The following is a 114652-nucleotide window of genomic DNA, read 5'->3' as shown; positions in this document are numbered from 1 at the left end:
GTACGTCGTGGCCACCTGGTCCTTGAACCGCCAGGGGACGTAGTCGACGCCGGTGTCGGCGATCTGCACCTCCTGCATCGCGGACTGCGGGATCAGCTGCCCGGCCCCCACCTGCTGGGTGATCTGCACGGCCGAGACGCGGTCGCCGCTGCGCATGACCAGCAGCGTGGTGGCCAGCGCGCCGCCCAGGATGAGAAGAACGGCGAGCGCGGCGAGCGCGGGCTTGCGCTCTCTCGGCGGAACGGGCAGCCTGCGTGCGGCCGGCCCGGACAGGCCCGGCCGTGCGGGTGCCCGGCCGTCCTGCGACGTCTTCTCGCTGATCCTCATGGGTGGGGGACTCCCAGGGATGAGAGCGCCCATCTGTTTTCGGGCCGCTCGAATCTGTTTACGGTCTTGCCGTTTGTTGCGAATTCACTCCATTATGGCCAGCTCGCGCCGCCATAAGTGCCGTGAAGCGGCGACCCATGCTTATCCGTTAGGAATACGCCTGTCAACGGGAGTGGATCTATCGCCATATCGACACAAGGCTTTACTGACACGAAATTTCGTGATAGTACGTTTGCACTTCTTTCCCGGTTGTCACACTATTCACACTGTTCGCGCCACAGCGGACGGCAGGCATACGCGGGAGGCATACGCGGGAGGCATACGCGGGAGGCATGTCACGAAGGCGTCGCACGAAGCGCGCGATGACAAAGCACCTTTACCTAATCCGGGAAACTCCCAGATGAGCGCGGGAGTCGCGGCTAGCGTGTCCCCGCGGGCCGCGCGGCCCGCATGCCCGGAGATCTTCACGGGGACGCCCCGGGATGAAACGCTTTCCGCGAGGCCGCCGCACAACCGCCTTCTGGGAGTTCGCGCATGCGGATAACGCTCACCGTGGTCGGCGAGGACGGCCGCCGCGACGTGGTGGTCGAGGGCGACGAGAGCACCACGGTCGCCGCCCTCGCCGCCGCGCTCGACGGCGGCGCCGCCGCCCGCCCGGCCAACGTCGTACGGCTCCCGCACGCCCGCGCGCCGTACGACCTGGACCGAGGGGACCGGCAGGCCCGGCCGTCCGGTGAGGTGAAGCTTTGGGTCGACGGCCGGCCCGTCGACCCGGACGCGCCCGTGTTCGGCCTGCTCAGGGATGGCGACCTGGTGGCCGTGGACGGCCACGCCGCGGGGGCGACGGTGACCGAGGAGCCCGGCGGGCCGGCGGAGCTGCGCGTCGTGGGCGGCCCCGGCGCGGGGGCCGTCCACCGCATCGGGCTCGGCGCGCACACGATCGGCGCCGACCCCGCGTGCGCGATCTCCGTACCCGACCCGAGGATGCCGCCGGTCGCGCTGGTGGTGCGGCTGGCCCCCGGCACGGCCACCGTGGAGCCGGCGACCCCCGGGGGCGAGCCGGTGGCCCGGCTCGCGGGCGAGCCGCTCACGGAGGCGGTGCCGTGGCCGGCAGGGGGCATGCTCACCTGCGGCGGCTCGGTGTTCGCTGTGGGGCCGGTCCTGCCGCCGGACGCCCACCTCGACGCGCTGCCGGACGGCGGGCTCGCCTACAACCGCCCGCCCCGCCTCCAACGGCCGGAGCGGCAGCGGCGGTTCACCGTCCCCGCGGAGCCGAAGCGGGGCGAGGGGATGCGGCTGCAGTTGCTGGCCGCGCTGCTGCCCGCCGTGCTCGGCGTGGTCATGGCCGCCGTCACCCACACGTGGTACTACCTGCTGATCGCGTTCATGACGCCGCTGATCATGATCGGCCAGTGGGTGAGCGACCGCAGGCACGGCAGGAAGAAGCACCGCCGCGCGGTCAAGGCGTACCGCGAGCGGATGGCCGCCTTCGAGGAGGAGGTGGCCCGCGCGGTGCGGCAGGACGAGGAGGCCAGGCGCGGCGGCGCGCCCGATCCGGCCGAGGTGCTGCTCACCGCGACCGGGCCGCGCCGCCGGTTGTGGGAGCGCCGCGTGCACGACCGCGACGCGTTGCGGCTGCGCCTGGGGCTGGCCGACCTGCCCGCCGACCTGGAGTTCGAGCCCGAGAGCGGCACGCCCCAGGACGCGCCCCGCCGGGAGCCGCCCACCTGCCACGACGTCCCGGTCGCGCTGGTCATGCGGCGTCTCGGCGTGGCCGGGCTCACCGGTCCCAGAGACGTCGCGCTCGGCTGCGCCCGCTGGCTCGTCGGCCAGGCCGCCGCCCTGCACAGCCCGCGCGACCTGGCCATCGTCGTGCTGTCCGCCAACGCCGACGGCGCCGGGCAGTGGGGCTGGGTGCGCTGGCTGCCGCACTGCGCGCCCGACGCCGCCGCCCGTGGCGGCGCCCTGTCGTCCGAATGCGCCGCGCTCGTCGGCGCCGACCCCGAGGCCGCCGCGCGCCGGGTCACCGAACTCGCCGCCCTGGTGACCGAGCGGCTCGACGCCGAGAACGGCTCGGGGCCCTATCCCGGGGTGCCGCGCGGCACCCGCCTGTCCGGCGGCCCGGCCGGCTGGGACGACCTGGGGCGCGCGAGCGGCAACCGGCCCGCCGAACCGGCCTTCGCGACCTACGACGAGCGGCCGTTCGACGTGCTCGTCGTGCTGGACGGCGCGCAGGTGCTGCGCGGCCTGCCCGGCATGCCGCAGGTGCTGCGGCAGGGCCCGCGCGCCGGGGTCTACACGATCGCGATCGACGACGACGAGCGGCTGCTGCCCGAGGAGTGCGCGACGGTCATGTCCTGCGACCGCGAGGGCGGGGTGCGCCTCCACGGCGGCGGGCTCGACCCGATCACCGGCATCCGCGCCGACCAGGTCTCGCCGTCCTGGGCCGAACGCCTGGCCCGCGCACTGGCCCCGCTGCGCGACGTGAGCCGCGACGACCCCTCGGCCGCCCTGCCCGACGCGGTCCGCCTGCTCGACCTGCTGGAGGTGTCCCTCGACCCCGCCGCGCTCGCCGAGCGGCAGGGCCGTACGACCCGGGCCCTGATCGGCGTGGGCCCGGAAGGCCCGTTCGAGGTCGACCTGAGCAGGGACGGGCCGCACGCCCTGGTCGCGGGCACGACCGGCGCGGGCAAGTCGGAGCTGCTCCAGACGTTGATCTGCTCGCTCGCGGTGGCCAACCGGCCCGACGAGATGACGTTCGTGCTCATCGACTACAAGGGCGGCGCGGCCTTCAAGGAGTGCGTACGGCTCCCGCACACGGTCGGCATGGTGAGCGACCTCGACGGCCATCTGACCCAGCGGGCCCTGTCGTCGCTGGCCGCCGAGATCCGGCGCAGGGAACGCCTGCTGCTGGACGCGGGGGCCAAGGACCTCGAGGACTACCAGCGGGCGCGCGGCGCCACCTGGGTGCTCGGCGCGGGCGGCGTCCGGCGGGCGCGCGGCGGCGGAATCTTCGCCGCGCCGGTGCCGGAGACCGCCGGGAGCAAGGACCTGCCGCCGCTGCCCCGGCTCGTGCTGATCATCGACGAGTTCGCCGCCCTGGTCGCGGAGCTGCCCGACTTCGTCGAGGGGCTGGTCGACATCGCGCGCAGGGGCCGCTCGCTCGGCATCCACCTGATCCTCGCCACCCAGCGGCCCGGCGGCGTGGTGACCGCCGACATCCAGGCCAACACCTCGCTCAGGATCGCGCTGCGCGTCACCGACGCCAACGAGTCGGCCGACGTCATCGACGTGCCGGACGCCGCCCACATCTCGCGGACGACGCCCGGCCGCTGCTATGTGCGGGCCGGCTCCGGGGCGCCCGTGGCGGTGCAGACGGCCAGGATCGGCGGCCGCACACCACATCCGCGGAGTGCGGGGGCGGCCGACGCGGGGGAGGACGTGCGCGTCCTCGATCTGCCCTGGCAGGCGCTCGGCCACCCGCTGCCCGCCCCGCCCGCCCAGGCGGCGAGCGGCACCGACCTCGCCCTGCTCGTGGACGCGCTGCGGGAGGCCGGAAGCGACATGCCCCGGCAGCCGAGCCCGTGGCTGCCGCCGCTGCCCGACCAGGTCGTCCTCGACGTCGGGGCCGCGGACTCCTCCGGCGGCCTGCTCGCGGGCGCCGCGCCGTACCGGCCGGGGGCCGAGGAGGTGCCGCCGCTGCCGTTCGGCGTGACGGACCTGCCCTGGAAGCAGGGCCGGCGCCCGCTCACGCTCGACCCGCGGCACGGCGGCCACCTGCTGATCGCGGGCGGCGCGCGCAGCGGCCGGTCCAGCACGCTGCGGACGATCGCGGGCTCGATCGCGGCCGGCGCCTCCCCCGAGGACGTGCACGTCCACGCCGTCGACTGCGGGTCGGGCGCGCTGCTGCCGCTGGTCGCGCTGCCGCACTGCGGGGCGGTCGTCACCCGCGACCAGCTCGACCGGGTGGAGCGCCTGCTGACCCGCCTGCGCGCGGAGGTCGGGCGCCGTCAGCACCTGCTGGCCGAGGCCGGGTACGCCTCGCTGGCCGAGGCGCGCGCCGCCGCCCGGTCGCGGGCGGCCCGCGACCGGGCGGGCGTGGGCGCGCTGCCCTGGCTGGTCCTGCTCGTGGACCGCTGGGAGGGGTACGTCGCCGCGTTCGAGAACTACGACTACGGGCGGCTGGTCGACGCCATGCTGCAACTGCTGAGGGAAGGGCCGGCCGTGGGGCTGCGGGCCGTGGTCACCTCCGACCGGTCGGGCCTGCTCGGGCAGATCTCCACCGTCTTCGAGGACCGGCTCGTGTTGCGGCTCGCCGACCCCGCCGACTACGGGCTCGCCGGGCTGCCGATGCGCGACCTGCCGAGCACCATGCCCCCGGGCAGGGCCCTGGCCGTCGGCGAGCACGGCCTGGTGGAGAGCCAGATCGCGTTGCTGTGCGACGACCCCTCCGGCCCCGCGCAGGTGGCCGTCCTTCAGGAGCTCGCCCGTACGGCGGCGGCACGATTCGGCGGCTCGGACACCCTCGGGAAGTGGGCCTGGCCGTCGGAGCCGCCGCTGCGGGTGGACGCGCTGCCGATGCGGATCACGGCGAGCCAGGCGCTCGACCTGGCGCCGTCGCACCGGCCGCCGTCGGCCCTGTGGGCGCTGCTCGGCGCGGGAGGCGACGCCCTCACCCCGATGGGCGTGGACCTGCAGGGCCAGGGGCCGGCCGCCGTCGTCGCGGGGCCGCCGCGCTCGGGACGGTCGTCCGCGCTGGTCACGGCGGCGCGCTCGCTGCTCGACCGGGGCACGCCCGTGCTCGTCGTGACCCCGCGTCGCAGCCCGTTGCGCGACCTCGCCGGGGTGCCGGGGGTGCTCGCCGTGCTGGACGGCAACGCCAGAAGCGTGACCGGGGGCGGCGCGGACGACTTCGGCGGCCTGCCGGGCGCCCTCGACCCGCTCGCTCTGGTCGCCGGGCACGAGCGCTACGTGGTGGCCGTGGACGACGCGGAGCTCATCTCCCCCGACTCCGCGCTCGGCCTGGCCCTGGACGAGATCCTGCGCACCGGGCGGGACGGCGAGCACGGCCTGCTCATCGCGGGGGCCACGGGCGACCTGGCGACGGCCTACCGAGGGTTCGCCGCCGAGGCGCGCAAGGGCAGGACCGGCCTGCTGCTCAACGTGCAGAGCCCCGCCGACGGGGACCTGTTCGCCGTACGGCTGCCGCGCGGCGCCGTCGGCGGGCCTCCCGGGCGGGGCCTGCTGGTCGTCTCGGGCACCGCGACCCCGATCCAGGCCGCAGTGCCGGATTGAGCCCCGACGCGTCAAGGCGTACCGCGACGAGTGGCTGTCCACGCTGGGCGCATGCTCACCGTCAACACCCGCGCCAGCGCCTTCTACGACCGGCTGGGCTTCCACGAGATCCTGGTGCCCGACCCCGGCCCCGTCAGCTATCTCGGCCGCTCGACCGAGCCGCCGGTGACATGAGAAGGCCGCCGGACCGCCATGGCACTCATGGCGGTCCGGCGGCCGGCGGTCTGCGGGTGCCGGTCAGCGGGTGGCGGACTCGATGTTGCCGCGGTAGGTCGTGATGACCCGGGAGGCCTCGTTGAGCTCTTCCGCCATGCGCTGGAACGCCGCCCGGTAGCTCTGCCAGGCGTCGTGGAAGCGCTGCGCGCCGGGGCCGGTCCAGGCGGTGCCGACCTTGGCCGCCTCACGGTCGAGGTTGGCCATCGTGGCGCGAACCTGGTCCGCCTGCTGGCTGAACTGCGCGGCCATGCTCTGCATCTCCGCGGGGTCGCCGCCGAGCAAGCTGTTACCCATTCAGTCACTCCTTCATCGACAAAGGGGCCGCCCTCACCGTAAATCGTTTGTCAATCTTGTGAACCCCTTATGCCGAGCGGCTATATCGAAGCCCGGGAGAATCTGGCTTTTCCGCCACTCAATTCCCCTTTTTCCTAACGCCCGGAAAGCCCACCGAACCATCGCTGTACGGCTGCCCGAAGCGCTTCGATCTCCGTGGGATCCGGTTCGGGTGATGCGGAGGCCCAGGCCACGTAGCAGTCCGGGCGAAGGAGCAGTGCGGTGGGTGCCGGGACCGAGGGGCGCGCGGTGACGATGTCGACGTAGTCGTGCCGCAGGTCGAGCGTCCGCGCCAGCGACGCTCGTTCGGTCAGGTCGAGCAGCAGGGGGCGTGCGGTTCTGGTCAGCTCGGCCAGCCGGACCGGCCCGGTCGGGGTGTGCAGGTCCATGTCCGGCGCGAACCGGCCGATCAGCGGATGCGCGTCGGGTTCGCCCATGTCGTAGCGGACGTCGGCGCCCGCGATGAGTTCGGCGAGACGCTGCACGGTGCTCTGGTCGCGGAGCAGCTCGGTGAACAGTTCGCGCAGTCCGGTGACATCACCGCCGGGGGCTATCAGGGCCGACTGCGCCCGCGCATTCAGGATCATGCGGTGGGCGGCGGGTCGCCGCTCGGCCTCGTAGGTGTCCAGCAGTCCGGGCGGAGCGCTGCCGCGGATCACTGCGGCGAGTTTCCAGCCGAGGTTGACCGCGTCCTGCAGGCCGAGGTTGAGCCCGGGTCCTCCCCCGGTGGCGGCGTACACGTGCGCGGCATCACCGATCAGGAACACCCGGCCGTCGGCGAACCGGTCGGCGACCCGGGTGTTACCGCCGGTCAGCCGACGCAGCACGTGCGGCCCTGGGCCATCGGGCGCACCCAGTGGCACGTCGACGCCGAGCACGCGGCGGATGCTCGCCCGCAGCGCTTCAAGGCTCATCGGGGCGTCGGTCGTGGGCAGGTCCCACTCTGTGGTGCTGACCAGCGGCGGGTGACCGGGCATCGGTGCGTAGGAGAAACCGCCGTGCTCCGTGCGGTGGGGCAGGAACGGCAGAACAGCGCCGTAGCCGGGCACGTGCAGCGCGCCGGTCGCGGGATCGACCCAGTCCGCCGGAAGGTTCACGTGCGCCGAGCAGACGGTCATCCGGTCATAGGTGACGCCGGGAAACCCGATGCCGGAGAGCTTGCGGGTGGCGCTGTGTGCTCCATCCGCGCCGACGAGGTATCGGGCCCGCAACCGGTATGTCCCGCCCGGGTTCGCGACATCGACGGTGACCGCGTCGTCGTCCTGGGACACGCCGACGACCTCGTGTTCCCGCCGGATTTCCACGCCCAGTTCGACGGCGCGCTCCTGCAGGACCTGCACGATGCGTCGCTGCGGCACCGGCAGGGCGTAGACGGGGCTGTCCTCCAGCAGGCTCAGGTCCAGGCCCAGCGCGCCGAACATGAAGTACGCGGAGTTCGGCTGCGGCGGTGCCGGGCTGTCACTGAGACGTTCGTGCAGCCCCCGGCGGTCGAGCACTCTCACGACCTGGCCGAGCAATCCGTTCGCCTTCGGTTCCTCGCTCATCTCCGGCAGCCGCTCCAGCACGACCGGCCGAACCCCCGCCAGGCTCAGCTCGCAGGCCAGCATCAGCCCGTTCGGGCCGCCGCCGGCGATGACGACATCTGTGATCACGTCTTCTCCCTTGCTCACGCGGACGAGAGCAGGGCGGATGGAGCACTGAAGCGCGCCTGGGCCGCTGGGACATCCTCCCTGCCGGCAAGCACACTAAGGACAAAACTTGCGTGCACGCAAGTTTGCGCGCACGCATCGATTCTGGAACGCTGGGACGGTGGAGACAAGACCGACCGGGTTGCGCGAGCAGAAGAAGCAGGCCACGCGAGAGGCGTTGCGCGCGGCGGCACTGCGGCTGGCCCTCGAGCGCGGACCGGACAACGTGCGCGTGGACGACATCGCCGAGGCCGCCGGCGTCTCCCCCAGGACCTACAACAACTACTTCTCCAGCCGGGAACAGGCGATCGTGGCCGCCATCACCGGCGAGCGGGAAGCGCGGGTTGCGGCGGCCGTGGCCGAGCGGCTCGCCGGCGTCGGCCTCGCCGAGGCGGTCATCGAGGCGATCGTGGACCAGTACACCGACCCCGGCCAACCCGGTTGCGACGCGCTCCTGCTGATCACCACCCGCCCCGCACTGCGCGACGAGTTCGTCGACGCCGCCGCCACGATCGAACATCCCCTCAGCGACGCGATCGCCCAACGCCTCGGCCACACCGGCCGGCACACCGCCCGCGTGCTCGCGGCGAGCGTGGCCGCCGCAATTCGCCTCGCTCTCCGAGAATGGCTGCAAACGACCGCCGCGTCCTCCACGACCAGCGGGCTCGTCCTGCCGTCCGGCTCCCTGCCGGACCTGCTGCGCACCATGCTCGCACCGCTCACGCCCGCACTCGACGCCGCCGAGAGACAAGCAGGCCGCCGCCCGCCGCAGTGAACCGTGCGACAGACCGGCCTCCAGCGGCGCTGTAACCTTGTGAGTTACACAGAGGAGACGGACGAGCGGATGAGTGCGAACAGCAGGCTGACGGTCGCGGTGCACGTGCTGACGTGGATGGTGCTCGACCGCCGGGAGGGGCACGAAGTGGCCACTTCCGAACGCATCGCGGGCAGCGTCAACACGAACCCGGTCGTGATCCGGCGATGCCTGGGCGACCTGCGGAAGGCGGGCCTGGTGGAGGCCAGACGGGGCACCGGAGCGGGCTGGGTCGTCACGCGCGACCCCGAGTCGATCACGTTGCTGGACGTGTACGAGGCCCTGGACGAGGGCGGCCTCTTCGGCATGCACAACGCGCAGCCGAACCAGTCGTGTCCGGTCGGCTTCGGAATCCAGCCGACGCTGCGGCAGGTGTACGACGGCCTGGAAGACGCCATGAGGAAGCAACTGGCGGGCACCACCATCGCCGACGTGCTGCGGGACGTGCTGGCGCAGCAGAGGGAGTAGGCGGCGGGAGACGAGCCCGGCGCCCTTCCCCACCACCGGGGGGTGAGGGCGGGTGGAGGAGCCCGGCCGGCTCGCGCCAGGAGCGGGAGGCCGGCTCAGACCTGGTTCATGCCGCCGTCGGCGTAGAGCTCGGCGCCGTTGGTGAAGCTGCTCTGGTCCGAGGCCAGGAAGAGCACCGCGCTCGCGATCTCCTCCGGCCGCCCCATGCGGCCCAGCGGCACCTGGCTCGCCAGGACGCCCTTGAGCTCTCCGGCCCGCTCCTCGTCCGGAGCCAGACCGGTGATTCCAGGGGTGTCGATCGGCCCGGGGACGATGACGTTGACCCGGATGCCACGCCCCTTGAGCTCGTTGGCCCACGTCCGGGCGAAGGACCGGATGGCGGCCTTGGTCGCGCTGTACACGCCGAACGCCTCGGCTCCGGTCGTCGCGGCCGTGGAACCCGGCAGGATCACCGAAGCGCCTTCATTGAGAAGCGGCAGCGCCTTCTGGACGGCGAAGAACAGACCGCGGACGTTGACGGCGAAGGTCCGGTCGAAGTGCTCCTGTGTGACCTCCTCCAGCCGGGCGAACTCGCCGCCCCCCGCGTTGGCGAACAGCACGTCGATCCGGTGGCCGTGCCGGGCGACGGCCGCGTAGAGCCGGTCGAGGTCGGCGAGGTCGGCCACGTCCCCCTGAATCCCGACGACGTTCGAGCCGATCTCCTCGACGGCGCTGTCGAGTTCCGGCTTACGGCGGCCGGTGATGTACACCTGTGCACCCTCGGCCGCGAAGCGCTTGGCGGTGGCGAGGCCGATGCCCGTGGTGCCGCCGGTGACGATCGCGACCTTGCCCGAGAGCTGACCCATGTCGATCCTCCATCGATTCCTAGCGATGTAACTATTAGTGTTACAACAGCGGCTGTAACCGTACAAGTTTCAACGACCTACGTCAACGCGGGACCGCCGGGACACTGTGGAGATCACAGGGACGCCGCCGGATCAATATGCTGGCTCCCATGCCCTCGGACAGGGAGGTGACGTGCAGACCCGGAAGGACCTCTACCAGGCATACCGGCTGATGCAGCAGCGTCTGGGCCAGGCCCTGCTGCAGGGTGAGCCGGACGTCGCGGAGACGCCGATGCGGCGGCACACCCTGGCCACGTTCTGCGGGGTCCTGCTGTCGGTGCTCCTGCTCGCCGTCTTCGGCATCTGGGGTGTGATCAAGCCGGGCGGCGCCACCAAGCTCACCGAGCCCGGCCAGCTCCTCGTCGAGCAGGACACCGGCGCGACCTACGTCTACAGCCAGCAGGAGCGCGTGCTGCTTCCCGTGGCGAACTACGTCTCCGCCCGGCTGCTGCTCGACACCGCCGACGTGACGGTGCGCGACGTCTCCGCCGCCTCGCTGGCCGCGCTGCCGCGCGGGCCGCTCGTCGGCATCCCCGGCGCGCCCGACTCGCTGCCGGCCAAGGACAAGCTGGTGCACGGACCGTGGTCGGTGTGCGTGGTGGACGGCCCCGACGCCACCGGGTCGCCTCGGCCGTACGTCACCTTGGTGGGCGGCGTGGACGTCGGCGGCAGGCCCCTCGGCGGCGGCGCCATGGTCGTGGACGACGGCCGGCAGAAGTGGGTCATCTGGGGCGACCGGCGGATGCGGGCGAGCTCCAGCGTGGTGAGCGCCCTGAACGCCCAGCCCAGGAAGGTGCCCGCGACCTGGCTCAACGCCATCCCCGAAGGCACCGACTTCAGCGGCCCGAAGGTGGGGCACCTCGGCAGGAAGGTCCGGGGGCCCGAAGGCACGGTCACGGCGGCGATCGGGCAGGTCTTCACCGTGCCCGGCATCGGGGGCGCCCCCGCCCGCTGGTACGTCCTGCTGTCCGACGGCCTCGCGCCGATCACCCTCACCCAGGCCACGCTCCTGCTGGCCGACCCGGCCATCAAGGCGGCGTACGGCAGGCGCCCCCCGCGGGCCGTCCCGATCGACGCGGCCACGGCCAACGCCTCACTCTCCAAGCAGAGCGTGGTGGGCGGCGGGATGCCCGAGACGATGCCCACGGTGACCTCTCCCGCCTCCACCACGCCGCTGTGCGCGGTCTACTCCGGCACCCGCGGCGGCTCGACACGGGCGACCCTGACCGTCGGCTCCTCGATCGCGATCCCCACGCCCAGGACTCCGGGCGGCCAGGAGACCTTCGACCAGGTGCTGCTCCCGCCGGGTATGGCTGCGGTCGCCGGTCTGCTGCCGGGCGAGGGGCAGCTGGGGTCGATCGCGAACTACTTCCTGGTGACGGACCAGGGCCGCAGGTTCGCCGTCGCCTCGGCCGACCTGCTGCCGAAGCTCGGCTACGACGCCTCCGACGCCACGCCGGTGCCCGCACATCTGCTGCATCTCATCCCGGAGGGCCCGGCGCTCGACCCGGCCGCCGCCCGCGTGCCGGTGCCGCTCGGCAAGTAGGTCAGCCGTTGAGACGGCGGAAGTCGTCCAGATTCTGCTGGTAGAAGGCGATGTCCTCGGCCAGCCGGTCGCGCAGGAAGCAGTCGGGCTCCGCCTCGCGGGCGGCCAGCCCCGCCTCGGTCCAGAACGCCTCGGCGGGCACCTCGTCCTCGCCGGGCGGGATGAACTTGAGCGCCTCCCCGAGAGCGTCCCTGGCCGCCTCCCAGCCGCTCACGACCCGCTGGAAGAGCCTCTCGTCCCCCGGCTCCTCGGTGTATTCGAGGTCGTCGGCGAGCGCGCGGCGCGCGTACCCCGCACCGGCGAGCCGCCACTGACCGGGGTCGATGAGCTCGGACAGGCCGACGCCGAACCGCTCCCCCTCGTCCCTGGCCTCCGCCTCGCTCGCGTACGGCACGAGCAGCTCGACCCCGCCGGACCGGACCGTCCACGCCTCGGGCCCCTCGACCGGCGGCTCCTCGCGTGCGGCCTCGTCCACGGTGAGCGCGAGATACAGCCGGGCCTCCGCGAGCGTCCGCGCGTACGGGATCGACACTGCCTGCTCCATTCCCCCTACTCTAGGCTCCGGCCAGCTCCCTGTAGGTGTCCCTTACGACGAGCAGCCGGTCGAGGCGGAACCGCCCCGGCTCGGCGGCGCGCACGGCGCGTCCCCGCTCCGACCAGAACGCGTCCTCGGGCACCTCGTCCTGCCCGGGCGGGACGAATTTGATCACTTCCTCGACCGCGGCCCGCGCGATGGACAGCGCCTGCCTCTCCCCGCCATCCGGGACGTTGCCCGCCGTCAGGTCGGCCACCCACAGCCACTCGCCGGGGTCCAGCAACTCGGACGGCTCCGCGCCGCCGAACGTCGGGAAGCCCGTGGGCGTCACCTCCCGCTCCGGGAGTCCGAACAGGTGCTCCCGCTCGGCGCCGCACCCCCCGCACCGCCCCTCGTAACAGGTGACCAGCTCCCCCTCGACGCTCGCGAGGCCGCTGTCCCAGTCGGTGTCCGCCGAGCCGCAGGCGCAGGGGTTCAGGTCGAGATAGAGGTGCGCCTCGTCCCTGCTCCTGGCGATCGAGTAGGGCATCACCCGTTCCTTACCTTTCGCTGTCCTGTGTCCTCGGGTGCGGGGACGGTTTCGTCCTCGTCGTCGGGCGGCTCCCAGCCGGAGGTGTTGCTGAGCCTGCGCATCCTCTCCCACAGGTCGGGGACCGGCGCCTGAGGCGGCACGGTGACCCACGGCGGCGGGGGCGCCGCCTGACCCCGGGCGCCGAGGTCGCGGGCGACCGCCTCGATCTCGTGCCGCAGCCGCGCTCGCTCCTCGTCCGAGGTCGTCGCCCTCCATCGGCGCGACAGGTAGGCGTGCTCGTTGTAGCGGGCGGAGGCACAGGCGTCGTAGCCGGGATCGAGGGCGTTCAGGAACCGGCGCACCGTCCCCTGCTCCGCCGCCGACCGCTTCTGCAGGGTGTCGCTGATCTCGTGCAGCAGCACCCGGGCCACCACGTCGGGGGCCAGCCTCGGCGCCAGCCGGATCACGTGCGGGCCGGTGCCCGCGTCGACCTCCGTACGGCCCGGGCGTCCGCCGCCGGGGTCCTCGGGCAGCACGACGAAGCGCTGCGTGCCGAACCGGGCGGTCTCGACGGTGACGACCGTGCCGTCCGGCGTCGCGGTCACGGCGTGGACGCCGCGGCCGAAGTCCGCCGGGCGCAGGTCCGCGACGGCCGCGGGGATCTCGTCGTTCGACAGGTCGGGCAGGTGCGGGGCCCGGCCGTCGGCCACGAACGCGGTCCTGGGGATGGGCTCGGCCGTCACGCTGCCGGGCGGGGCGGTGATGAGGGCGGTGCCGCCCCAGGTGGCGTCCGCGGCCGTCTCGGGCACCGGCCAGCCCGGGTCGGCCGGCGCAGGCCGGGCGACGCCGAGGGCGTCGAGCCGCTCGCCGATCCGGTCGGCGAACCCGTCGGACCGCCCGCCGTACAGGTCACGCAGATCGAGGCCGTGCCCCTCGGCCAGCGCCACCAGGCCGGGCGGCACCGTGCCGAGCGCCTCGGCGAAGGGATCGCCGGACAGCTCGCCCGCGGGTGTGGCGCGGTAACGCTCGACGCTGCCGTCGGGCCGCCTGAGATGGAGGTGGACGTCGGCGCCGAGGTCGCGGGCGAGCAGCCTCGCCTCCGCCACGAGAGCCATCGAACCGGGCGTCTGATTCGTTTGGCCGATGTCGGCGACGATGCCCACCGGCAGCGTCCCCGTCCGTCCTCTGAGCGCCTCGGCCATCGCCCTGCTGGGGGCGGCCGGGTCGTACGACGGCTGCCTCGCGGCCAGCGCGCGCACGGTGTCGTGGGAGAAGAAGACGCCGGGCGCGGCCACCCTCTGCCGGTGGAAGTCCCACAGCGGCCGGGCGACGCCGGCGTCGCGGCGTGCCAGCATCTCCTCCAGCGCGTGCTGGAACATGATCAGGTGGGCCGTGCCGGTCGCGCCGTGCGGAACGTCCGCGGTCCGCAGCACCGTCTCCGCGCCGTCGCGCGCCACCTGGCGCACCTCGAACCGGAGGCCGAAGTCGACCCGGAACCGCACCTTGGCCCCGGTGCCCTTCACGAAGACGCTGGTCTCGTCGCGGTTGCCGCCGCTGCCCGAGCTCGACTGCGCGGTCTGGTCGCCGGCGCCGAAATCGGTGCCGGCGCCCACGGCGTGCCCGGCGCTGTACGTGCGGCCGAGCGGCGCCATCTGCCCCCGGTCGGTGGCCGTGCCGGCCGTGTTCTGCTCGCGGTCCACCTGCCCCAGTTCGGTGTCGTTGAGGCCCAGGGCCACCGGGTCGGGTTCGGAGAGGTCGGCGTGTATCCGCACGTCCACCACCTGGCCGGGTCTGCCCGGCATGGGCAGCCGGATGAGCCGGTGCCCGTCGGGGCCGGTCATCCGCTCCAGCCGGGTCGTGAGCCCGTTCCCGGTGAGCGCCTTGGCCAGCTCGGCGTAGTGCTCCATGGCGGCGGCCCCGCCGAGCAGGTCCTCCCGGGAGAGCCGGCCGAACACGGCGCGCAGCAGGTCGTCGGCCTTGAGCCGCTCGGTCACGAAGACCTCCGGCGGCACGACCCTCCGCATGTCGGGCCGGGCGGGCGGCCGCGCGGCGACCGTGCCCTCCTTCGCGACCATGCCGTCCGGCAGCACCCGGGTCATGGTGCCGCGCAGCGTGATGTGGCTGGTCCGGGGGACGCCGGTGGTCCTGGCGACGGCGCCGCGCAGGCGGCCCGACGACCGCTCGACCTCGATCCTGATGGTTACCGGATGCTCGACGAGCTGCCCGCCGCGGAACGCCGCCGAACGCTGGATGCGGGTCCGCTGGGTGCCGGTGGAGGCCGTGCCGGTGTGCGAGCGGTCGGTGGCGACCGCTCGGCCGCCGCTGCCGACGTCCTGCCCGGCTCCGGCGTTCGCGCTGCCGCCGAACGTCTTGCCCGACGACTCGGCGCGGTCCTCCTGCGTGTACGTGTAGTCCTGGAGGATCTGGCCGAAGTTGTGGACGTTTCCGCCGTACGTCGCCTGGTCGCCGTGGAGCTCCGCCGTGATCCTGACCGTCACGTCCTCGGTGAGGTGCGGGCCGATCTTGAGCGAGTACGTCTTGACGAAGCCGGCCGACCCGGTCATGTCGTCGAGCTTGCCCCACCAGCGTTTGCCGGCGAAGTCGCCGAACAGGCTGCGCAGCAGGACCGGGTCGCGCTTCAGCGCGCCGGGCGCCACCGTGCCGATCTGACCGAGCACCTCGTCGAGCAGCCGGGTCCGCTTGCCGTCCGGGGTCGTGAGCCGGACCGACTTCACGGTGCTCTCGCCGAGGGAGTCCTCGTACAGGTCGGGGACGTCCACGCGGGTGGCCAGGTCCGGCAGCCTGTCGTGCATTCGCTTGAGCCGGTTCCCCTCGGCGGCCAGGCTCATCGGGAAGTCCTTGGCGAGCCGTTCGGTGAGCACGGCGCGAGGGTGCTTCTGCTCCAGGTCGGACCGGGGGTGGCCGTCCCTTCGCGCCAGCGCCCGGTCGGCCAGGTATCTGCGGACCAGCGGCACGGCCGTACGCGGGTCGAGCTGGAGGTTGCCGTCCAGCAGTCGCGTCACCGCGTCGGCCACCTGGTCGAGGGGCAGCTTGAGCTCGCCCCTGCCGTACAGGTCGAGCGCGTCGCGCTCGGGAAGGGAGTAGACGACCGTCCTGTCCCGCAGCGGCGCGGCGTCGGCCCGCCGGTTGCCCGCCTCGTCCCCGGAAACCGTGATGTCCGCCTTCATCGCGAACACGTAGTGCTTGCCGGTGTCGATGGCCAGCCGTTCCCTGCCCCAGATCGCCGTGTCGGAGATCGAGGACGATTTGCTCCCCGCCCCGGACGCGCCGGCCTCCTCCTTGCCGCCGAGCGGGCCGGGCAGGGCCTCGTTCACGCCGGTCGAGGCGTCCGCCGACCGTCCGCTGCGCGTCTCCATCCGCGTGGTGTGCGCGCCCATCGTGAAGTTGATGTCGCCGATCACGAGGTCGGCCGCGGTCACGAACGTCGACTCGCCCGGCTGGGCCGTGATCCACGCCGACGCCCGGTGCGTACGCAGGCCGCGCGGGCGAACGGCCAAGGCGGTGCTGTACGTCGTGGCGGGGCTGGCGGGGTCGGCGAGCAGCCATTCCGGGTGGGAGATGAGGTTGCGCATGTTGAACGCCTCGGCGAGGTGGTGGAACGACACCGAGCCCGGCCGCATCGCCTTCGGCAGCACCGATCGAAGGGCGTCGAGCACGCCGCTCCCGTCCACGTGCAGCAGGGTGGCCAGGCTCAGCGCCTCCGAGGATGTCGGATGGCTGGGCGAGGGCTCGGTCCGCTGCTCCGGCAGCAGGTCGGAGGGCAGCAGCACCCGCATCCACACGTCGTCGCTCTGGGCCAGCGGCGTGACCTTCCCGTCGTCCTCGATCAGGTCCACGGTGAGCTTGTGGGGCACCTCGAAGACCGCCGCCGGAGCGGTGCCCTCTGCCAGCGTGACCAGGTTGCCCGTGTCGTTGAGGGTCGTGGAGAACGTGCGCCCCCTGCTCCAGTGGGCGCCGAACCCACCGCCGGTCGAGCCGGCCTCGCCCGGCTTCGTCTCCAGGCCGAGACCGGGGCCGACGTCCCGGGCCCGGCCGCGCGACCGGCCGGCCGAGCGGCCGGAGGTCTCCGACGAGATGTCGAGGTCGGTCACGACGTCGGCGGCGCTGGTGCCCTGGAACTCCTCCTGGCCCGACTGCTCCAACCGGATGCGCACGGTGAGGTGCCGGCTGGCCCGGCCGATGCCCTGGGTCACCAGGTCGAGGAAGATCCCGTCCTGCATGGCCTGGTCATACGCGGTCTGCAGACGGGCCGGGGAGAACTGCTCGGCCAGCTCGATCATGTTGGCGATCTGGCTCGCCCGGGTCAGCGGGTCACGCGACAGCCGGCCGTTCTCGTCCGGCAGCAGGCCGCGCGCACGCAACGCCGCCTCGACCTTCGCGCGCACCTCGTCGAGGTTCCTGGCGCTCTCCGGCCGCTCGCTGGCCTGGACGAGCGCGGGCCCGGCTCCCGTGCTGCCGCCCGCTGCGCCGTGCGACCAGCCGGGCAGCCTGGGCAGGCGGCCCTTCGGCGTGCCGGGCTTCGGGTCGTCCCTGAGCCTGCCGTCCTTCCGTACGGCCGACCGGTCGACGGGAAGGCCGTAGCGGTACGCCTGCGGCTCCGGCATGCGGAACAGGCCCGTGCTCCGGCCGCTCAAGGGGGCATGCGGAGCGTCGTCGGTGTTCATCTGCACGGTCACCGTGTGCTCGAGCTCCAGCGCGTACGCCTGGGTGTGGCCCGCCCAGCGCTGCACACTCGGCCGGATGGCGGTCCCGCCCGCGCTCATCGACCGCGACCGCGACCAGGAGCGGCCGAGCCCGCCCGTGAGGCGCGGTGTGGCGGTCTTGTAACCGTCGAGACCGACGGCGCCGAGCACGTGCCGGTCGCCGACGGGAAGCTGGACTCCCGCGGTGCCCTTGACCTCGAAGGACCGGCCGGCCGAGCGCGAGCCAGACGCGCCAGAGAACCCCACGCGCAACCGTTCCAGGCGGTGCTTGGTGCTCGGCGTGCCGACCGGCCGCGCCGTGTCCATCACGACCCGGGTCTTGATCCGCACATAGCCGACCACCCGCCCGTTGACGGTGATCGGGCGGCGCAGCCCCTCGGGATCGTTGATCGCCTCGCCGAGCCGGGCCGGCAGCTCCTCCGTCATGATCGTGAGGATCTGGTCGCGGGTCATACTGCCGATCTCGGAGTGGCCGGTCCGCTCCGCGGTGCGCTCAGCGAGGTCCTGCAGCCCGGTCAGCCCGGTGACCGCGTGCTCGGGGAACGGCGTGCGCTGCCACTCCTTCCGCGAGAGCCGGGTGACCTCGGCCGGCCCCCGCTGCGCGTGCGTGTGCGGCAGATACACCTGCAGGCTCCGGGCGTCGCCGGCCGTGCCGCTGTCCACGCGCGCCCGCTCGGTGCCGGTCGCGGTGCGCAGCTCCACCTCCGCCGAGGCGAGCCCGTCGAGCACCAGCGCCTCGCCCGCGTTGTCCTGCACCGCGCCGGCCAGCGCGAAATCCGACGCGTTGCCGCTGAACGACTCGCTCCTGCCGAACGCGGTGCCCCCCTTGAACAGGCCGAACTTCATCAGCATCCCGAGCCAGTGGGTGTCCTGCCACGGCTTGGTCAGGGCGTTCAGGTCGAGATTCGGCGCCAGGCGCACCGCGCGGTTGGCGGTGGCGGAGGCCGAGCGGCCGCCCTGCGGCAACTGGCCGAGCATCGACTGGGAATGCCGCACCGGATGGCCGAAGACCTCGACCAGGTCCGTGACCTTCAGCCGCAACCGCAGCTCGGCCCGCGTGCCGCGGCCCACCCGCAGCACCACGCCGTCCTGCGACACCAGCCACCTGAAGTTCGACCGCAACACGTGCGACAGTTCGTCGGGCGCGTAGCGCTGGTCGACGCCGGCGCGTTCGAGCATCTCGTTGACGACCTGCGTGAGCCGTTCCAGGTGGGGCAGCCGGCCCGCCGGCGTCGCCTCCGTCACGGCCTCGGACGACGGCAGGGCGTCCGCGAACGCCTCCTTGTAGGCGGTGTGGGCGGCCTCCGCCTCCCGGGCCAGCCGGGCGATCTCCGCAGGCAGCGTGCCTTTCCGGCCCGTGGGGAGGGCGTTCAGGGCGTTCTCCAGCGTCTCGTACGCCGTGCGCGCCTCGACCGCCCGCCGCACCGCCCGCGCGTACGCCTCCTTGCTCCGGCGGGCACGCTCGGCGCTCGCCCGGTGGACGTCGCGGTCCGCCAGCGCCTTGCGGCGGCGCTCCTCGGCGCCGCGGTCCTCTTCCTGCGACGCCTTCTCGGCGGCCTCCTCGGCCTTCTTCGCGTCGGCCTTGGCCGCCCTGGTGCTGTCGATCTTCTCCTTGACCGCCCTGAGCAGTTCGTCGGCGGCGTTCGCCAGCGTCTCCCGCTGGGTGCGGGCCAGCCCGAGCAGGTCCGCCACCGGATCGGGCGCGGTGGGGCTCTGCGCGGTGGGGCTCTGCGCGGTGGGGCTCTGCGCGGTGGGGCTCTGCGCGGTGGGGCTCTGCGCGGTGGGGCTCTGCGCGGTGGAGGTCTGTGTCGTCGGGCCGGGCGCCGGCTGGGATGCGGTGGGTGGCCGGGGCGCCGACCAGGGGGGCGCCGGGGCGACGTGCCCGAGCCTCTCGATCTCACGCCCCAGTTGCTCGATCTCGTGCGCGATGGCGGGGCGCTCCTGCGCCGGGGCCGCCCGCCACTGCCGGTCCAGGAGCGCGTGCTCGCGATAGCGGGCCGTCACGCAGGCCGTGGCGTCCGGCTCGGCCGTACGGCTCAGGAAGGAGCGGATCACGCCCTGCCGGGGGCCGGACATCCGCTGGAAGACGTCGCTGATCTCGTGCAGCCACACCCGGGGCAGGATGTCGTTCGCCAGGCGCGGCGACAGCCGTACGACGTGGGGGTCTGCGGCCGTGCCCGACCGGACCCTGGTCCTGGCGAGACGGCCGCCGGGCACCCTGCCGACACGCCCCCTGCCGATCTCGAACCGGAAGTGCTGCGCGCCGAGCCGGCCCGTGTCCACGACGACCGTCCGCTCGCCGGCTGTGCTCAGTCCTGTCGCGTCCGGGCCCACATCGGACGCGTGGAGCGACAGGAAGCCCTGCTGCGCCTCCTGCGGCGACAGGCCGGCCAGGTGCGGCGGCCTGCCGTCGGCGACGAACAGGCTCCGCGCGATGGGCCGGGCGTTCACCCGGCCACGCCCCCGGGTCGTACGCGGTCCCGGCCGCGTGCCCGACGGCCCCTTCCCCGGCCCCGGCGGGTTGGCTGTTCGAGCGGCATTCGGCGCCGGAGCGGCCCCCTTGTTCGAGGAGGCCGCGGCGGCCTGGCCTCCGCTCGCCGGGTTGGCTGTCCCATTCGCGCCGGAGGTGGACGGGATCCCTGCGAGGCTCTCGGCGCGCCTGACGATGTCCGCGGCGGTGTCGGAGGAGCGGCCGACGCGAAGGGCGTGGTCGGGCCCGTGCGGCGGCACCGCCGCTTCCTCCACCAGTCCGGCCCCCGCGTCGCTCAGCCGGTCGGGCCGCCAGCCGCGCGGGTTGTCCTCCAGCACCTCGCCCGCCACCTCGACGGCGGCGGCGCGGCTGTCCGGCGTCGCGTCGGCGAGCCGGGCGAGCGCGTCGAGGGCCCCCTCGACCGGGAGCCCCAGGCTCTCCTCGGCGATCCTCGCCCCCAGCAGCGCGGCCGCCTCCGCGCGGAGCCGAGGTGTGTCCACGCCCTCGGCGGCACGCGTCGTCAGCCGATCCGCGAGGGCCTTCATGTCCTCGCCCGACAGCTGCACCGGCCTTCCGTCAGGACCGGTCAGCCTGGCGCCCTGGCCGTCACGCAGGAAGAGCACGTCGGGCGCGATCGTGAACAGCACATCGGAGACCGCCGTGCGAGCCGCGGCGTGCGCCGCGACGGCGCTGCCGGAGGTGGCGCCGCCGGTCGTCCCCGAGGACGCCGCCGGTGCCGGGGCGGCCGGTGACGCCGCGGCGGATGACGTGGTGCCACCGGCGGGAGAAGCGGACGACGGCGCGACGGACGACGGCGTCCCCGCGGACGCGGCCGGCGTGGGCGTCGCAGCGGAGGTGGCGGGCGTGTTCGCCGCGCCGGCAGCAGTGGGATTGGCCGCCGCCGCGCTGCTCGCGCCGGCCGTGTTGCCTGAGCCGGCCGTGTTGCTTGGGCCGGCCGCGCCAGGGTTGGCACCGCCCGCGCCCGTCGCCGGGGCGGGATTGGCGGTGGCCGGCTGGCCCGACCCGCTCTGCGCTGCCGCCGGCGCCTGACCGGGATTCGCGGCGGACGGGCCCGCCGCGTTCGCGTTGCCCGTGTTGCCCGCGTTCGACGCACTGCCCGACGAACTGCCGGACGCACTGCCGGAACCGGCCGCGCCGGGGTTGGCACCGCCCGCGTTGGCGGTGCCGGCTGTGCCGGGGTTCGTCGTGCTCGGACCGGACTGTGCGGGGGACGGCCCGGTGGTGGCGGGCTGGCCGGAGCCACCGGGTGCGGCGGGCGGGCCGCCGGAGGGCTGCCCCACGACGGACGCGGTGCTCGTGCTGCCCGAGCCCGTGGACCCGCCGTTGCCTGCGGTCTGACCGCCGCCGGCCGTATTCGTGTTCGCGGAACCCGGATCGCCGCTCGAAGGCTGTCCGGCGGCGGGATCCGGAGACGTACCGGAGAGGGCGCGGATCAGGTCGGTACGCAGGCTGGTGTCGTACGCCGAGGCCAGGGCCGTACGCGGGCTGATGCCCGCCTCGATCACGTCCGGGTTGAACGGGCTGATCGTGTTCGTACGGGCGGCGCCCGACGCGGCGGCCCCGAGCAGCGACTCACCGTCGGGCATCTCCCACTGGCCGTACACGAGCCCGTTGGCGAGGACGCTCCCGGCCGGGGAGGCGATCACGTTGGTCAGGCCGGTCGTCAGTGCCCGGCCGGGAAAACGCTTGAACGCGTTGCCGAAGCCGGGGGCGTCGGTGTTCAGCCTTCTGAGCAGGGGCGTCCTGTTGACCAGGTTGCTGACGGGACGCGCGGCCCGCATGCCGACCGCCGCGCCGCCCGCCGCGCCCAGGGCGGTGGCGCCCGTCATCTTCAAGTCCCAGCCGTCGCGGGTGCCCGCCTTCCGCTGTTCTGACTGGGCGAAGGCGTCGCCGGCGACCTCCTCGCCGATCTCCTCGAAGAGCTCCCTCCCGAGGGGGTTCGCGAGGATGCGACCGAGCAGGCCGGCCCGGAGCGAGGCCAACGCGGTCCCTCTGGCCAGCGCCTGGGCCGCGGCCGGACGGCCTGCGACGAGGGCGAGCTGTTCGAAGATCTTCTCCATCTCGGCGCGGGCGCGGGCGGCGATCGGCCCGACGAACCGGGTGGAGGCCCCGGCGGAGTAGAAGGCCGCGAGGAGCGCGATGAACGTGGCGATCAGCGCGATCCAGAACACCGCGTTGTCCGACAATTTGGAATATTGGGTCGAGCGGGCATAGTTGTCGGCCTGCGCGGCGTAGGCGTAGTGGTTGTTCGCCACCCGGAGCAGGCCCGACTGCTCCGAGTAGTGCTCGCCGAGCCGCGCCAGGAACGCCTGCATCGACGGGCCCTGCATCCCGCTGAGCACGGCGACGGCGGCGGCTCCCACCGGATCGATGGACTGGACGACGCTCACGGTCGCGGAGCGGTGGGCGCGGGCGAGCTGCCACAGCAGGCTCTCGCTCGCATCCGGCCATGTCTGGCCCGCCGTGAGCAGGGCGATGAGGTCGTCGGCCCAGGCGGGCAGCGACTCGCCCCAGGCGGGGGTGACGTCGGTGACCGAGCCGCCGCCGTCGGCGAACTCGGGCAGCCCGTCGCCGTTCGAGGTGACGTCGCCGTTCGTCGTGGCCGGCTTGGCGCCGGAGCCCGTACCGGTCGTGGAGGAGTGCGTCATGGTCAGATCCGCTTCAGGATCTCGCGCACCTCTCTGGCCCGTTCGGCGTCCATTCCCCGGGCGTTCTCGGCGCTGCGCCGTACGGTCGGGCCGAGCTCGACCACCTTCGCGGCGAGTTCCTCACCCTGCTTCATCAGCGTGTCGGGCCCGTCGCCCTGCATGTAGGCGGAGCGGAAGGCGGTCCCGGCCGTGTCGTGCCCCCACGGCTCGGCGGCGTTGAGCCGCCGGATCTCCCGCAGGCTGGCGGCGTAGCCGCTCTCCGTGTCGGACGACGCGGCATGCCACTGCGACAGGCCCTTCGCGAGCTGCTGCGGGCGGATGTCGACGTAGTTCACCTCGAACAGCTCGCTCATGGGCCCTCCGGTGTCCGCTTCGGCATCTGCAACGACATCTGTTCGAGCACGGCGTCGAGGTCACCGTCGATGTGCGCCCTCATCTGCTCGGCGGGGATGAGCGGCGCGAAGATCTCGACGACCCGGTCCTGGGCCTTGGCCACGGCGGCGTGGATGGTCCGCGTGATGGCGTCGGCCAGGCCGCGCGCGTCCTGCCGCCGGTAGATGCGCGGGTCGAGGTCGAGCCTGATCAGGTCGCCGTTCGCGCCGACGGTGGCCGCCACGAGCCCGTCACGCGACTTCTCCGTCACCTGCACGGCACGCGCCTTCTCATGCAGCGCGGGCGCCTCCTCCTGCAGGCGCATGAACGTGGCCCGCAGTTCCTCGGCGTACGCCCGCATTCCGGCGGCGTCCGGCGTCTGTGCCCCGGCCGTGTTCATCACCCCGATCGACCGCGTTCACCTCGATGATGATCTATGTCCAATATGCGGGATTATCACACCTCGCTTTGACATTCGGCTAGTGATGGTTAAGCCGGGGCGGTCGAGACGCGAACGGGTACGCCTGCGTGACGGGTTCTCACCGGTGCGGCATAACGCGCGGGTGTGATGCCGACGTGCCGGGTGAAGTGCCGGTTCAGGTGCGCCTGGTCACGGCGGCGGATCAGGCGCTGGAGAACCTCTTCGCGAAGTCCCGGGCCCATCGCGCGGCCTCCGCCCCCTGGTCGCCGGTGACGGGCGACCCGGGCATCCGGCTCAGACGCTCCACCTGCTCGGCGTAGCGCAGGTACTCCCGGTGAGCGTGTTCCCGGCAGGGGAGGCAGGTGACGCTTTCCGGGCGGGTCGCGGTCATCGCGTAGGGCACCCGGAGCCCGCAACCGGTGGTGACGACATCCGGCGCGTCGGGCGCGCGCCCCAACGACGAGGCGATCAGATTGCGGTAGGCGGCACCGGCCCGCATCACCTTCTGCTCGACGTGGATGTGCGGATCGGTCTCGCCCATCTGCGTCCGCTCCTTCGATCCGATTCGTCCCGGAATCAGGCTGGTTCGTTGAGCCCCAGGTCGAGGGGCTCGGCGTGCTCATGTAGCCCGCTCACCTCGGCGCGGGCCACCCAGCGCCGGTGGACGCCCCGCTCGATCCGCTCCATGCCGAGCGCCCGCGCGACCGGCAGCCGCCCGCCGGTGTATTCGAGCAGCAGCTCGCCTTCGCGCTCGTCCCGTACGAGACAGGGGGCGCCGTGCCACTCGCACATCGGCGCGACGTGGAAGATGGCCTCGCACTCCTCGGCGGGCACCGACCGGACGAAGCGGCCCGGAGCCCGCTCCTCGAACCCGTCGGCCGGCCCGTCGCCGAGCAGCCGGATCAGCGGCCCGTCGTGTCCCGGATCCGGATTCGCCGGATACTCGGCTCCTCGCCAGCGCGCCCGGTAGGAGCTCGCCGGGGCCTGCGCCGGGTGCTCGCCGGGCAGCCAGCGGCCGAGGTCGCCGTCGTAGACCGCGCGTACGACCTCGGTCCCGGCTGCGGTCAGCTCGACGATCTCCGAGCCGTGCGGCAGGCGTACGGCGTCCACCTTGTACTCGCGGACCAGGGAGTCCACGTTCGGCGCGAGGCCCATGCCGACGAACGGCGGCTCCTCGATGACCCAGCCCGCCACCGCCGCCATGCCCGCCTCGTCGGTCCCGCCGTACGGCGTGCGGTAGAGGTTCAACCCGACCGTGCGCCACCGCAGCAGGAACAGCGAGCCCTCACCGCTGATCAGACCGTCGTCGGCGCCCCGGCCGAGTGCGTCGGCGAGCACGGCCGGCGTCGCCACGTGCGCGACGTCGAGGGCGTGGTGGCAGTAGCCGGAGACGCGCGACTCCCCCTCGCCGAGATGGGTCCGCAGGTCGTGCGGCGTGAGCGGCTTCTGCACGACCGGCAGGGCGGGCTCGGGCTCCGCCCTGCGGTCCTGGGCGAGGGTGGGGACCGCGAGCCTGGCGACGGTCCCCGGTTCGAGCAGGAACCGCACCGGCAGGCCGGGGTTGACGGCGAGGCCCCACCGGGGATCGGGCCAGCCGGCGGCCAGCTCGACCAGCGAGGTGACCCTGACCCGCGACAGTCCCGTGGCCGCCCGCATCGCCTCGACCGACGTGTAGGCGGGCAGCCACACCCGGTCGGGCGCGGTGATCGTCGGCCAGGCGGCGTCGCCGTCCGGCGGCGCGGGCAGCGCCAGCTCGGTGTCCCTGAGCATGCCCAGGCAGACCCCGAGGTCACCCGCCTCGTACGCCGCCCCGAGCCGCCGTTCGAACACGCTCGCGGTCCACTCCATCAGAGGGTCATCGGAGGCATGAAGGACGGCGTCTTCGGCATGTCGTCCACATCGGGAAGGGGATCGGTGAGACCGCCGGTGGTCCCGTCGAAGGCGACCTTGGCCTTGGTGAAGTCGGGCGCCTGCATCGTGATGGCCTGCATGCCGGGGAGCTTTTGCTGCGTGCCGGCGAAGAGGTAGGTGACTCCCGTGAAGATGGCGGCGACCTTCCAGCTCACCTTCCCCAGGGCCGCGAACACTCTCTGCGCGACCCGCGACAGGGAGGCCATCGCCCCTGTCACAACGGGCTGGATCGCGGCCAGCGTGATCGGGTTGGCCCTGGAAGCGGCGCTGGCGCTCGCCAGCGTCATCGCCGCCCCGCCGATCGACAGCGAGATGTAACTCGCCACCGTATAGAGCTGAGCCGCGGAGTCGAGGCTGTCGCCGACGCCCTTCATGCCCCTGTCCAGCCCGTCGAGCTGGCTGTCCAGCTCGGTGAACTTCTGCTTGACCGCGGTCAGCATCCGCCCCTTCAGATGGTCGTTCGACTCGAGCGCGGTGAGCTGTCCGTGCAGATCCTTGCGCAGCTGCCCGATGTCGGCGGGCGCCTGGCCGTCCTCGCCGCCCTCGTTGCGCCACTCGCGCGCGCCCCGCGACATGGAGTCGGGATCGGAGATCATCGTGGCGAGCAGTCCCGCCAGCGACAGCGCGCTCGGCTCAAGCATCGCGGCCGTGGCCGCCAGGCCGGCGCCGGTGATGAAATTGCTCCGGGCGCTCCAGATGTCCACCATGGCCTAGATCTCCTCGTGCATCCCGAGGACGGGGGGCGCCACGTCCTCGTCGCCGAACCAGGTGCTCTCGTCCTCCGGCACCGCCGGGCCCCGCCCGCGTTCCTTGCCGTCGTCGTTGCTCCCCGCACCCGCGCCCGCCATCGGGGCGTACGGCATGCCGGTCATCCCGCCGGTCCCCACCCCGCCGCGGCCGGCGGTCCCGTAGCCGGCGGCTCCGCCCGTGCCGGAAGTGCCGGAGCCGTACCCGCCGGTGCCCGTGCCGGTGCCGCCGGTGCCGGGCCAGTTCCCCGTGGTGTAGTCGCCCGCGCCGTATCCGGTCGTACCGAGGTTGGGGACCGTCGGGACGGACGCGGGGTTCGGGTTGTAGGCCGAGAGAGCGGTGCCGCCGGGGCCGGTCGGGTTCTGGGTGTCGAGTCCGTTCTGGTCGAGCCCGTCGAGGCCGGTCCGGCCGAGCCCGGTGCCGTTCGGGTCGAGACCACTGCCGCCCAGGCCGTTGCCGTTCGGGTCGAGGCCGTTGCCGCCCAGGCCGGTGCCGTTCGGGTCGAGGCCGTTGCCGTTTCCACCGGGAGTGGGCAGGGTGCTCCCGTCAGGCAGGTCCGGATGCCGCAGGCTGTCGTCGAGGTCGGTGCCCAGCTTGTCCTTCGGCAGTTTCCAGTTGTCGCCGAGGCCGGACCCGACCTTCGGCAAGCCACCGCCGCCGAGTCCCAGGCTCTTGGGGTCGATCCCGGGGCCCTTCGTGCCGTCCTTGCCGGTCCCGCCCGAGCTCTGCTTCTCGGCCTCCTTGGCGTTCTCGACGGCCTGGTCGAGTGCTGACTTCCAGGACTCCAGGACCTCTTTGCCCTTCGCCACCGCGTCGGCCGTCTGGTTCCGCAGCTGGCTGTGCACGCCGTTCAGGCCGCCTCCGATCACGCCGAAGGTCAGCATCGGAAGGTGGATGTTCTTGATCCGGCCGCTCGTGTCCGCCAGGACCTGCCCCCGGCCGGCCACGTCGTTGCCGAACTTCGTGACCTCGCCGTAGTCCATCTTGAACTCGGGATCGCTCAGGCGGGGGTCCACCGCGCCGCCCGCTCCCATCGAGGTCGCGAGGCCGGCGAAAGGATTCGTCGCGCCCCCACTCGTATCGGTCACAGCACCCTCCAGCCGATTCCCGGCAGATTGCGTTTTCAACTACTTACGGCCGAGTCACCACAAAGCTCGCAAATCGTACAAATCCCCTAACCGGCCGTCTGACAAAAGCGCAAGAGACGTGACAAAATCTTAATCTCGGACAGCCCCGGCAAGCCCCCCACTGATCCATTACTGTGACTTTTGGGTCATCACCCGACCCTCCTGGTCGGGGGAATTCGACAGGATCAGTGGAGGTGACCATGTCGCACTCTGGCGCAAGCCAGGCCCAAGTGAGCCGGCACGACCTGGACGAGGCGATCACCTGGATCGGCGACGCGGCCGAGAACATCCGCGGCATCCAGCGCTACTTGGACAGCGCCGGCGAGAACCTCAAGGTCCACTGGCAGGGTGAGTCGCACCACGCGTTCAACAAGGTGCACCTGCTGTGGCACGAGCGCATGGACGTCATCCTGGGCAGCCTGCAGACCCTCGCGGAGAGCATCAGGGCGAACAACAAGAACTACGCCGAGTTCAACGCGCAGGCGACCGCCGAGATCAACAAGATCGAGGCGCTCATCAACCAGGCCCCGCCCGCCTCGTACAGCCGCTGAGCCCGAGACGACCACCAGGAACGGACGGAGAGCGCGACGGTGGACTTCGACATCACAAAGGTCAACTTCAGCGGTCTCGACACCGGCGAGACCGAGTTCCAGAACGCCTTCAACAGGCTGGTCACGGAGCTGGAGAACCTCGAGAACAAGCTCAACACCAAGACCGCGATCTGGCAGGGCAGCGCCAAGGACGCCTACGACCAGACCAGGCGGATCTGGCAGCAGGAGGCCAAGGGCCTGTCGGACATCGTGTCCCTGCTGGCCAAGAACATCAACATCACCAACATGAACATGCAGGACGTGGAGCGGATCAACGCCGCCATGTTCGACGGCAAGTAGAGCGGACGTCCGACGGTACGGCCGGCGGCACCGGCGATCTCTCCGCCGGCGCCGTCCTCGGCCGTGAACGGGAGGGTGACGCATGTCCGGAGGCGTAGAGGTCAGCCGTACGGCCCTCAGGAACGCCCGCAAGGACTTCGAGGAGGCGCTCGAGCTGCTGGCGCCCGGCGCGTCCAAGCGCGAGGTGACGCCGGTCGCCTTCGCCGACGGCGGCGCGGTGAAGAAGCTGATCTCGCAGCGTGACGCGGTCGGCGGGTTCTGGCCCGCGGCCATCGGTTTCCACACGAGTCTGACCAGTGCGGAGGGCGCGGTCACCGCCGTCTACGCGGAGATCGCCTCGACCCTGGGCATCGCCGCCGAGCGTCTGGAGCTGGCGATCAGGAACCTCGACGCCGGCGAGCAGGCGGGCGTGCAGCAGGCCGGCACGGCGGAGGTCTAGCCGTTTTACGGGGAGCGGTTAAGGAGGCGTCTTGGCCGAGAGGAAGATGCCGATCAGGGCGGCGTTCGACGCGTCCGACCCGGGCGTCGTCATGTTGGACACCCTGCGCACCGCGCTCGGGAAGACCGACCCCGAGCTGATCAGAGCGGCGTCGGGTGAGTTCAAGGGTGTGCACGAGAAGCTGAAGTCCGTCGTCGACACCCTCGACAGGCATCTGGACGCGCTCGACAAGCACTGGACCACGGGCGACGACGCCAAGCAGGTGAAGGAGCAGCTCCGCCGGCTCAGGAGCTCCACGGTCGCGGTGATGAACGCGATCGTGGAGACCTCCCTCCCCGGCGGGCGCGCCGGACCGCCCTCGACACCGGGCGGCGTGGTCCCCGCGCTGGACGTGTACGCCAGCTCGCTCAACCAGTTCCGGGGCGAGAACGTCCCGAAGCCCACCAAGAGCGACGTCGACTGGTACGACGCGGCCCTGGAGGCCGGGGCGGTCGGCGCCGCGGGCGGCGCGATCGCCGGGTCTCCCTTCGCTGGCATCGGGGCGGTCCCCGGCGCGGTCATCGGCGGCGTGGGCGGGTTGATCGTCGGCGGCATCGGCGGCGCGATCGGCTCGGTCTTCGGCGACGGTCCCTTCCTCAACCTCTTCGGGGAGTCGAAGGAGGAGAAGGACATGAAGGCGGCCGAGGAGCATCTCAAGAAGCTCACCCAGGCGACGCAGGCCGCCAACGACCTGTTCCCCGCCTCGCTCGACACCGACGTGCCGAAGTTCGACGTGACGCCGCCCAAGTTCGACCCGTTCACCGGCCCCGGGGGGAGCCTCCCGGGCGGGAACGTCTCCACCGATGTGGGCGGCCCGGGGAATCTCGGGTCGCTCGGCGACCTCGGGACCGGCCCTTCGGGCAACGTGCCCGGCTTCGACGTCGGCGGGAACGGCGGCTACCCGCCGTACGGGCTCGGTGACGGACCCGGGTCGGGGCTGGGCGGCGACGGGCCGAACGGGAACGGACTCGACGGCGGCGGATCGGACGGGACGGGCCTGAACGGGCTCGACGGCTCGGGACTCAACGGGGCGGGCCTGAACGGGACGGGTCTCGGCGGCAACGGCGGCGGGCCGAACGGCGCGGGTCAGGGCACCAGCCTGGCCGCCCACACCCCGCGGCTCGACGGACCCGGCGGCTTCGGCGGCGGTGGGCCGGGCACGGGCTACGGCACCGGCTTCGGCGCCAACGGGTACGGCGGAGCCGGAGCGGGCGGCGGCAGCGGGTCCGGGGCCGGCGGCGTCACCGGCGTGAACGCGGCGGGTCTGCGGCCCTCCGCCGGAGGCTCGATGCTGCCGGTCGCGCCGCACGGCGCGGGCAAGGGCGAGGAACGCGAGGAACGCGAGCGGACCACCTGGTTGCTGGAGGACGAGGACTTCTTCATGAGCGACCAGCCGACCACCTCCCCCCGCATCGACAGGACATGATCGAGAAAGGTGTGACGTGACCCATGACGCGGGCGGCGGATCACCGCCGCCGAAGCTGCGGCTGCCCGAGGGCTGGCCGGGTCTCGACGGGAGCCCGGACGGCGCGGCGGGCGGGCCGTACATCGAGCACACCCGGGTCCTGCAGGTCCTCAAGGGGCTGCGGGAAGAGCTCGGGAGCCTGCGCGGTCGCGCTCCGGCGAGCATGAGCGCCACCTGGAGCGGCCCGGGCACCGCGGGTGAGGTCCAGGGCCTGACCAACGTCGGCCCGGCCGAGGCCGGCCCGTGGGACGCGGCCAAATATTTCGGGCTGAACGCCGAACAGGCCCACGAAGTGCTCAGCGGCAAGTACCAGCTGCTGATCGACCGGGTCGAGGCGCTGGTCACCGCCGTCGAGCGGGCGGTCGCCAACTACGAAAAAGGCCACAAGAGCAGCAGCGCGTGAGCCAGAGGGCAGGGAGATAGACCGCGATGGGATCCGACTCCGGCTGGGAGCTGATCAAGATCTACGAGACCCTGTACGGGCTCGACCCGGGCAACCTGACCCGGGAGCAGATCAAGCAGAAGCTCGACGCCGCAAAGCCGGACGACGTGGGCAGGGCCGGCCAGACGTTCCTCGACGCCGCCGACCTGGTGGGCGGGACGATCGGCGGCAACGGCCCGTCCGAGGCCGGCATCCAGGCCGCGCTGAGCAGGACGGCCAAGGAGCTCTCCCAGGTGTGGCGCGGCCCGGCCGCGGTCGAGGTGCAGTCGGCGCTGCGCGCGCTGTACGCCACGGCCGGCGCGCTGGGTGACGCCATGGCGTCCAGCGGGGCCGCCATGTCCTGGTACGCGAGCGTGGTGAAGGAGGCGCAGGCCAACTTCCCCGCCGCCACGGACAAGAGCGGCGAGGGCGCCGGGGGCGGCACCACGGGAAGCCCGCCCGCCGATGCGGACGAGGCCGCGCGTAACCACTTCCGCAAGCTCAACGAGGACATCCAGCAGGCGAACAACGCCTTCGCCGACGGGCTGGCCTTCGAACTGCCCGCCATCGAGCCGATGACCATCGACCTCACCCAGTCGCCGCGCATCCACCCGGGCGGCACGAACGCGCCCACGACCCATCCCGGCGGAGTGTGGCACGGCGGCGACACCGGTTCGGGGTCCACCACGGGCGGCTCGGGTTCGACCGGCGGCCACTCGGGGTCCGGCGGCTCGGACGGGTCCGGCGGTTCGCACGGCTCCAACGGTTCGGACGGGTCGAACGGCTCCAACGGTTCGGATGGATCGCACGGTTCGGATGGCTCAGGCGGCTCGAACGGGTCCGGCGGAACCGGTGACCCCGGCACGGCGCCGCAGTCCACGGGTCCCGGCGGCTCCTCGGGCAGCGGGAACGGCTCCGGCGACGGGCAGGGCACGGCTCCGCCCGTGATCGGCGCCGACGACCGGACCAGCCTGGCCAACACACACCCCATGACCACCGCCCCCGGCGGCACGAGCCCGTCCGTGCTCACCGGCGCTCCCCCCGACGTGCGTACGCCCGTCGGGACGGTCGGGCCCGGCACCACACTGCCGCCCGGCGGGGTGATCGGCACGTACGGCGGGCAGCGCGGCGGTTTCGGGACCGGATTCGGCGTCGGCGGCGCCCAGGCGGGCGAGCCCGTCCTCGGCGGCCTGCGGCCCGGCCAGGCCGGCGCGGGCTCCTCCTTCATGCCCTACGCCCCGGGAGGCGCGGCCGGGTCGGAGGGCCGGGAGGAGCGCGAGCGGGAGATCTACGACCCCGAGCCGGACGTCTGGCGGGTGACGAGCACCATCAGCCCCGACCGCATCGGCTGAGGCCCCGCCCGCGGCGGCCTCCCCGCTGGGTGAGCCCGGCGGGGAGGTCAGAGACCGAGCCTGGCGCTGATGCGGTCGAGCTCGCCGAGCACGTCCTCCGCCGTCCGGTCGAAGGCCGACTCCGCCTCCCTGACCTGGGCGAGCACGGCCTCCGGGTCGTCCAGGAACCTCGTCTGGTCGCCCTCCTCCCCGAGTGCCTCGGCCATGGCCCGGTTCATCTGCCGGTACAGGTCGTCGGACGCGGCGCGCATCGTCTCCTTGATCCGTTCGGCCAGTTCGCCCGAGCTCAGCCGCATCGCCTTGGGATGAAGCTCCAGCTCGCTCAGGCCCCGGCTGGAGAACTCCACGCTGACCAGGCCGTCCTCGTCCCTGGCCCGGCCCACGAGCGAGGAGAGGGCTTTCTGGAGCTGTTCGACGGCCGCGATCCTGGCGTCCGCCCGCTCCCTGAATCGCTCGATGTCGAAGTCGTCGAATCCGCCGCCGGCCATTTGAGCCCCTTTTCCCCGCGATTTCCGAACACCGGCAAGTTAACGCATTCCAGGCAGGCGTACGGGGTCTACGAGCTCACCCGTTACATGTCAGTGAACATCCGCCTAATTTCCGCTTTCTACCTGCGAAAACGTCATCCCGGCGCGTGGCAGGGGCGCGCAGCCCGGTGATAGGGAAGATCACGTGTCATACGGTGAACCCTCGCCAAGCCGGTCACCGGCGGTCTCCGCGACGGCGTCGCCCACCGGCTCGGTGAGCGCGACGCCGAGCCCGTCGGCCTCCCCGGTGCCGTCGGCCTCGACCGCCCCGCCGACGTCCGATCCCACCTCCGCGGCACCCTCCGCGGGGTCGTCCAGCGGGGTGCCCACGGCGACGGCGACACCGACGTCCTCCGCTTCCCCGGCTCCGTCCGTGCCCTCGATGGTCAGCCCGTGCCCGCACACCCCGCGCTGCCCGCCTCCCGGCCCCTGCCTGCCCGACTCGCTGCGCGTACGGCAGACGGGCGCGCCGCAGACCCCGAAGCCGACGGCCCCGGCCACGCCCCCCGCCGGCCGGAGCACCGGCCCGAGCGCCGGCTCGTCCGGCCTGCCCGGCTACGAGGTGGCCACGGGCTTCATCAGGAAGTTCGCCGGCGCGGTGGGCGGCTCCGCCGACGGCGTCCGGCGGCTGAGGGACGCCACGCCCCGCTTCCAGGGCTGGAACCTCGCTCCGCTCGCCGGGGTCCCCATCGTCGGGCTCACCTTCGTCCACCGGTTCAACTCCGTCTCCGAAACGTGGTCGAACGCCGCCGGCGTCCTCGGCGACGCCCTGCACAGGGACGGCGAGACCCTGGTCAGGGCCGCGGACAACTACGTGGCGGCGGAGAAGGCCAGCAGGGCGGCCATTCAGAAGACGCGCGTCTGAGAGGATCCGCATGTCGACCCCGCCCAGCGAGCCGGGCAAGCTGTTCGTTCCCGGCCGGCCCACCTCGGGCCCCAAGGAGCTCTACATCACGGACTCGAGCGGCAACGTCCAGCGAGCCGTTTCCGTGGCACCGGCCGAGACGGCCGACACGGCCGCCGCCTCCGCCGCCACCCGTACCGATCCCGGCTTCTTCAAGAACCTGGTCAAGGGGTTGAACCCGCTGCGGCAGCAGACGCGTACCGCGGCGGCCATGTCCGGGCTGGGGGTCGCGGCCCTCGCCCTGGACGTGGCGGCCACGCTGAACCTCGGCAACCCCTTCCTCTTCTACGACCGGCGGGAGCTCTGGAAGGAGATGGGAGGCCGGCTGGAGAGCGGCAGGTCCGACATCTGGTTCTCCTACTTCCAGGACGTCAGCCCCAACTGGAAGGGCCACGCGGCTGACCTGCTCGGGCGGCGGGTCCGCTTCAACACCACGGTCCTGTACGAGAAGCTCCACGGGGTCACCGGCGAGATGAGCAGCGCGATGCACAGCCAGTTCAAGGAGGTCCTGGAGTACGACCTGTCGGTGTTCGGCCTCTACGCGGCCACTGCGCCGATCCTCCGTACGCTGGCGGCGATGAGCGCGCACCCGGCCGGGCGGGTCGCGCTGATATCGCAGGTGGGCGTGTTCGCCAGCGCGCTGGGCAACCTCGTCAAGCAGTTCGCCGACATCTACATGGCCTCCGAGGGCGACCTCAACAAGGCGGAGCAGAAGCTCAACGACCTGCAGGCCGCCTTCTTCGAGGGGGGCGACCCGGCGCGGGGTCGCCGCGACCTCACGCTCACCCCCGCCGTGGCGGACCGCGCACACGTCCTCGACTACTGGCAGCCGGCGAGCAAGGACCCCGAATGAAGAACACGGCCGCGTTCCACGAGGGCAGGGAAGGCGACGTCGCCGGCCTGGTGCGGGAGGTCCAGGGCCGTGTCGGCGCGCTCGCCGACCTGCTCCACGGGCTGAACGAGGAGGTGATCGAGGGGACCGACGCCACGGGCGCCGTGGTGGCCCGGGTGTCCGGAGCGGGCCTCCTGCTCGGGCTGACCATCGACCCGCGGGCGATGCGCGACCTCGACCACGTCGCCATGTCCGCCGCGATCCAGGGCGCGATCGGCGCCGCGCGGGGCGAGACGGGCGAGCGGCTGGCGAGGGCCATGGAGGAGTTCGCCGAATCGCCCGCGCCCGGCGACCCGCTCGCCCCGTACGTCCAGGCCCTGCTGCGGGAGGAGTGACCGTGGACGAGATGCGCGGGCTCCGGGCGCGCATGGAGCGGCTGACGGCCGCGGCCGCCTGGATGGACGAGCTCGCGACCGAGTGGAGCACGCGGGAGTACACCGGCAGGGCCGACGAGGGCCGGATCACGGCGACCGTCGACGCCGTCGGCACGCTTCGCGCCGTCGACATCCACCCGCTCAGCATGCGCAGGCTCGACAGCCGCGCGCTCGCCGAGGCCGTCCTGAAGGCCGTACGACGGGCCGAGGCGGCCGCGGAGGCGGCGAAGGAGGAGATGCTGCGCGGCGGGCTGGAGGCCGCGGGGGTGCCGCACGTGGCCGCCCTCCTCGGCGACGCCCGCCGCACGTTCGACGAGCGGGCGTCGCCCGAAGGCGCCGATCAGCTCTGACCGGGAACACCGCCCCTCCTCGGCGGCCCCTCACGCGTGGACCCACTTCGAGAGCTCCCTGATGCTCAATTTTCTGAATAGTCATATTCTTGACTATCAAAGAGCGGAGGGAGCGGTTCCATGGCCTTACGGCACGCCGTCCTCGCGGCGCTGCTCGACGGGGAGCTCAGCGGCTACCAGCTGGCCAAGGCGTTCGACGTCGGTGTGGCGAACTTCTGGCACGCCCTGCCCCAGCAGCTGTACGCCGAGCTGGCCAGGCTGGAGAGGGAGGGGCTGGTCGCGGGGCGGCAGGTGGTCCAGGAGACCCGGCCCACCAAGCGCCTCTTCCACGTCACGGACGCCGGGCTCACCGAGCTGGAGCGGTTCGCGGCGGCCGCGTCGAAGCCGTCGTTCATCCGCGACGACCTGCTCGTCAAGGTGCAGGCGGCCGACCACGTCGACGCCGGGCCGCTGATCCGGCAGGTCGAGGAGAGGGCCGCCATGGCCGAGGCCAAGATCGATCTGTTCCGGCGGATCCTCCGGAAGATGCGCGGCGGCCTGGGCGAGGAGGAGTTCCTCCGCACGGGCGGGCGCGTGGGGCCATACCTGACCTGCCTGCGCGGTCTGGCCTTCGAGGAGGGCAACCGCGACTGGTGCCTGCGGACCGCGGCGATCCTGCGGGAAAGGAGCGCGGCCGGGCCGGGCGAAGGAACCGCGGCCGTGACACGAGAGGGGACCACGCGGGCCCCCGGAAGCCCGGAGGTGGCCAATGCCGAGCGGTGAGCGCCTGCGTTACGTCGCCCTCGGCGACAGCCAGACCGAAGGGCTCGGCGACGGCGACCCCGCCCACCCGCGGGGCTGGGCCGACCGGCTCGCCGAGCGGCTCACGACCGTGGACCCGGAGGTCACGTACGCCAACCTGGCGGTGCGCGGGCGGCTCGCCGGGGAGGTGCGATACGAGCAGCTCGCGCCGGCCCTGGCCCTGCGCCCCCATCTGGTCACGGTCGTCGCCGGCGTCAACGACCTGATCAGGCCCCGCTTCGACGCCGCCGAGGTGGCCGGGCACCTGGAGGCGATGTTCGCCGGTCTCACGGCCGCAGGGGCCCGCGTCGCGACCCTCACGTTCCCGGACGTCGGGAAGATCACGCCGATCGCCCGGCCGCTCCGGTCGCGGGTGTTCGAACTCAACGACCGCATCCGGGCGGCGGCGGCACGGCATGGGGTCGTGGTCGCCGAGACGGCGCCCCACGCCGTCTGCACCGACCCCCGGCTGTGGAGCGCCGACCGGCTGCATGCGAGTCCGCTCGGCCACGAGCGCATCGCCGCGGCCGTGGCCCACGCGCTCGGCCTGCCCGGCAGCGACGACGGCTGGACGCTGCCCCTGCATCCCCCGGTGGATCCGGCCGGGTGGCGGATTCTGGGCGCCGAGTTGCGCTGGGCGGGCACGTTCCTCGGCCCGTGGCTGGTGCGGCGCCTCCTCGGCAGGTCGTCCGGCGACGGTCGTACCGCCAAGCGCCCCGCGCTGCTGCCCGTGCGGCCGGCCGCGTGACCTCCGGCGGGAGGCCACCGGCGACCAGCGCATCCGGGAGATGCCGTCATGCGATCCGAGGGGTCAGCCGGACAGGCCGCGCACCCATGTGTACAGGTCGAGCACGCCCAGCGTGAGCGGGACCAGCGCGACGATCAGCAGCGCGTCGAGGATGTCGGCCGCCCGCCCCCAGAACGGCGAGGGCCTGCCCGTGGGCAGCCAGAGACCGAGGCCGAGCACGAGCAGGGCCGTCCACAGCACCCCGATCGTCACGGCCACCTCGGTGACGGCGTCGGCGCCCGTGCCCAGCGCGAACGCCAGGGCGGCGGCCCCGGCCGCGGCGGCGAGGACCATCCACAGCCGCTGGGCGACCCCCGCGAAGACCCTCGCGCGCATGGCCAGCGCCAGCGCCAGCGTCGCCGCCGTCACGCGGGCGACCCAGCCGCCGTGCTGGACGAGCAGCAGCTCCCCCGCGAGACCGGCGAGCGCGATCGCGATGACCATGCCGGTGGCGTACCGGTGGGCCTGCGCGGTCCGCTGGAGCACCAGCGGGCCGTCGATCCGCTGGTTGTCGCTGCGCAGCTCCTCGGCGCTGGTGGGCAGCGGCGGCAGCGGCACCCTGGCCATCCGGAACGACAGCGTGGGGATGAGCGGGCTCAGCGCCAGCAGTGCCGTCGCGACCACGGCCGCCGCCCCGGCGCCCGATCCCCCGAACACCATCACGCACCCGGCTCCGACGGCCCCGGCGACGGACGCGACCGCGACGCCGAGGAAGCCGGCCACGCCGTCGGCGATCAGCACGCCGCCGACGGTCGCCACCAGCGCGGTGTACGCGAGCCCGGCCAGCAGGTTGGGCGCCCCGAGGACCAGCACGGCGCCCGACGCGCCGGGCGTGAACAGCCCGGCCAGGAAGCCGTGCGGCAGGGCCGCGTAGCCGACGAGGGCGCCGGCGGTGGGCCGGCCGACGGCCCTGGACACCACGGCCCCGGCGGCGAGGAGCAGCACCGCGACGGCTCCGGCCACTCCGGCGGTGAGCCGCGGCGGGGCCGCCGCCAGCGCGAGGACGACGGCGCCGAGCGCGAGCAGCCCGGCGGCCACGCCCATGCCGAGCAGCCTCGTGTGCCGCGGCTCCCACCTGCCGCCGCCTTCCTTGGTCCCGGTGGCGACGACGTCGGCCACGTCGTCGTACACCGCGGGCGGCAGCACCGCGTCGCGCGGGCGCAGGTAGAGGACCTCTCCGTCCAGGACGCCCAGCGCGCCCAGGCTCTGGCCGAGGTCGAGCGGCGGGCCGCCGAGGCGCTGGAGCACCCAGCCGGGGGCCGCGGCCGCGTCGCCTCCCGCCTCGCCGACCGCCCGGAGCAGTCCGGGCATGACGTGCGGCAACGGGATGTCCGACGGCAGCGCGAGGTCCGCCTTCCTGCGCGGGGCGACCACGGTGACGTGGCACAGGGGCGGCAGCGGCACGGTCGCCTGTGGCAACGCGCCCTGCTGAACCGGGCCATGTTGAACCATGCCCTGCTGGACGACACCCTGCTGGATGTGAAGGGGGGCCGGCGATGACACAGCGGGAATCCTCTCCCGAAGATCTCTCTGACAGCCCGAAAATATCGGCAAACCTGGTAGAAAAGTCAGTCAGATGAGCATTGTCGTGGTCTCGCGTCCCGAACGCCGCCCGGGCCCCAAACCACCCCGTGGCGAGATCCTCCTGGAATCCCCACCGGAGATTCCCGAGGTCCAGCCGCAGGGTCTGATGTCCATGCTCACGTACGTGCCGATGCTGGCCGGCGGCGCCGCGATGGCGCTGATGTTCACGGCGGGCGGCACCGGCAACCCCCTCATGTACGTGGCCAGCGGGCTGTTCGCCGTCTCCATGGTCGGCATGAGCGTCGGCCAGCTCGGACGCAACGCCGGCGAGCGCAGGAACCGGCTCAACGGGCTGCGCCGCGACTACTTCCGCTACCTGGGCCAGATCCGCAGGAAGGTCCGCAGGGCCGCCGTGCAGCAGCGGGAGGCGCTGGAGTGGAGCGGGCCGCCGCCCGACTCGCTGTGGTGGATCGCGATGGGACCGCGCCTGTGGGAGCGCAGGCCGCGCGACGACGACTTCGCGACCGTACGGCTCGGCACCGGCGTGCAGAAGCTGGCCATCCAGCTCGTCCCGCCGGACACCAAGCCGGTGGAGGACCTCGACGCCCTGTCGGCCGGGGCGCTGCGCCGGTTCGTCCGGGCGCACGCCACGGTGTCGGAGCTGCCCGTCGCGGTCGCCCTGCACTCCTTCGCCCGCATCCACCTCACCGGCGACCCCACCGCGATGCGCGAGCTGGTTCGGGCCGTGATCGCGCAGCTCGTCGTCTTCCACTCCCCCGACGACATGCGGATCATGATCTGCGCGAGCAAGGAGTGGATGCCCCACTGGGAGTGGGTGAAGTGGCTGCCGCACGCCCTGCACCCCGAGCAGGCCGACGCCGCGGGCCAGGTCAGGCTCATGGCGGAGAACCTCGCCCACCTCGACGCGCTGGTCGGGGAGGAGCTCAGGGAGCGGGCCAGGTTCCGGCCCGGCGCCTCCGCCGATGCCCTGCCGTACCACGTGGTGATCGTGGACGGCGGGCACGTGCCGCACGACAGCCAGCTCGGCTCTGACGCCATCCAGGGCGTGACCGTGATCGACCTGTCCGGCGTGACCGGGCCGGCCCCCGAGGCGATCACGCTCCGGCTGGACGTCCAGCCCGACGGCTTCCACATGGTCAAGATCGACCACGCGGGACGGCGGTCGAGCAACCGGCTCGGCGACCCCGACAGCCTCGGCTATGCCCAGGCGGAGGGACTGGCCCGGCAGCTCGCGCCGCTGCGCGCCTCCGCCGGCGCCCAGGGCGAGGCGCAGGACGTGCTCGGCGTCAACACCTCGCTCACCGACCTGCTCGGCGTGGGCGACCCCGTCCATCTCGATCCCGCGGTGATCTGGCAGCCCCGCGCCGGCCGCAATCGGCTGCGGGTGCCTATCGGCCTGGGCGCGGACGGACGGGTGGTCGAGCTCGACATCAAGGAGTCGGCGCAGGGCGGCATGGGGCCGCACGGCCTGGTCATCGGGGCGACCGGCTCCGGCAAGAGCGAGCTGCTGCGCACGCTGGTGCTCGGCCTGGCCATCACGCACTCCTCCGAGATCCTGAACTTCGTGCTGGTCGACTTCAAGGGCGGCGCCACGTTCCTCGGCCTGGAGTCCCTCTCCCACGTGTCGGCGGTCATCACCAACCTGGAGGACGAGCTGCCGCTCGTCGACCGCATGCACGACGCGCTGCACGGCGAGATGGTGCGCCGCCAGGAGCTGCTGCGCGCCGCGGGCAACTACGCCTCGCTGCGCGACTACGAGCGGGCCAGAGAGCAGGGCGCGGATCTCAAGCCGATGCCGACCCTGTTCGTCGTGATCGACGAGTTCAGCGAGCTGCTCACCGCCAAGCCCGAGTTCATCGACCTGTTCGTGATGATCGGACGGCTCGGCCGCTCGCTCGGCGTGCACCTCCTGCTGGCCTCCCAGCGCCTGGAGGAGGGCCGCCTGCGGGGTCTCGACACCCACCTGTCGTACCGGATCGGCCTGCGCACGTTCTCGGCCATGGAGAGCCGGGTCGTGCTCGGCGTCGCCGACGCCTACGAGCTGCCGCCCGCGCCGGGCAACGGCTACCTGAAGTACGACACCACGGGGATGACCCGGTTCAAGGCGGCCTACGTGTCCGGCCCCCACCACGCCGACCCCACGCGGTCCGCGCCCGGCGAGGCCGGCCGCCCGGTGCGCGACGTGGTGGAGTACGGCACCGCCTTCGCGCCCGTGGAGGTGACCGAGACGCCCAGGGAGCTGGCGCCCGCGGAGGAGCCCGGCGGCTCGCGGCACAGCCTGCTCGACGTCGTGGTCGGCCGGCTCACCGGCCACGGCCCGCCGGCGCACCGAATCTGGCTGCCCCCGCTGGCCGAGTCGCCGACGCTGGCCCACCTGCTGCCGCCGCTGTCCGTCACCCCCGACCTCGGCCTGACCACCGCGAGCTGGGGCGGCCGGGGGATGCTCCACGCGGTCGTCGGCATCGTCGACCGGCCGTTCGAGCAGCGCCGCGACCCCTATTGGCTGGACCTGTCGGGAGGCGCGGGCCACGTCGGCGTCGCGGGCGGCACGCAGAGCGGCAAGAGCACGGTGCTGCGGACGTTGATCACGAGCATGGCCCTGATGCACACGCCGCGCGAGGTGCAGTTCTACTGCCTGGACTTCGGCGGCGGCTCCCTGGCCTCGCTGGAGGCGCTGCCGCACGTGGGCGGCGTCGCGAGCCGCCTCGACGCCGACCGCGTCCGCCGTACGGTCGCCGAGATCTCCACGATCCTCGAGCGGCGTGAGGCGGACTTCGCCGAGCACGGCATCGAGTCCGTCGCGGCCTACCGGCGGATGCGGGCCGAGTCCGGCCGCGACGGCGACGGCTGGGGCGACGTGTTCCTGGTGGTGGACGGCTGGCTGACGCTCAGGCAGGAGTTCGAGTCGCTCGAACCCGTCGTCACCGACATCGCCGCCCGTGGCCTCGGATACGGCATCCACGTGGTGGCGGCCACCAACAAGTGGTCGGAGTTCCGGGCGAGCATCCGCGACCTGTTCGGCACCAGGGTCGAGCTCAAGCTCGGCGACGCCTACGAGTCCGAGGTGAACAGGAAGGCGTCGCTGGCGGTCCCCGAGAGCATACCGGGACGCGGCCTCACCAAGGAGGGGTTGCACTTCCTGTCCGCGCTGCCGCGGATCGACGGCGTGCAGAGCTCCGAGGACCTCGCCGCGGGCGTCCGCGGGCTGGTGCACGCGGTCAGGGACGCCTGGCAGGGGCCGCCCGCGCCGGCGATCCGGCTGCTGCCACCGGTGCTGCCCGCGGCCTCGCTGCCCGGCCTCGACGAGACGGGACCGAAGATCCCGATCGGCATCGACGAGGCGACGCTCTCGCACGTGCTGCTCGACTTCGACGCCGACCCGCACTTCGTCGTCCTGGGCGACACCGAGAGCGGCAAGTCGAACCTGCTGCGGCTCGTCGCCGAGGGGCTGGTGGCCAGGCGGCAGCCGCACGAGGCGATGATGATCGTCATCGACTACCGCAGGTCGCTGCTCGACTCGGCCGCGACCGCCCACCGCATCGGCTACGCGGCGTCGAGCACCGCCGCCCAGGAGCTGATCAACAACGTGCGCGGGGCCCTGCTCAAGCGGCTGCCTCCGGCGGACCTCACGCCCGAGCAACTGCGGGACAGGAGCTGGTGGCAGGGTTCGGACGTCTACATCGTCGTGGACGACTACGACCTTGTCGCCACCTCGTCCAACCCGCTGCTGCCTCTGGTGGACCTGTTGCCGCAGGCCCGGGACATCGGGCTGCACCTGGTCCTGTCGCGCCAGATGGGCGGCGCCGGCCGGGCCATGTACGACCCGGTCATCCAGAAGCTGAAGGACATGGCCAGCCCCGCCGTCATCCTGTCCGGCAACAAGGACGAGGGCTACCTGTTCGGCAACGTCCGGGCGCATCCGCTGCCACCCGGCCGGGGCTACCACGTCGACAGGAGGTTCGGCGCGCGGCTCGCCCAGACCGCGTTCCTGCCTCCTCCCGGGGAAGAGTGACAGGCTGAGAGGAGCGGTACGTGGCCGGTTTCGACATCCACTTCCAGGCGCTCGAAAGCTGCCGTACGGCGGTGAGCAAGGCCTGGGGCCAGTACGAGAGCCTGCACGGCGGCCTGCCCGAGACGCCCGGCACCCGGGCGGCCGCCTTCGGGCACGTGGACGGCGCGGCGGCGCTGGCGGCGGCCGTCGACACGGCCTACGCCGCGCTGACCGCGGAAGCGGCCGACGCGAGGACCAAGCTGAAGGGCGTGGAGCGGGCGCTGGAGAGCGTGCAGGACAACGTCCGGACGGCCCACAAGGCCACGTCCACCTCGATGCAGGTATGAGTGGCGTTTCGGACCTGCCGGGTGGCGCCGAGCTGGCCGCCATGGCGCAGAAGGTGAGCGGCGATCCCGGCGACATCCGCGACATCGCCGGGAAGTGGCGCGGCGCGGCCCGCGACGCGCAGGACTACGTAGGCGGCGTGGGCCGGGCCGTGCGCACCGTGGACGCCGCGTGGCAGGGCCGCTCCGCCGATGCCTTCGTCGGGTACATGAACAAATACGGCAAGGCGGCCGACGGCCTCCACGACGCCCTGGTCGCGTGTGTGGGCGCGCTGGAGAAGGTCGCCACCGCGCTGGAGAGCGCCAAGTCGAAGATCGACGGCATCTGCGCCGACGTGGTCGCCGAGGCGGCGGCCTACCGAGGCCGGAACCAGGATGCGACGGACAAGGAGCTCGAGAACGGGCTGCGGGGCATCGTCTCCCGGGGCGTCGAGGACGCCCGGCCGCACCTGGAGCAGGTGACCACGGCCGTCGGCGACGCCACGAAGACGCTGAGCTCCCACCTGGGCGCCGACTACCGCGACGGCGCGCTCACCTTCGCCAAGATCCCGGACCCGGGCAAGCAGGAGTTCGTGCCCCGGCACGGGCACACCGTCGACTGGCAGCGCACCCCCGGCTACACGGGGGGTGACACGGCGCACCCGACGTACGCCTCGTACGGCCGGACCGGCCTGAGCGGCGTGAGCGGCTCGGGCGGGAGCGGCGGCTTCGGCGGCTACGGCCCGAGCGGCCCGCCGCCGGCCGGCGGCGGGCCCGCGCCCACCGGACAGGTCAAGGAGTGGATCGAGCAGGCCATCGAGATCCTCACGGCCCAGGGCTACCCCGTCGGGAAGATGAACCGGGACGACATCTGGATGATCATCCGGCACGAGTCGGGCGGGAACCCCCACGCGATCAACAACTGGGACTCGAACGCGGCCGCGGGAACCCCCTCGAAGGGGCTGATGCAGACCATCGACCCCACGTTCGACCGGTGGTCCCTGCCGGGGCACAAGGACATCTGGAACCCGGTGGACAACATCATCGCGGGCGTCCGCTATGCCGTCGCGCGCTACGGCTCGGTCTCGGCCGTCCCCGGTGTGGTGGGCATGAAGACCGGCAGCGGATACCGCGGATACTGATCGTTCAGGCGGCGGGGAAGTCGGTGGCGGGCGCGCTGAGCGCGGTGGCCTCGACGTTCGCCCGCAGGGCCTCGACCTTGGCCGTGGCGTAGGAGTAGGCGTCCGAGCCGAGGAGCTGCCGCAGCGGGCCCTCCCCGGCCAGGACCCGGCCGATGATCGCGCCGGCGCCCTTGACCGGGTCGCCGAGCTGGCTGCCCTGCAGCTCGAGGTGGTCGAGGGTCATCTCGCGGATGGCCGGATAGTGCGCGGTCGTCTCGGCGGGCAGGGCGAGCGAGTGCTCGGTGAGGAACTCCGTCCGGAAGTAGCCGGGCTCGACGATGGTGACCGTGACGCCGAAGTCCGCCACCTCGGCGGCGAGGGCCTCGCTCAGCCCTTCCAGTGCGAACTTGCCCGCGCAGTGGAGAGCCCAGCCCGGGACGGCGGTCAGGCCCAGGATCGAGGACACGTTGACGATGTGGCCGCCGCGTTGCTCGCGGAGGATGGGCGGGGCGGCGCGCAGCACGTTCCACACGCCCACGACCTGGACGTCGAGCATGTCGCGGACCTCGCGGCCCGGCCCTGGCCTGGAAGGAGTCGTCGCAACGCTACTTGCCTGGGCCAGAGTGGTGATCGTTGAAGGCTTCGGGGCTGGTGCCGAACCACGCCGACTTCACGGAACCCCGAGCATGTCAGGCCCTCGTGATGTCGGCGCGGCATCGCAGGCCGTCGAAGAGGAGTGCGGTTATCCGTGCGGCGTCCTCACGCCAGCCTTCCGTGGCGCGCAGGTTGCAGACGCCTCCCATAGCGCGCAGGAGAGTCCTGCCGTCGACGTCGGCACGGATCGTGCCTGCCCCGGAGCCTGCGGCGAGCAAGCGGTCGAGACAGGCGGCCATCTGTGCGCGCGCGTCGACGAAGACCGGCGAGTCTGTCGCCATGATGCTCGCAAGCGCGGCGGCCATTCCTTTGCCGATCGCAGCATGCTCCACGAGCAGGAGCAGGAATTGCCGCAGGGCCTCGTCCGGGGCGTGCTGTTCCAGGAGTGCCGGTGGCGCGGCGCACAGTTCGGCGACCTCTTGCCGATAGACCTCCTCGACGAGGGCCTCACGCGTTTCGAAGTGGCGGTACAGCGTGCCCACAGCGACGCCGGCCCGCCGGGCGATGTCCTCGACGTGCGCATCGGCCTCGCCGGCGAGGAATGCATCGCGTGCCGCGGCGAGGAGGGCGTCCCGGTTGCGGCGGGCGTCGGCACGCAGCGGTCGTGACGATGGCAACAGGTGCTCCTTAAGGTGAACCTGGTTCAGTATAGTTTCCGGAGTCCGGTTCACATTACTGAAGGAGCAGTAGTCATGGCAGTACCAGAAGAGGGTCTCCGCGGCTTGCGCGTGCTGGTCACCGGCGGAAGCCGCGGCCTGGGGGCGGCCACCGCGCGCCGTTTCGCCGATGCCGGCGCACAGGTGCTGACCGCCTCACGCAGCGCGCCGCCGGAAGGCTTCCCGGCGACGTTCATCCCCGCGGATCTTGCGACCGAGCAGGGCGTGGCTGTACTCGGCCGACGAGTGATCGACGCTGTCGGCGGGGTGGATGTGCTGGTCAACAACGCGGGCGCGACGACCGGCGCGGTGCCGACGCTGCGGCGTTCCGACGAATCCTGGCGCTCCGAACTCGACATGAATCTGCTCAGCGCGGTGCGCCTGGACCGGGTACTGGTGCCGGGGATGGTGGAGCGGGGCTCCGGCGTGGTCGTGCATGTCTCGTCGATTGCCAGCCGGGTGCCGCAGCCGTCCGAGGCGCCGTACGCGGCAGCGAAGGCGGCGCTCAACGTCTACAGCCGCGAGTTGGCCACCGACGTGGGCAAGCACGGCGTGCGCGTGGTGTGCGTCCTGCCGGGTTTCGTCGTCACGGAGGGGTCGACGGAGCACCTGCAGAGAATCGCGGACAGCCAGGGCACCGGGCTGGAGAAGGTCAAACAGCAGATTGTGGACCACCTGAACGTGCCGATGGGGCGGCCGGGCGAGCCCGAGGACGTCGCGGAGATGATCGCCTTCCTCGCTTCACCGCGCGCGAAATGGCTCACCGGTGCCGAATTCCGGGTCGACGGAGGCATCATCCCGGCGGTGTGACCGATCACCGCCGGCAGTCCTCGAGGCTCACCCCCACCTCGTACGACCACGAATCTCGAAGTGAGGAAGTCATGAAATTCACCCTGAGTGCGGTGCTCTTGGAGGCTGCCGAGCTGGAGCCCGAGAGCGCCTTCTGGCATCAGTTGCTGGGCGGCGCCATCACCCGGACGCAGACCCATCATTTTCTCCGGATCGACGGGTTTCCGGCGTTCGTGATCCAGCTGGCTCCAGAGCATCTTCCACCGCAGTGGCCCGGCGGCCGTTCACAGCAGATGCACGTCGATCTGGCGGTCGACGATCTGGAGGCCGCGGACCGTCTGGCGGTCTCTGCCGGGGCCCGTCGTCTCAGCCCCGAAAGCGATGATGCTGTCTCACCGGCCGCAGGCTCCCGTGTCTACGCCAGCCCCGCCGGGCACCCCTTCTGTCTCCGCGTCGGATGAGACGGCATGACCGCCTCCGGCACCGGCATTTGCCACTCGCGGTGCCGGGTCTCGTGACCGTCGTCATCGACGCCCTGGACGGCTGGATCTCAGGCGGAGCGCAGACGGAAGGCCGGGCGGATACCCGCCCGGCCTTCCTGAATCCGGACCTGGCGGTCCGGCCTTCCTGTGGATCGGTCAGCCGCAGTTGCCCCAGTCAGAGCTGGCGCCGGCCGAGCCGACGCGGCCGGAGTACCTGACGCACTTGCCCTTGGCCTGCAGCTTCACCGGGCCGGCGTAGTACTCGTAGTTACCGCTGTCGGTCTTCATACCGCCGCCCTGGACCTCCAGGGTCGCGGAGACGGGCGTCGCCTTGCCGACGTCGGCCGTCTTGATGGTGACGACGCAGTTCTCCCCCGTGCTCGCGTTGTACAGCTGGTAGACGGTGCCTGCCGCCAGAGGGCTGCTGTGCTGCACGTAGAAGCCCGACCCGCAGACCTGTGCCGGGCTGTAGGGGTTCCTCGCCGGAGCGGCGGTGCTGGTCGGCTTCGGCGCCGCGGTCGTCGGCTTGGCCGTGACCGTGGGCCTCAGCGTGACCGTCGGCTTCGGCGTGACGGTCGGCTGCGGCGGAGTCGTCGTCCTGGTGACCGTCGGGCGGGCCGTCGCCGTCCTGGTGACCGTCGGGCGGGGCGTCGCCGTCCGCGTCGCGGTACGGGTCGGCACAGCCGTCGGGGTCCGCGACGGCGCCGGTGTGGACGGCGCCTGGGTGGTCGGCTCCTGGGTGGTCGGCACCGGCGAGACCATGGGGCTCGGCCGGGCGGGCACCGTGGGCTCCGAGGTCGGCACCGTCTCCTGCGTCTCCGTGGCCACCGGGCTCGGAGACTGTGTGGGCGGGGGCTCGGGAGACGGCTCCGTCGGCACCGGGCTCGCCGTGGGGCTGGGCATCGCGGTGACCGTGGCGGTGGTCGTCACATGCGCCGTCGGCTGCGTCCGGCCGGTGGGCTGCGCCGGCGGCGGAACCACCGGCTGGGTCGGCACCGGCACGATCGGGCCGGGCGTCGGGACCGAGGTGAGCTCCGGCGTCACCGGAGCGTCCGTCGGCCACTCGCTCGGCAGCACCAGCGGCTGCACCGGCGAGTCGGGATCGTCGGACGACAGCGCCCACGGCACCGTCACCTGCGGCGCCGGCGTCGGGGCCTGCCCGCCGCCTCCGGTCGCGCCTCCCGTGGTCCCGCCACCCACGTCTCCGCCGCCCGCGATCACACGCCCACCGGTCCCGTGCTGGCCCGCGGCGCGCTCCGCGGCGGCCGGCGACAGCTGGACCTCGGCGTAGTGGCCGGCGCCCCACAGACCCACTCCGGAGAGCAGGACCACAGCGCCGACCGCCGCCGCGAGGCCGACGGGGAACGGCCTGCGCTTGGCCGTCTCGACCTGGCCCTGGGTGGTCGGCGGCCCCCACGTCTGCTGCCGGGGCTGCTCCTGCGGCATGGCGGGCGGCTGCCAGGTTGGGGTGGGCGGCTGCTGGGGCACGGGCGCGGGACCCCACGTCTGCTGCGGAACCGGCGGAACGGGGACTCCCCCGACCGGCGGCTGCGACGGCTGCGCGGGCAGCGCCACCGTCGCGCCGGGATCCGCCACCGGTTGCGCCCCGGCGGCGCCGCCGCCGCCGAGCAGTTGCAGCATCGCGGTGTAGGCGGTCGGCCGCTGCCCCGGCTCCTTGGCCAGCGCGGGCAGCACGACCTGGCGCAGCCGCTCCTCGAGTCCGCCGAGGTCGGGCTGCGCGTTCAGCACCGCCTGCGGCTCCTGCGGGAACGGCGGACGCCCGGTCGCGGCGAAGACCACCGTGGCGGCCCAGGCGAACATGTCCGCGTACGCGTCGTACCGCTCGCCCCGGATCTGCTCCGGAGCCCGGTACGCCGGCTCGCCCAACGGGGGCCCGACGGCGACGTCGGTCAGCTTGACGCCGTCGTCCGCGACGATGACGTTGTGCGGGGTGAGCGAGCCGTGCGCGAGGTCGGCGAGGTGCACGGCGGTCAGCGCGGTGAGCACGCCCACCGCGACCCGTTCGAGCGCCTCCCCCGAGAGCGGGCCCTCGGCCGCCACTGCGGCGGCCAGGCTGCGCCCCTCGACGTGTTCCCTGACGACATACGGTCGATCACCGAACAGACCCGCCGTGATCGTGCGGGCCACATATGAGCTGGACACACGCGTGGCCACAGTGAGCCGGTCGAGGACGGCCTGCCCCGAACCCGGCTCGGCGGCCAAGAGCTTGATCACCCGCACAGGGGCGTCGTCGCCGGTCTCCTTGCCGACATAGACGTCGCCGCGGGGCCCCTCGTCCAGCCGTCCCAGGATGGCGTACTCGCCTATCTGCTCGGGATCACCCGGCCGTAAAGGGTGCATCTCAGTCCTTTCTGGAAGTGACCTGATCAGGATCATTCAACCAAGAGGACACCACACAAAGCAGCTGTTTCCGGCAGGCCAAAACATTTAACCGTCAATTACTCAAAGCCGACGAGTCAACCCTCGCGCCCGGGGCGCCACCTTCTGCGCCTGCCCATCGGCACGAACACCCGCACGGCCACGATCAGTCCCACACCGCACAGCGCAGCCGCCGCGATCGTCAGCGCCAGGTCGATCGCCTCCCGGTCCACCGGAGCCGCCCTGCTCACCGCGTTCTGCGGCAGCGGGGCCGGCGCCGGCGGCGCGATCACGGGAGCGTCCACGGCCTCCAGCGGCAGGATCGCGGTGACGGCGAGCAGCGGGTTCACCATCCCGGCGCCCGTGCCCGTCCCCACGCCGCCGTCCGCCGTGGCGGTGATGCGCCACCGCACCCGCTCCTGGTTCAGCTCCGGATGGCGGGCGCGCACCAGCGCCGCCACCCCCGCGACGTACGGCGCGGCGAAACTGGTGCCTTCGAGCCCGCTCATGTACGACCGCCCGGGCCAGGTGGAGGTGATTTCCTGGCCCGGCCCCAGGACGGAGACGGGAGTGATGGTGTTGGAGAAGTCGGCACGCCTGCCGTCCGGGGTGGCCGACCCCACGGCGAGCACCCCCGGGTAGGCGGCGGGGTAGGAGGCCTCCGGCGTGCCGTCATCCGCGGTCGTGTTGCCGGCCGCCGCCACGATCACCGCGTCCTTGCCGAGCGCGTACGCCACGGCCTGCCTGAGCTTCGGATTGTCGTGGGCCTCGATCGACACGTTGATCACGTCGGCGCCGGAGTCGGCCGCGTCCACGATGGCCCTGGACAGCGTGTCCGGGTCGCCGTTCTCCTCGTTCGTCTGCTTCAGCGAGATCAGCCGCACGCCCGGCGCGACACCGATGAAGGGGACGCCCTTCACGTACTGGGCGGCGATGATCCCGGCGACGGCGGTGCCGTGGCCGACACAGTCGCGATGTCCCGTCCCGGTGTAGTCCACCTCCTTGGCCACCCGGATCTGGGGGTGGGTCAGGTCCACCCCGCTGTCGATGACCGCGACCGTGACCCCCTCACCCGTGGTGAGCGGCCACAACCGCTTCGGGTCGAGCCTGCGCTGCGCCCACGGCTCGGCCACCCCCATGCTGCCCTTGCGCGGCGCGCATCGCACCGGCGCGGCGCGCGCCTGGGCGGGCGGCGCGGGCGGTGCCATGAGAAGCAGCGCCAGCACGGTCGCCAGAAGGCCGGGTCCCCGCATAAGTGATCAGCCTAACGAACCCGACCGGTGATGCCGCTTCAAAACATGCCGGTTCAAACCCGGCATGCCGGTGATGAGGACGTGGAGGGGTGGGGACGAGGCGCGACAGCAGTCCCACTCAGTAAGGGGGCGGACGCCGTCCAGCGTCGGCAGGTGCATAAAATCCACCAAGGCTCGTAACCCAGGGGTCCGACGGAAGGATGGACGCGGTGCACAAGGTCCTGATCGCCAATCGCGGTGAGATCGCCGTACGGATCGCCCGGGCCTGCAGAGACGCCGGGATGTCCAGTGTCGCGGTCTACGCGGACCAGGACCTGGACGCGCTGCACGTGCGGGTGGCCGACGAGGCGCACGCGCTCGGCGGGCAGAGCCCGGCCGAGACCTACCTCGACATCGACAAGATCCTGTCGGTGGCGAAGAAGACGGGCGCGGACGCCGTCCACCCCGGCTACGGCTTCCTCGCCGAGAACGCCGGCTTCGCCCAGGCCGTGCTCGACGCCGGCCTGATCTGGATCGGCCCGCCGCCCTCGGCGATCACCGCGCTGGGCGACAAGGTCCAGGCCCGGCACATCGCGCAGCGCGTGGGCGCCCCGCTCGTGGCCGGAACCCCCGACCCGGTCTCCGGAGTGGACGAGGTCGTCGCCTTCGCCGCGGAGCACGGCCTGCCGATCGCGATCAAGGCGGCGTTCGGCGGCGGCGGGCGCGGGCTCAAGGTGGCCCGCACCATGGAGGAGATCCCCGACCTGTACGAGTCCGCGGTGCGCGAGGCCGTCACCGCCTTCGGGCGCGGGGAGTGCTTCGTCGAGCGCTACCTCGACCGGCCGCGTCACGTCGAGACCCAGTGCCTGGCCGACGCCCACGGCGACGTCGTGGTCGTCAGCACCCGCGACTGCTCACTCCAGCGCCGGCACCAGAAGCTGGTGGAGGAGGCCCCGGCCCCGTTCCTGACCGACGAGCAGCTCGAACTCCTCTACTCCTCCTCCAAGGCGATCCTGCGCGAGGCGGGCTACGTCGGCGCCGGCACCTGCGAGTTCCTCGTCGGCCAGGACGGCACGATCTCCTTCCTTGAGGTCAACACCCGGCTGCAGGTCGAGCACCCGGTCAGCGAGGAGGTCGCCGGCATCGACCTGGTCCGTGAGATGTTCCGCGTCGCCGACGGCGAGCCGCTGGGCTACGACGACCCCGTGCTGCGCGGCCACTCCATCGAGTTCCGCGTCAACGCCGAGGACGCGGGCCGCAACTTCCTGCCCGCGCCGGGGACGATCACGTCGATGCGCGTCCCGTCCGGCCCCGGCGTGCGGCTTGACGGCGGCTACGAGACCGGGATGAGCGTGCCGCAGGCGTTCGACTCGCTCGTGGCCAAGCTGATCGTCACCGGCGCGACCCGCCGGCAGGCGCTGGAGCGGTCGCGCCGCGCGCTGGCCGAGTTCGAGATCGGCGGCATGCCGACCGTGCTGCCGTTCCACCGGGCCGTGGTGGACGACCCCGCCTTCACCGGCGAGCCGTTCTCCGTGCACACCCGGTGGATCGAGACCGAGTTCGCGGGCGGGATCCCGCCGTACGAGGGGGCCGTGGAGGCGGCCGAGCCCGCCGAGCGCGAGCGGATCACGGTCGAGGTCGGCGGCAAGCGCCTGGAGGTCGTCCTGCCCGCGGGCCTGGGAACGGCCGGCTCCGCCCCGGCCAGGAAGGCGGCGCCCCGGCGGTCCGGCGGGGGCGGCGCCAAGAAGGCCGCGGCGAGCGGCGACTCCCTCGTCAGCCCGATGCAGGGCACGATCGTGAAGGTCGTCGTCGCCGACGGCGACACCGTCGAGCCCGGTGACACGATCGTCGTTCTCGAGGCGATGAAGATGGAGCAGCCGCTGACCGCCCACAAGGGCGGCACGATCACCGGCCTCGCCGCCGCCGTCGGCCAGACGGTCACCGCCGGGGCCGTCCTGTGTGAGATCAAGGACGCCTGAGCCTCCACGCCGGCCGTGGAGGCCCGCGTCACGCCCGTGCCCTCGAAGGCACGCGGCCATCGCCCCGGTGATCGTCCATCGGATCGGCGATCCGCATAGGCGCGTCCGCGGGGGGCGCGGAGCCGGAGAAGCCGTCGGCCACCATGACGGCCACCGTGAACAGGTGCCACGCCACCTGGGGCCGCCGCGCCTTCGGCCGCCCCCCGGACATGGCGGACAGACCGGAGAACAGACCGGCCACCGCCGCCTCGTCCACGATTCGCGCCAGCTCGTCCGTGACGGCCGTCCCGTCCCACGCGAGGACGCCGGCGCGGAGCTCGGCGGCCAGTGCCTCCGGTACGTCGACGCGCCAGTTCCAGGGCTTGGGGCCGCCTCCACCGGCGACCGGCGACGGGACATCCCACAGGCGACGCCGGACACGGCCCAGCAACGTCCGGCCCGCGGGCTCGGCGGCGAACCGCCACGGCCTGCCCTCGATCGGGACGTCCCGCAGCCCGGGCGCGAAGGCCACGATGCACCGGTGGACCACATCCTCGGAACGCCGCCACATCGGGTCGATGCTCAGCGCGGTCCGCACGACGAGGTTGTCGAGGAACGGCGGCACCGGCGTCCCGCCGCGCAGCAGCGCGGCCCGGGAGGCGGCGTGCCAGCGGCCGACGCGGTAGGTGAGATAGAGCCGGTCGAGCGTCCCCGCAGGGTCGTCCTTCCCGCGCCGCCGCCACGGCTCCGCCAGATCGCGGGCGTGATCCGCGGCCTCCCGGCTCAGCAGGTCGGCGTTCCTGGTGAACAGCCCCTCGATCCTGCGCCGCATGGCCGTGACGGCGAGGTCCTCCTGGTTGTGGAGGAACCCCGCCCGCAGCACCTCCCCGCCGTGCCCGGACATCCGCGGCCTCGGGTCGAAGCGCGCCGCCTCCGGCACGTTCTCGTACGCCGACAGCATGCCCTCGCAGACGTGCACGACGTTGTGCGCGCGGACCCTGGGGTGGGCGACGACCAGGTGCGCGGCGTCCGCCGAACGCTTCGGCTCGACCGCCCGGTGCTCCACGCCGAGGGCCGCCGCGACGCGCCGCGCCAGCACGACGTCGGGGGTGCCCTCGCGTCCTGAGGTGGCCGTGGTGAACGGGATGCCCGCGTGGTGGAGCAGCGCCGCCAGCAGCCTGCTGTCCCTGCCGCCGGTGAGCGACAGCCGTACGGGCTCCGTGACGGCCGTCAGCGGTCGCACGGAGGCCAGCAGCGCCGCGGCGAGCTCGTCGGCCTGGGCGCGCATGCCGCGGGCGGAGCCGGGCCGGGGCCGCGCCTCGGGCGGCGGGACCTCGTGGGTCACGCCCGTCCCCCGCACGACGGCGATCTCGGTGGCCGGCGGCAGCGCCCGCACCCCGTCGAACGGGGTCTCGTCGGACAGGAAGTAGCCCATCCGGACCATGCACTGCAGCGCCGGAAGGTTCCAGGCGAGGGCCGGACGGGCCGTGTCTGTCACCACGGCGCGGGCGACCAAGTGAACGAGTAGCGCCCGGTTTCCGACGACGTAGACGTCCGGAGTCTCCGCGTGGAACACCGGGCAGGCCGCCGTCATCCCCGTGGCGGCCGTCAGCTCGCCCTCACCCGCGCGGAACACCGAGAAGCAGCCGCCCGTACGGCACGCGGTCTCCCCCAGGCGACCGGCCGCCGGCAGGCGTGCGGCATCGGCAGGGTCGGCGAGATGACCGGTGACACCGGCGACCCGATCGCCCCTGACCCGATCGCCCCTGATCAGGAGAGGCAGGACGCCGTCCCCGGGCTCGTTCGACCACGACAGCAGCGCCACGTCGCCCGCGACGGACCGCCACTCCTCCGCGGTGACGGTCTCGGCGGGCACGGGAAAGGCACGGCCGATCGCGGCCCGGGCCGCGGCGAACCCCACGGGAGGCAACGGCGCACCGGCCCGCTTGGCGGCGATGCCCAAGTAGACGCGCATCCGCCACCTCACCCGAGAGAAACGGGTCGCGCCGTCGTTGTCGCAACGCCTCGCAACGCAACTCCTTGATCACGTCTTCGATCCATGAGGGGTTTGATGCGAGATCGCGGCGGACGGTTCGGCGGGCGACGCCACCGTCGTTCATCGGCAGGAGGACGCATGCCGCCTCCCGGGTGCGGAACGATAGGTTTTTGTGGAGGAACCATCGCGCCCTGCCGTTCGTCCTGTAGGGCGAAGGAGGCTTGAAGCCGTGACCATGAAGACACCGCTCGGCCGGGTGGGGGCCGCCCTGGCGGCGCTGCTCGCCGGGCTCATCACCCTGCTCGCGCTCGCACCGTCCGCAATGGCGGCGGCTCCCCCGGACCCGACCACGGTCCTGTCGTCCTGGAAGAGCGGCAACCCGCTGTTCGTGCAGAGCGGCGCCCCGCTCACGTCCGACCAGCAGTCGGGCGTGCGTGACGCGCTCGAGAACGCGAACACGAAGATCTACGCGGTCGCCCTGCCCGACGGCACGATCACCTCGTCGCAGCAGGCGGGCGCGTACATCACGCAGCTCGGCAACGCGCTCGCCCAGGCGGGCCGGACCTCGGCGACCGTGGCCGTGATCGACGGCACGAACCTGTTCGCCGGGTCCAGCGCGCTCGGCAGGAACTCCCGGGGCGCCGCCGGCCAGATCGCCAACCTGGCCGCCGCCAACAACAAGGGCGACCCGGTCGCAGTGATGGAGGACTTCGTCCACCGGATCGACCAGTTCGCGGGTGGCAACCGCAAGGAGCCCCTGACTTCCGGCAGTAAGAGCGGTGGCGGTGGTTCGGGTGTGCTTGTCGGCATCCTGGGCATCGCGGTTGTGGGAGGTGCCGGTTTGTGGATCATCGGACGTCGCAACAAGCGCAAGCGTGAGGAGCGCGAGGCCGCCGAGCTCGCCGCCGTCAAGCAGACGGTCGAGGAGGACGTCACGAAGTTCGGTGAGGAGATCACCGCGCTCGACGTGGACGTCAAGATGCTCCCGCAGGCCGAGACGACGGGCGACTGGCAGCGCGCGCTCGACTCCTACGAGCGGGCCAAGACCGAGCTGGACGGGATCAAGCGGCCCGAGGACCTGCGCACGGTGACCTCGACGCTGGAGGACGGCCGCTACGCGCTGGCCTGCGTGAAGGCGCGTGTGAACAACCAGCCGCTGCCCGAGCGTCTCCCGCCGTGCTTCTTCAACCCGCAGCACGGCCCGTCGGTCCGCAACGTCCGCTGGGCGCCCCCCGGCGGCGCGGTGCGCGACGTCCCCGCCTGCGCGGCGGACGCCGAGGCGGTGGAGCGCGGCTTCGACCCGCAGATGCGCGAGGTCATGGTGAACGGCCACCGCAGGCCCTACTGGGACGCCGGTCCCGCCTACCAGCCCTACGCGTACGGCTACTACGGCGGCTTCGGCGGCGGCGACCTGCTGACCGGCATGCTCGTCGGCACCATGCTCGGCAACGCGTTCGGCGGCTGGGGTCACGGCGGATACGGCGCCGGCTACGACTCCGGCTACGCCGCGGGCGTGGAGTCCGGCGGTGGCGACTGGGGCGGCGGAGGCGACTTCGGCGGCGGCGGCGGTGACTTCGGCGGAGGCGGCGACTGGGGTGGCGGCGACTTCGGCGGAGGGGACTTCGGCGGCGGCGGCGACTGGTAACGCCTGAGCGCTTTCCGCGCGGCATCGACGAGGGGCGGACCCGGGGGTCCGCCCCTTCGTCATGTCGCGGGCCGCGACCACGGGTTGCGGCCACGTGCACCACAGCCGGCGTCGCGGGGCCGGTCAGCGGATTGCAAGTGCGATTAAAGATCGCATGGGAGACTCGGGATGTTCCCCTCAGGAGGCCCCCCGTGCGTCGCTTCGCCCCCCTCTCCGTCGCCGCCCTGTTCCTGTCGCTCGCGTTCCTGTCGCTTCCTGCGACAGCCGCTCACGCGGCCGCCGCGCCCTGCAAGCCGGGCAGCGGCGTGGATCTGCGCGGCAGGGACCTCACCAGCGCCGCCCTGCCCCCCGTCATGCGGTGCGCCGACCTCACCGGCGCGAAGCTGGACGGGGTGGACCTCACGGGCAAGGACCTCACCGGGGCCGTCCTGCGCAAGGCATCGCTGAAGGAGGCCGACCTCGGCCAGGCGCATCTCGACTACGCCGACCTGCGCGGCGCCGATCTCACCGAGGCCGACATGGGCCAGATGCAGGCCAAGCGGGCGAACCTGCGCGGGGCGGTCCTCACCGACGCGGAGGCCGTGCAGGCCGAGTTCCCGCATTCCGACCTGACCGGCGCGGTCCTCACCCGGGCCGTGCTCACCCAGGCCGACCTCACCGACACGAGTCTCGTGGACGCCGACCTGAAGGACGCCACGCTCGGGCAGATCAAGGGCCGCAAGGCCGACTTCACCCGGGCCAAGCTCGGCGAGGCCAAGCTCGGCCAGGCTCATCTGGAGCACGCCGCGCTGAAGGACGCCGACCTGTCCGAGGCGGAGTTCACCCAGGCCGAACTCGACGGCGCGGACTTCCACGGGGCGAACGTCGACAAGGCCTCTTTCACCCAGGCCGACGACGTGGACCTCACCGGGGCGCGGGGCACGCCGGTCAACCTCCCCGACGACGCCGTCGCGCCCGGCGCCGCCGCCGGAGACGAACCGGCCGCGGACAGGACGACCTCCTGGGAGCAGGACGTGCCCGCAAACGCCGTCCGCCCGAAGGGCCCGTCGCCCGCGCTCATCCTCGTCGTCGTGTCCGGACTCGGCCTCAGCCTGACGCTGATCCTGTGGGGCGTCGCGCACCGGCGCAAGGAGCGCTTCGTGGCCGAGATGGCGGTGGCCAGGCACGCCGCCGAGGAGGACGTGACCCGCTTCGGCGAGGAGATCGACGCCCTCGACTTCGAGATGAAGATCAACCAGGTCAGCGGCCCGACGCACGAGTGGCGCGCGGCACTCGACGCGTACGAGGCGGCCAAGCAGGCGCTGAACGTCGCCCAGACGCCCTACGACCTGCAGGCGGCGGCCACGGCGGTCGCGCGGGGACGGCAGGCGCTGCACGAGGTCAGGTCACGGCTGTCCGCCACGGGCGGCCACCGCTGACCTCGGCGAGCTCACCGGCGGCCCTGCCCGAAGACGGCGTCGCGAGCGATCGAGAGGGCGGTGGAGACCGCGCCCCTCAGGACGGGATTGTCCGGGATGCCGCTCACGCGTACGTGCACGGGGACGGGCGAGACCTCCGCCAGGCGCTCGGCCACCAGGGCCGCCAGCGGGTCGCCGCCCGCCAGGCTGGTGGCGCCGCCGAGGACGACGAGGCCGGGGTCGAGCACGGCCACGAGCGTGAAGGCGGCCGTCGCGACCCTCTCCGCCAGGGCCGGGAGGTCCAGTCCGCGTACGGCCTGCGCGCCCAGCAGGTCGCACACCTTGATGTCGAGCCGGCCGAGGAAGCCGATCTCGCCGGCGCCGCCGGAGGCGCCCCGGCGGAGCCTGCCGTCCAGCACGACGGCCGCGCCGACGCCGTCGCCCAGCCACAGCAGGACGAAGTCGTCCCGCCCGGCGGCCGCCCCGGTGGCGTGCTCGGCGACGGCGGCCAGGTTGACCTCGTTCTCCACGATGACCGGCGCGTCGACCAGGGTGCGCAGGGCCGGGAGGAGCCCGGGTCGCCAGGCGGGCTCCGCGTTCCCGGCCGCGAGGTCTCCGGTCTGCGGGTCGACCATGCCGGGCGCACCGATCACGACGGCGTGCAGGGGACGTGAGCCGGCCGCCTCGGTGAGCGCCTCCGCGACCAGCGCGGGAAGGTTCTCCCCGATCGGCCGCGTCGCCTCGCCCATGGTGACGCCGGCGATGTCGGCCACCGTGACGTTGACCACGTCGCGCCGCACGTCCACCCCGCCCACGAATGCCCGGTCGGCGACGATCCCGTAGAGCCGCGCATTGGGGCCGCGCCGGTCGCCGCCGCTCTCCCCCGTGACCTGGATCAGGCCGTTGACCTGGAGGCGTTCGATCAGGTCCGACACGGTCGGGCGGGACAGGCCGGTGAGCGCGCGCAGTTGCGGCGCGGTCAGCGGGCCACGCTCCAGGAGCAGGTCGAGCGCGAGCCGGTCGTTGATGGCCCGGGCGAGCTGGGGTGTCGCGGTCTTCATGAAAAACCTCTTTTTATCAGGAACCCTGCCTGTTAATTTATCTCCATGCGAGACAGACATCAACGGGCCACAGCCCTCGTCTTCGCCGTACACGGAGCGGTGGCGGGCACCCTCGCCACCCGAATGCCGTGGCTCCAGGACCACTTCGGCCTGGGCACGGCCACTCTCGGGCTCGTCCTGCTCTGCCCGCCGATCGGCTCGTTCCTCGCGATGCCGATGACGGCGCGGCTGGCCTACCGCTTCGGGGCCAGGGCGACGACCCGGGCCCTCCTGGCCCTGTGGTGCGCCTCACTGGCCCTCCCCGTGCTGGCGCCGGGCCCCCTGTGGCTGGTCCCCGTGTTCCTCCTGTCCGGCGCCGCCGCGGGCATGTGCGACCTGGCCATGAACGCCCAGGGCGTGCTCGTCGAACGGCGGCTGGGCCGCTCGGTCATGTCCGGCCTGCACGGCATGTGGAGCGTCGGCAACCTGTGCGGCGCGGGCATCGGGGCCGCCGCGGCGCAGGCGGGCCTGGACGCGCGTGCGCATCTCACTCTCATGGCGGCGGCGCTGATCGCCGTGGGCGCCGTGGGAAGCCGTGTGCTCCTGGACGACACGCCCGCGCCGGACGAGAAACCGCCGTCCCGCTTCACTGTGCCGCCGAGGGCCGTCCTGCTGATCGGCCTGATCGGCTTCTTCGCCACCTTCGCGGAGCGGGCCAGCGGCCAGTGGGCGGCGATCTACCTCACGAACGTGACCGGGGCGGGCGCGGGCCTCGCCGCGACGGGCTTCACCGTGTTCACCGCGTGCATGGTCACGGTGCGGCTCGCCGGAGACTTCGCGGTGCGCAGGCTGGGGCCGGTCGCGACGGTGCGCGCGGGGGCCGTCACGGCCGTGCTCGGCGGCGTGGCGGTGGTCGCGTTCCGCACCCCCGCACCGGTGATCGCCGGGTTCGCGTTGTTCGGCGCCGGCGTCGCCGTCGTCGTGCCCCTGGTGTTCGCGGCGGCGGGCCAGGTCGCCCGGACACCCGCCGAGGGCGTCGCGGGGGTCGCGTCGATCACCTGGATGTCGGGACTCGTGGCGCCTTCCGTCATCGGCTGGCTGGCCGGCGCGTTCGCCTTCCCGTTCGCGTTCGCCCTGGTGACGTGCATGGTCGGAGCGATGATCTGGCCGGCGCGCGCGCTGAGCCCACGCGCGGCCGCAGCCCGCGTCCCCGTGGGCGCGGCGTGCGCGGACTGACCCGGCGTGGCGGGGGGCGGGTCAGATGCCGCCGGCGGTCAGCGGGGACATGAGGCGGCGGGCGGCCTCGGTGATCGAGCCCGACAGCGACGGGTAGACGGCGAAGGTGTGCGCGAGCTGGTCCACGGTCAGGCGGTGCTGCACGGCCACCGACAGGGCCAGGATCAGCTCCGACGCGCGCGGGGCGACCACGACGCCGCCGAGCACGATGCCGGTGTTCGGACGGCAGAACAGCTTCACGAAACCGTCGTTGAAGCCCTGCATCTTGGCCCGGGCGTTGGTGGCCAGCGGCAGCTTGACGACGTTCGCCTCGATCTCGCCCGCCTCGATCTGCCGCTGCGACACGCCCACGGCGGCGATCTCCGGGTCGGTGAAGATGTTGGCGGCGACCGTGGCCAGCCTGATCGGCTGCACGGCCTCGCCGAGCGCGTGCCAGACCGCGATCCTGCCCTGCATGGCGGCGACCGAGGCGAGCATCAGGACGCCGGTGCAGTCCCCCGCGGCGTACACGCCGGGCGCGGAGGTCCGCGACACCTTGTCGACCTCGATGAAGCCGTTGCGGTCGAGCCGCACGCCGTTGTCCTCCAGCCCGAGCCCGGACGTGTTGGGGACCATGCCGACGGTCATGAGGCAGTGGCTGCCCTCGGCGGTGCGGCCGTCCTCCAGGGTCACGACGACGCCGTGCTCGGTGCGCTTGACCGAGGCGGCGCGCGAGCGGCCCATGACGTTCATGCCGCGGCGCCGGTAGACCTCCTCCAGCACCTCGGCCGCGTCGGCGTCCTCGTTGGGCATCATCCGGTCGCGCGAGGAGACCAGCGTGACCTCCGACCCGAGCGACCGGTAGGCGCCGGCGAACTCCGCGCCGGTGACGCCGGAGCCGACCACGATCAGGTGCTCGGGCAGCTCCTCCAGGTCGTACAGCTGGCGCCAGCTGAGGATGCGCTCGCCGTCGGGCTCCGCCCCGGGTAGCACGCGGGGGTGGGCGCCGGTCGCCACGATGACCACGTCGGCCCGGATCGTGCGGTCGCCCGCGCGCACCACCTGGGGATCGACCAGACGGCCCCGGGCGCGGATGACCTCGACGCCCTCGGCGGCCAGCCGGGCGGCGATGTCGTTCGACTGCGCCAGCGCGAGCTCCTTGACGCGCTTGTTCACATCGATCATGTCCACGGCGACGCCGCCGGCGTCGTGGTCAGGGCCGCCGTCGAAGCGGACCCCCAGCGACGACGCGTCGAGAAGCGCCTGCTTGCGGACGGAGGAGGCGATCAGGGTCTTGGACGGCACGCAGTCGGTGAGCACGCACGCCCCGCCGGGTCCTTCCTCCTCCACGACGGTGACTTGGGCGCCCAGTTGCGCGGCGACCAGAGCCGCCTCGTATCCGCCGGGGCCACCACCGATGATCACGATCCTTGTCACATGGTCCATTGTCCCGCATCCTGGCTTCGTATTCCCGGCGAGGTGCGCGTAACGGGCTGACTACGCGGATTTTTCTCGCCACACCCCCGTGCGCGCTACCCGTCCAACTTTCGGGATCTTGGTTTAGGCTTGTGTGCCGTGCCTGTTTACGCGGCCTACGGCAGCAACATGGACCCCAAGCAGATGGCGGAGTGGGCTCCCCACTCGCCCATGCGAGGAACGGGCTGGCTCCCGGGCTGGCGGCTCACCTTCGGCGGCGAGGACGTCAGCTGGGAGGGCGCTCTCGCCACGATAGTCGAGGACGCCGACGAGCAGGTATTCGTCGTCCTGTACGACGTGCCGGAGTGGGACGAGGCATCCCTCGACCGCTGGATCGGCACCGACCTCGGCCTCTACCGGAAGCTCCGGCTCCGCGTCGCGACGCTGGAGGGCGACGTGCTCGCCTGGTCGTACGTGCTGAACTCCTATGAGGGCGGGCTGCCGTCGGCGCGTTACATCGGCATCCTGGCCGAAGCCGCCGAGAAGGCGGGCGCGCCCGACGACTACGTCACCTCGCTGCGCACCCGTCCCTGTAAGAAGCTCGGCGACTGACACGGGCCCGGCTCTTATCGGCCGGGTTCATGCTCTTCTGTACCCTCAGCAAAGTGACCCCATATGACCTGGCGGCCGAGGCCGCGACCACGCTGAGGAACCTCACCGGCATCCCTTCCTTCGACGTCGCCCTCGTCATGGGCTCGGGCTGGGTCCCGGCCGCGGACGCGATCGGCGAGACGGTCGCCGAGCTCGCGGTGACGAAACTGCCCGGGTTCTCCCCTCCGGCGGTCGCCGGTCACGCGGGCACGGTGCGCGCGGTGCGCACGGCCGCCGGGCTCAACGCCCTGATCTTCCTTGGACGTACGCATTTGTACGAGGGCCGCGGGGTGGAGCCGGTGGTCCACGGGGTGCGCACGGCCGTCGCGGCCGGGGTGCGCACGGTGGTGCTGACCAACGCGGCGGGCGGGCTGCGGCCGGAGACCCAGAAGGTCGGCGACCCCGTCCTGATCAGCGACCACATCAACCTCACCGGCGACAACCCGATCACGGGCGCGACGTTCATCGATCTCACCGAGGTGTACTCCAGGCGCCTGCGCGACCTCGCCCGCGCGGTGGACCCCACGCTGGCCGAGGGCGTCTACGTCGCCTTCCGCGGCCCGACGTACGAGACACCCGCGGAGATCCGCATGCTGCGCACCCTCGGCGGCGACCTGGTGGGCATGTCCACCGTGCTGGAGGCGGTCGCCGCCCGGGAGGCCGGGGCGGAGGTGCTCGGGATCTCCCTGGTCACCAACCCCGGCGCGGGCCTGGCGGGCGAGCCGCTCAACCACGAGGAGGTCCTGGAGGTCGGCCGGGCCACGGCCGCCCGCATGGGCGTCCTGCTCGCCCAGGTCGTCGACAAGCTGTAGGGGGCATCCATGACCGATCTCGTACGGCTCGCCGAAGAGTGGCGTGACCAGGACCCCGACCCCGAGACGCGGGCGGAGCTCGACGCGCTCCTGGAACGCGGCGATCCGGCCGCCCTGGAGGACCGCTTCTGCGCGAAGCTGGAGTTCGGCACGGCGGGCCTGCGCGGCGCGCTGGGAGCCGGGCCGAACCGGATGAACCGGGTCACGGTGATGCGGGCGGCCGCCGGGCTGGCCCGCGTCCTCGGGCCGGGACGCCACGTGGTGGTCGGCTACGACGGGCGGCACAAGTCCGACGTGTTCGCCGCCGACACGGCCCGCGTGCTGACCGGGGCGGGCCTGCGCGCCTCGGTCATGGCCGGCAAGTGGCCCACCCCTGTCCTGGCGTTCGCCGTGCGCCACCTGGGCGCGGACGCGGGCGTCATGGTCACCGCCTCGCACAACCCTCCCCAGGACAACGGCTACAAGGTCTACTGGGGCGACGGCGCGCAGATCGTGCCGCCGATCGACCAGGAGATCTCCGCCGCCATCGACGCGGTCGGCCGGGTGGACGCCCTCCCGCTGGGCGAGGACTGGCAGACCCTCGACCACGACGACATCGTCGTGCCGTACCTGCGGGCCCTGGCCGCGCTCCCGATCGGCGACGCCCGCGAGATCGCGGTCGCGTACACGCCGTTGCACGGCGTCGGCGGCGCGACCGTCTCCGAGGCGTTCCGCGTGGCGGGCTTCGAGGTGCCGGTCACGGTGAGCCGGCAGGCGATGCCCGACCCAGACTTCCCCACCGTGGCGTTCCCCAACCCGGAGGAACCGGGCGCCATGGACCTCGCGCTCGAACTCGCCGCCGCGACCCGCGCCGACCTGGTGATCGCCAACGACCCGGACGCGGACCGCTGCGCGGTGGGCACCCCGCTGCCGGGCGGCGGCTACCGCATGCTGACCGGCGACGAGGTGGGCGGCCTGCTGGCCGAGCACGTGCTGCGGCACACCTCGGGCGGCGACCGGCTGGTCGCCACCTCGATCGTGTCGTCGTCGCTGCTCGCCAAGATCGCCGCCGGTCACGGCGTGCGGCACGCCGAGACGCTGACCGGCTTCAAGTGGATCATGAAGACGGGCCCGGGGCTGGTCTTCGGCTACGAGGAGGCGCTGGGCTACAGCGTGGGATCAGACTCCGGACCGCCGGTCCACGACAAGGACGGCGTGGGGGCCGCCCTCACCGTGGCCGGGATGGCCGCCGCGGCCAAGCGGGACGGCAGGTCGCTGCTCGACCTGCTGGACGACCAGGCCCGCCGCTACGGCCTGCACGCGACCGCCCAGCTCTCCGTCCGGGTCGATGACCTGTCGCTGATCGCGAAGGCCATCGAGCGCCTGCGTACGCACCCGCCGATGGAGCTGGCGGGCCGGACGGTGGAGTCGGCCGAGGACCTGTCCCAGGGGGTGGCGGGGCTGCCGCCCACCGAGGGCCTGCGCTACCGCCTGTCCGGCGACGCCCGGGTCGTCGTCCGGCCCAGCGGCACCGAGCCCAAGCTCAAGTGCTACCTGGAGGTGGTCGTACCGGTCGAGGGCGACGACGTCGCGCCCGCCCGGGCCCGGGCCGCGCAGGACCTGGATGACCTGAAGAAGGACCTCGGCGTCGCCCTCGGCCTTTGAGCGTGCCTACCGGCAGATCGTGTCCCGGGCCGGCCGATCGCCGGTGACCAGGAACGTGGTGACGGTGTCGTCACCACACGCGTTGCCGTTGACCAGGTAGGACCCGTGCCCGCCCGAGTCGACGGCGACCATGCGCGCCCGGCTCCCGAAGGCCTCGCGCATCCGCAGGGCGCCGCTGTACGGCGTCGCCGGGTCGCGCAGGTTCTGCACGAGCAGCACGTTGGACGGTCCCTGCGACGTGACCCGCACCGGCGCCTCCGCCGGCCGGTAGGGCCAGTAGGCGCAGGGACCGATGTTCACCGGCATGCCGCCCGTGAGCGGGTGAGCCGCCCGGTCGCGGGCCACCAGCCGCCGGTGCAGGTCGGCCGAGCTCGGCCACTCGACGTCGTTGCAGATCGTCGCGGCCACCGAGGCCGCGGCGTTCTGCAGCGCCGCGTCCGGCGCGGTGGAGGGCTCGGGGAGGGGAGCCGAGCCGAGGCCCGCCCGCATGAGCCCGGCCAGGGTGGGGAACCCGGTATCGGAGTACAGCGCGTTCAGCATGGTCTCCCGCAGGACCGCGCCGTCGAGCCGCGGCGGATTGGCGCCGGACCACGGAATCGGGGCGCGGTCCAGGCGCTCGGCGAGGTCCAGGAAGGTGCGGCGGACCGCCGCGGCGTCAGTCCCCAGGCCGTACTCGTCGTCACGGGCGGCGGCCCAGGCCGCGAAGTCGGGGAAGCGGTCCTCGACGCCCACCGAGTAGTTGGCCAGCCAGCCGCGGGCGACCTTGTGCGGGTCGGGATCGTCGTTGCTGTCGAGGATCACCCGGTCGGTCCGGCCGGGGAACATCGTGGCGTAGACGGCCCCGGCGTACGTGCCGTAGGAGACGCCCCAGTAGGACAGGCGGTCCTCCCCGAGGGCCCGGCGGATGGCGTCGATGTCCCTGGCCTCGTTGCGCGTGCTGATGCTGCGCAGCACGGGGCCGCCGTTGCGGGCGCAGGCCTCGGCGAACCTGCGGGCGTACGCGACGTTCTCCCCGATGTCACCGCCGGCCGAGGGGTAGGGCTTGAGCCGGCTGGACGCCAGGTCGTCGTGCGCGAGCCCGCAGGAGACGGGCGAGCTCTGGCCGACGCCCCGCGGGTCGAAGCCGACCAGGTCGTAACGGTCGAGCACGGCGCTCGGCAGCCGCTTCGCCATCGTGCTCGGCCTGCTCAGGCCCGGGCTGCCCGGTCCTCCGGGGATGAGCAGCAACACGCCCCTGCGCAGTCCCGGCCGCGCCGTACGGATCCGGGAGACGGCCAGGGAGACCGTGCCGCCCGGCTTGCCGTACGTGAGAGGGACCTGAAGCGTCGTGCACTCCTGGCGGGGGTCCAGCCCGGCGGCGGTGCCGCATGAGGTCCAGGTCGTGGCGGCGTGAGCCGTGACCGGGGTAGCGGTGAGGGAGATCAGGGCGGCTGCGCCGATCGAGGCGATGCGGTTCATGATTCTCGGCTTTCGATTCGTGTGGGGGTGCGGCGGCCGGTCACTGGCGGGCGCCGATGGTCTCGGCCGGGCGGGCGCGCAGGGCGAGACGCGCGGGGAGGCTGGTGGCGACCAGGGCGAGCGCGGCCACGGCGGCGATCACCAGCGCGTAGCCGGCCGGGGGGACGTACGGCAGGGCCGACCCGGTCATCCCCCTGCTGAAGGCAGACAGAGTGATCAGCGCGATGCCGGTCCCGGCGAGCACGGAGACGATCAGCGCGGTCAGGGTCTCCAGGCGGAGCATGCGCAGCACCTGCCGCCGGGTCGCGCCGACCAGGCGGAGCAGGGCCAGCTCCCCCGATCGGTCCGTGGTGGACATGGCCAGCGTGTTGACCACGGCGATCGCGCTGAACGCGATGATCAGGCCCATGGCCACATAGTTGACCTCGGCGTTCGGCGTCCGCGTCCCGGTCCCCTCCGCCGGCGACACCAGCGGTGCCACGGCGGCCAGGGCCGCACGCGAGACCGAGGGGGCCTCGACGAGCAGGGTGCCCGAGGGATCGTCGACATGACCGGCCACCAGCGCGTACGGCAGGGTCAGGTCGCCGAAGCCGAGGCCGCGGGAGTAGATCGCCGCGACCTTCAGCTCCGCCGGGGTCCCGTCGCCCAGGGTGAGCTTGAGCGCCTTGCCGACCGACAGCCCGAGCCTGGATGCCGCCGACTCGCTCAGCGCGGCCGACCCGGCGCCGAACCCGTCGAGCGAGCCGGACACGACTCCGAGGTCCACGGCCTGCCCGATCGGCCGCTCGCCGCCGTCGACGCCCTGCGCGCCGTACTTGTCCAGCCCGATGCGCACGGAGGTGCGCACCACCGAGGTGACCGCCTTCACGCCCGGCACGCGGCGCACCGCGTCCGCCGTCGCGCCGCTCACCACGTAGTCGGCGTGGGTGCCGGCGGCGGCCTGCGCGGCCGACGCGTGCCCCATCGTGGTCTGGGTGAACAGGATGGTGCAGGTCATGGCCACCAGCAGGGTCAGCGGCGCCATCACGGAGGCCATCCGTCCCGGGCCCGTCCGCAGGTTGCGCGCCGCCAGGTATCCGGCGCGGGAGGCACGCAGCGCGATGCCGAGCAGGGCGGTCGCGGCGCGGGCGAGCACCGGCCCGAGCAGGGTGACGGCCACCGTCCAGACGAGCGCGGTCAGCATCGTCACGGGACTCGACGCCGCCTCGGTCTCGAGTCCCGACAGCACCAGCGTCAGCACGATCCCGCCGGCGACGCAGAGGACGCCCGCGATCGACCGGCCGAGGGGCAGGCGGCTCTCGCCCATGGCGGCCTCGCCCAACGCCTCGACGGGACGGATCCGCGCGGTCCGGCGGACCGAGAGGCGGGTCGCGGCCCAGGCCGCCGCCACGGCGGCCAGCAGGGCGGCCGCCGCCGGGAACGGGCTGACCACCAGGCGCAGGTTCTCCGGCATGGCGCCCAGCTCGACGAACCGGCCGCGCAGCCAGAACCCGAGGGCGATGCCGGCCGCCGAACCGATGACGCCGGCCGCGAGGCCGACCAGCAGCGACTCGCCGCCCAGCAGCCTGCGCACCTGCCCGGGCGTGGCGGCGACCGCGCGGAGGAGGGCGATCTCGCGCCGTCGCTGCTGGACCGCGAGGGCGGCGGTGCCGGTCACGACGAGGATCGCCACCAGCAGGGACGTGCCGCCCAGCGCGCCACCGAGGCTGATCAGCCGCACCCGGGCCTGCTCCGCGTCGAGGAACTCCACCGTGCCGCGCTCGTCCCCGGTGTAGGCCACGAGGCGCTCTCCTGTGGAGAGCACCGACGACACATCCACCGGCATCCCCGCCCTGGGGAACACGCCGATCGCGGTCACCAGGCCCGGGCGTCCGGCCAGCCGGCGGGCCTCGGACGTCGTGAAGAACACCGTGTCCTGGCTCGGCAGGGCCTGCGCGGTGACCCCCACGACCCGGTACGCCTCGCCCCGCACGTGCAGGGCCGCGCCCACGGACAGGCCGGAGCGGGCGTCCACGACCACCTCGTGGTCCTCACGCGGCGGGCGTCCCTGCGCGACGGCGAACGGCGTGAGCCCCGCCGACTCCCACCCGTGCCCGAGTGCGTGTCCGTTGACGGGGAAGGTCACCTCGGTCAGCACCTTCGAGACGCCCGGCAGGCCGCGCAGCCTCGCGGCCGCCGCCGCGGGGATCCAGACCCGCTCCGAGAGCGGCTTGGCCTTCGTCTTGACCTTCCCGGAGGACTTGGTCACGGTCTCGTGGACGTTCTGGTCGCCGGCGACGATCAGCGGCGCCGCCGCGTAGCGCTCCGGCGCGACCCCGCCCCGCAGGCCGGTCTCCAGCAGCATCAGGCACGCGCAGACCAGCGCGGCGGCGCACACCAGCGCCACGAACGCCCCCGCGAACGCCGCCCTGCGGTGCCGCAGGGTCTTCAGTGCGAGTCCGGTGATCATGCCGCGTACGCCCCCAGCCTCGTCATGCGCTCGGCGACCTTCTCGGAGCTCGGCGCGGCCATCGCGTCCACGATCCGGCCGTCGGCGAGGAACAGGACGGTGTCGGCGTAGGAGGCGGCCACCGGGTCGTGGGTGACCATCACGACGGTCTGGCCGAGGCTTTCCACCACCTCCCGCAGCAGCCGGAGCACGTCACGGGCCGTCATCGTGTCGAGCGCGCCGGTCGGCTCGTCGCCGAAGACCACCTGCGGCCGGGTCACCAGCGCCCTGGCGATGGCCACCCGCTGCTGCTGCCCGCCGGACAGCTGGGCGGGGCGGTGCCCGGTGCGGCCCGCGAGCCCCACGCGCCCGACGATCTCATCAAGCCACGCCCGGTCGACCCGTGCCCCGGCCAGCCGCATCGGCAGCGTGATGTTCTCCAGCACGGTCAGGGACGAGACCAGGTTGAACGCCTGGAACACGAAGCCGATCCGCTGCCTGCGCAGCTCCGTCAACCTGGTCTCGTCCATGCCGGACAGCTCCGTGCCGCCAAGCCACACCGAGCCGGAGGAGGGCGTGTCCAGCCCCGCCGCGCAGTGCAGGAACGTGCTCTTGCCCGAACCCGACGGTCCCATCACAGCGGTGAAGCTCCCGCCCGGGATGTTCACCGACACCTCACGCAGGGCGGCCACCGCGCCCTGTCCCTTTCCATACACCTTGCTCACCGCGTCAAGGCGAAGCACCTCTGTCATGTGCTCAAGCCTGCCGACCAGCGGACATGCGGCCCAGAGACGGCTTCACCTCCTGCCCATGACGTCCTCATGATCCGGACACTGGTAGACATATGCGCGTGATTCGCGTACTCCTTGCCGAGGACCAGCACGTCATCAGGAGCGCCCTCGCCGCCCTGCTCGGGCTGGAGGAGGACCTGGAAGTCGTCGCGACCGTGGAGTCCGGAGAGGCCGCCCTGGCCGCCGCGCTGGTCCACCGCCCCGACGTCGCCGTCCTCGACATCGACATGCCCGGGAGGCTGGACGGCCTGGCGGCCGCCGCCGAGCTCCGCACGCGCCTGCCCGCCTGCCGCGCTCTGATGCTGACCGCGTACGGCAAGCCGGGGCACCTGCGCCGCGCCCTCGGCGCCGGTGTGGCCGGATACGTGCTGAAGACGGCGCCGCCGGACGAACTCGTGGCCGCCATCCGCAAGATCGCGGCCGGCGAGCGCGTGCTCGACCCCTCGCTCGCGGTCACCGCCTGGGACCTGGCGGACAACCCGCTCACCCCGCGCGAGGCGGACGTGCTCCGCCTGGCCGCCTCCGGCGCCGACGCCACGGACATCGCCGCGCGGCTCCACCTGGCCGCGGGCACCGTGCGCAACTACCTCACCGTGATCGTCACCAAGCTCAACGCCCGCAACCGGACCGACGCCGTGCGCATCGCCACCGAGGCCGGCTGGATCTAGGCGGGCACCGGCGCGCGGTGCGGCACGCAGGCGTCCAGCGTGAATCGGTCGCCGTCGACGTGCGAGGTCAGCCGCCCGTCCAGGGCGGCGAGGCGGGTGGTCAGGTTGCCGATGCCGGACGACCCCCGCCGCGTCTTTCCCGCGCTCACCCCGTCGTTGCGCACCCGCAGCCGCAGCCCGCTCTCGTCGGCGCGCATCGTGATCGCGCAGTGGCGGGCCTCGCTGTGCCTGAGCACGTTCGTCACGGCCTCCCTGAGCACGGTGCCCAGCACGGTCTCGACCTCGGCGGGCAGGTTCGGCTCGACCGGCTCCACGGTCACCCGGATCCCGGCGGCCGACAGCACCGTGCGCGCCGACTCCACCTCGGCCGCCAGGGACAGCTCCCGCTGCTCGCCCGACACCGAGCGCAGGTCCGCCCGCGCCCCCTCCGCCATGGCGACGATCTCCTCGATACGCTCCTGCGGGCACTTGAGGCGGCGGGCCAGCTCACAGGTGAGAAGGATCGCGGCCAGGGAGTGCCCGAGCAGGTCGTGCAGGTCGCGGGCGGCACGCAGGCGCTCCTCGACGATCGCGGAGCGGGCCAGGCTCTCCCTCGCGGCCTGGAGCTCCTTCACGATCTGGGCCAGGCGGAGCAGGGCGTAGACCACCAGCCCGGTGACGAGCGCGCTGACCGTGCTGTTGGCGAGGACGGGGGCGGGCAGGCCGAACAGCATCCCGGCCCCGGCGACGCTCGCCACGATCGCCGCCGCCATCGGCCACGCCACCCGCCATGGGAACGCGAGCAGGACCGGCCCGGCGAGGAAGCCCGCCGCTCCGAGCCAGACGGGTCCGAAGAGCGGGATGGGGGCGTACGTGAGCACCGCCATCACGGTGAGCGCCGCCATGTGACGCCCGTTGACGGAGCGGAGCTGCATGACGACGATCACGGCGAGGCACGCCGCGGCCGGGATCACGAGAGCGCCGGAGAGCTGGAGCAGCGCCTTGACGCTGAAGCCCACGAGGACGGCCGCGAGCACCGTGACCGACACCGCGTACGACGCCTCGTTGGCGAGCCTCGGCAGGGGCCGTCGCCGCCTTCGGTCCGCCGGGGGTTCGGAAGCGCGGGCGTCGCCGGAGCCCGTCTCGCCGGGCGCCGCCTCGACGGAAGGGCCCCGGGGAAGCGTCGCCTCCACCACGAAGCGTCCGGAGGGGGACAGACCGGTGGTGAGGGTGCCGCCCGCCTCCTCCAGCCGGAGGCCGTCGAAGTCGGGGCCCTCGGCGGTGCGGTGGCCGTCGTCGACGACCCGCAGCCGCACCCTGTCCCCCTGCTCGTCTCCCTGCTCGCTCGTCTCGATGACGCACAGCCGGGCGGTGCCCCGCCGTACGACGTCGGTGACGGCCTCGCGCAGCACGCTCGCCAGCAGCGCCCCGCCGGGACCGAGCGGCTCGGTGTGGCCGCCGCGCACCTCGACGGCGATTCCCGCGGCGTCGAGCATGGCCCGCGCCGTGACCAGCTCGGGAGCGAGGGAGGTGGCGCGGTAGTTCGCTGAGGCGGCGCGGGCGTCGGTCAGTGCCGCACGTGCGGTGGCGGTCACCGAGGCCAGCACCTCGGCCGCGCCGTCCGGCTCCGCGAGCGCGCGGCGGCCGCCCTCGACGATCACCTCCAGGCTCCGCCCGAGGCCGTCGTTGAGCTCGGCCGCCAGGCGCAGCCGCTCGGCGGCCACGGCCGCGGCGGCCAGCGAGAGCCGGGCGGCGTGCATCTCGCCCGCGCGTTCCACGAGCCGGGTGAGGCCGAAGACGACCAGTGAGACCAGCACCACGGTGATCGTCGCGTCGGCCGTCGCCCCGCCGCGGGCGGCGTCGATCAGCGCCGCGCTCGCCACCACGAGCGGCGCGAGCACGCGCGCGGTATGACGATGGGCACGGGTCAGCAGCAGCGAACCGGCCAGGAATCCCAGGATCCCGGTGGAGACGCCGCCGGCGACGCTCGCCGTGTAGACGAGGACGGCCTGCGCGGCGAGCAGCCACCACTTCCTGAGCGTGAGCAGGTAGAGAACCTGCACGCCGAACACCGCCAGCGCGATCGGCGCACCCGCGACCACGTAGACGCTCGCGAGCGCGGCGAGCACAACGACGACGATCACTCGCGCCAGACGCACTCAGACCCCTTCGGCAAACGATTACCGCCCCGGCGTCGCGCGGGCACCGTGCACGCCCCCTACGTGATCAGGAGACGACGAAGGCGGCCACGACCAGGGCGACCGCGGCGGCGACGGCCGCCAGGGCGGACGGCGACCAGGTGACGCCGGTCTCGCCGGAGGAGCTCTCCCGGCGGGACCGGCTCATCTCGGTGAGCTGGTCGGCCACCCAGTCGGCATGGGTGCGGGCGCCGACGGCCTCGGCCGCCGCCCGCTCGGCCCGGTTCGCCGACTTGGCCGCCTTCGCGGCCCGCCCCGCGGCCCTGACCCGCTCACGGGCCGTCGCCTGGGGCGTCCAGCAGCGCACCGTGGTGTCCCCGGACTCGATCACGATGGCGTTGGTCACGGACACGTCGTCCACACTGTTCCAGGGGACGTAGGCGTTCCTCAGCACGTTGCGCACGCGGACGCCGCCCTCCTCGACGACGACGGCGGGCCGCAGCGCCATCACGAAGACCAGCGCCGTGATGACGCCGAGCACCGCGCCCGCGATCAGCGCGCTGGGCAGGTGGCCGTGGGCGGTCAGGTCCCACACGTTCCAGACGGCGAACAGCATCCAGAGCCAGCCGAGGAGCCAGGCCGCCTTCGACCGGAAGACCTGCGGCTTCATGCGCGCCACTTCATCTGCGCGTAGCCAGCTTTGATCACGCCGTTGATCAGCGCCAGCCGTTCGTCGAACGGGATGAAGGCCGACTTCATCGCGTTGACCGTGAACCACTGCAGGTCGTCCCAGTCGTAGCCGAAGGCATCGACCAGCTTGGCGAACTCCTGCGACACGCTCGTCCCGCTCATCAGCCGGTTGTCGGTGTTGACCGTCACCCGGAAGTACAGGCGGCGCAGCAGGCCGATCGGATGCTCGGCGATCGACGGGGCGGCCCCGGTCTGCAGGTTCGAGGTCGGGCACATCTCCAGCGGGATCCGCTTGTCGCGGACGTACGCCGCCAGCCTGCCGAGCTTGGCCTCGCCGTCGTCCGACACCGTGATGTCGTCGATGATCCGCACGCCGTGGCCGAGCCGGTCGGCGCCGCACCACTGGATGGCCTGCCAGATCGACGGCAGCCCGAAGCCCTCCCCCGCGTGGATCGTGAAGTGGGCGTTCTCCCGCTGGAGGTACTCGAACGCGTCCAGGTGCCGGGTGGGCGGGTAGCCGGCCTCGGCTCCGGCGATGTCGAAGCCGACCACGCCGAGGTCCCGGTAGCGTACGGCGAGCTCGGCGATCTCCATCGAGCGGGCCTGGTGGCGCATGGCCGTCAGCAGGGTGCCCACCCGGATCCGCGGCCTGCCGTCGGGCCCGGCCGAGCCGAGCCGGAAGCCTTCGAGCACGGCCTCCACGACCTGGTCGAGCGACAGGCCCCGGGAGGTGTGCTGTTCCGGGGCATACCGGACCTCGGCGTACATCACGCCGTCGTCCGCCAGGTCCTCGGCGCACTCCGCGGCCACCCTGACCAGCGCCTCGCGGGTCTGCATCACTCCGACGGTGTGCGAGAACGTCTCCAGGTAGCGCTCCAGCGAACCGGAGTCCGCGGCCTCCCTGAACCAGATCGCCAGCTCACCCGGGTCGTACGTCGGCAGCGTGTGGCCGCATTCGCGGGCGAGGTCGACGATCGTGCCGGTCCGCAGCCCACCGTCGAGATGGTCGTGCAGGAGCACCTTGGGCGCCCTGCGAATCTCCTCCAGCGTGGGCAGCCTGGTCATGCACCCTCCTCGCCGCTGTCGTTCTTCCGGCAATCCTAAGCCTGGCCGCGCTCACTCCTCGCGGTTGGCGGTGTCCGGGGAGAACGCGGGCAGGCAGACTGCCACGTACTCCGCGCCGGACGGCCCGGAGCTGTAGCGGATCTTCTCGCCGGGCTCGCTGACGAACGCCTGCCCCGCCTCGATCACGGTCGTGCCGCCCGCGTGCTCCACGACGACCGACCCCTTGAGCACGAGCGTGTACTCGCCGAACTCCGGGGTCTGCGCGGGCTCCTCCCAGTCGGGCGGGGCCACCATGTGCGCGATGGAGACCTGCTCGTCGCCGCTGTTGACGCGGCCGACGTACTCGTCAATGACCTTGCCGCCCGGCACCGGGATGCGGGTGGGGCCCTCGATCCTCCTGACCATGCCGCCCAGTGTGTCAGTTGATCCGGAATAACGTCATATGCGCATATCCGCACTACGCTTCGGCGGCGCTCCGCCACCGGCCGGGGCGCCGGGGGCGCTACCGTCGGAGGGCCGTCGAGGGAAAGGTGCCCATGAAGCCCGCAGACCCGTCCGCCCTGCCTGTCCGCCGCCTCGGCCTCGCAGACCTGCCCCACTGCCTCGACCTCGCGCAGGACCGCTCCTGGCCGAGGGAGGAGCGCAAGTGGCGGCTCCTGCTGGAGAACGGCGAGGGCTTCGGCGTCGACGCCCCGGACGGCGGCGGACTGGCGGGGACGGTCGTCCTCACCCGCTACGGCAAGACGGCGGCCGCGGTCGGCATGATGCTGGTGGCCTCCCGCTACGGCGGGCGAGGGCTGGGACGCCGTCTCCTGGACCACGTCCTCGCGGAGGCCGGCGACGCGACCCTGTTCCTGTACGCGACGGAGTACGGCCGGCCCCTGTACGAGAAGCTCGGCTTCGAGACGGTCGGCGTGATCGAGGCCCGGGTCGGCCGCTTCGACGCCGGCGACGACCCGTACGGCGGGTCAGGTCCCGGGCGGAGCGCCTCACGGCTCGCCGAGCCCGGGCGGGACCTGGCCGCGCTGTGCGCCCTCGACATCGAGGTCTTCGGGGCCGACCGGTCGCGCCTGCTGGCCCGCCTGTTCGCCTTCGCCGAGCAGGTCAGGGTCGCCGAGCGGGACGGCGAGATCACCGGCTACGGGGCGGCCTGGCGGAGCGGTGACCGGCTGTTCGTCGGGCCGGTCGTCGCGGAGGACGACGAGACCGCCCGCGCCCTCATCACCGATCTGGCCCGGGACGCGGACATCCGGATCAGGATCGACCTCGACCACCGCCGCCAGGAGTTGATCTCGTGGATCGCCGGGCGCGGCGTGCCGCAGTCCTCCACGACGTCGTTCATGGTCCACGGGGGGCGGGCGCTCCCCGGCGACCGGTCCCGTCTCGTCGCCTCGTTCATGTCGGCGCTCGGCTGAGCCGACAGAGGCGGGCGGCGGCCTCGAAGTCCGGCGCACCGCGCCGGCTCCGGCGGCCACGCGGACGGCGGAAAGGGGCGCCCCGGCGAACGGGACGCCCCTCCTCCGACGACGGCGGGGAACCGGCGGACGGGTCAGACCGCCTCCAGCACCGGCTCCTCCCGTGCCTCGACCGGCTGCCGCCGGAACCGGAGCCCGGTGAGGGCCACGGCCAGGCCGACGAGGGCGAACCCGGCCGAGACCACGATCGCGGCGCGGAAGCGGGCGATCGGGTCGCCGCCGTCCGCCCCCGAGGTCAGGACGGCGGTGACGATCGCCAGCACCACGGCTCCGCCGACCTGGCCGGAGGTGTTCAGCAGGCCCGAGGCGAGCCCCTGCTCCTCGTCGCCGACCCCGGCGGTCGCCTGGATGTTGAGCGAGGGGAACGACAGCGCGAACGCGATGCCCAGCAGGACCATGCCCGGCAGCACCATCGTGAGCAGGCTTGGGTGGAGGTCCACCCGCAGGAACACCGCGTACCCCGCGAGCAGCGCCACCGAGCCCACCACGATCAGGCGCGCGGTGCCGAAGCGGTCGGCGAACCCGCCCATCTTGGTCGAACTGATCGCGACCAGCAGCCCCGCCGGCAGGAACGCGAGGGCGGTCTGCAGGGCGCTCCAGCCCAGCAGGTTCTGGAAGTACTGCATCGCCACGAACTGGAAGCCGACGTACGAGCCGAACAGGATGACCAGGCCGATGTTGGCCCGGGCGAGCGGCGCGGAGCGCAGGATGCCGAGCCGGACCAACGGGTGCCGCACCCGGCGCTCCAGCCAGACGAAGAGGCCGATCAGGGCGGCGGCCCCCGCGAGCGACAGCACGGTGCGCGCCACGCTCACCTTGGGCGCCTCCACCACGGCGAAGACCAGGAGCAGCATGGCCGCGGTGATGGTCGCGGCGCCGAGGAGGTCGTGGCCGCCCTCGCCGCGCTCCTCGCCCCGCCGGAGCAGCCGCAGCCCGGCCACCAGAGCGATGATCGCGACGGGCACCGGCATGAGGAACGTCCAGCGCCATCCGATCTCGGTGAGCACGCCGGACAGGACCAGTCCGAGCGAGAACCCGCTGGCGCCGCAGGCGGTGAAGATGCTCAGGGCCCGGTTGCGGGCGGGACCCTCGGCGAAGGTCGTGGTGATGATGGACAAGGCGGCAGGCGCGGTGAACGCGGCGCTGACGCCCTTCACGAAACGGGCCGCGATCAGCAGCGTCCCGTCGCTCATCAGCCCGCCGAGCAGCGAGGCGACGGCGAAGACGGCCAGGGCGGCCAGGAACACCCGGCGGCGGCCGAGCAGGTCGGCGGTCCGGCCCCCGAGCAGCAGCAGACCGCCGTATCCCAGCACGTAGCCGCTCACCACCCACTGCAGCGATGAGGTGGACATCCCGAGATCGGCCTGGATGGACGGGAGCGCCACCCCGACCATCGACACGTCAAGGGCGTCGAGGAACACGACGGCGCAAAGGACGGTGAGGGCACCCCACAGGCGGGCCCCCCAGCGCTCGTCCCGAGTGGAGGAAGTCATGGCACGGGAACTTACATGCACATGCATTCAATGCACAAGCAATTAATGCCTTTGCATCTAATGCGCACGCATGGTATGGTCGCGCCGAGAAAGGCGGTCTCGCATGAACGACATCGACACCGGCTTCGTGGTCATGGCCTGGCGCGAACTGCTCGCCCGGCACGCGGAAGTGTCGTGCGCGCTGGAGCGGGAGCTGAGCGACAAGCACGGGCTCGGCGTGAGCGAGTTCGAGGTGCTGGAGCGCCTCGTGGAGGGCCAGTTCTCCTGCGCGGAGCCGGGGACGGTCAAGTTCCGGGTGCAAGAGCTCGCCCACCAGGTCCACCTGAGCCAGAGTGCTCTGTCGCGCCTCATCGCCCGCCTGGAACGCGAGGGACTGGTCGCCCGCGCGCTGTGCGAGGCGGACCGGCGCGGGGTGTTCGTGCACGTCACCGAGGAGGGCCGGCGACGGCACGCGGAGGCGACCCCCACCCATCGGGCCGTCCTGTCCGCGCACCTGTTCCCCCACCTCGTGAACGCCGGTTACGCGCCGCCCGTCCCGGACGAGGCGCCACGCCCCCTCTGATCGGGGGCGCCGCCCACGGCACGTGAGCGGGCAGGACGCGCCCGCCCCGCGGTGCCCCATGCGGGCCGTGTCCCATCCGGACGGGACAACTGCCATGCCGAAAGGGGACGGCGGGCTCATGCGGACCGGGACAGAGCTCCGTCATCGTTCTCGGTAGGCGGCGGATGGTCCGCCGGCCACCGAGGAGTACCCGTCGTGAGCTCGTCGTCCCCCACCCCGCACAGGCCATGTGGGCCTCAGCAGTGATCGACCTGGCGGCGCCGGCCGTCGCGACCGCACCTGCCGGCATGCTCGTCCCCGCTACGGCCGCCTCGCCGGTCACCGGTCTCGACCTGGTCGGCGCCGGCGCCGCCGGGCTCGTGGGCGTGCTGGCCGCCGGGCTGTCCGGCAGTCTCCTCCCCCGCCTGTGGCGTGCGCTGCGGCGGCGGGCGCAGCGCACGCCGTACGGCGGCGCGGGCGATCCCCGGTTCCTCGCCGAAGGGCTCGTCGACCGGCTGCGCCAGGCGGGACCGGCCGAGGCGCTGGCGTCCGTGGTCACCGCACTCCGCGACAATCTGGGCGTCACCGGCGTGGCCGTGGAGGTCACCGACGGGCTGCCCGGCCGTCTGGAGAGCGGCGACGTCGGCGCCGATCCCCGGCGGATCCCGCTCGTCTGGCACGGCGAGCTGGTGGGCAGCCTCCTCGTCGGCTCGCGGGGACCGCGCCGGTTCGCTCTCGCACACGACCGGGTGCTGGCCGCGCTCGCCCCCTACGCCGCGGACGCGGCGCACGCGGTGCGGGTGTCCGCCGATCTGCGGCGCTCGCGTGAGCGCGTCCTGGCCGCACGGGAGGAGGAACGCCGGCGGATCCGCCGCGACCTGCACGACGGCCTCGGACAGACGCTGAGCACCATGGCCATGACGATCAACATGGCCAGGATCACGCTGCGGGACTCGGCGCAGGCCGCGCGACCTGGCCGGCCTGCCGTCCACCGTGGAGACGGCCGTCTACCGCATCGTCCAGGAGGCGCTCACCAACGTCCGCAGGCACGCCCGCGCCGGCGCGGCGGAGGTGGAGGTGACACGGACCGGCACGTTGCGGGTCCGGATCAGCGACGACGGCGCCGGGCTGCCCTCGACGGCACGTGCCGGAGTCGGGACGGTCTCCATGCGCGAGCGTGCGGCCGAACTCGGCGGCACCTGCGCGATCACCTCCCGGCCCGGCGGCGGAACCGTGGTCGAGGCCCTGCTCCCGCTGCCGGTCGACACCCGGCACCACGTCTGACCACGGGAAGGCGGCGGGGTCAGACGATCACGAGGGGCACGCCGTCCGCGTCCACCAGCACATCGTTCTGCGCCACCCTCGCGCCCGCCTCCGTCAGCCGCAGGGCCGCCTCCTCCGGGTCCTCGGCGGCGATGGCGACATGCCGGAACCCCCGCCGCCACGGGTCGGGGGTCCACGGGCTCGCGGTCGTGGGGGCGGTGAACGTGAACACCTCCAGGACCGCGTCCCCGGCCAGCAGGTATGTGATCAGGAAGCCTCGCGGGTCCTGGTCCTGCGTTATCTGGCCGACGACCTCGTAGCCGAGCGTGTCCCGGTAGAAGGCCAGCGCGACATCGAGGTCGGCGGACGTGACCGCCACGTGGTCGAAGACCGGCGGCGCCGTACGCGGCCTGCTCAGGGCGGCCAGCCGTTCCCGCTCGGCCAGTTCCGGCGAGGCGACCCGGTGATACCGCAGATAGTTGTCCGTGATCTCCAGATGGGTGCCGTCCGGGTCCTGGAAGAACGCGATGCGCACGCCGCCGACCGCGTCGAGCGGCGGCAGTGTGAAGGGCACCCCGGCGTCGCGGACGCGCTCGGCCCGCAGATCGACGTCGCCGACCTTGAAGCCGATGTGCCGGATGCCGCGCTGGAGGTCGTCGTTCACCCAGCCGCCGAGATCGCCGTCGCCCGTCTCGACCAGTTTGAGCAGCACGGGCCCCGCCGCCAGCCAGGCGACACCCGGACTTCCCGCCGGCCCCTCGGCGGGGGCGAGATCCAGCAGGTCACGGTAGAAGTCGAGCGAGCGGCCCAGGTCGGCGACGCCGAGCGCGACATGCCGGATGCCCCGGTGATCGGACATGGCTCTCCCCTCTGCGCGTCCGGCCGGTCCGGCACGGCAGGACCACCCTGGCACACCGTCCCGTACGGCCGATCACGCCGCCCTCCCGGCAGGCGCGCAGGAGCGGGCCTGCGCGGCCTCGTCGGCCCGCAGCCCGGGCGCCAGCGCGAGGGTGACCGCGACGGAGGCCACCGCCATCACACCCATGGCGGCCGCGGCCGAGGTGAACTGGGCCACTGCCCCCGCGACCGCCGCGCCGACCCCCTGCATGGTGAGCACGCCGGACGACTGCAGCCCGAGCGCCTGCCCGCTCATCTCCTCCGGGGTGACAGCCATGAGGCGTTCCTGGAGCAGGAGGCTGGCCGAATATCCGGCCGAGGCGAGCACGACGGCGGCGACCGCGACCGGCAGGGACGGGTGGAAGAGGAAGACCAGGTAGGGCACGGCGAGCAGCAGCCGCAGCGGAGCGCTCAGCCGCTCGCGCCACCGCCTGGGGACGAACCGCCCCATCAGCGTGTCACCGGCGAGCATCCCTGCGGCGGCACAGGCGAACAGCGGCCCGGCGTGCCGGGAGTCGTAGGCGACGTACAGCGACTCGCAGCCGACGATCAGGCCGTTCGGCACCCACAGAGCCAGGTAGAGGCGGCGGCGCGACCCGGACGACCAGAGCGCGCGGTTGATCCGCCACGTCTCCGCGGGCGAGGGCCGTCCCTGCGCGCGGGGCGGACGGGCCGTGAGCCCCCACCGGGCGACGGCCGCGGCGGCGAGATACAACCCCGCCCCCGCGAGCAGGGTGCCACGCGGGGACAGCGCGGTCACGAGCACGCCTCCGGTGACGAAGCCGATGATCTGCTGCACGCCGACCGACATGCTGAGCACCGAGCGGCCGAGCAGGTAGCCGTCCCTGGGCAGGATCTCGTTGAGCAGCCCGAACCGGACTCCGCCGCCGAGGGAGGCGGCGAGCCCCATGCCGAGGACGACCGCGAACACCGCCCACAGCGGCAGCCCGGGCACGGCGAGCGCGGCCGTGCCGGCGCAGTGGACCAGCGCCAGCGCCGCCATCGCGGCGCGCGGGGGCAGCCGGTCGGCGGCCGACAGCAGCACCGTCGCCCCGAGCACCTGCGCGAAGGACGAGCCGAACATGCTCAGGGCCGACAGCAGCGGCGACCCCGTCGCCCCGTACACGAGCGTGCCGAGCGCCAGGCCGCTCACCGTCGAAGCCGCCACCTGCGCGGACGCGACGGTGAACAGGGGCGTGAACTCGGGGGTGCGAAACAGTTGTCGATATGTGCGCATGACGGGAGCCTCGATCACCGCCGCACTCCGCCGTTATTGTTTCGCGGGGAGGCGAAACATGGGCTGGTGGCTGGTCAACGCCGACACTCTCGCGGAGAGCCGGTTCGTGATCTCCCCGCTGGCCGAGGCCACCGCCTGCCTGTTCACCCTGGAGAGGGCGTCGGCCGCGCATCCGGGCGAGCGGGCATGGCTCGACACCCACCTGCCCGCCTACCGGTCCCGCCTGGCCGGCGACCCGATCACGGCGCTGCTGCTCAGGGCCGCGCGGGGACGCAACTGGACCGCCGACTTCCTCACGCCCGCTCCGACCGGCGAGGGCGAGCCCGCCTTCGAGGAGGAACTGGCCCGCGTCCGCGCGACCCCGCCCGAGACCGCGCACGCCGACATCGAGGTGGCGCTGCGCGGCCCGTTGCCGGAGTCGCTGCGCCGTCCCGACCTGCCCGAACGCGCGGCCGGCCTGCTGGAGTGGGTGTGGACGCGAACTGTGCTGCCCGACTGGCCGCGCCGTCGGCGGATCATGGAGGCCGACATCGTCGCCCGCGTGGGCCATGTCAGCCAGGGCGGCTGGGCCGCCGCGCTGAACGACATGCGCAAGGGGATGCGCTGGCTCGGCGGCAACCGGTTGCAGATCAACACCTACGACTACCCGCCGAGGCAGATCGGCGGGGCGAGGCTGATGTTCGTCCCGGTCACTCCCCGCCAGGCGTGGACCGCCTGGACGGCGGGCCGGCACTACGCCCTGGTCTACCCCTGCTCGGGAACGCTGGCCGAGCCGGACCGGGCGCCGGCGCCCGAGACGCTCGGCAGGCTGCTCGGCCCGGCGCGGGCGCGGGTGCTCGTGCTGCTCTCCGCGCCGAAGAGCACGACCCATCTCGTGGCGCTGACCGGCCAGGGGCTGGGATCGGTGGGCCGCCACCTCAAGGTGCTCCTCGACGCCGGTCTCGTACGGCGCCGCCGGGCCGGGCGGTCGGTCCTGTACTACCGCACGCCCCTCGGCGACGCCCTCGCGGCGAGCGACGCGGAGTATCGTTCGCTATAGTGAACATATGGTTCCGTTGAAGATGCCTTCATGAGCGGGGCGGCCGCGGCGATCGGCGCCCAGATCCGGCTGCGCCGGGCGCAGCGCGGGATGAGCGCGGCCGAGCTCGCCCGCCGGGCCGGTCTCGGCAAGGCGACGCTGTCCGGCCTGGAGGCGGGCACCGGCAATCCGACGATCGAGACGCTGGAAGCCGTCGCCCTGGCGCTGCACATCCCCCTGACCGACCTGCTGACCAGGGACACCGACACCGGTCCCGTCCACCTGCCCTCGACGCCCGCGGCCGCCGACGGCCCGACACGCGAACTGCTGCGCCGGATCGGCAGCGGGCACAGCCTGGAGCTGTGGCGGCTGCGCGTCCCCCCGCACACCGACCTCGACGGCATCCCGCACGCGCCCGGCACCGTCGAGCACCTGTTTGTCGCCTCGGGCGAGGTCACGGCCGGCCCGGACGACGACCCGCGTCTCCTCGGGCCGGGCGACCTGCTGGCCTTCGCGGGCGACCGCCCGCACCGCTACCGCACCGGCGACGCCCCGGCGGACGTCACGGTCGTCATCGCCTCGCCCGTGGCCGGCTGAGCCCTGCCTCCGCTGCCTCCCCTGCCTCCCCGCCGAGCCCGTCCAGGAAGGACCCGCCCATGTCGTGGTTGCCGTTGTTTCCCCTGCTCGGCGTCTGGATCCTGGTGGTGATGAGCCCGGGTCCCGACTTCCTCATCGTGCTCAGACACTCGGCCGGCGGGTCGCGGCGCAGCGGCGTACGCGCGGCCGCGGGCGTCGTCACCGGCATCGGCGTGTGGGCGGTCGCCGGTCTGTTCGGCGTCACCGTGCTCGTCCAGCGGTTCGAGTGGCTCTACATCGCCGCCCGCGTCGCCGGCGCGCTGTTCCTCGTCGCGTTCGGCGTGGCGACCATCCGCGCCGCTCGCAAGCAGTCGTCCCCGGACGGCGACGACGCGGCGCCGGTCGTCGCCGCGCACGGTCCGGGCAGGCTGCGCGAGTGGCGCGCCGGGCTGCTGACCAACCTCGCCAACCCCAAGGCCCTCGTCTTCTTCGGCGCCCTGTTCGCCAGCCTGCTCCCGCACCGTACGGACCTCGCCATGCGGGCGGTCACGCTCGGCGCGATGCTGGCAGTGGCGTTCGCCTGGTTCTCCGCCGTCGCCTTCCTGGCCGGCAGCCCGTGGATCACCAGGGGCTACCGGCGGCTGCGGAAGAGGCTCGACATGCTCACCGGCGGCCTGTTCGTCGGCATGGGCGCGCTGCTGATCACCCGCTGAGCCGATCCCTCCCGACCTCAGGCGGTGAGGCGGTCGATCACCAGCGGGAGCAGGTCGAGGCCGTCCTCGCCGATCTCGTACGCGCCCTCCAGAGCCTGGAGGGCCCGGTCGAACCTGGCGGCCTCGTCGGCGTACAGGGTCATCAGCGGGGCCCCGGCGCGGACCGTCTCACCGGGCTTGGCGTGCAGGACGATGCCCGCGCCGGCCGACACCGGGTCCTCCTTGCGGGCCCGTCCGGCCCCGAGCCGCCAGGCGGCCACGCCGACCTTGAGCGCGTCGAGCGTGCGCAGCGTGCCCGAGGCGGGGGCGACGACCACGGCCGACTCGGCGGCCGTCGGCAGCGGCGCGTCCGGGTCGCCGCCCTGGGCGACGATCATTCGCCGCCAGGCGTCCATCGCCGAGCCGTCCTTCAGCGCCTCCTCGGGGTCCCTGGCGCCCGGGACGGCGGCGGCCTCCAGCATCTCCCTGGCCAGCCGTACGGTGAGTTCGACCACGTCGGCGGGGCCGCCACCGGCGAGCACCTCGACGGCCTCCTCGACCTCCAGCGCGTTGCCCACCTTCAGGCCCAGCGGCCGGTCCATCGCGGTCAGCAGGGCGACCGTGCGCACCCCGGCGTCGGTGCCGAGCTCGACCATCGTCCGCGCCAGCTCCCGGGCGTCGTCCACGTTCTTCATGAACGCGCCGGAGCCGGCCTTCACGTCGAGCACGAGCGACCCCGTGCCCTCGGCGATCTTCTTGGACATGATCGAGGAGGCGATCAGCGGGATCGACTCGACCGTGCCGGTGACGTCGCGCAGCGCGTAGAGCTTCTTGTCGGCGGGCGCGAGGCCCGCGCCCGCCGCGCAGACGACCGCTCCGGCCGAGCGGATCACGGCGAGCATCTCGTCGTTCGACAGCGACGCCCGCCAGCCGGGGATCGACTCCAGCTTGTCCAGCGTGCCGCCGGTGTGCCCGAGACCCCGCCCGGACAGCTGCGGCACGTACGCGCCGCAGGCGGCGACCAGCGGAGCCAGCGGCAAAGTGATCTTGTCGCCGACCCCGCCGGTGGAGTGCTTGTCGGCCGTGGGCCGGTCGAGGGAGGACCAGTCCATCCGCTCCCCCGACCTGATCATGGCCTGGGTCCAGTCCGCGATCTCCCTGCGGTTCATGCCGTTGAGCAGGATCGCCATCAGCAGCGCCGACATCTGCTCGTCGGCCACCTCGCCCCGCGTGTGCGCGCCGATCACCCAGTCGATCTGGGCGGTCGACAGCTCACCCCGGTCGCGCTTGACGGTGATGACCTCGATCGCGTCGAACCCCACACTTCCCCCTCTATCGCGACAGATCGTCGGGCCCGAAGGCGAACGGCAGGAAATCGGCCATCCGCATCGGCCCGTCGGGCGTCTCCACCAGCAGCTCGGCGCCGCCGTGTTCGAACAGCAGCTGACGGCAGCGGCCGCACGGCATCAGCAGCTCGCCGTGGCCGTCCACGCAGGTGAAGGCCACCAGCCTGCCGCCGCCGCTCGCGTACAGCGCCGAGACCAGCCCGCACTCGGCGCACAACCCCACGCCGTACGACGCGTTCTCCACGTTGCAGCCGGTCACGACCCGGCCGTCGTCGACGAGCGCCGCGGCTCCTACGGGAAACTTCGAATACGGCGCGTACGCGTGAGTCATGGCCTCGCGGGCCGCGACCCGCAGCGCCTCCCAGTCGATGCTCATTTCGCCTGCCCCCTTCGATACGGGACGCCGTCGGCCGCCGGCATGCGCAGGCGTTGTGAGGCCAGCGACAGCACCAGCAGCGTGGTCAGGTGGGGGGTGAACGAGGTGAACTGCTCCGGCACCGTGTCCGTCACGGCGAACACCACGAACACCGCGATCGCCACCACCCCGGTGATCAGTGCCGCGCCCCCGCGCCGCTGCCGCACGAGCTGGTAGACCGCCACGGCGACGAGCAGCAGAGCGACGACGAGCAGCAGCGCGTGCACCGAGATGCCGCCCTGCCGGAGCTGGAGCGCGTCGGTGTAGCCGAACAGCGCCGCGCCACCGGCGAGCCCGCCGGGACGCCAGTTGCCGAAGATCATGGCGGCGAGGCCGATGTAGCCGCGTCCGCCCGTCTGCCCGTCACGGTAGATTCCCGCGGCCACCAGCGACAGGAACGCGCCGCCGAGCCCGGCGAGCACGCCGGAGACGATCACGGCGGCCCACTTGTACAGGTAGACGTTGACGCCCAGCGACTCCGCCGCGACCGGACGCTCGCCGCACGCCCTCAGGCGCAGGCCGAACGGCGTGCGCCACAGGACGTAGAACGACAGCGGGACCAGCAGGATCGCCAGGATCGTGAACCAGGACACGCCCTGGGTGATGCCCCGCAGCACGCCCGCGAAGTCCGACAGGACGAACCAGTGCTTGGCCTCGACGGTCCGCAGCGGGTCGTCGAGGAAGCCCAGGCTCACCGTGCCCATCTTGGGCAGCGGCGGCGAGTTCTTCGTCCCGCCGCCCGGCATGCCGTCGAAGACGAGCTGGGACAGGTACTGGGTGAAGCCGACGCCGACGATGTTGATCGCCACGCCGGAGATGATGTGGTCGACGCCGAAGGTCACGGTCGCGACGGCGTGGATCGCCGCGCCCAGCGCCCCGCCGACGGCGCCGGCGACCACGCCCGCCCAGGGGCTGTGGAACTGGAGGGCGCCCCAGGCCCCGAACCAGGTGCCGAGCACCATCATGCCTTCGAGGCCGATGTTGACCACGCCGGCCCGTTCCGACCAGAGGCCGCCGAGACCGGCGAGCCCGATCGGCACGGCGAGGCCGAGGGCGGCGCTGACCGTGCCCGCCGAGGTGATGTCGTTCGCCCCGGTCACCAGCCGCGCGATCGACAGCAGCACCACGAGCCCGGCCAGGCCGAGCAGGAGCACCGGCGCCGACAGCCGGAAGCGCCGCGCCTGCGGCGTCTCGACCGGGCGGTCGACCGGGAGGTCCGTCGCCGTCATGCCGTCTCCTCGATTCCGTCCGGCCCTGTCATGCCGCCGCCTCCGCCTTCGGCGCCTCCTGTGGCGCGGCGAGCTCGCGGCTGACCCTGCGCTGCTCCGCGACGATCCGATAGCGGTGGACCAGCTCGTACGCGATGATCACGGAGAGCACGACGACGCCCTGCATGATCTGGACGATCTCCTTGGAGATGTCGAGCAGCTGAAGCTGGTTGGACGAGTTGTCCAGGAAGCTCCACAGCAGCGCGCCGACCGCCATGCCGACCGGGTTGTTGCGGCCGAGCAGGGCGATCGCGATGCCCGTGAAGCCGAGGCCGGCCGGGAAGTTGTTGCTGTACTTGTAGGAGGCGCCGAGCAGCTCCGGCATGCCGATCAGACCGGCGACCGCCCCCGACATGACCATCGTGACGACGATCATCCTCTTCACGCTGACACCGCTGGCCACCGCCGCGGACTCGGACTTGCCGGTCGCCCGCAGCTCGAAGCCGAACCGGGTGCGGTTGAGCACGACCCAGTACGCGACGCCGAGCAGGACCGCCACCACGATGAACCCGTTGACCAGCACCGGCGTGCCGGCGATGAGCGGGATGCCCGGCATGTGCGCGTCGTCGGGGATGGGCCTGGTGCCGAGATCGTTGCCGGTCAGCACGCCGAAGTGCTCGCTGACCAGCCATGACCCGAGGCCGGTGGCGATCGCGTTCAGCATGATGGTCGAGATGACCTCGCTCACGCCCCGGTACACCCGGAGCAGGCCGGCGATCGCGGCCCACAGGGCGCCGACGACCACCGCGACGACGATCACGAGGACGATGTTGAGCACGCCGGGCACCACGGCGGCGCCGCCGAGCCCGGCGGCGACCACGGCCGCGAGCCGGTACTGACCGTCCACGCCGATGTTGAAGAGGTTCATCCGGAAGCCGACGGCCACCGCGAGCGCGGAGATGTAGTACATGACCCCCGTGTTGAGGATCATGGCCATCGACCGCGGCTGGGTGCCGTAGTCCGCGAGGGTGGTGAACGCCTCCACGGGCGCCTTGCCCGCCACGAGCAGGACCACCGAGGTGATCAGGATCGCGAAGACGACCGCGATGACCGGCGCGGCGACGGCGAGCCAGCCGCCCAGCCGCACCCGGCCGAGCACCCGGTCGAGGAACCCGTTCATACCGTCTCCTCCCCGGCGCCGGTCATCGCCGAGCCCAGTTGCTCGGGGGTCACGTTCGCGGGATCGACGTCGGCGACGATCCTGCCGCGCAGGATCACCTTGAGTGTGTCGGACAGCCCGATCAGCTCGTCGAGGTCCGCGGAGATCAGCAGCACGGCCAGCCCGGCGGCGCGCGCGGTGCGCAGGTGGTCCCAGATGGCCGCCTGGGCGCCGATGTCCACGCCGCGGGTGGGGTGGCTGGCGATGAGCAGCACGGGGTCGCCGCTCATCTCCCGCCCGACGATCAGCTTCTGCTGGTTGCCGCCGGACAGCGTGGCCGCGTCCACGTCGATGCCGGGGGTGCGCACGTCGTACTCCTCGACGATGCGCCGGGTGTCGGCCCGCGCGCCGGCGCGGTCGATCCACGGGCCCTTGACGTTGGGCCGGCGGGTCTGGTGGCCGAGGATGCGGTTCTCCCAGAGCGGCGACTCCAGCAGCAGCCCGTGCCGGTGGCGGTCCTCGGGGATGTAGCCGATGCCGCCCGCGCGCCGCCTGAGCGTCGACCAGTGGGAGATGTCGGCGCCGCCGAGCGTGAGCGCCCCCGCCTCGCAGGGGCGCATGCCCATGATCGCTTCGACGAGTTCCGCCTGGCCGTTGCCCTCGACGCCCGCGATGCCGAGCACCTCGCCCTTGTGGATGTCGAAGCTCACGTTCTCGACCACCGGACGCCCGTCACCGGTGCGCACGGTCAGGTCGCGTACGGACAGGGCGACGACGTCGGTGACGGTCGACTCGCGGGTCTCTGGGCTGGGCAGCTCGCTGCCGACCATGAGCTCCGCGAGCTTGCGGGAGGTCACGTCCTTGGGGTTCACGGTCGCCACGGTGGTCCCGCGCCGGATGACGGTGATCTCGTCGGCGACTCGCAGGACCTCGTCCAGCTTGTGGGAGATGAACAGGATCGTCAGCCCCTCGCGGACCAGGCCGCGCAGGTTGTCGAACAGCTCGTCCACCTCGTGGGGCACGAGCACGGCGGTCGGCTCGTCCAGGATCAGGATGCGGGCGCCCCGATAGAGCACCTTCAGGATCTCCACCCGCTGCCGGTCGCCGACCCCCAGGTCCTCGACCGGCACGTCCGGCCGTACGCCCAGGCCGTACGCGTCGGAGATCTCCTTGATCTTCTTACGCGCGGCGGCGAAGTCGAGGGCGAGGCCGCCCCGGCGCGGCTCGCTGCCCAGAACCACGTTCTCCAGCACGGTCAGGTTGTCGGCCAGCATGAAGTGCTGGTGGACCATGCCGATGCCCGCGGAGATGGCGTCGGCGGGGGTGTGGAAGCCCACGGGCGACCCGTTGACGCGGATCTCGCCCTCGTCGGGGCGCTGCATCCCGTACAGGATCTTCATCAGCGTGGACTTCCCCGCGCCGTTCTCGCCGACGAGGGCGTGGATGTGCCCTTTGGCGACGCGGAGGTGGATGTCGCTGTTGGCGACGACTCCCGGGAACCTCTTGGTGATCCCGGTGAGTTCTACTGCGGGTTCCGTAACGGTCGCGGCGGTAATGTCGGCCTCCTCCTCGCGGAGTGCCCGGTGACGGTCAAGTGATAGTGAGAGTAGAGCAAAGGGCCCGGGGCGGGTGGCTCCGGGCCCCTCGATTACGCAGGTCAGGACGTCGGGACCGTGATCTCGCCGCTGATGATCTTCTGCTTGTACTCGTCGATCTTCGACTTGATGTCGTCGATCTTGCCGCCGGTCGTGGAGTAGTCCACGCCGCCCGCCTTGAGGTCGTAGACCGACGGGCCCGACTTGACCGTGCCGGTCGTGTAGTTCTTCAGGAAGTCGAAGACCGCCACGTCGACCTTCTTGATCATCGAGGAAATGATCACGTCCTTGAAGTCGGCGTACGCCGGGAGCGCCGCCTGGTCGGAGTCGACGCCGATCGCCATCGCGTTCGCGGCCTTGGCCGCCTCGAAGACGCCCGCACCCGAACCGCCGGCCGCCTGGTAGACCACGTCCGCACCGGCGTCGTACATGCCCTGCGCGGCCGTCTTGCCCTTGGCCGGGTCACCGAAGCCGCCGAAGTCCGGGGGCTGGGTGAGGTACTTGCTCTGGATCTTGATGTCCGGCTTGACGGCCTTCGCGCCGGCCTTGAAGCCCGCCTCGAACTTGTGGATCAGCGGCACGTCGACGCCGCCCACGAAGCCGACGTCGCCCTTCTCGGACTTCAGCGCCGCCGCGACCCCGACGAGGAACGACCCCTGCTCCTCGGCGAACATCAGGTTCGTGATGTTGTCGCCCTTGGCCGCGTCGTCGTCCACGATGGCGAACTTGACGTCGGGGAACTCCTTGGCGACCTTCGCCACGGAGCCGGAGTAGGCGAAGCCCACCGCGATGACCGGGTTGTAACCCCCGGAGGCGAGCAGGCGCAGCCGCTCCTCCTTCTGGGCGTCGGTCTCGCCCTGGGTGGCCTCCAGCTCCTTCTTCTGGACCTTGAGCTCCGACTCGGCCTTGTCCAGGCCGGCCGCGGCCGCGTCGTTGAAGGAACCGTCGCCGCGGCCACCGATGTCGTACGCCAGGCCGACCTTGACCTGCGCGGCGGCAGGCGCGGAGGACGCGTCGGCCGAAGCTCCGGTCGTGGTGGTGCCGTCGCTACCCCCACACGCGGCGGCGGCCATGAGCAAGGCGCCGCCCGCGGTGGCGGCGGCCAGTCTGCTAACTCGATTGTGGAGCAAGGTCGTGACTCCCCTTCCGTTCCCCGCCCGTCTGACTCTCGTCGCACGCACGCAGGAACGCACGGCAACCCTGCACGGAAGATAGTTGTTTGACCTGCATAGACCAAACCCGCACACCAGTCCGCAACATGTCCGTTATTGAGCCCAGTCCACACCGTGACCAGGGTGTCAGCCTGGGGAAACCTTGACCCTGCCGTGGATGATCTCCTGCTTGAGCTGCTCCAGGCGCGGCTGGATGTCGGTGATGTGGCCGCCCGTGAGGGTGTAGTCGACGCCCCCGAGCTTCAGGTCGTACACGACCCGGCCGCTCCTGACGGTGTGGTCGGCGACGTCGGCGAGGTAGTCGTAGACCGCGACGTCGATCCTTTTGATCATCGAGGTCAGGATCACGTGGCGCACGGCCGGGTCGGCGCTCTTGGCCTGGTCGTAGTCGACGCCGATGGCCCACGCCCCGGCGTTCCTCGCCGCGCGGAACACCCCGGCCCCGGAGGCCCCGGCGACCTGGTAGACCACGTCGGCCCCGGCCCGGTACATGCACCGCGCGGCCTTCTGCGCCTTGTCCGGCCGCTCGAAGCCGCTCAGGTCGTGCGGGCCCGCGAGGTAGGCGATCCTGATCCGTGCCCGCGGGTTCACGTGCTTCACGCCCTGGACGTAGCCGACCTCGAACTTCCTGACCAGCGGCGACCGGTTGCCCCCGACGAGGCCGACGTCGCCGGTGCGGGACTTCATCGCCGCCGCCGCGCCGATCAGGAACGAGCCCTGCTCCGAGGCGAACAGCAAATTCGTGATGTTGGGACCGGACACCGTCGGCTCGTCCACGATCGCGAACCGCGTTTTGGGGAACTTCGGGGCGATCCGCGCCAGCGCCGGCGCGTACGAGTAGCCGACGGCGATGATCGGGTCGTAGCCGGCCTCGGCGAGCGCCCGCACCCGCTCCACCTTCCGGACGACGGGCTCGCCCGGCGCGGCCTCGACCTCCCGCACCCGCAGGCCGGTCATGTTGCGCTTGGCCTCGTCGACTCCGGCGGCCGCGGCGTCGTTGTACGACTTGTCGCCCCGTCCGCCGATGTCGTACACGAGCCCGACTCGCAGCGAGCCGGTCTGCGAAGACGCCGTCTCCACCTCGCCGCCACATCCCGCGGCGGCGGTCACGGCGACGGCGACGACGCCCGCCATCGCCGCCCGGAACGCCCGCAATCGGACCTCCAACCCGGAATGGTGGTACCACCGTCCGCGATACCCGCTGTGCGCGCGGGAGAACGCACCACACAAAGGGCTCTGACAGATTTATCCCATTTGAGTTAATTCGTGCGGGTAAGGGATCCCGAGTATCGGGCGTCCTGTTCCCCCGCGCGTGTCACCTCGAAGTCGGCCGCGCTCTCACCCCGCCATGTGATCGAGACGCTTCCGGGATGACAGGCGTCGCCCTTGACCTGGTCGAGGGTCAGGACGAGCACATCACCCGGCCCGCTCGCGGGGGTGAGACGGCCGGAGCAGTGCAGGTCGGCGCCCCACCTCATCCGCGCCGGGGCGGCCAGGCGGATTTCGACCGGGAAGACACGGCCGGCCGAGGGATAGCGGGCGACACCCGTCCACGTCCCGTCCAGGCGCCCGGGTTCGCGGGCCGTCAGCACCCACGCGACGCCCACCGCGACGAGGACGGCGAGCGAGGCGACCAGCGCGACCACGCGCGCTCGCCCCGCCGTGGATCCGGAAACGATGGGATCCGGTGTGGTCAGACCCGGTGCTGTCAGATCCGGTGCGGTCAGATCCGGTGCGGTCGGGTCCTGCGCGGGCAGACCCTGCGCCGCCGGACCCGGCCGTCCCGGGGATCGGTCGAGCAGGGCGCTCAGCACCTGGCCGGCGTCCGGCCGATCGGCCGGCTCCGCGGCCAGGCACGCCACGACGAGGTCTTTCAGCAGACCGGTGAGCGGCCCGAGGTCCGGCGTGCCGTACAGGATGCGGGCCATGACGGCCGCGTACGTGTCGCCGGTGTAGGCGTGCCGCCCGCTCGCCGCGTAGACGAGCGTGAGCGCCCAGCAGAACACGTCCGCCGCCGGCTCGGCCGGTCGTCCTTCGAGCTGCTCCGGCGCGATGTACGCCGGGGTGCCGACCGGGTTCCCGGTCGTCGCGGTGGCGTCGGCGAGCCGGGAGATGCCGAAGTCGACGACCCGCAGCCCGTCCGAGCCGAGGAGCACGTTGCCCGGCTTGAAGTCGCGGTGGACGACCCCTGCCCGGTGGATCGCGGCGAGCGCGGTGGCCGTCCCCACGGCGACCCGATCGAGGTCGCCGCCCGTCCGCGGGCCCGCCGTCGTCACGTGCTCGCGCAGCGACGGGCCGTCGACGTACTCGCTCACGATGTACGGCCGGTCGCCGTCGAGGTCGGCGTCGAGGACCTGGGCGGTGCAGAAGGGGGCGACCCGGCGCACCGCCTCGATCTCACGGGCGAAGGCGCGCCGGGCGGAGGCGTCGTCGACCCGCGCGTGCAGGAGCTTCACGGCCACCGGCCCGCCCGAGGCGCCGACGCCGCGGAACACGACCCCCTGGCCGCCCACGCCCAGGCGGCCGTCGAGGCGGTAGTTCCCGAGGCGGTGGGGGTCCTCGGGACGCAGGGGGGAGACGTCGGGCACGGCGGCGTACGGCTCAGCGGGCTCGGCCGGTTCGGTGAACGCGGTTCAGCGGGCGCCGCCCCACAGCGCGGTCAGCGCGGTGGCGGCGAGGACCTTGACGCCGATCCCGATCGCCCGCTCGTCCACGTCGAACTGCGGCCGGTGGATGTCGACCTCGTCGACGGCCCCCACCGGCCGGGTGCCCAGCCGGGCGAGGGCGCCGGGCACCGACTCGAGATACCAGGAGAAGTCCTCGCCGCCGAGGCTCTGCGGCGTGGGCACGGCCGCCCCCTCGCCGATGATCTGGGTGACCGCGTCGTGCAGCATCTGGATGCTGGTGGCCTCGTTCACCGTCGGCGGCGTGCCGCGCCGATAGTCGATCTCGGCGTCCACGCCGTACGCGCCGGCCACCGAGTCGAGCAGGGCCTTGACCAGGTCGGGAGCCTGGTGCCAGGCATCCTCGTCGAGCGACCTGACCGTGCCCTGGGCGACCCCGACGTCCGGGATCGCGTTGGCCACGGAGCCCGCGGCGATCTGGCCCCACACGAGACTGAGGCTGGAGCGCGGGTCCACGCGGCGCGACAGCGCGGCCGGCAGCTCAGTGACGATCTTGCTGAGCGCGTAGACGAGGTCGACGGTCAGGTGCGGCCGGGCGGTGTGCCCGCCCGGGCCCGCGACGCGGATGCGCAGGCTGTCGCAGGACCCGGTGATCGGACCGGTCCGCAGGCCGACGTGACCGACGTCGAGGCGCGGATCGCAGTGCACCGCGAAGATGCGGTCGACCTCGTTGATGCCGCCGTCGCGCATGACCTCGAGCGCGCCGCCCGCGACCTCCTCGGCCGGCTGGAAGATCAGCCGCACCCGGCCGGGGAGCGCTCCCGCGTCGGCCTGCGACGCCAGGAACAGCCCCGCGCCGATGACGATCGCCGTGTGCACGTCGTGGCCGCAGGCGTGGCAGGCGTTCGGGTTCGTGGAGCGGTAGGGGACGTCCTTCTCGTCCTCCATCGGCAGCGCGTCGATGTCGGCGCGCAGGGCGACCGTGGGGCCCTCGTCCCGGCCGAGGTCCACCCACAGGCCGGTGCCGCGCGACAGCGGGTGCGGGGTCAGCCCGGCGTCCGTCAGCCGCTCAGCGATCTTCTCGGTCGTGCGATGCTCGCTGAAGGCGATCTCCGGGTGTGCGTGTACGTCGCGCCGGAACTCGATCAGCTCATCGTTGTGCCCGCGAAGGAATTCCGCCAGCTGTCCGGCCAGGTCGTTGCTTCCCGGCACGGCCGCGTCCGGCGTTGCGAGCTTCGATGAGGTGGCCACGGGTCTTCCCTTCTCCGGTGAGCCGTCCCGCCACGGATCGCCGGATCGTCCATATGATCATGAAAAGTCACGAAAAAGTCCAAAAGGGTCGAGCGGGCGTGTCTCGCCTCCACCGACCCTTCATTCACAATCCTTCCATGCCGCGACCCTCCGATACGGCGGATTGCCCAGTATTTACACCGGCCTCCGCACGTTGTCAGAACTGAGGCACTGTTGCCGGACATATCAGGCCTACCCCGTCAGGTGCCCGATTGTCCGATCTCACGGTTGGGGTTCGAGGTGACGAACCTGTCCTCGGCGAGCTCGATGACCGTGGCGTCGACCACGTCCTGGAGGGTCCCTCCGTCGGCGAGGATCGCCCGCTGGCGCTCGGATGAGCTCCCCTGCTCCAGCACCTCGGTCACGACCGCCAGTTCGTCGGCACAGCCGAGCCGCTCGGCGACGGGTTCGAGTTCACGCTGAAGTTCATACAATACGTCGCGCATCGGCGCCGTGGAGCCATGGTCGTCGGTGATGACGTCCGCGTCGAGGCCATAGCGCGTGGCGCGCCACTTGTTGTCGCGCACCACCCAGGCCGCCGGATGCGGCAGCTTGTACCCCCGGTCGATCTGCTGGTCGAACTGCTGCACGAGGCACTGGGACAGCGCGGCCACCATGCCCACCTCGCGCGGCGTCGGGATGCCGTCGAACATCCGGACCTCGATCGTGCCGAAGTCGGGATGCGGCCGGATGTCCCACCACACCTCCTTGATGCTGCGGATCGTGCCCGCCCGCAGCAGCGTGTCCATGTACTCCTCGAACTCGGCCCAGTCGGCCAGCAGGTGCGGCGGCCCGGCCGTGGGCAGCGAGCCGAAGACGATGGCCCGGCTCGACGCAAGCCCGGTGTCCTGCCCGCCCCAGTAGGGGCTGGAGGAGGTGAGCGCGAGGAAGTGCGGCAGGTACGCCGCGAGGGCGTTGACGATCGGAATGACCTTGTCCCGCTCCTTGACGCCCACGTGGACGTGCACGCCGAACGTCTGGATCCGCCAGGCGAGCCACTGCAGGTCCTCGACCAGCTCCACGTAGCGCTGGCTCGGCGCGTAGACCGCGTCACGCCAGTCGCTGATCGCGTGGGTCCCCGTGCAAGCGAGCCCGATGCCGCGCGGTTCGACGGCCTCGGTCAGCCGGCCGATGCTCTTCTTCAGGTCCTGCACCGCCTCGGCCACCGTGTGGCAGACGTCGGTGACGATCTCGACCTGCGACTGCATGAGCTCGTGCATGGCCTTGGGCCGCTGCCCCTCACTGAGGTCGGGAACCGCGGCGAGCACCTCCTTGGCGTCCTGGCGGAGATGACGCGTATGCCGGTCGACGAGCTGAAGCTCCCACTCCACGCCGAGGGTCGCGCCACGCGAGGGATTGAAGTCGATCGCCAAAGCTTGCCTCCATCACGTTCGGTCCCTGTGGACCCTCAGGTCACAGCGGACAAGGTCGTTCCAGGCTCAGGCCCTACCCTTCATCCATCCCCGCACGCCGACCGCCCCGAGCGCCAGTGCCAGGAGGATGTTCACCGCGATGAGTACGCCGTGGACGACGTAGAAGGACGTCTCATGCCCGTCGGCGAGGTTGAAGCCGAGGTTGATCCATTCGAAGATCATGAAAGCGGCGAGTGCCACGAGAAAGATCGATACACGTCTCGTCATGCTGACAGTATCGGCGGCCACCTGCGTGGCCTTGTGGCATATGGGGCATATGTCGCTTCATGCGAAGGCAGTCAAGGCTAGGCTGAGCGACCTATGGGGACGAACCTGCGGGCTCTCGCCGCGACCGTGACGACGGCGGGAGTGCTGACGACGGCGCTGCTCGGCGCCCCTCCCGCCGCGGGCGCGCGGGCCGTGCCGGACCTGACGCCGCGGGAGACCGGCACGGGGAACGGCACGGCCGTGACCGGAACCCGCACGGGGACCGGGACAGTGGGCGGAGACGGGCTCGCCGGCCACGGGATCATCCGGCCCGCCGGGATCAAACCCCCGCCCAAGACCGAGGCCAGCGCGTACGTCGTGGCCGACGCCGACACGGGCGCGGTGCTCGCGGCCAAGGACCCGCACGGGCACTACCTGCCCGCAAGCACGCTCAAGACGCTGACGGCCGTGACGCTGATCCCCAAGCTCGACAAGAACCGCAAGGTCAAGCCGAGCGACGAGGCGTGCAACGTGGAGGGCAGCGCCGTCGGCATCGTCCCCGAGCCGATCTACACGATCGACGACCTCATGCGGGCGCTCCTCATGGTGTCCGCCAACGACGCCGCGGTCGCGCTCGCCGAGGCGAACGGCGGCCTGAAGAAGACGCTCGCCGACATGAACGCGGAGGCGCGCAAGCTCCAGGCGTACGACACGGTGGCCAAGACGCCGAACGGCCTGGACGCCCCGGGCCAGCGCAGCTCGGCCTACGATCTCGCCCTGATCGCGCGGGCCGGGCTGGCGATCCCGGACTTCCGCGAATACATCAGCACGAAGGTCGCCAAGTTCCCCGCGCCCAAGGACTACCTGAAGAAGAAAAAGAAGAAGAAGCACCGCGACGACTCCGAGGCCAGTGAGTCCCCCGCGCCCGCCTACTACGAGATGGCCAACCACAACCGGCTCCTGGGAAGCTACAAGGGCATGCTCGGCGTCAAGAACGGCTGGACGTCCAAGGCCCTGGGCAGCTTCGTGGGCGCGGCCCGGCGTGACGGCCACACGATCCTCGTCGTGATCATGCATCACCCCGGCGGTTTCTGGGAGGAGGTCTCCAAGCTGCTCGACTGGGGCTTCGCCGCGAGGGGCAAGGCGGCCCCTGTGGGCCAGTTGGTCACGCCGGCGCCCGATCCCAAGCCCTCCTCCTCTCCCCTGGCCGTACGGCCCTCCACGACGCCGGGCGCGGCCGACGCGGGTGCGGCCAAGGCGCGCGGAGAGGACCCCGCCTCGAAGGGTGCGGGCGCGACCACCCCCCTGCTGATCGGCGGCGGCGCCCTCGTGGTCCTCGCCCTCGGCGCGTACGGCCTGCGCCGGCGCCGGAAGACGCCCGGCGACGCCGACGGCTAGCGAGCAGGCGGGGCGGGGATGGCGTGCTCGGCGGCGCGGCTGACCTCCTCCCAGCGGGCCCAGGTCTCCATCCGCCGGCGTGAGACGTCGAAGGCCAGGTCGTAGGCCGTACCATCCAGCAGCAGCCGCAGCGGCGGCTCGTCGCCGGGTTGCGCCCGCGTTGAAGGCGCGCGGTCAGGCGGGGCCGGTCGTGGGCGTGATCGCGGGCGACGGAAGCGGGGTGGGCTCGGGCGGCGGGCCCAGCGTGGCCGTCGCCGTCCACGCGGCGGCATAGAGGATCACCCGGGCCGACAGGTTGATCCACAGCAGCAGCCCCACGACCACAGCGAACGTGCCGTACACCGGGTTGCGCAGGGTGCCGGACAGGATCAGCGCCGCGAGCTGCTTCAGCACGCCGAAGCCGACCGCGCCCAGCAGCGCGCCCTTGAGCACGACGAGGAACGGCTGGGACGGCTTGGCCAGCCAGCCGAGGATGACCAGGAAGAGCAGCAGGTCGGCGACGAGGCTCGCGGCGATCCCGGCGAGCCAGACCCCGACGCCGGCCAGCGGCGAGGAGCCCAGGCCGAGCCATCCGGCGACCGTGCTCGTGGCCCCGGTGGCGAACCCGCTCGCGATCACCGAGACCAGCATGGCGAGGCCCATCAGCACGAGCGCGACGAGGTCGCGGAGCTTGCCGACGAAGTAGTTGAGCGGCGGCTCGCAGGTCATCCAGACGGTGCGCAGGGCCCCGCGCAGGGCGTCCATCGCGCCCAGCCCGGCGTACAGCAGTCCGAGCAGGCCGATCAGCCCTGCCCGGGCCCGGGCCCCGGCGAGCTGGTCGATGTGGAGCTGCCCGGCGAGCCCGGGAAGCTGGCTGTTGATCGCCTCGGTGAGCGTGGCGAGCGCGTCCGGACGGATCGTGACGACGTACCCGAACAGCGCGAACGCCAGCGCGATCAGCGGGAAGAACGACAGGAACGCGAAGTAGGTGAAGGCGCCCGCCAGCCGGTCCCCCGACTGCACCTGGTAGCGCTGGAAGGTCCTGATGAGGTGGTCGAACCAGGGAAAGCGGATCCGGTCGCGCTCGATCCACATCCGGCCCCACGCCCTGACCTCGTCGACGCGCCGCGTGACCTGGTCGACCATCGCCATCCCCATCGGCATTGTGTACCCGGAGAGGGCGTCTCGATGCGTGCGGCGACCGCGGCCCGGGGCGGGGGCCGCGGTCTCAGACGCGGTTCAGTCGGAGTGCGGCGTGGGCAGCAGGCCGAGGCGCTCGCGGACCTGCTCCATCGTCTCGCGGGCCACCTTGCGGGCCCGTGCGGCGCCCGCGACCAGCATCCGGTCGAGCTCGGCCTCGTCGGCCAGCAGCTTCTCCGTACGCTCCCGAATCGGGGAGAACGTCTCGATGACGGCCTCGGCGACCTCCTTCTTGAAGGTGCCGTAGCCCTGCCCGGCGAACCGCGTCTCCAGTTCGGGGATCGGCGTGCCGGTCAGCGCGGACAGGATCCGCAGCAGGTTGGTGACGCCCGGCTTGTTCTCCTCGTCGGCGACGACGTCGCTGCCGGTGTCGGTCACCGCGCGCATGATCTTCTTGCGCAGGGCGTTCGGCTCTTCCAGCACGTCGAGGATGCCCTGCGGGCTCGACGACGACTTGGACATCTTGGCGGTCGGGTCCTGGAGGTCGGTGATCTTCTCGACCTCCTTGAGGATGTACGGGCTCGGCACCTTGAAGGTCTGGCCGTAGCGGCTGTTGAAGCGCTGCGCGAGGTCGCGGCTGAGCTCCAGGTGCTGCTTCTGGTCCACCCCCACCGGCACCTGGTCGGCCTGGTAGATCAGGATGTCGGCCGCCTGGAGGATGGGGTAGGTGAACAGGCCCACGCTGGCCGAGCTCTCGCCGTACCGCGCGGACTTGTCCTTGAACTGGGTCATCCGCCCGGCCTCGCCCATGCCGGTCTGGCAGATCAGATACCAGGCGAGCTCGCTGTGCTCGCGCACATGGCTCTGCGCGAAGACCGCGGCGCGCTCCGGATCGAGCCCCGCGCCGAACAGCTGGGCGGCGGCGATCCTGGTGCGCCGGCGCAGCTCTTCGGGCTTGGGCGCGACGGTCAGCGCGTGCAGGTCCGCGATGAAGAAGAAGGCCTCATGGGTGTCCTGCAGTGCCACGTACTGACGGATCGCGCCGAGATAGTTGCCCAGGTGGAACGAGTCGGCGGTGGGCTGGATACCGGACAGGACGCGAGCAAGAGCCATACGGTAATTCTGTCAGCAGTCGCGGGCTGCCCGCGACAGACGCGGCCAGGGGCGCGGGCCCCGTCCCCGCCGGGGACGCCTCTCCTGGGCGCCGGCCGGGAAAGCACTCGGCCGGCCCCCGCACACGCCCGCCGCTCAGCCGGCCGCCGCGGGCGCCGCGTCTTCGGGGGGAGTGCGGGTGACGCGGACGCGGGAGACGCGGCGGCCGTCCATCTCCGTCACCGTCAGCTTCACGCCCGGCGCCTCGGCGACCTCGCCACGCTGGGGCAGGTGGCCGAGGGATGCCATGACGTATCCGCCCAGGGTCTCGTACGGCCCGCTGGGCAGCCGCACGCCCGTCTGGGTGTGGAACTCGTCCAGGTTGACCAGTCCCTCGACCTCCATGTCTCCGGCGATCACGCGTACGGCGTCGCCGCTCTCGTCGTACTCGTCGCGGATGTCGCCCACGAGCTCCTCGACCAGGTCCTCCAGTGTCACGATGCCGTCGGTGCCGCCGTACTCGTCCACCACGATGGCGAGGTGGTGGCCCTCGTCGCGCATCTCCGCGAGCGTGGCCAGGACCCGCTTGCTCGCCGGCACGAGCTTGACCGGGCGGATCGGCACGACCTCGCTGATCGGCTCCAGCCGCCCGGTGCGTACCGGGTCGAGCAGGTCCCGCACGTGGACGAACCCGATGACGTCGTCGTAGGTGTCGCGGTAGACGGGGAACCGGGAGTGCGGCATGGCCGCGGCGAGCACGGCGGCCTCGGCGAGCGGGGTGTCCGCCGCCATGAACTCGACCTCAGTGCGGGGCAGCATGACCTCCCTGAGCTGCCGCTTGCCCGCCGCGAACACCTCGGCGATCACGTCGCGCTCGTCCTGGGTGAGGTCCGTGTGGCCCACCACCATGTCGCGCAGTTCCTCGGTGGTCATGGCCGCCCTGTCGGCGGACGGGTTGCCGCCGAGCAGCCGTACGACGCCGTTGGTCGACTTGGACAACAGCCAGATCACCGGCCTCGACAGCGTCGCGATCCGGTCGAGCAGCGGGGCGGTCATGAGCGACAGGTTCTCCGCCCGCTGCCGGCCGAGCCGCTTGGGCGCCAGTTCGCCGAGCACCAGGGTCACGTACGAGATGGCCATCGTGACGGCCACGAACGCGACGGTCGCGGCCACGCTCGGCCGCAGGCCCCACTGCTCCAGGACCGGGGCGAACCGCGGGCCCAGCGCGTCGGCGCCGAGCGCGGCCGACAGCACGGTCGCCACGGTCACCCCGACCTGGATGGCCGACAGGAACCGGTTGGGGTCGCGGGCGAGCTTCTGCACCCGCGCGCCGCGGCGTCCCTCGTCGCGGCTCAGGCGGCGGATCTGGCTCTCCCGCAGCGAGACCATCGCCATCTCGGCCGCGGCGAAGAATCCGCCGATCAGGATGAATATCAGGACCAAGGCGATGGTCACCGCGACGTTGCTCACGTCATCAGTCCGTTCGGGTGTCAGGCAGGCCAGGCCGGTCGTCGCAATCTCCTGCCACTTGCTGAGATTGCGGTACTGGTGGCATTTAACCCGCTCCTCATGGGAAGCGCGTAAGCTAGGCCCGGGACGTACATAATCCAACACTTTTGAACAGGAGCAAACAGTGAAGCTGCTGGTTACTGGTGGAGCCGGGTACATCGGCAGCGTCGTGGCGGCGCAACTCCTGGAGGAGGGGCACGAGGTCACAGTGCTCGACGACCTGTCGACCGGGCACGCCGACGCCGTGCCGCCCGGAGCCGCGTTCGTGCAGGCGTCGATCACCGAGGCCGGCGGCGTGCTGTCCGAAGGGTGCGACGCCGTGCTCCACTTCGCGGCCAAGTCTCTGGTGGGCGAGTCGGTCGAGAAGCCGGGGCTGTACTGGTCGCACAATCTCGGCGGCACGCTCGCGCTGCTCGACGCCATGCGGCAGGCCGGGGTGAACCGGATCGTGTTCTCCTCCACCGCCGCCACCTACGGCGAGCCGGAACGCACTCCCATCCTGGAGACCGACCCGACCCGCCCGGGCAACCCCTACGGCGCGTCCAAGCTCGCCGTGGACACCGCGCTCACCGCCTTCGCCGGGCTGTACGGCCTCGGCGCGGTCAGCCTGCGCTACTTCAACGTGGCCGGGGCGTACGGCGAGTTCCGCGAGCGGCACACGGTCGAGACCCATCTGATCCCCAACGTCCTGAAGGTGGCCCTGGGCGAGCGCGAGTCGGTCAGCGTCTTCGGCACCGACTACCCCACTCCGGACGGAACCTGTGTCCGCGACTACGTCCACGTCGCCGACCTCGCCCGCGCGCACCTGCTCGCCCTGGACGCCTGCACGCCCGGCGAGCACCGGATCTACAACCTCGGCAGCGGCACGGGCTTCTCGGTCAAGGAGGTCGTGGACGTCTGCCGTGAGGTGACCGGGCACCCCATCCCGACCGCCGTCGCGCCGCGCCGTCCCGGCGATCCGGCCGTGCTGGTGGCGTCGTCGGAGAAGATCCGGCGCGAGCTGGGCTGGAAGCCGGTTCACGCGACGCTGCGGGACATGGTCGCCGACGCCTGGACCGCCTCCACGAAGCCCGCCTGAACCCATCCCCGGTTGTGAACCGGCGGCCCGGCTGACGGCGCGCCGCCGGGTCAGGCGCGGCGCAGGGCCACCCGTACGCTCGCCTTGTTGTTGGCCGGGCGGCGGTCGCCGTAGCGGCGCGAGTAGACGGTGGCCATCGTCGCCACGGCGTGCGAGGCCCGGGACGGCACCCGGAACACGAGTTCGAGCAGCCCGCGCGACCCCGACCTGATCGGCGGCAGCGAGCACCCCACGAACTGGCGGTTCCCCCGGCAGCGCCCACCCCTGGCGGACAGCAGCCGGGCCTCGCGCGGCTGGAAGAACACGTAGGCGTCCCGCACGACGCGCGGCCCCCGGTTGCGCACCTCCGCCCGGACGGAGAACCAGTGGCCCGGGCGGATGAACCTGGTCGAGGAGCGGAACCGCATCGCCAGGTCGGCCCCCTCGTCGACCCTGGTCACCGCCTCGGCCGTGTTGTCGGCCTCGTCCTGGTCGAGCACCTCGGAGGACAGGTCGGCCCGCGCCCGCAGCGGGCCGTGCGCTCCCGGCGCGATCACCCCCGTGATCGTCATGTCGCCCGAGCCGCCGGGCAGGACGTCGTCGGACGAGTGGCAGACGACCCGGTTGCGCGCCCGGCCGGGCTCGCACTCCGCCACGCCCACGTTGACGATCTGGAAGTCCTTCGGCAGCGCGACCCGCAGCGTCGGCAGGACGGCGTCCCCCGGGCCCTTGTTGTGCACGGTGACGTGGTAGGTCAACGGCTGCCCCGGCTGCGCCACCTTCGGCGAGGCGGTGATGCCGACCGCGAGATCGGCCGTGCCCCACGGATTTTTCAACGGCTCCTTCACCGGCGCCGGCCGGGGTGGCGCCTCCCCGGAGAAGGCGAGCGCCGGTTGCGGCGCTCCGGCGACGAACACACAGACCAAACCCGTGACGACCCTACGACCCACTGCCGCTCCCCCGAACGCTTGAGATCAATTCAATCGTGTCGGACGGGCCCCGCGCACCGTCCGACACGCCGCTCGGAACGCCGCTGAAGTGCCGTCTCACACCCGTCTCACGCGGCGACGAGGTCCTGCTGCGGTGCGGGCCCGTCGAGCCGCACGCCGCCCTGGGGATCGACACGGGGTAGCAGGGCGAGCGCGAGGAGGGCGACGACCGCGCCCACGACCCCCAGCCAGGGGATGACGGTCGCGGTCGCGGCGGCGTGGGCCGCGGGCATACCGTGCACGGGCGCCTCCCGCGTCACCACCGACGTGTACGCCGTGCCCGCGACGGCCAGCGCGACCGAGCCGCCGATCTGCCGGAAGAACGTCAGGTTCGCGCTGGCCGTGCCGATGTAGCGGAGCGGGACGGACGTCTGGATCGCCACGGTGAGGCCGGACAGCATGGGCCCCATGCCGAGCCCGATCAGCGCCATCCAGGCGACGAGCAGCGGGGTCGAGGTGCCGACCTCGAGGTTCGCGCACAGCGCCGTGCCCGCGACGAGGAAGACCGGCGCGATCATCAGCCACGGCTTGTAGCGGCGCGTGCGCGAGATGAGGACGCCGGTGACCGCGCTGCCCACGACCATCGCCAGCATCAGCGGGTAGATGTGCAGCCCCGAGGAGGTGGCGCTCAGGCCGTGCGCCTCCTGGAAGTAGCGCGGCAGGAAGACCACCCCGGCGTACATGCAGAACGCCGTGAAGAACGACGCGACGTTGACCAGCGAGTACGTGCCGTTCGCGAACAGGTGGAGCGGCACGATCGGCTCCGCGGCCCGCCGCTCGACGAGGACGAACACCACGAGCAGCGCCAGCGCCGCGCCGATCGGCCCGATCACCGGCCCGCTCGTCCAGGTGTGGCCGTCGATCCCCTTCTCGGTCAGTCCGACGAGCAGGGCGCTGATCGCGGCGCTGAACACGGCGATGCCGAGATAGTCGGGCCGCGCCCCGCCGTGCCCCGGCCGGTGCGGCAGCCGCCACACGATGATGGCCACCAGGACGGCGCCGATCGGGACGTTCACGTAGAAGGCCCAGCGCCAGCTCGCGTGGTCGGTGAACAGGCCGCCGAGGAACGGCCCGGCGATGTAGCTCAGCGCCATGACGCCGCCGAGGGCGCCCTGCACCCGCCCGCTGCGCTCCGGCGGGAACAGGTCGATCACCAGCGCCAGCGAAAGCGGCAGCAGCGCGCCCGCGCCGAGCCCCTGCACGCCGCGGAAGGCGATGAGCTGCCCCATGCTCTGCGCCGCCCCGGAGAGGATCGAGCCGAGCAGGAACAGGACCACCCCGACCAGCAGGAGCGGCTTTCGCCCGTACGCGTCGGAGAGCCGGCCGTAGAGCGGGACCGTGACGGTCGAGGTGAGGAGGTAGGCGGTCACCACCCAGGTGTAGAGGCCGGTGCCGCCCAGCTCGGTGGTGATCCTCGGCAGCGCGGTGCCGACGATCGTCTGGTCGAGCATCGCCAGGAACATGCCGCCGAGCACGGCGAACAGGAGGAGTCCGTTTCTGGATCGCATATGTCGAAGGTGACATGTAAGCTTTGACATGTCAATCCGGAGGTATAGTGAGGGGCATGTCCCTGCGCATCGCTCTTCTCGGTCTGCTGACGGCCTACGGCTCGGCGAGCGGCTACGACCTGACCAAAGGGTTCGAGAGGTCGGTGGCCCACGTGTGGCAGGCGGGGCACAGCCAGATCTATCCAGAGCTGGCGAAGATGACCGCCGACGGGCTGGTCACGGTGGAGGCGGAGGGCGCACGGGGGCGCAAGATCTACTCGATCACGTCGGAGGGCCGCGCGGAGCTGCGCGCCTGGCTGATCGGACACGACCCCACGGGTCCTGCGCGCAGCGAGGTCGCGCTGCAGGCGTTCCTGCTCCCGCTGCTCGACCCCGGCGAAGCGCTGGACGTGCTGGAACGTCTGAAGGCGTACGTGGAACAGAAGCTGGCCGAGCTGGAGGCGATGTGGGCGGCCAAACACGCCCTCCCCGTCCCGGAGGGGGCGTCCGGGGTCAAGTTCGGCGACCTCGCCCTGGACCTCGGCATCCGGCAGACCCGCACCACGCTGGAGTGGGCGAACGACGCCATGGCCCAGCTCGAGCGCCAGGCCTGACCGCCGGCCCGGGGATGAGCAGCCGGGCTTACCGGCAGGCGAGCTTGGGCGGCGCGTCCCGCTCGGGATCGAAGGCGACGTTGCCGAAGTGCTTGCGCAGCAGGTCACGCATCGTGCCGTCGCCGTACATGCGGCTGATCGCGTCCTCCACGGCCCGGCAGGTGCGCACGTCCTTCCTGGGCAGGCCGACGGCGTAGCGCTGGTCGGTCAGCCGCAGGCCGAGCACCGACAGCTTCAGGCTCGCCACGCGGTCGGCGAAGCCGGCGATGATGAGGTCCTCCCCCGGGACGGCGTCGACTTTGCCGTAGGTCAGCAGATCCATGCACTCGGCGTAGTTGCCCGCCCGGACCTGCTCGACGTTCACCTTGTCGGCGACGAGCCGGCCGGTGGTGCTGCCGGCGGGCGCGCACATCCGGCGCCCGGCCAGGTCCTCCAGCTTCTTGATCCGCGAACCGGCGAGCACCAGCAGGTCGGCGTGGGCCGTGTAGTACGGCCCGGCGAAGGTGACGGCGTCGCCGCGGTTGTCGTCGTAGGAGTAGGTCGCGACGACCATGTCCACAGCGTGGTCGGTCAGCGCGCGCACCCGGTCGTTGACGCCGACCCTGCGGAAGGTGATCCCGTTCGCGGGAACCTTGAGGCTCCTAGCGATGGCCGTCGCGACGTCCACGTCGAACCCGCTGAACCCGCTGGCCTGCTCCAGGCCGACCCCGGGCACGTCCCACCGCACGCCGATCGTCAGCCGCCCGGTCCGCCGCGCCTTCTCATAGACGGAGGCGTACGTCGGGCTCGGCCGCGGCGTGACCACGGTGTCTCCGGCGCCGCCGTCCTCGGGCGCGCCGCCGAACGCGAAGCCGGTCTTGGCGGCGATGACGGCGCCCCCGGCGGCCACGACGGCGAGCACGGCCGCGAGCACGCCGACGAGGCCCCTCCGGCGGCGCCGCGCCCGGCCGGTCGCGTCCGGCGCGGTCCCGGCCGACCCGATCCGGGGCACGGGCCCCGTCGCATCGGATTCCCCCGCGCCGGGCCGTACGGCCCCGTGAGCGCCGGGGCCCGCACCCTCGCGGGGGGTGGGGTCGGTGGGGCTGGAGGACGACAGGGCCGATCGGGTCGCCCCGGTCGGCGCGTCGTTCCCGGCATGGCCGCCGGTGCCGCTCCGCGCGCCGGTTCCGGGCCCTGCGCCGTCCCCGGTCCGCGCGCCGCCCGCCGGTCGGGGGCCCGCGCCCGTCGACAGGGCGCGGCCCGGACCCGTGCGCGCGAGGCGCGTGGCGTCCGGGTCGGCCGCGTGCGCGGCCCCCTCGGACAGCACGACCGCCGACGCGTCGCCCGACACCGCGCGGCCCAGCAGGCGCAGCAGGATCTGGTCGGCCGTCGGCCGCTCGTCCGGCGACTTGCGCAGGCACGCCCGGACCACTCCGCCGAGCGGCTCGGGCAGCATCCCGGTTTCGATGTCGTGGTTGAGGATGCGGTTGAGCACGACCGCGATCGATTTGCCGCCGAACACGACGTCGCCGGTCGCGGCGTACGCGATCGTGGAGGCCCAGGAGAACACGTCGGCCGGGGGCCCGACGCTGCCACCGGAGATCTGCTCGGGCGCCATGTAGGCGGGCGTGCCGATCGCCCGGCTGGTGATCGTGGCGGTCGAGTCGAGGATGCGGGCGATGCCGAAGTCCACCACCCGGGGGCCGTCCACGGCCAGCAGCACGTTGTCGGGCTTGAAGTCGCGGTGGACGATGCCCGCCTGGTGGATCGCGGTGAGCGCGGTGGCCGTGCCGACCGCCAGCCGTTCCAGGCCCGAGCCGGTCAGCGGCCCGTTCTCCTCGACGGCATCGCGCAGCGACCGCCCGTCGATGAACTCGCTCGCGATGTACGGCGTGTCGCCCTCCAGGTCGGCCGCCAGGACCCGGGCGGTGCAGAAGCTCGCCACGCGCTGGGCGGCGCGCAGCTCCCGCGCGAAGCGGGACCTGGCGGTCGCGTCCCCGGAGAACTTGACGTGCAGCAGCTTGACCGCGGCCCGCCCGCCGGCCTGGTCCTGGCCGAAGTAGACCACGCCCTGCCCGCCCTCACCGAGACGGCCGGACAGCACGAAGGGACCGAGCCTGGTCGGATCCCCCGGTTGCAACGGCGCGATCTGCGGCATCCCGTTCCCCACGATTCGGCAAAGTACCGGCCAGCAGAACTTTACGGCCCCGGTGCGACGGTTCCGCGGCTCGATACCGCGCCGTGACGTCAGGAAACCGTGACAAAGCAGCGAGCGGTCCCTACCTCGAAGTGACTAAATGGGCCACCCGGAAACGTCGGGACGGCCCCCGGGGTGTGATCACCCGGAAGTCCGAGCCATCCGCCCTCGACCCCACCCGCGTTGACCTCGCCCTCAGGACATCGGCTCTGCTCATTACCCGCCGGCGCTCCGGCCGGCCGGCGTCGGCGTCCTGCAGGGCCTCATGCGTCGCCTTCCGTGACGGTGCCGCCGGTGGGGAACAGGATCGGGCTCAGCAAGTATGGCCGCCGGCCCGCCGCCGGCCCGTTGCCCCGGTGGGCCGTCATCACGGCCTGCACCTGCTTGATCAGGTCCGCGAGCTCGTCGGGTGTCAGCCAGTACGTGGACTGGGTGTACCCCACCGAATCGGCGAACGGGTCCGCTCCCTCCCGGTCGAGGTAGGCGTTGAACTCGCTGAGCAACACCCCCAGGCCCGTCGTGAACGCCGCGCGATGGTCCTCCAGCGACATCGACGCGGCCATGTCACGGTCGATCACCGTCCGGGCTCGCTGCAGCCGGTAGGTGCGCTCGACCGCGCCGTGCACCCGTTGCTCGCCGACCACTTCGAGCACGCCCGCCTCGGCCAGCAGCCCGACATGCCGGTACACGGTGGTCCTCGGCACATCGGCCAGGTCTGCGCACAGGTCACCGACCGTACGAGCGCGACCGCAGCTCGTCGGGAAGGGCGCCGGCGGGGTCCCACGCTGGCGGAAAACGACGGCAAAACGCGCCTCTACAACGAGTTCGCCGCCTCCGTGCCGCGTGGTGAGAACCGCATCGTGGAGGACGCGGGGCACGTCACGCTGCCGTTCCGCCGCCCCGAGGCGGTGGTACAGGCGATCCGTGACGTTCTCGCTTGGTGACGGACATGGTCAGCCGCCACTCGACGTCGTCGAGCCGGAGAGCCGTCGCGGCCGTGTTCGGGGCCGTTCGGGATGCCTGACGGCCCAGAGTGGCGAACGGGCCTCTGCCTGACGGTGGAACCGCAGGCAGAGGCCCCTTTCGTTACAGCTTTCGTTACAGCGCCATCTTCTTCTTGAGGTTCTCGTCGAGCGCCGCGAGGAAGTCCTGCGTGGTCAGCCACTCGGCGTCGCCGCCGACCAGGAGCGCGAGGTCCTTGGTCATCTGGCCGCCCTCGACGGTCTCGACGCAGACCTGCTCCAGCTTCTCGGCGAAGTCGATGACCTCGGGCTGGTTGTCGAGCTTGCCGCGGTGCTGCAGGCCGCGGGTCCACGCGAAGATCGAGGCGATCGGGTTGGTGGAGGTCGGCTTGCCCTGCTGGTGCTGGCGGTAGTGGCGGGTGACCGTGCCGTGCGCCGCCTCGGCCTCGACGGTGCGGCCGTCGGGGGTCATGAGCACGCTGGTCATGAGGCCGAGCGAGCCGAAGCCCTGCGCCACCGTGTCCGACTGGACGTCGCCGTCGTAGTTCTTGCAGGCCCAGACGTACCCGCCCTCCCACTTCAGGGAGGCGGCCACCATGTCGTCGATCAGGCGGTGCTCGTAGGTGATCCCGGCGGCCTCGAAGTCGGCCTTGAACTCGGTCTCGTAGACCTCGGCGAAGATGTCCTTGAACCGGCCGTCGTACGCCTTGAGGATCGTGTTCTTCGTGGACAGGTAGACCGGGTAGCCGCGGTTGAGGCCGTACCGCATGGAGGCACGGGCGAAGTCGCGGATCGACTCGTCCAGGTTGTACATCGCCAGGGCGACGCCGGAGCCGGGGAAGTCGAAGACGTTGAGCTCGATCGGCTCGCTGCCGTCCTTCGGCGTGAACGTCAGCGTCAGCGTGCCCTCGCCAGGAATCTTCAGGTCGGTGGCGCGGTACTGGTCGCCGAAGGCGTGACGGCCGACGACGATCGGCTTGGTCCAGCCGGGCACGAGCCGCGGGATGTTCGACATGATGATCGGCTCGCGGAAGATGACACCGCCGAGGATGTTGCGGATCGTCCCGTTCGGGGACTTCCACATCTTCTTCAGGCCGAACTCCTCGACGCGGGCCTCGTCCGGCGTGATCGTCGCGCACTTCACGCCCACGCCGTACTGCTTGATGGCGTTGGCGGCGTCGATCGTGACCTGGTCGTCGGTGGCGTCGCGGTGCTCAATGCCGAGGTCGTAGTACTTCAGGTCGACGTCGAGGTAGGGAAGGATCAGCTGGTCCTTGATGAACTGCCAGATGATCCGGGTCATCTCGTCGCCGTCGAGCTCGACGACCGGGCCCGCTACCTTGATCTTGGGCATGCGTGGGGTTCCCCTTCTGAATTAACTGGCCAGCACGTCCTTTTTGAGGCTCACTGGCCGTTGAGGCTATCGGACGGCTGTGGTAAGTCCGCGACGAGGTCGTGTCCCTACGAGTCGTGCAGCTGCAGCAGCATGAGCAGCGAGCCGATGACGAGCGCCGCGCCGAACGCCGCCAGCGTGAGCGCGTCCATCCGTTTGCTGCGCACCGCGAGCGCGCCCGCCCGCCGTTCGGAGACCGTCACCCGGACCAGGGATCCGGCGAGAAAGCCACATCCCATGATCGCACCGCCCGCGGGCACCGGCACACCCAGGCCGATCACGCACAGCCCGGCGGCCGCACCCGCCACCACCAGCAGGTACGGCCCCCAGGCCGTGCTCTCGCTCGTTCTCACGTTTCTCCCATGCCTGCCACTGCGGTCCTCGGCGCGTTCCTCACCCTCACCGCTCGTCGATGGGCACCCACTTCTGGTCGCGCTCGCCGATGTACTCGCTGTCCGGCCGGATCAGCCGGTTGTCGGCGTGCTGCTCGATCACGTGGGCGGTCCATCCGGACATCCGGCTGACCGAGAACACGGGCGTGAACAGGTCCGTCGGGATGCCGAGGTAGTGGTAGACGGTCGCCGCGTAGAAGTCGACGTTCGGGTACAGGTGCTTGTCCGCGAAGACGACCTCCTCCATCTCCCGCGACATCCGGTAGTAGGTGTCGTCGCCCGAGGCCTCGGCCAGCTCCTGCGACATCCGCCGCAGGTGCGTCGCACGGGGGTCCTCGGTCTTGTAGACGCGGTGCCCGAATCCCATGATCTTCTCGCCCGCCGCCAGCTTGTCCCGTACGGCCTGCGCGACGCCGTGTGGGTCCAGCGCTTCCAGCGTACGCATGACCTGCTCGTTCGCCCCACCGTGGAGGGGGCCCTTGAGCGTGCCGACGGCGGCGACGATCGCCGAGTGCATGTCGGACAGCGTCGCGGCGCACACGCGGGCGGCGAACGTGGACGCGTTCATCGTGTGGTCGGCGTGCAGCACCAGGCAGGTGTCGAAGATCTCGACCTCGCGCCGCTCGGGACGGCGGCCGGTGATCTGCAGCAGGAAGTTCGCGGCGGTGCTCAGCTCGGGATCGGGCGCCGGGATGTCCGCTCCCGTCCTGGCCGCGTGGTAGCGGGCGACGAGGACCGGCTGCTGCGCCGTGAGCCTGGCGGCCTTGCGGCGGTTGGCGTCGGCGGCGTTGGAGTCCTTGTCCGGGTCGTCGGCCCCGGCCAGCGAGACCAGGGTGCGCAGCGCCTCCATGGGCCCCTGCTTCCCGGCGATCTCGGAGATGTCGCTCTCGACGAGCGCGCCCAGGGTGCGGCCTTCGGCCAGCTCCGCGCCGTAGTCCGCGAGCTGCCGGCGGGTCGGCAGCGTGCCGCGCTGGAGCAGGTGGGCCACCTCTTCGAAGGTGGCGTGGCCGGCCAGGTCGTGGATGTCGTATCCCCGGTAGAAGAGACGGCCGGCCTTGCCGTCGATGTCGCTGAGCGCTGTGGACGCGGCGACGACATCGGCGAGGCCTTTGGTGGGCTTGTCCGCCATAAGTGTTTCCTCCGCTTATCTCCGCCCGAAGTCTACCCGTGAGCAGGTAAAGCGCCCCTCAAAGGTCCAGACCAATTTCAGGATTGATTCTGCTCGTGGCAAAGGCGATTCCCCCTCGCCACGGGTGGGTAAGCCGCAGCTATAGGGAAAGTAACGGCGGGCTACCTGGGGAGGAACTGCCGTGGAGGGGCCGTTCATACGGATCGAGGACAGCGGCGAGGTGGTGCCGCTGCGCCCCGACGTCACCACGATCGGCCGCGGCCGAGGCGTGGACATCCGGCTGACGGATCCGAGCGTGTCACGGCTGCACGCCGAATTCGTCCGTCGCGGGCCCTACCTGTACGTCGTGGACCTGGGCCTGTCCCGCAACGGCACACGGGTGAACGGCAGGCCGATCGCCAGAAGGGTGCTGGACGACGGCGACGTCGTCTCCTTCGGAGCCGCCCGGGCCCGGGTCGGCGGGATCCCGCGGGAGGACCTCGCCCCCGAGGTCGAGCTGCGCCGCGCCGCCGCGCCGGAGCTCACCCGCCGGGAGGTCGACGTCCTCACCTCGCTGTGCCGTCCCGCGCTGTCCGACGAGGCGTTCGTGGCGCCCGCGACGGCCCGGGAGATCGCCGACGACCTCGTGGTGACCGAGGCGGCGGTCAAGCAGCATCTGCTGCGGCTTTACCAAAAGTTCCGCATCCCGGAGGGCACCAACCGGCGCACCCGGCTCGCCAACGAGGTCGTCGCCCTCGGCCTGGTGCGGCCCACGCCGGTCGTGCCGCCGCAGCGGGCGACCGGACCGGCCGAGCCGGAACCGCAGCCTCGCACCAGCGCGGGCCGCCGAGCGTCCTGAACCAGCGGCACACCGGCCGCCGGGGGCGGAAGCCGTCCCACCCCGGCGGCCAGTGGAGCGTTCCGAACGGCCCGTGGCCGGAGCATGCCGGACAACGTGCCGAACAAAATCCGCGAAGGCCCCGTCGAACGGGATGACAACCGATCGGCAGGGGAGCGTGCGATGCGCAGGGTTCTGACGTCCGTGGCGGCGGCCGCCGCGGCGACGGTGACGGCTACGAGCATGGGCGCGAGTCACGCGGTCGCGGCACCGGTGGCGGGCGTGACGGCTGCGGTGACGGGCGCGGGCCAGGCGCCGGCCCCGGCCACGCTGCCCAAGGGGTTCCTGCTGGACGAGGCCAAGGTGGACGGCCCGCGCAGGCCGTGGGAGCACCTGAAGCTCACCGACAGCCTGAAGAAGCCTCTTGAGGTGAACCCGTGCGGCCACAGGACCGCCCGCGACGGCCGCAGCGCGAGCCGTACGTTCACCTATGTGGCGGAGACCGTCTACCGGAGCGAGCAGGTCGTGCTCTACCCGTCGGAGCGGGCCGCGAAGGCGGCGATGAAGTCCGTACGCGCCGACCTGGCCGAGTGCGGCACGGGAGGCCGCGGCCCGAACCGTCACGCGTACACGTGGAAGAGCACCGACGTCGGCGACGAGGCCCTCCGGGTCGGCGGCTTCTTCTTCGAGAACCGCTCCCGCACCGTCATCGTCCGGAAGGGGAGCGCGCTGGCGGTCTACGTCAGGACCGGCCTGGTGACCAAGAGCCTTCCACTCTCCCAGTTCCGCCCGCTGATCAAGGACGCCCGGACGATGGCCGCCAAGCTCTGCGACCTCCCCGGCGTCTGCGCGTAGGCCGGGGAGGCCCGGGTTCACCCGCCGCTGACGAACTCCGTGGTGTAGGTCGCGCCGAGGTCGATCGTGTCCTTCCTGCCCTTGACGTTGGGCGAGAAGGAGCCGAGCACCTCCAGCACGTTCCTGGCGCCGTCGGCGGGCATGACCCCGTCCTTCGTGAAGATGCTCTTGGTGTCGCCGATGGCCTTGACGTACAGCTTCGCGTCGTCCCCGGCGTACTCGGCGGGCATCTTCGCCGCGATCTCCTCGGCCGAGTGGTCGTTGATGAACCGCAGCGTCTTGACGAAGGCGCCGGCCAGCTTCCGTACGACGGGCTTGTTCGCCTTGACCCAGGCGCAGTCCATGTAGAGCGAGCTGGCCGGGTAGAGGCCGCCCAGGGCGGCTTTCGTCCCTTCCTCCGTCCGCATGTCGACGATCACCTTGGCCTTGCCCGTGGTGGTCAGCCGGGCCGCCGTGGGGTCGGTGGTCATGCCGCCGTCTATGCCGCCGTTGTCCAGGGCGGAGATGAAGGTGGGGCCGGCTCCGGCCTTCACCCGGGTGAAGTCCTCGACCCGCACCCCGTTCCCTACGGCCAGGGCCTGGGTCAGGAAGTCCGTCGAGGAGCCCGGGCTGGTGATGCCCAGGCGCCTGCCCTTGAAGTCGGCGGGCGAGGTGATCTCGCCGGCCTTGCCCGCGGCCACCAGTTCGACCTCGCCGGGCACATCGGCGAACTGGACCACGCTCTGGATGCACTTGCCCTTGGTCTGCAGGTCGATGGTGTGGTCGTAGAACCCGACGACGCCCTGCACATCGCCCGCCACGAGCACGTTCTCGGCCTGGGCGCCGGACGGTTCGGACAGCAGTTGGACGTCGAGTCCCTCGGCCTTGAAGTATCCGAGCTGCTCGGTGAGTTTGGCGGGCAGATAGATGACCTTGTCGATGCCGCCGACCATGATCTTCACGGTCGGCGTTCCGCCCGGCTGCCCCGCGCCGGCGCGCGAGTCGCGGCAGCCGGTGAGACAGAGCGCCAGGGCGAGGCCGGTGGCGGTGACGGTGACGAGGCGGGGCAACGCGTTCATGGGGGCTCCGATCAGATCTGCGCGTCGGCGGCGGAGGAGGACGACGGGGGGCGCCAGGCGAGCAGCCGGCGTTCGAGAAGGGTGAGCAGCCACTCGGCGAGCAGGGCGACGACCGTGATGATGATCATTCCGGCGTAGATGCCCGCGGCGTCGAACGTGCCCTGGGCGTGGTTGATCAGTAGGCCGAGGCCCTTGTCCGCGCCGGTGTACTCGCCGACAATCGCCCCGATCAGCGCGAAGCCGAAGGCGACGTGCAGGCTTGCGAGGATCCACGACGTGGCGCTCGGCAGCACGATCGAGGTGAGGATCTGACGGGGGTTCGCGCCGAGGATGCGGGCGTTGTCGACCAGCGTCCTGTCCACCTCGCGGGCGCCCTGGAAGGCGTTGAAGAACACCGCGAAGAACACCAGCACGACGGCCGTGGCGACCTTGGACGACATGCCCAGGCCGAACCAGATCACGAACAGCGAGGCGAGGACGATGCGCGGGATCGCGTTCGCGGCCTTGATGAACGGGGCGCACACCTCGGCGACGAACCGGCCCCGGCCGAGGAGCACGCCCAGCACGATCCCGGCGAGCGATCCGGCCGCGAATCCGAGGACGGCCTCCTCCAGCGTGACCCCGATCTGCTCCCAGATCGAACCGAACGCCGTTCCCTTGGTGAACCAGTCGACGAGCCGTCCCCAGATCGCGCTGGGCCGGGAGTAGTAGAACGGGTCGAGCCAGCCGGCGGTGGCGGCCTCCCAGCTGCCCAGCCACAGCACCACGAGCAGGACCCGGGTGACCGTGATCTTCGGTGCCGGGAACCGGCGGCGGGCGGGGGCCGACGCCTGCGCGTCCTCGACCGCGGGCGGGGCGGCGGCCACGGTCTCAGGCTGCACGGCGGGCTCCTCTCGCCCGGGTGATCTCGACCTCTTCGCGCAGCGAGTCCCAGACCCGCCGGTAGACGTCGAGGAAGGCTTCCTCCAGCCGGATCTCCTCCACCCGGCGCGGCCGGGCGAGGTCGACGCGGACGACGTCCTTGGCCGTCGCGGGCGCCGCTGTCATGACGACCACGGTGTCGGCGAGGGCGATGGCCTCGGTCAGGTCGTGGGTGACGAAGACGACCGCCGCGCCGGTGCCGGACCACAGTTCGAGCAGCAGGTCCTGCATGTGCTCTCGGGTCTGCACGTCGAGCGCGCCGAACGGCTCGTCCATCAGCAGGATCGACGGCTCGTTGATCAGCGTCTGGGCGAGCGCGACCCGCTTGCGCATCCCCCCGGAGAGCTGGTGCGGGTAGTACCGCTCGAAGCCCGCGAGCCCGACCCGCGCGACCCAGTCCGCGGCCTGCTCACGCGCGGCCCGCTTGGGCGCGCCCCGGTACCGCGGGCCCGCGGCGATGTTGTCGAGGACCGTACGCCACGGGAGCACGGCGTCCTGCTGGAACATGTACCCGAGCCGGTCGGGTATGCCGGTCACCGGGCGGCCGTGGACCAGGACCTCGCCCTCGCCGGCCGGGGCCAGCCCCGAGATCATCGACAGGCTGGTGGACTTGCCGCATCCCGTCGGCCCGACCACGCTGACGAACTCCCCCTGGCGTACGGTGAAGGACATGTCGCGGGTCGCGGTGTGGGCCGCGCCGTCGCGGGAACGGAAACGTTTCGTCACACCCCGCAACTCGATCGCGGGTGGTGATTCGGCCACGAGTTCACTCCTCAGGAAAACCGTTGTGCGAAAGCTCTCCGGGACCGTAGGCCGGGGTGAAGAGGCCGACCAGGCTTGTGCCACTTGTTCGGGTAATGCGCATACTTCGCGTTCTGCGCTTTCTGCTCACCCTTGTGTGACGAGACCCGGCGGGTATCGTGCTGGGCATGCCCTGGGCCGACCCTCCTAGGCCGCGTCCGCACCCTCGTTTCGCGACCCAAGCGCTGCTCGTGCAGGTCGCGGTCCTCCTGCTGATCATCGGTTTCGGCTTCGCGCTGGTGGCGTACCTGCTGCACGCGGAACTTGAGCGCCAGTACGAGCAGCGCGCGCTCGCCGTGGCGCGCGCCGTCGCCGCCGACGACGTCGTGATACGCGCGGTGGCCGCCCACTCCCCCGGCCCGCAGGTGCAGCGGCGGGCCGAAGAGGTACGCCGCCGTACCGGAGTGCTGTTCGTGGTGGTGGCCGACGACCAGGGCATCAGGTACTCCCACCCGGACCCCGCGAGGATCGGGCACCGGGTGAGCACCGAGCCGGAGGCGCTCGCCGGCCGGGACGTCGTCACCTTCGAGCGCGGCACGCTCGGCCTGTCGGCGCGCGGCAAGGTGCCCGTGCTGGACGGCGCCGGGCAGGTGGCCGGCCAGGTCAGCGTGGGTATCGCGGCTGGCGAGGTGTCCAGGAGGGTCGGCGACCTGCTGCGGGGCGCGGCCGGGTTCACCGGTCTCGCGCTGCTGCTCGGCCTGGCCGCCTCAGCCGGCCTCGCGCGCCGCCTCAAGCGGCAGACGCTGGGGCTGGAGCCCTCCGATCTCGCCGACCTGCTCCGGGAGCGCGAAGCCGTACTGCACGGCATCGACGAGGGCGTGC

The 114652-nt window shown here is 72.4% G+C and carries 100 protein-coding genes and 1 pseudogene (2 of these 101 cut by a window edge); 43 read left to right on the top strand and 58 right to left on the bottom strand.

The window, feature by feature from the left end:
• A protein-coding gene (locus tag QSK36_RS05745) for a hypothetical protein (RefSeq protein WP_183534579.1) crosses the window boundary here: on the bottom strand, positions 1 to 327 show its beginning. 357 nt of this gene lie to the left of the window's left edge; 327 of the gene's 684 nt are visible here — the first part of the coding sequence; it begins with the start codon at positions 325 to 327; the stop codon falls past the left edge of the window.
• Between the two features lie 534 nt (positions 328 to 861).
• On the opposite strand from QSK36_RS05745, the gene QSK36_RS05740 reads away from it, so the two are divergent.
• Together QSK36_RS05740 and QSK36_RS05735 are read left to right on the top strand one after the other, a co-directional pair.
• On the top strand, positions 862 to 5622 hold the full coding sequence (locus QSK36_RS05740) for a type VII secretion EssC family protein (RefSeq protein WP_285781579.1): 4761 nt from the start codon (positions 862 to 864) through the stop codon (positions 5620 to 5622).
• Between the two features lie 51 nt (positions 5623 to 5673).
• The gene (locus tag QSK36_RS05735; RefSeq protein WP_285781578.1) at positions 5674 to 5796 is read left to right on the top strand and encodes an N-acetyltransferase; all 123 of its coding nucleotides are present in this window, start codon (positions 5674 to 5676) and stop codon (positions 5794 to 5796) included.
• Between the two features lie 63 nt (positions 5797 to 5859).
• Here the strand turns inward: QSK36_RS05735 and QSK36_RS05730 are convergent, their stop codons facing one another.
• Together QSK36_RS05730 and QSK36_RS05725 are read right to left on the bottom strand one after the other, a co-directional pair.
• Positions 5860 to 6132, bottom strand: a complete 273-nt coding sequence (locus tag QSK36_RS05730) for a WXG100 family type VII secretion target (RefSeq protein ID WP_079320176.1) — start codon at positions 6130 to 6132, stop codon at positions 5860 to 5862.
• A 134-nt stretch (positions 6133 to 6266) separates the two neighbouring features.
• A complete protein-coding gene (locus QSK36_RS05725) occupies positions 6267 to 7823 on the bottom strand; it encodes an FAD-dependent oxidoreductase (RefSeq protein WP_183534576.1) in 1557 nt (518 codons plus the stop codon).
• Between the two features lie 157 nt (positions 7824 to 7980).
• Here QSK36_RS05725 and QSK36_RS05720 point away from each other — a divergent pair, with 157 nt between their 5' ends.
• Positions 7981 to 8634, top strand: a complete 654-nt coding sequence (locus QSK36_RS05720; protein WP_285781577.1) for a TetR/AcrR family transcriptional regulator — start codon at positions 7981 to 7983, stop codon at positions 8632 to 8634.
• Between the two features lie 69 nt (positions 8635 to 8703).
• Entirely contained in the window at positions 8704 to 9141 is a 438-nt protein-coding gene (locus QSK36_RS05715) for an Rrf2 family transcriptional regulator (RefSeq protein WP_183534572.1), read from the top strand.
• Positions 9142 to 9236: 95 nt separating this feature from the next.
• On the opposite strand, the gene QSK36_RS05710 is transcribed toward QSK36_RS05715, so the two are convergent.
• Positions 9237 to 9986 (bottom strand): SDR family oxidoreductase, encoded by a 750-nt coding sequence (locus QSK36_RS05710; RefSeq protein WP_285781576.1) that lies wholly within the window; start codon positions 9984 to 9986, stop codon positions 9237 to 9239.
• Positions 9987 to 10158: 172 nt separating this feature from the next.
• Here QSK36_RS05710 and eccB point away from each other — a divergent pair, with 172 nt between their 5' ends.
• On the top strand, positions 10159 to 11571 hold the full coding sequence (gene eccB / locus QSK36_RS05705; protein ID WP_285781575.1) for a type VII secretion protein EccB: 1413 nt from the start codon (positions 10159 to 10161) through the stop codon (positions 11569 to 11571).
• 1 nt (position 11572) lies between these two features.
• Here the strand turns inward: eccB and QSK36_RS05700 are convergent, their stop codons facing one another.
• From QSK36_RS05700 to QSK36_RS05660, 9 genes are all read right to left on the bottom strand, one after another.
• Positions 11573 to 12115, bottom strand: coding sequence for a hypothetical protein (locus QSK36_RS05700; RefSeq protein WP_205825607.1), 543 nt, complete (start codon positions 12113 to 12115; stop codon positions 11573 to 11575).
• Between the two features lie 10 nt (positions 12116 to 12125).
• Positions 12126 to 12635: a hypothetical protein gene (locus QSK36_RS05695; RefSeq protein ID WP_183534566.1), complete on the bottom strand. Its 510-nt coding sequence runs from the start codon at positions 12633 to 12635 to the stop codon at positions 12126 to 12128.
• Positions 12635 to 22480, bottom strand: a complete 9846-nt coding sequence (locus QSK36_RS05690) for a WXG100-like domain-containing protein (protein ID WP_285781574.1) — start codon at positions 22478 to 22480, stop codon at positions 12635 to 12637. Before QSK36_RS05690 ends, QSK36_RS05695 begins: the two co-directional genes overlap by 1 nt.
• 2 nt (positions 22481 to 22482) lie before the next feature.
• Positions 22483 to 22833, bottom strand: a complete 351-nt coding sequence (locus tag QSK36_RS05685; RefSeq protein ID WP_285781573.1) for a hypothetical protein — start codon at positions 22831 to 22833, stop codon at positions 22483 to 22485.
• Positions 22830 to 23252: a YbaB/EbfC family nucleoid-associated protein gene (locus QSK36_RS05680; protein ID WP_183534560.1), complete on the bottom strand. Its 423-nt coding sequence runs from the start codon at positions 23250 to 23252 to the stop codon at positions 22830 to 22832. The genes QSK36_RS05685 and QSK36_RS05680 overlap by 4 nt, the downstream gene beginning before the upstream one ends.
• A gap of 223 nt (positions 23253 to 23475) precedes the next feature.
• On the bottom strand, positions 23476 to 23814 hold the full coding sequence (locus tag QSK36_RS05675; protein WP_285781572.1) for a hypothetical protein: 339 nt from the start codon (positions 23812 to 23814) through the stop codon (positions 23476 to 23478).
• Between the two features lie 35 nt (positions 23815 to 23849).
• Positions 23850 to 25121, bottom strand: a complete 1272-nt coding sequence (locus QSK36_RS05670; protein WP_285781571.1) for an SseB family protein — start codon at positions 25119 to 25121, stop codon at positions 23850 to 23852.
• Positions 25121 to 25891: a hypothetical protein gene (locus tag QSK36_RS05665; protein WP_285781570.1), complete on the bottom strand. Its 771-nt coding sequence runs from the start codon at positions 25889 to 25891 to the stop codon at positions 25121 to 25123. Before QSK36_RS05665 ends, QSK36_RS05670 begins: the two co-directional genes overlap by 1 nt.
• 3 nt (positions 25892 to 25894) lie before the next feature.
• A complete protein-coding gene (locus QSK36_RS05660) occupies positions 25895 to 27019 on the bottom strand; it encodes a hypothetical protein (RefSeq protein ID WP_285781569.1) in 1125 nt (374 codons plus the stop codon).
• A 239-nt stretch (positions 27020 to 27258) separates the two neighbouring features.
• Here QSK36_RS05660 and QSK36_RS05655 point away from each other — a divergent pair, with 239 nt between their 5' ends.
• From QSK36_RS05655 to QSK36_RS05630, 6 genes are all read left to right on the top strand, one after another.
• The gene (locus QSK36_RS05655; protein WP_182898652.1) at positions 27259 to 27609 is read left to right on the top strand and encodes a WXG100 family type VII secretion target; all 351 of its coding nucleotides are present in this window, start codon (positions 27259 to 27261) and stop codon (positions 27607 to 27609) included.
• Between the two features lie 39 nt (positions 27610 to 27648).
• Positions 27649 to 27948 (top strand): WXG100 family type VII secretion target, encoded by a 300-nt coding sequence (locus QSK36_RS05650; RefSeq protein ID WP_139573466.1) that lies wholly within the window; start codon positions 27649 to 27651, stop codon positions 27946 to 27948.
• An 82-nt stretch (positions 27949 to 28030) separates the two neighbouring features.
• On the top strand, positions 28031 to 28387 hold the full coding sequence (locus tag QSK36_RS05645; RefSeq protein ID WP_183534552.1) for a hypothetical protein: 357 nt from the start codon (positions 28031 to 28033) through the stop codon (positions 28385 to 28387).
• Between the two features lie 31 nt (positions 28388 to 28418).
• The gene (locus QSK36_RS05640) at positions 28419 to 29852 is read left to right on the top strand and encodes a WXG100 family type VII secretion target (RefSeq protein ID WP_285781568.1); all 1434 of its coding nucleotides are present in this window, start codon (positions 28419 to 28421) and stop codon (positions 29850 to 29852) included.
• Positions 29853 to 29868: 16 nt separating this feature from the next.
• Positions 29869 to 30294 carry a hypothetical protein gene (locus QSK36_RS05635; RefSeq protein WP_183534549.1) on the top strand — a complete coding sequence of 142 codons (426 nt, stop codon included), beginning with the start codon at positions 29869 to 29871 and terminating at the stop codon, positions 30292 to 30294.
• A 26-nt stretch (positions 30295 to 30320) separates the two neighbouring features.
• Complete coding sequence (locus QSK36_RS05630) at positions 30321 to 31664, top strand: hypothetical protein (protein WP_285781567.1); 1344 nt, start codon at positions 30321 to 30323, stop codon at positions 31662 to 31664.
• A 47-nt stretch (positions 31665 to 31711) separates the two neighbouring features.
• Here the strand turns inward: QSK36_RS05630 and QSK36_RS05625 are convergent, their stop codons facing one another.
• Positions 31712 to 32152, bottom strand: coding sequence for a YbaB/EbfC family nucleoid-associated protein (locus QSK36_RS05625; RefSeq protein ID WP_139573471.1), 441 nt, complete (start codon positions 32150 to 32152; stop codon positions 31712 to 31714).
• 180 nt (positions 32153 to 32332) lie between these two features.
• A complete protein-coding gene (locus QSK36_RS05620; protein WP_183534546.1) occupies positions 32333 to 32596 on the bottom strand; it encodes a hypothetical protein in 264 nt (87 codons plus the stop codon).
• Here QSK36_RS05620 and QSK36_RS05615 point away from each other — a divergent pair.
• The 6 genes from QSK36_RS05615 (at position 32574) to QSK36_RS05590 (ending at position 36239) form a co-directional block, all read left to right on the top strand.
• The gene (locus tag QSK36_RS05615; protein ID WP_285781566.1) at positions 32574 to 33056 is read left to right on the top strand and encodes a hypothetical protein; all 483 of its coding nucleotides are present in this window, start codon (positions 32574 to 32576) and stop codon (positions 33054 to 33056) included. The two genes, QSK36_RS05620 and QSK36_RS05615, sit on opposite strands and share 23 nt — an antisense overlap.
• A 10-nt stretch (positions 33057 to 33066) precedes the next feature.
• Positions 33067 to 33948 (top strand): hypothetical protein, encoded by an 882-nt coding sequence (locus QSK36_RS05610; protein WP_139573473.1) that lies wholly within the window; start codon positions 33067 to 33069, stop codon positions 33946 to 33948.
• Positions 33945 to 34322: a YbaB/EbfC family nucleoid-associated protein gene (locus tag QSK36_RS05605; protein ID WP_285781565.1), complete on the top strand. Its 378-nt coding sequence runs from the start codon at positions 33945 to 33947 to the stop codon at positions 34320 to 34322. Before QSK36_RS05610 ends, QSK36_RS05605 begins: the two co-directional genes overlap by 4 nt.
• 11 nt (positions 34323 to 34333) lie before the next feature.
• Positions 34334 to 34711, top strand: coding sequence for a YbaB/EbfC family nucleoid-associated protein (locus QSK36_RS05600; RefSeq protein WP_285781847.1), 378 nt, complete (start codon positions 34334 to 34336; stop codon positions 34709 to 34711).
• Positions 34712 to 34831: 120 nt separating this feature from the next.
• Entirely contained in the window at positions 34832 to 35473 is a 642-nt protein-coding gene (locus QSK36_RS05595; RefSeq protein ID WP_285781564.1) for a PadR family transcriptional regulator, read from the top strand.
• Positions 35460 to 36239, top strand: a complete 780-nt coding sequence (locus QSK36_RS05590) for an SGNH/GDSL hydrolase family protein (protein WP_285781563.1) — start codon at positions 35460 to 35462, stop codon at positions 36237 to 36239. The genes QSK36_RS05595 and QSK36_RS05590 overlap by 14 nt, the downstream gene beginning before the upstream one ends.
• Positions 36240 to 36302: 63 nt before the next feature.
• Here QSK36_RS05590 and eccD read toward each other — a convergent pair whose 3' ends face one another.
• Positions 36303 to 37781 (bottom strand): type VII secretion integral membrane protein EccD, encoded by a 1479-nt coding sequence (eccD, locus tag QSK36_RS05585; RefSeq protein WP_285781562.1) that lies wholly within the window; start codon positions 37779 to 37781, stop codon positions 36303 to 36305.
• A gap of 73 nt (positions 37782 to 37854) precedes the next feature.
• Here eccD and eccCa point away from each other — a divergent pair, with 73 nt between their 5' ends.
• Genes eccCa through QSK36_RS05570 form a run of 3 tightly spaced genes read left to right on the top strand, consistent with a single transcriptional unit; the run spans position 37855 to position 43279 of the window.
• Positions 37855 to 41835, top strand: coding sequence for a type VII secretion protein EccCa (eccCa, locus tag QSK36_RS05580; RefSeq protein WP_285781561.1), 3981 nt, complete (start codon positions 37855 to 37857; stop codon positions 41833 to 41835).
• 20 nt (positions 41836 to 41855) lie between these two features.
• Entirely contained in the window at positions 41856 to 42161 is a 306-nt protein-coding gene (locus QSK36_RS05575) for a hypothetical protein (RefSeq protein ID WP_139573479.1), read from the top strand.
• Positions 42158 to 43279 carry a WXG100 family type VII secretion target gene (locus tag QSK36_RS05570; RefSeq protein WP_285781560.1) on the top strand — a complete coding sequence of 374 codons (1122 nt, stop codon included), beginning with the start codon at positions 42158 to 42160 and terminating at the stop codon, positions 43277 to 43279. Before QSK36_RS05575 ends, QSK36_RS05570 begins: the two co-directional genes overlap by 4 nt.
• A gap of 4 nt (positions 43280 to 43283) precedes the next feature.
• Here QSK36_RS05570 and QSK36_RS05565 read toward each other — a convergent pair whose 3' ends face one another.
• Both QSK36_RS05565 and QSK36_RS05560 read right to left on the bottom strand, forming a co-directional pair.
• Positions 43284 to 43880 (bottom strand): SDR family NAD(P)-dependent oxidoreductase, encoded by a 597-nt coding sequence (locus QSK36_RS05565; protein ID WP_285781846.1) that lies wholly within the window; start codon positions 43878 to 43880, stop codon positions 43284 to 43286.
• Between the two features lie 67 nt (positions 43881 to 43947).
• Positions 43948 to 44529 (bottom strand): TetR/AcrR family transcriptional regulator, encoded by a 582-nt coding sequence (locus QSK36_RS05560; RefSeq protein ID WP_285781559.1) that lies wholly within the window; start codon positions 44527 to 44529, stop codon positions 43948 to 43950.
• Positions 44530 to 44604: 75 nt separating this feature from the next.
• Here QSK36_RS05560 and QSK36_RS05555 point away from each other — a divergent pair, with 75 nt between their 5' ends.
• Together QSK36_RS05555 and QSK36_RS05550 are read left to right on the top strand one after the other, a co-directional pair.
• Complete coding sequence (locus QSK36_RS05555) at positions 44605 to 45378, top strand: oxidoreductase (RefSeq protein ID WP_183534526.1); 774 nt, start codon at positions 44605 to 44607, stop codon at positions 45376 to 45378.
• Positions 45379 to 45449: 71 nt separating this feature from the next.
• Positions 45450 to 45818, top strand: a complete 369-nt coding sequence (locus QSK36_RS05550; protein ID WP_285781558.1) for a VOC family protein — start codon at positions 45450 to 45452, stop codon at positions 45816 to 45818.
• 177 nt (positions 45819 to 45995) lie between these two features.
• Here the strand turns inward: QSK36_RS05550 and QSK36_RS05545 are convergent, their stop codons facing one another.
• On the bottom strand, positions 45996 to 48200 hold the full coding sequence (locus QSK36_RS05545; protein ID WP_285781557.1) for a serine/threonine protein kinase: 2205 nt from the start codon (positions 48198 to 48200) through the stop codon (positions 45996 to 45998).
• A 116-nt stretch (positions 48201 to 48316) separates the two neighbouring features.
• Complete coding sequence (gene mycP / locus QSK36_RS05540) at positions 48317 to 49471, bottom strand: type VII secretion-associated serine protease mycosin (RefSeq protein ID WP_183534520.1); 1155 nt, start codon at positions 49469 to 49471, stop codon at positions 48317 to 48319.
• A 209-nt stretch (positions 49472 to 49680) separates the two neighbouring features.
• On the opposite strand from mycP, the gene QSK36_RS05535 reads away from it, so the two are divergent.
• Entirely contained in the window at positions 49681 to 51429 is a 1749-nt protein-coding gene (locus tag QSK36_RS05535) for an acetyl/propionyl/methylcrotonyl-CoA carboxylase subunit alpha (protein WP_285781556.1), read from the top strand.
• Between the two features lie 28 nt (positions 51430 to 51457).
• On the opposite strand, the gene QSK36_RS05530 is transcribed toward QSK36_RS05535, so the two are convergent.
• On the bottom strand, positions 51458 to 53383 hold the full coding sequence (locus tag QSK36_RS05530) for an asparagine synthase-related protein (protein WP_285781555.1): 1926 nt from the start codon (positions 53381 to 53383) through the stop codon (positions 51458 to 51460).
• Positions 53384 to 53639: 256 nt separating this feature from the next.
• On the opposite strand from QSK36_RS05530, the gene QSK36_RS05525 reads away from it, so the two are divergent.
• Positions 53640 to 55049 carry a hypothetical protein gene (locus tag QSK36_RS05525; RefSeq protein ID WP_221263519.1) on the top strand — a complete coding sequence of 470 codons (1410 nt, stop codon included), beginning with the start codon at positions 53640 to 53642 and terminating at the stop codon, positions 55047 to 55049.
• A 191-nt stretch (positions 55050 to 55240) separates the two neighbouring features.
• On the top strand, positions 55241 to 56467 hold the full coding sequence (locus tag QSK36_RS05520) for a pentapeptide repeat-containing protein (protein ID WP_183534512.1): 1227 nt from the start codon (positions 55241 to 55243) through the stop codon (positions 56465 to 56467).
• A gap of 11 nt (positions 56468 to 56478) precedes the next feature.
• Here the strand turns inward: QSK36_RS05520 and QSK36_RS05515 are convergent, their stop codons facing one another.
• Positions 56479 to 57507: an ROK family transcriptional regulator gene (locus tag QSK36_RS05515; RefSeq protein ID WP_285781554.1), complete on the bottom strand. Its 1029-nt coding sequence runs from the start codon at positions 57505 to 57507 to the stop codon at positions 56479 to 56481.
• 45 nt (positions 57508 to 57552) lie between these two features.
• Between QSK36_RS05515 and QSK36_RS05510 the strand changes: the two genes are divergently transcribed.
• On the top strand, positions 57553 to 58722 hold the full coding sequence (locus QSK36_RS05510) for an MFS transporter (RefSeq protein WP_183534508.1): 1170 nt from the start codon (positions 57553 to 57555) through the stop codon (positions 58720 to 58722).
• A 21-nt stretch (positions 58723 to 58743) separates the two neighbouring features.
• Here QSK36_RS05510 and QSK36_RS05505 read toward each other — a convergent pair whose 3' ends face one another.
• Entirely contained in the window at positions 58744 to 60138 is a 1395-nt protein-coding gene (locus tag QSK36_RS05505) for an NAD(P)H-quinone dehydrogenase (protein WP_139573494.1), read from the bottom strand.
• 138 nt (positions 60139 to 60276) lie between these two features.
• Between QSK36_RS05505 and QSK36_RS05500 the strand changes: the two genes are divergently transcribed.
• From QSK36_RS05500 to QSK36_RS05490, 3 genes are read left to right on the top strand one after another with little or no spacing between them, the layout of a single operon-like run.
• Positions 60277 to 60729 carry a gamma-glutamylcyclotransferase family protein gene (locus QSK36_RS05500; RefSeq protein WP_139573495.1) on the top strand — a complete coding sequence of 151 codons (453 nt, stop codon included), beginning with the start codon at positions 60277 to 60279 and terminating at the stop codon, positions 60727 to 60729.
• A gap of 53 nt (positions 60730 to 60782) precedes the next feature.
• A complete protein-coding gene (locus QSK36_RS05495) occupies positions 60783 to 61580 on the top strand; it encodes a purine-nucleoside phosphorylase (RefSeq protein ID WP_396779991.1) in 798 nt (265 codons plus the stop codon).
• A 9-nt stretch (positions 61581 to 61589) separates the two neighbouring features.
• The gene (locus QSK36_RS05490) at positions 61590 to 63224 is read left to right on the top strand and encodes a phospho-sugar mutase (RefSeq protein ID WP_285781553.1); all 1635 of its coding nucleotides are present in this window, start codon (positions 61590 to 61592) and stop codon (positions 63222 to 63224) included.
• 6 nt (positions 63225 to 63230) lie between these two features.
• Here the strand turns inward: QSK36_RS05490 and QSK36_RS05485 are convergent, their stop codons facing one another.
• Genes QSK36_RS05485 through QSK36_RS05475 form a run of 3 tightly spaced genes read right to left on the bottom strand, consistent with a single transcriptional unit; the run spans position 63231 to position 67862 of the window.
• Complete coding sequence (locus tag QSK36_RS05485; protein WP_285781552.1) at positions 63231 to 64682, bottom strand: alpha/beta hydrolase; 1452 nt, start codon at positions 64680 to 64682, stop codon at positions 63231 to 63233.
• A 40-nt stretch (positions 64683 to 64722) separates the two neighbouring features.
• Positions 64723 to 67131, bottom strand: coding sequence for an FtsX-like permease family protein (locus QSK36_RS05480; RefSeq protein ID WP_285781551.1), 2409 nt, complete (start codon positions 67129 to 67131; stop codon positions 64723 to 64725).
• Positions 67128 to 67862: an ABC transporter ATP-binding protein gene (locus QSK36_RS05475; RefSeq protein ID WP_285781550.1), complete on the bottom strand. Its 735-nt coding sequence runs from the start codon at positions 67860 to 67862 to the stop codon at positions 67128 to 67130. Before QSK36_RS05475 ends, QSK36_RS05480 begins: the two co-directional genes overlap by 4 nt.
• Positions 67863 to 67960: 98 nt before the next feature.
• Here QSK36_RS05475 and QSK36_RS05470 point away from each other — a divergent pair, with 98 nt between their 5' ends.
• The gene (locus QSK36_RS05470) at positions 67961 to 68569 is read left to right on the top strand and encodes a response regulator transcription factor (protein WP_285781549.1); all 609 of its coding nucleotides are present in this window, start codon (positions 67961 to 67963) and stop codon (positions 68567 to 68569) included.
• Here QSK36_RS05470 and QSK36_RS05465 read toward each other — a convergent pair.
• From QSK36_RS05465 to QSK36_RS05450, 4 genes are all read right to left on the bottom strand, one after another.
• On the bottom strand, positions 68566 to 70707 hold the full coding sequence (locus QSK36_RS05465) for a sensor histidine kinase (protein ID WP_285781548.1): 2142 nt from the start codon (positions 70705 to 70707) through the stop codon (positions 68566 to 68568). The genes QSK36_RS05470 and QSK36_RS05465 overlap by 4 nt on opposite strands.
• A 67-nt stretch (positions 70708 to 70774) precedes the next feature.
• Entirely contained in the window at positions 70775 to 71356 is a 582-nt protein-coding gene (locus QSK36_RS05460; RefSeq protein ID WP_285781547.1) for a PH domain-containing protein, read from the bottom strand.
• Positions 71353 to 72441, bottom strand: coding sequence for an adenosine deaminase (locus QSK36_RS05455; RefSeq protein WP_285781546.1), 1089 nt, complete (start codon positions 72439 to 72441; stop codon positions 71353 to 71355). Before QSK36_RS05455 ends, QSK36_RS05460 begins: the two co-directional genes overlap by 4 nt.
• A 51-nt stretch (positions 72442 to 72492) precedes the next feature.
• The gene (locus QSK36_RS05450) at positions 72493 to 72846 is read right to left on the bottom strand and encodes a cupin domain-containing protein (protein ID WP_285781545.1); all 354 of its coding nucleotides are present in this window, start codon (positions 72844 to 72846) and stop codon (positions 72493 to 72495) included.
• 131 nt (positions 72847 to 72977) lie between these two features.
• Between QSK36_RS05450 and QSK36_RS05445 the strand changes: the two genes are divergently transcribed.
• The gene (locus QSK36_RS05445; protein WP_285781544.1) at positions 72978 to 73856 is read left to right on the top strand and encodes a GNAT family N-acetyltransferase; all 879 of its coding nucleotides are present in this window, start codon (positions 72978 to 72980) and stop codon (positions 73854 to 73856) included.
• Between the two features lie 134 nt (positions 73857 to 73990).
• Here QSK36_RS05445 and QSK36_RS05440 read toward each other — a convergent pair whose 3' ends face one another.
• Positions 73991 to 75409, bottom strand: coding sequence for an MFS transporter (locus QSK36_RS05440; protein WP_225897810.1), 1419 nt, complete (start codon positions 75407 to 75409; stop codon positions 73991 to 73993).
• A 103-nt stretch (positions 75410 to 75512) separates the two neighbouring features.
• On the opposite strand from QSK36_RS05440, the gene QSK36_RS05435 reads away from it, so the two are divergent.
• Positions 75513 to 75971, top strand: a complete 459-nt coding sequence (locus QSK36_RS05435) for a MarR family winged helix-turn-helix transcriptional regulator (protein ID WP_182898612.1) — start codon at positions 75513 to 75515, stop codon at positions 75969 to 75971.
• 236 nt (positions 75972 to 76207) lie between these two features.
• On the opposite strand, the gene QSK36_RS05430 is transcribed toward QSK36_RS05435, so the two are convergent.
• Positions 76208 to 76834 (bottom strand): hypothetical protein, encoded by a 627-nt coding sequence (locus QSK36_RS05430; RefSeq protein WP_285781543.1) that lies wholly within the window; start codon positions 76832 to 76834, stop codon positions 76208 to 76210.
• Here QSK36_RS05430 and QSK36_RS43435 point away from each other — a divergent pair.
• Both QSK36_RS43435 and QSK36_RS05425 read left to right on the top strand, forming a co-directional pair.
• Positions 76817 to 76867, top strand: a pseudogene (locus tag QSK36_RS43435) (hypothetical protein); the annotation flags it as partial. The gene QSK36_RS05430 and the pseudogene QSK36_RS43435 sit on opposite strands and share 18 nt — an antisense overlap.
• Positions 76868 to 76943: 76 nt before the next feature.
• Complete coding sequence (locus QSK36_RS05425) at positions 76944 to 77234, top strand: sensor histidine kinase (protein WP_285781542.1); 291 nt, start codon at positions 76944 to 76946, stop codon at positions 77232 to 77234.
• A 19-nt stretch (positions 77235 to 77253) separates the two neighbouring features.
• Here QSK36_RS05425 and QSK36_RS05420 read toward each other — a convergent pair whose 3' ends face one another.
• On the bottom strand, positions 77254 to 78072 hold the full coding sequence (locus tag QSK36_RS05420; RefSeq protein WP_285781541.1) for a VOC family protein: 819 nt from the start codon (positions 78070 to 78072) through the stop codon (positions 77254 to 77256).
• A 72-nt stretch (positions 78073 to 78144) separates the two neighbouring features.
• Positions 78145 to 79347 (bottom strand): MFS transporter, encoded by a 1203-nt coding sequence (locus QSK36_RS05415; protein WP_285781540.1) that lies wholly within the window; start codon positions 79345 to 79347, stop codon positions 78145 to 78147.
• 58 nt (positions 79348 to 79405) lie between these two features.
• On the opposite strand from QSK36_RS05415, the gene QSK36_RS05410 reads away from it, so the two are divergent.
• The 3 genes from QSK36_RS05410 to QSK36_RS05400 are packed head-to-tail and all read left to right on the top strand — an operon-like array spanning position 79406 to position 81654.
• The gene (locus QSK36_RS05410) at positions 79406 to 80386 is read left to right on the top strand and encodes an ArsR/SmtB family transcription factor (protein WP_285781539.1); all 981 of its coding nucleotides are present in this window, start codon (positions 79406 to 79408) and stop codon (positions 80384 to 80386) included.
• Positions 80387 to 80416: 30 nt separating this feature from the next.
• Complete coding sequence (locus tag QSK36_RS05405) at positions 80417 to 80962, top strand: helix-turn-helix domain-containing protein (protein ID WP_285781538.1); 546 nt, start codon at positions 80417 to 80419, stop codon at positions 80960 to 80962.
• 59 nt (positions 80963 to 81021) lie between these two features.
• Entirely contained in the window at positions 81022 to 81654 is a 633-nt protein-coding gene (locus QSK36_RS05400) for a LysE family transporter (protein ID WP_285781537.1), read from the top strand.
• 17 nt (positions 81655 to 81671) lie between these two features.
• Here the strand turns inward: QSK36_RS05400 and QSK36_RS05395 are convergent, their stop codons facing one another.
• The 11 genes from QSK36_RS05395 to QSK36_RS05345 form a co-directional block, all read right to left on the bottom strand.
• Positions 81672 to 82955 (bottom strand): thymidine phosphorylase, encoded by a 1284-nt coding sequence (locus QSK36_RS05395; RefSeq protein WP_285781536.1) that lies wholly within the window; start codon positions 82953 to 82955, stop codon positions 81672 to 81674.
• 10 nt (positions 82956 to 82965) lie between these two features.
• On the bottom strand, positions 82966 to 83355 hold the full coding sequence (locus QSK36_RS05390) for a cytidine deaminase (protein ID WP_183534485.1): 390 nt from the start codon (positions 83353 to 83355) through the stop codon (positions 82966 to 82968).
• A complete protein-coding gene (locus QSK36_RS05385) occupies positions 83352 to 84623 on the bottom strand; it encodes an ABC transporter permease (protein ID WP_285781535.1) in 1272 nt (423 codons plus the stop codon). Before QSK36_RS05385 ends, QSK36_RS05390 begins: the two co-directional genes overlap by 4 nt.
• Positions 84624 to 84651: 28 nt before the next feature.
• Positions 84652 to 85782, bottom strand: a complete 1131-nt coding sequence (locus QSK36_RS05380; RefSeq protein WP_285781534.1) for an ABC transporter permease — start codon at positions 85780 to 85782, stop codon at positions 84652 to 84654.
• Positions 85779 to 87317 (bottom strand): ABC transporter ATP-binding protein, encoded by a 1539-nt coding sequence (locus tag QSK36_RS05375; RefSeq protein ID WP_139573519.1) that lies wholly within the window; start codon positions 87315 to 87317, stop codon positions 85779 to 85781. The genes QSK36_RS05380 and QSK36_RS05375 overlap by 4 nt, the downstream gene beginning before the upstream one ends.
• A 101-nt stretch (positions 87318 to 87418) precedes the next feature.
• Entirely contained in the window at positions 87419 to 88486 is a 1068-nt protein-coding gene (locus QSK36_RS05370) for a BMP family lipoprotein (RefSeq protein ID WP_225897808.1), read from the bottom strand.
• Positions 88487 to 88654: 168 nt separating this feature from the next.
• Entirely contained in the window at positions 88655 to 89695 is a 1041-nt protein-coding gene (locus QSK36_RS05365; protein WP_285781533.1) for a BMP family lipoprotein, read from the bottom strand.
• A gap of 92 nt (positions 89696 to 89787) precedes the next feature.
• Positions 89788 to 91116 carry a serine/threonine-protein kinase gene (locus QSK36_RS05360; protein ID WP_285781532.1) on the bottom strand — a complete coding sequence of 443 codons (1329 nt, stop codon included), beginning with the start codon at positions 91114 to 91116 and terminating at the stop codon, positions 89788 to 89790.
• 45 nt (positions 91117 to 91161) lie between these two features.
• Positions 91162 to 92403, bottom strand: a complete 1242-nt coding sequence (locus QSK36_RS05355) for an amidohydrolase (protein ID WP_183534477.1) — start codon at positions 92401 to 92403, stop codon at positions 91162 to 91164.
• A 239-nt stretch (positions 92404 to 92642) separates the two neighbouring features.
• Positions 92643 to 93815 carry a glutamate--cysteine ligase gene (locus tag QSK36_RS05350; protein ID WP_183534475.1) on the bottom strand — a complete coding sequence of 391 codons (1173 nt, stop codon included), beginning with the start codon at positions 93813 to 93815 and terminating at the stop codon, positions 92643 to 92645.
• A 66-nt stretch (positions 93816 to 93881) separates the two neighbouring features.
• Positions 93882 to 94082, bottom strand: coding sequence for an SCO4848 family membrane protein (locus QSK36_RS05345; RefSeq protein ID WP_079316017.1), 201 nt, complete (start codon positions 94080 to 94082; stop codon positions 93882 to 93884).
• Between the two features lie 93 nt (positions 94083 to 94175).
• On the opposite strand from QSK36_RS05345, the gene QSK36_RS05340 reads away from it, so the two are divergent.
• Complete coding sequence (locus QSK36_RS05340; RefSeq protein ID WP_285781531.1) at positions 94176 to 95459, top strand: D-alanyl-D-alanine carboxypeptidase family protein; 1284 nt, start codon at positions 94176 to 94178, stop codon at positions 95457 to 95459.
• A gap of 174 nt (positions 95460 to 95633) precedes the next feature.
• On the opposite strand, the gene QSK36_RS05335 is transcribed toward QSK36_RS05340, so the two are convergent.
• The 3 genes from QSK36_RS05335 to QSK36_RS05325 all read right to left on the bottom strand — a co-directional run bounded on the left by QSK36_RS05335 (position 95634) and on the right by QSK36_RS05325 (position 99140).
• The gene (locus tag QSK36_RS05335) at positions 95634 to 96596 is read right to left on the bottom strand and encodes a YihY/virulence factor BrkB family protein (RefSeq protein WP_225897807.1); all 963 of its coding nucleotides are present in this window, start codon (positions 96594 to 96596) and stop codon (positions 95634 to 95636) included.
• A gap of 81 nt (positions 96597 to 96677) precedes the next feature.
• Positions 96678 to 97691, bottom strand: a complete 1014-nt coding sequence (gene trpS, locus QSK36_RS05330) for a tryptophan--tRNA ligase (protein ID WP_183534471.1) — start codon at positions 97689 to 97691, stop codon at positions 96678 to 96680.
• A gap of 135 nt (positions 97692 to 97826) precedes the next feature.
• Positions 97827 to 99140 carry a hemolysin family protein gene (locus QSK36_RS05325; protein WP_183534470.1) on the bottom strand — a complete coding sequence of 438 codons (1314 nt, stop codon included), beginning with the start codon at positions 99138 to 99140 and terminating at the stop codon, positions 97827 to 97829.
• Positions 99141 to 99303: 163 nt separating this feature from the next.
• Between QSK36_RS05325 and galE the strand changes: the two genes are divergently transcribed.
• Positions 99304 to 100257 carry a UDP-glucose 4-epimerase GalE gene (galE, locus tag QSK36_RS05320; protein ID WP_183534468.1) on the top strand — a complete coding sequence of 318 codons (954 nt, stop codon included), beginning with the start codon at positions 99304 to 99306 and terminating at the stop codon, positions 100255 to 100257.
• A gap of 50 nt (positions 100258 to 100307) precedes the next feature.
• Here galE and QSK36_RS05315 read toward each other — a convergent pair whose 3' ends face one another.
• Together QSK36_RS05315 and QSK36_RS05310 are read right to left on the bottom strand one after the other, a co-directional pair.
• On the bottom strand, positions 100308 to 101186 hold the full coding sequence (locus QSK36_RS05315; protein ID WP_285781530.1) for a CARDB domain-containing protein: 879 nt from the start codon (positions 101184 to 101186) through the stop codon (positions 100308 to 100310).
• A gap of 107 nt (positions 101187 to 101293) precedes the next feature.
• On the bottom strand, positions 101294 to 102733 hold the full coding sequence (locus QSK36_RS05310) for an MDR family MFS transporter (RefSeq protein ID WP_225897806.1): 1440 nt from the start codon (positions 102731 to 102733) through the stop codon (positions 101294 to 101296).
• A gap of 56 nt (positions 102734 to 102789) precedes the next feature.
• Here QSK36_RS05310 and QSK36_RS05305 point away from each other — a divergent pair, with 56 nt between their 5' ends.
• A complete protein-coding gene (locus tag QSK36_RS05305; RefSeq protein WP_183534462.1) occupies positions 102790 to 103326 on the top strand; it encodes a PadR family transcriptional regulator in 537 nt (178 codons plus the stop codon).
• A 28-nt stretch (positions 103327 to 103354) separates the two neighbouring features.
• On the opposite strand, the gene QSK36_RS05300 is transcribed toward QSK36_RS05305, so the two are convergent.
• The 5 genes from QSK36_RS05300 to QSK36_RS05280 form a co-directional block, all read right to left on the bottom strand.
• Positions 103355 to 105475 carry a serine/threonine-protein kinase gene (locus QSK36_RS05300; RefSeq protein WP_285781529.1) on the bottom strand — a complete coding sequence of 707 codons (2121 nt, stop codon included), beginning with the start codon at positions 105473 to 105475 and terminating at the stop codon, positions 103355 to 103357.
• A gap of 290 nt (positions 105476 to 105765) precedes the next feature.
• Positions 105766 to 106380 carry a helix-turn-helix domain-containing protein gene (locus QSK36_RS05295; protein WP_285781528.1) on the bottom strand — a complete coding sequence of 205 codons (615 nt, stop codon included), beginning with the start codon at positions 106378 to 106380 and terminating at the stop codon, positions 105766 to 105768.
• A gap of 220 nt (positions 106381 to 106600) precedes the next feature.
• Positions 106601 to 107818, bottom strand: coding sequence for an NADP-dependent isocitrate dehydrogenase (locus tag QSK36_RS05290; protein WP_030508449.1), 1218 nt, complete (start codon positions 107816 to 107818; stop codon positions 106601 to 106603).
• A gap of 107 nt (positions 107819 to 107925) precedes the next feature.
• A complete protein-coding gene (locus tag QSK36_RS05285) occupies positions 107926 to 108210 on the bottom strand; it encodes a DUF3017 domain-containing protein (protein WP_139573536.1) in 285 nt (94 codons plus the stop codon).
• 46 nt (positions 108211 to 108256) lie between these two features.
• Positions 108257 to 109378 (bottom strand): citrate/2-methylcitrate synthase, encoded by a 1122-nt coding sequence (locus QSK36_RS05280; RefSeq protein ID WP_285781527.1) that lies wholly within the window; start codon positions 109376 to 109378, stop codon positions 108257 to 108259.
• A 181-nt stretch (positions 109379 to 109559) separates the two neighbouring features.
• On the opposite strand from QSK36_RS05280, the gene QSK36_RS05275 reads away from it, so the two are divergent.
• Both QSK36_RS05275 and QSK36_RS05270 read left to right on the top strand, forming a co-directional pair.
• The gene (locus QSK36_RS05275; protein WP_030508446.1) at positions 109560 to 110216 is read left to right on the top strand and encodes an FHA domain-containing protein; all 657 of its coding nucleotides are present in this window, start codon (positions 109560 to 109562) and stop codon (positions 110214 to 110216) included.
• A gap of 162 nt (positions 110217 to 110378) precedes the next feature.
• The gene (locus QSK36_RS05270) at positions 110379 to 111050 is read left to right on the top strand and encodes a hypothetical protein (RefSeq protein ID WP_285781526.1); all 672 of its coding nucleotides are present in this window, start codon (positions 110379 to 110381) and stop codon (positions 111048 to 111050) included.
• A gap of 17 nt (positions 111051 to 111067) precedes the next feature.
• Here the strand turns inward: QSK36_RS05270 and QSK36_RS05265 are convergent, their stop codons facing one another.
• Genes QSK36_RS05265 through QSK36_RS05255 form a run of 3 tightly spaced genes read right to left on the bottom strand, consistent with a single transcriptional unit; the run spans position 111068 to position 113791 of the window.
• Positions 111068 to 112108: an ABC transporter substrate-binding protein gene (locus QSK36_RS05265; RefSeq protein ID WP_285781525.1), complete on the bottom strand. Its 1041-nt coding sequence runs from the start codon at positions 112106 to 112108 to the stop codon at positions 111068 to 111070.
• 11 nt (positions 112109 to 112119) lie between these two features.
• Positions 112120 to 112989 carry an ABC transporter permease gene (locus tag QSK36_RS05260; RefSeq protein ID WP_183534449.1) on the bottom strand — a complete coding sequence of 290 codons (870 nt, stop codon included), beginning with the start codon at positions 112987 to 112989 and terminating at the stop codon, positions 112120 to 112122.
• Complete coding sequence (locus tag QSK36_RS05255) at positions 112979 to 113791, bottom strand: ABC transporter ATP-binding protein (protein WP_221263401.1); 813 nt, start codon at positions 113789 to 113791, stop codon at positions 112979 to 112981. The genes QSK36_RS05260 and QSK36_RS05255 overlap by 11 nt, the downstream gene beginning before the upstream one ends.
• Before the next feature lie 167 nt (positions 113792 to 113958).
• Here QSK36_RS05255 and QSK36_RS05250 point away from each other — a divergent pair, with 167 nt between their 5' ends.
• Positions 113959 to 114652 carry the 5' portion of a sensor histidine kinase gene (locus QSK36_RS05250; protein WP_285781524.1) on the top strand. Its footprint extends 965 nt past the window's final position, so only the first 694 of its 1659 coding nucleotides appear in the window; it begins with the start codon at positions 113959 to 113961; the stop codon falls past the right edge of the window.

This window comes from Microbispora sp. NBRC 16548 (assembly GCF_030268985.1).
Classification (GTDB): domain Bacteria; phylum Actinomycetota; class Actinomycetes; order Streptosporangiales; family Streptosporangiaceae; genus Microbispora; species Microbispora catharanthi.
The sequence above is the reverse complement of the archived record's forward strand: the minus strand, read 5'-3'. Positions and strand labels throughout refer to the sequence as shown.

Bases quoted from the DNA above. Each gene is read 5' to 3' on its own strand.
- QSK36_RS05525 (WP_221263519.1), top strand. From the start codon at position 53,640: ATGAAGACACCGCTCGGCCGGGTGGGGGCCGCCCTGGCGGCGCTGCTC.
- QSK36_RS05445 (WP_285781544.1), top strand. From the start codon at position 72,978: ATGAAGCCCGCAGACCCGTCCGCCCTGCCTGTCCGCCGCCTCGGCCTC.
- QSK36_RS05415 (WP_285781540.1), bottom strand. From the start codon at position 79,347: ATGCGCACATATCGACAACTGTTTCGCACCCCCGAGTTCACGCCCCTG.
- QSK36_RS05510 (WP_183534508.1), top strand. From the start codon at position 57,553: ATGCGAGACAGACATCAACGGGCCACAGCCCTCGTCTTCGCCGTACAC.
- QSK36_RS05555 (WP_183534526.1), top strand. From the start codon at position 44,605: ATGGCAGTACCAGAAGAGGGTCTCCGCGGCTTGCGCGTGCTGGTCACC.
- QSK36_RS05405 (WP_285781538.1), top strand. From the start codon at position 80,417: ATGAGCGGGGCGGCCGCGGCGATCGGCGCCCAGATCCGGCTGCGCCGG.
- QSK36_RS05680 (WP_183534560.1), bottom strand. From the start codon at position 23,252: ATGAACACGGCCGGGGCACAGACGCCGGACGCCGCCGGAATGCGGGCG.
- QSK36_RS05670 (WP_285781571.1), bottom strand. From the start codon at position 25,121: ATGGAGTGGACCGCGAGCGTGTTCGAACGGCGGCTCGGGGCGGCGTAC.
- QSK36_RS05685 (WP_285781573.1), bottom strand. From the start codon at position 22,833: ATGAGCGAGCTGTTCGAGGTGAACTACGTCGACATCCGCCCGCAGCAG.
- QSK36_RS05455 (WP_285781546.1), bottom strand. From the start codon at position 72,441: ATGACCAGGCTGCCCACGCTGGAGGAGATTCGCAGGGCGCCCAAGGTG.
- QSK36_RS05695 (WP_183534566.1), bottom strand. From the start codon at position 12,635: ATGCCCTACTCGATCGCCAGGAGCAGGGACGAGGCGCACCTCTATCTC.
- QSK36_RS05420 (WP_285781541.1), bottom strand. From the start codon at position 78,072: ATGTCCGATCACCGGGGCATCCGGCATGTCGCGCTCGGCGTCGCCGAC.
- QSK36_RS05625 (WP_139573471.1), bottom strand. From the start codon at position 32,152: ATGGCCGGCGGCGGATTCGACGACTTCGACATCGAGCGATTCAGGGAG.
- QSK36_RS05595 (WP_285781564.1), top strand. From the start codon at position 34,832: ATGGCCTTACGGCACGCCGTCCTCGCGGCGCTGCTCGACGGGGAGCTC.
- trpS (WP_183534471.1), bottom strand. From the start codon at position 97,691: ATGGCTCTTGCTCGCGTCCTGTCCGGTATCCAGCCCACCGCCGACTCG.
- QSK36_RS05570 (WP_285781560.1), top strand. From the start codon at position 42,158: ATGAGTGGCGTTTCGGACCTGCCGGGTGGCGCCGAGCTGGCCGCCATG.
- QSK36_RS05735 (WP_285781578.1), top strand. From the start codon at position 5,674: ATGCTCACCGTCAACACCCGCGCCAGCGCCTTCTACGACCGGCTGGGC.
- QSK36_RS05385 (WP_285781535.1), bottom strand. From the start codon at position 84,623: ATGACGGCGACGGACCTCCCGGTCGACCGCCCGGTCGAGACGCCGCAG.
- eccCa (WP_285781561.1), top strand. From the start codon at position 37,855: ATGAGCATTGTCGTGGTCTCGCGTCCCGAACGCCGCCCGGGCCCCAAA.
- QSK36_RS05390 (WP_183534485.1), bottom strand. From the start codon at position 83,355: ATGAGCATCGACTGGGAGGCGCTGCGGGTCGCGGCCCGCGAGGCCATG.
- QSK36_RS05605 (WP_285781565.1), top strand. From the start codon at position 33,945: ATGAAGAACACGGCCGCGTTCCACGAGGGCAGGGAAGGCGACGTCGCC.
- QSK36_RS05545 (WP_285781557.1), bottom strand. From the start codon at position 48,200: ATGCACCCTTTACGGCCGGGTGATCCCGAGCAGATAGGCGAGTACGCC.
- QSK36_RS05335 (WP_225897807.1), bottom strand. From the start codon at position 96,596: ATGGGGATGGCGATGGTCGACCAGGTCACGCGGCGCGTCGACGAGGTC.
- QSK36_RS05345 (WP_079316017.1), bottom strand. From the start codon at position 94,082: ATGACGAGACGTGTATCGATCTTTCTCGTGGCACTCGCCGCTTTCATG.
- QSK36_RS05280 (WP_285781527.1), bottom strand. From the start codon at position 109,378: ATGGCGGACAAGCCCACCAAAGGCCTCGCCGATGTCGTCGCCGCGTCC.
- QSK36_RS05270 (WP_285781526.1), top strand. From the start codon at position 110,379: ATGCGCAGGGTTCTGACGTCCGTGGCGGCGGCCGCCGCGGCGACGGTG.
- QSK36_RS05700 (WP_205825607.1), bottom strand. From the start codon at position 12,115: ATGGAGCAGGCAGTGTCGATCCCGTACGCGCGGACGCTCGCGGAGGCC.
- QSK36_RS05340 (WP_285781531.1), top strand. From the start codon at position 94,176: ATGGGGACGAACCTGCGGGCTCTCGCCGCGACCGTGACGACGGCGGGA.
- QSK36_RS05740 (WP_285781579.1), top strand. From the start codon at position 862: ATGCGGATAACGCTCACCGTGGTCGGCGAGGACGGCCGCCGCGACGTG.
- QSK36_RS05515 (WP_285781554.1), bottom strand. From the start codon at position 57,507: ATGAAGACCGCGACACCCCAGCTCGCCCGGGCCATCAACGACCGGCTC.
- QSK36_RS05655 (WP_182898652.1), top strand. From the start codon at position 27,259: ATGTCGCACTCTGGCGCAAGCCAGGCCCAAGTGAGCCGGCACGACCTG.
- QSK36_RS05310 (WP_225897806.1), bottom strand. From the start codon at position 102,733: ATGCGATCCAGAAACGGACTCCTCCTGTTCGCCGTGCTCGGCGGCATG.
- QSK36_RS05480 (WP_285781551.1), bottom strand. From the start codon at position 67,131: ATGATCACCGGACTCGCACTGAAGACCCTGCGGCACCGCAGGGCGGCG.
- QSK36_RS05440 (WP_225897810.1), bottom strand. From the start codon at position 75,409: ATGACTTCCTCCACTCGGGACGAGCGCTGGGGGGCCCGCCTGTGGGGT.
- QSK36_RS05380 (WP_285781534.1), bottom strand. From the start codon at position 85,782: ATGAACGGGTTCCTCGACCGGGTGCTCGGCCGGGTGCGGCTGGGCGGC.
- QSK36_RS05530 (WP_285781555.1), bottom strand. From the start codon at position 53,383: ATGCGCGTCTACTTGGGCATCGCCGCCAAGCGGGCCGGTGCGCCGTTG.
- QSK36_RS05645 (WP_183534552.1), top strand. From the start codon at position 28,031: ATGTCCGGAGGCGTAGAGGTCAGCCGTACGGCCCTCAGGAACGCCCGC.
- QSK36_RS05615 (WP_285781566.1), top strand. From the start codon at position 32,574: ATGGTCAGCCCGTGCCCGCACACCCCGCGCTGCCCGCCTCCCGGCCCC.
- QSK36_RS05400 (WP_285781537.1), top strand. From the start codon at position 81,022: ATGTCGTGGTTGCCGTTGTTTCCCCTGCTCGGCGTCTGGATCCTGGTG.
- QSK36_RS05460 (WP_285781547.1), bottom strand. From the start codon at position 71,356: ATGAAGCCGCAGGTCTTCCGGTCGAAGGCGGCCTGGCTCCTCGGCTGG.
- QSK36_RS05630 (WP_285781567.1), top strand. From the start codon at position 30,321: ATGGGATCCGACTCCGGCTGGGAGCTGATCAAGATCTACGAGACCCTG.
- QSK36_RS05590 (WP_285781563.1), top strand. From the start codon at position 35,460: ATGCCGAGCGGTGAGCGCCTGCGTTACGTCGCCCTCGGCGACAGCCAG.
- QSK36_RS05410 (WP_285781539.1), top strand. From the start codon at position 79,406: ATGGGCTGGTGGCTGGTCAACGCCGACACTCTCGCGGAGAGCCGGTTC.
- QSK36_RS05710 (WP_285781576.1), bottom strand. From the start codon at position 9,986: ATGGGTCAGCTCTCGGGCAAGGTCGCGATCGTCACCGGCGGCACCACG.
- QSK36_RS05490 (WP_285781553.1), top strand. From the start codon at position 61,590: ATGACCGATCTCGTACGGCTCGCCGAAGAGTGGCGTGACCAGGACCCC.
- QSK36_RS05690 (WP_285781574.1), bottom strand. From the start codon at position 22,480: ATGACGCACTCCTCCACGACCGGTACGGGCTCCGGCGCCAAGCCGGCC.
- QSK36_RS05600 (WP_285781847.1), top strand. From the start codon at position 34,334: ATGCGCGGGCTCCGGGCGCGCATGGAGCGGCTGACGGCCGCGGCCGCC.
- QSK36_RS05485 (WP_285781552.1), bottom strand. From the start codon at position 64,682: ATGAACCGCATCGCCTCGATCGGCGCAGCCGCCCTGATCTCCCTCACC.
- QSK36_RS05730 (WP_079320176.1), bottom strand. From the start codon at position 6,132: ATGGGTAACAGCTTGCTCGGCGGCGACCCCGCGGAGATGCAGAGCATG.
- QSK36_RS05665 (WP_285781570.1), bottom strand. From the start codon at position 25,891: ATGGTGGACATCTGGAGCGCCCGGAGCAATTTCATCACCGGCGCCGGC.
- QSK36_RS05450 (WP_285781545.1), bottom strand. From the start codon at position 72,846: ATGGTCAGGAGGATCGAGGGCCCCACCCGCATCCCGGTGCCGGGCGGC.
- mycP (WP_183534520.1), bottom strand. From the start codon at position 49,471: ATGCGGGGACCCGGCCTTCTGGCGACCGTGCTGGCGCTGCTTCTCATG.
- QSK36_RS05550 (WP_285781558.1), top strand. From the start codon at position 45,450: ATGAAATTCACCCTGAGTGCGGTGCTCTTGGAGGCTGCCGAGCTGGAG.
- QSK36_RS05265 (WP_285781525.1), bottom strand. From the start codon at position 112,108: ATGAACGCGTTGCCCCGCCTCGTCACCGTCACCGCCACCGGCCTCGCC.
- QSK36_RS05435 (WP_182898612.1), top strand. From the start codon at position 75,513: ATGAACGACATCGACACCGGCTTCGTGGTCATGGCCTGGCGCGAACTG.
- QSK36_RS05475 (WP_285781550.1), bottom strand. From the start codon at position 67,862: ATGACAGAGGTGCTTCGCCTTGACGCGGTGAGCAAGGTGTATGGAAAG.
- QSK36_RS05290 (WP_030508449.1), bottom strand. From the start codon at position 107,818: ATGCCCAAGATCAAGGTAGCGGGCCCGGTCGTCGAGCTCGACGGCGAC.
- QSK36_RS05715 (WP_183534572.1), top strand. From the start codon at position 8,704: ATGAGTGCGAACAGCAGGCTGACGGTCGCGGTGCACGTGCTGACGTGG.
- QSK36_RS05610 (WP_139573473.1), top strand. From the start codon at position 33,067: ATGTCGACCCCGCCCAGCGAGCCGGGCAAGCTGTTCGTTCCCGGCCGG.
- QSK36_RS05675 (WP_285781572.1), bottom strand. From the start codon at position 23,814: ATGGGCGAGACCGATCCGCACATCCACGTCGAGCAGAAGGTGATGCGG.
- QSK36_RS05305 (WP_183534462.1), top strand. From the start codon at position 102,790: ATGTCCCTGCGCATCGCTCTTCTCGGTCTGCTGACGGCCTACGGCTCG.